Source organism: Paraburkholderia silviterrae, assembly GCF_004353915.1.
In the GTDB taxonomy this organism is placed as follows: Bacteria; Pseudomonadota; Gammaproteobacteria; order Burkholderiales; family Burkholderiaceae; genus Paraburkholderia; species Paraburkholderia silviterrae.
Window position 1 is genome coordinate 1 of sequence record NZ_SMRP01000004.1, and the last position, 115,343, is coordinate 115,343.

At 65.4% G+C, this 115,343-nt stretch carries 96 protein-coding genes, 1 tRNA gene and 2 riboswitches (1 of these 99 running past the window's edge); of the genes, 35 read left to right on the forward strand and 62 right to left on the reverse strand.

Going from position 1 to position 115,343, the window contains the following annotated elements:
- The 11 genes from EYW47_RS10385 to flhD all read right to left on the reverse strand — a co-directional run.
- Window positions 1-459, reverse strand: a 459-nt coding sequence (locus EYW47_RS10385) for a response regulator (RefSeq protein ID WP_133194784.1), incomplete at its 3' end; no start/stop codon positions are given.
- A gap of 5 nt (window positions 460-464) precedes the next feature.
- Window positions 465-1,283: a chemoreceptor glutamine deamidase CheD gene (cheD, locus tag EYW47_RS10390; protein ID WP_133194785.1), complete on the reverse strand. Its 819-nt coding sequence runs from the start codon at window positions 1,281-1,283 to the stop codon at window positions 465-467.
- A complete protein-coding gene (locus EYW47_RS10395; protein WP_133194786.1) occupies window positions 1,280-2,254 on the reverse strand; it encodes a CheR family methyltransferase in 975 nt (324 codons plus the stop codon). The genes cheD and EYW47_RS10395 overlap by 4 nt, the downstream gene beginning before the upstream one ends.
- On the reverse strand, window positions 2,251-2,433 hold the full coding sequence (locus tag EYW47_RS10400) for a hypothetical protein (protein ID WP_133194787.1): 183 nt from the start codon (window positions 2,431-2,433) through the stop codon (window positions 2,251-2,253). Before EYW47_RS10400 ends, EYW47_RS10395 begins: the two co-directional genes overlap by 4 nt.
- A 99-nt stretch (window positions 2,434-2,532) precedes the next feature.
- Complete coding sequence (locus EYW47_RS10405; RefSeq protein ID WP_133194788.1) at window positions 2,533-4,449, reverse strand: methyl-accepting chemotaxis protein; 1,917 nt, start codon at window positions 4,447-4,449, stop codon at window positions 2,533-2,535.
- A gap of 204 nt (window positions 4,450-4,653) precedes the next feature.
- On the reverse strand, window positions 4,654-5,193 hold the full coding sequence (locus EYW47_RS10410) for a chemotaxis protein CheW (RefSeq protein WP_133194789.1): 540 nt from the start codon (window positions 5,191-5,193) through the stop codon (window positions 4,654-4,656).
- A 117-nt stretch (window positions 5,194-5,310) separates the two neighbouring features.
- Window positions 5,311-7,731, reverse strand: coding sequence for a chemotaxis protein CheW (locus EYW47_RS10415; RefSeq protein WP_133194790.1), 2,421 nt, complete (start codon window positions 7,729-7,731; stop codon window positions 5,311-5,313).
- 54 nt (window positions 7,732-7,785) lie between these two features.
- Window positions 7,786-8,160 (reverse strand): response regulator, encoded by a 375-nt coding sequence (locus EYW47_RS10420; protein WP_133194791.1) that lies wholly within the window; start codon window positions 8,158-8,160, stop codon window positions 7,786-7,788.
- A gap of 98 nt (window positions 8,161-8,258) precedes the next feature.
- Window positions 8,259-9,377 carry a flagellar motor protein MotB gene (gene motB / locus EYW47_RS10425; protein ID WP_133194792.1) on the reverse strand — a complete coding sequence of 373 codons (1,119 nt, stop codon included), beginning with the start codon at window positions 9,375-9,377 and terminating at the stop codon, window positions 8,259-8,261.
- A gap of 89 nt (window positions 9,378-9,466) precedes the next feature.
- Window positions 9,467-10,327, reverse strand: a complete 861-nt coding sequence (motA, locus tag EYW47_RS10430) for a flagellar motor stator protein MotA (protein WP_133194793.1) — start codon at window positions 10,325-10,327, stop codon at window positions 9,467-9,469.
- Between the two features lie 577 nt (window positions 10,328-10,904).
- Window positions 10,905-11,213 (reverse strand): flagellar transcriptional regulator FlhD, encoded by a 309-nt coding sequence (gene flhD, locus EYW47_RS10435; protein WP_377785267.1) that lies wholly within the window; start codon window positions 11,211-11,213, stop codon window positions 10,905-10,907.
- Window positions 11,214-11,832: 619 nt separating this feature from the next.
- Here flhD and EYW47_RS10440 point away from each other — a divergent pair.
- Window positions 11,833-12,900, forward strand: a complete 1,068-nt coding sequence (locus EYW47_RS10440; RefSeq protein WP_133194795.1) for a glycosyltransferase family 4 protein — start codon at window positions 11,833-11,835, stop codon at window positions 12,898-12,900.
- A 205-nt stretch (window positions 12,901-13,105) separates the two neighbouring features.
- On the opposite strand, the gene EYW47_RS10445 is transcribed toward EYW47_RS10440, so the two are convergent.
- Window positions 13,106-13,402: an H-NS histone family protein gene (locus tag EYW47_RS10445; protein ID WP_133194796.1), complete on the reverse strand. Its 297-nt coding sequence runs from the start codon at window positions 13,400-13,402 to the stop codon at window positions 13,106-13,108.
- Between the two features lie 282 nt (window positions 13,403-13,684).
- Between EYW47_RS10445 and aqpZ the strand changes: the two genes are divergently transcribed.
- Both aqpZ and EYW47_RS10455 read left to right on the forward strand, forming a co-directional pair.
- On the forward strand, window positions 13,685-14,431 hold the full coding sequence (gene aqpZ / locus EYW47_RS10450; RefSeq protein ID WP_133194797.1) for an aquaporin Z: 747 nt from the start codon (window positions 13,685-13,687) through the stop codon (window positions 14,429-14,431).
- A 169-nt stretch (window positions 14,432-14,600) separates the two neighbouring features.
- Window positions 14,601-15,326, forward strand: coding sequence for a histidine phosphatase family protein (locus EYW47_RS10455; protein WP_240763634.1), 726 nt, complete (start codon window positions 14,601-14,603; stop codon window positions 15,324-15,326).
- Window positions 15,327-15,507: 181 nt separating this feature from the next.
- On the opposite strand, the gene EYW47_RS10460 is transcribed toward EYW47_RS10455, so the two are convergent.
- Entirely contained in the window at window positions 15,508-16,332 is an 825-nt protein-coding gene (locus EYW47_RS10460; protein ID WP_133194798.1) for a Cof-type HAD-IIB family hydrolase, read from the reverse strand.
- Window positions 16,333-16,391: 59 nt separating this feature from the next.
- Entirely contained in the window at window positions 16,392-17,276 is an 885-nt protein-coding gene (locus EYW47_RS10465; protein ID WP_133194799.1) for a glucosamine kinase nucleotide-binding domain-containing protein, read from the reverse strand.
- A 120-nt stretch (window positions 17,277-17,396) separates the two neighbouring features.
- Between EYW47_RS10465 and EYW47_RS10470 the strand changes: the two genes are divergently transcribed.
- Window positions 17,397-18,086: a DNA-3-methyladenine glycosylase I gene (locus tag EYW47_RS10470; RefSeq protein ID WP_377785238.1), complete on the forward strand. Its 690-nt coding sequence runs from the start codon at window positions 17,397-17,399 to the stop codon at window positions 18,084-18,086.
- Between the two features lie 286 nt (window positions 18,087-18,372).
- Window positions 18,373-18,819 (forward strand): hypothetical protein, encoded by a 447-nt coding sequence (locus EYW47_RS10475; protein WP_133194800.1) that lies wholly within the window; start codon window positions 18,373-18,375, stop codon window positions 18,817-18,819.
- A gap of 115 nt (window positions 18,820-18,934) precedes the next feature.
- On the opposite strand, the gene rpsU is transcribed toward EYW47_RS10475, so the two are convergent.
- The gene (gene rpsU / locus EYW47_RS10480) at window positions 18,935-19,147 is read right to left on the reverse strand and encodes a 30S ribosomal protein S21 (protein WP_006401410.1); all 213 of its coding nucleotides are present in this window, start codon (window positions 19,145-19,147) and stop codon (window positions 18,935-18,937) included.
- A gap of 405 nt (window positions 19,148-19,552) precedes the next feature.
- The gene (locus EYW47_RS10485; protein ID WP_133194801.1) at window positions 19,553-20,494 is read right to left on the reverse strand and encodes an aldo/keto reductase; all 942 of its coding nucleotides are present in this window, start codon (window positions 20,492-20,494) and stop codon (window positions 19,553-19,555) included.
- A 335-nt stretch (window positions 20,495-20,829) separates the two neighbouring features.
- Here EYW47_RS10485 and EYW47_RS10490 point away from each other — a divergent pair, with 335 nt between their 5' ends.
- From EYW47_RS10490 to fliT, 3 genes are all read left to right on the forward strand, one after another.
- Complete coding sequence (locus tag EYW47_RS10490) at window positions 20,830-22,500, forward strand: flagellin N-terminal helical domain-containing protein (protein WP_133194802.1); 1,671 nt, start codon at window positions 20,830-20,832, stop codon at window positions 22,498-22,500.
- A gap of 151 nt (window positions 22,501-22,651) precedes the next feature.
- Complete coding sequence (gene fliD, locus EYW47_RS10495; protein WP_133194803.1) at window positions 22,652-24,241, forward strand: flagellar filament capping protein FliD; 1,590 nt, start codon at window positions 22,652-22,654, stop codon at window positions 24,239-24,241.
- 20 nt (window positions 24,242-24,261) lie between these two features.
- Window positions 24,262-24,561, forward strand: coding sequence for a flagellar protein FliT (gene fliT / locus EYW47_RS10500; RefSeq protein ID WP_133194804.1), 300 nt, complete (start codon window positions 24,262-24,264; stop codon window positions 24,559-24,561).
- Window positions 24,562-24,782: 221 nt separating this feature from the next.
- Here fliT and EYW47_RS10505 read toward each other — a convergent pair whose 3' ends face one another.
- Both EYW47_RS10505 and EYW47_RS10510 read right to left on the reverse strand, forming a co-directional pair.
- Window positions 24,783-26,948 carry a phosphocholine-specific phospholipase C gene (locus EYW47_RS10505; protein ID WP_133194805.1) on the reverse strand — a complete coding sequence of 722 codons (2,166 nt, stop codon included), beginning with the start codon at window positions 26,946-26,948 and terminating at the stop codon, window positions 24,783-24,785.
- Between the two features lie 43 nt (window positions 26,949-26,991).
- Entirely contained in the window at window positions 26,992-27,240 is a 249-nt protein-coding gene (locus tag EYW47_RS10510) for a hypothetical protein (protein ID WP_133194806.1), read from the reverse strand.
- 255 nt (window positions 27,241-27,495) lie between these two features.
- Between EYW47_RS10510 and EYW47_RS10515 the strand changes: the two genes are divergently transcribed.
- Window positions 27,496-28,404 (forward strand): LysR family transcriptional regulator, encoded by a 909-nt coding sequence (locus EYW47_RS10515; protein ID WP_133194807.1) that lies wholly within the window; start codon window positions 27,496-27,498, stop codon window positions 28,402-28,404.
- A 102-nt stretch (window positions 28,405-28,506) separates the two neighbouring features.
- Here EYW47_RS10515 and EYW47_RS10520 read toward each other — a convergent pair.
- Window positions 28,507-28,582 (reverse strand) — tRNA-Arg (locus EYW47_RS10520).
- Between the two features lie 353 nt (window positions 28,583-28,935).
- Between EYW47_RS10520 and EYW47_RS10525 the strand changes: the two genes are divergently transcribed.
- Entirely contained in the window at window positions 28,936-29,844 is a 909-nt protein-coding gene (locus EYW47_RS10525; RefSeq protein WP_133194808.1) for a c-type cytochrome, read from the forward strand.
- Between the two features lie 122 nt (window positions 29,845-29,966).
- On the opposite strand, the gene EYW47_RS10530 is transcribed toward EYW47_RS10525, so the two are convergent.
- The gene (locus EYW47_RS10530) at window positions 29,967-32,057 is read right to left on the reverse strand and encodes a UvrD-helicase domain-containing protein (RefSeq protein ID WP_133194809.1); all 2,091 of its coding nucleotides are present in this window, start codon (window positions 32,055-32,057) and stop codon (window positions 29,967-29,969) included.
- Window positions 32,058-32,450: 393 nt separating this feature from the next.
- Here EYW47_RS10530 and EYW47_RS10535 point away from each other — a divergent pair, with 393 nt between their 5' ends.
- The 8 genes from EYW47_RS10535 (at window position 32,451) to EYW47_RS10570 (ending at window position 44,234) form a co-directional block, all read left to right on the forward strand.
- The gene (locus tag EYW47_RS10535; protein ID WP_133194810.1) at window positions 32,451-33,500 is read left to right on the forward strand and encodes an oxidoreductase; all 1,050 of its coding nucleotides are present in this window, start codon (window positions 32,451-32,453) and stop codon (window positions 33,498-33,500) included.
- Window positions 33,501-33,805: 305 nt separating this feature from the next.
- Window positions 33,806-34,171, forward strand: a complete 366-nt coding sequence (locus tag EYW47_RS10540; RefSeq protein ID WP_165976538.1) for a hypothetical protein — start codon at window positions 33,806-33,808, stop codon at window positions 34,169-34,171.
- A gap of 194 nt (window positions 34,172-34,365) precedes the next feature.
- Window positions 34,366-34,481: riboswitch (glycine riboswitch) on the forward strand.
- Between the two features lie 49 nt (window positions 34,482-34,530).
- Window positions 34,531-34,671: riboswitch (glycine riboswitch) on the forward strand.
- A gap of 89 nt (window positions 34,672-34,760) precedes the next feature.
- The gene (gene gcvT, locus EYW47_RS10545) at window positions 34,761-35,879 is read left to right on the forward strand and encodes a glycine cleavage system aminomethyltransferase GcvT (protein ID WP_133194812.1); all 1,119 of its coding nucleotides are present in this window, start codon (window positions 34,761-34,763) and stop codon (window positions 35,877-35,879) included.
- 69 nt (window positions 35,880-35,948) lie between these two features.
- On the forward strand, window positions 35,949-36,329 hold the full coding sequence (gene gcvH / locus EYW47_RS10550) for a glycine cleavage system protein GcvH (RefSeq protein WP_133194813.1): 381 nt from the start codon (window positions 35,949-35,951) through the stop codon (window positions 36,327-36,329).
- 80 nt (window positions 36,330-36,409) lie between these two features.
- A complete protein-coding gene (gene gcvP, locus EYW47_RS10555) occupies window positions 36,410-39,385 on the forward strand; it encodes an aminomethyl-transferring glycine dehydrogenase (protein WP_133194814.1) in 2,976 nt (991 codons plus the stop codon).
- A 380-nt stretch (window positions 39,386-39,765) separates the two neighbouring features.
- Window positions 39,766-40,812 (forward strand): alginate lyase family protein, encoded by a 1,047-nt coding sequence (locus tag EYW47_RS10560; protein ID WP_133195103.1) that lies wholly within the window; start codon window positions 39,766-39,768, stop codon window positions 40,810-40,812.
- 90 nt (window positions 40,813-40,902) lie between these two features.
- Window positions 40,903-42,291 (forward strand): L-serine ammonia-lyase, encoded by a 1,389-nt coding sequence (locus tag EYW47_RS10565; RefSeq protein ID WP_133194815.1) that lies wholly within the window; start codon window positions 40,903-40,905, stop codon window positions 42,289-42,291.
- Between the two features lie 218 nt (window positions 42,292-42,509).
- The gene (locus tag EYW47_RS10570) at window positions 42,510-44,234 is read left to right on the forward strand and encodes a thiamine pyrophosphate-binding protein (RefSeq protein ID WP_133194816.1); all 1,725 of its coding nucleotides are present in this window, start codon (window positions 42,510-42,512) and stop codon (window positions 44,232-44,234) included.
- 143 nt (window positions 44,235-44,377) lie between these two features.
- Here the strand turns inward: EYW47_RS10570 and EYW47_RS10575 are convergent, their stop codons facing one another.
- Window positions 44,378-45,526: a branched-chain amino acid ABC transporter substrate-binding protein gene (locus EYW47_RS10575; RefSeq protein WP_133194817.1), complete on the reverse strand. Its 1,149-nt coding sequence runs from the start codon at window positions 45,524-45,526 to the stop codon at window positions 44,378-44,380.
- Window positions 45,527-45,618: 92 nt separating this feature from the next.
- Complete coding sequence (putA, locus tag EYW47_RS10580; protein WP_133194818.1) at window positions 45,619-49,581, reverse strand: trifunctional transcriptional regulator/proline dehydrogenase/L-glutamate gamma-semialdehyde dehydrogenase; 3,963 nt, start codon at window positions 49,579-49,581, stop codon at window positions 45,619-45,621.
- Window positions 49,582-49,872: 291 nt separating this feature from the next.
- Between putA and EYW47_RS40820 the strand changes: the two genes are divergently transcribed.
- Window positions 49,873-50,022: a hypothetical protein gene (locus EYW47_RS40820; protein WP_165976528.1), complete on the forward strand. Its 150-nt coding sequence runs from the start codon at window positions 49,873-49,875 to the stop codon at window positions 50,020-50,022.
- On the opposite strand, the gene EYW47_RS10585 is transcribed toward EYW47_RS40820, so the two are convergent.
- Entirely contained in the window at window positions 50,023-52,329 is a 2,307-nt protein-coding gene (locus EYW47_RS10585; protein WP_133194819.1) for a primosomal protein N', read from the reverse strand.
- A 425-nt stretch (window positions 52,330-52,754) separates the two neighbouring features.
- Window positions 52,755-53,846 carry a uroporphyrinogen decarboxylase gene (hemE, locus tag EYW47_RS10590; RefSeq protein WP_028220032.1) on the reverse strand — a complete coding sequence of 364 codons (1,092 nt, stop codon included), beginning with the start codon at window positions 53,844-53,846 and terminating at the stop codon, window positions 52,755-52,757.
- A gap of 259 nt (window positions 53,847-54,105) precedes the next feature.
- Between hemE and EYW47_RS10595 the strand changes: the two genes are divergently transcribed.
- Window positions 54,106-54,945, forward strand: a complete 840-nt coding sequence (locus EYW47_RS10595) for a transporter substrate-binding domain-containing protein (RefSeq protein ID WP_377785239.1) — start codon at window positions 54,106-54,108, stop codon at window positions 54,943-54,945.
- An 871-nt stretch (window positions 54,946-55,816) separates the two neighbouring features.
- Here EYW47_RS10595 and EYW47_RS10605 read toward each other — a convergent pair.
- The 26 genes from EYW47_RS10605 to EYW47_RS10730 all read right to left on the reverse strand — a co-directional run bounded on the left by EYW47_RS10605 (window position 55,817) and on the right by EYW47_RS10730 (window position 86,011).
- Window positions 55,817-57,559 carry an AMP-binding protein gene (locus EYW47_RS10605; RefSeq protein ID WP_133194820.1) on the reverse strand — a complete coding sequence of 581 codons (1,743 nt, stop codon included), beginning with the start codon at window positions 57,557-57,559 and terminating at the stop codon, window positions 55,817-55,819.
- A 322-nt stretch (window positions 57,560-57,881) separates the two neighbouring features.
- Window positions 57,882-58,307: a F0F1 ATP synthase subunit epsilon gene (locus EYW47_RS10610; RefSeq protein WP_133194821.1), complete on the reverse strand. Its 426-nt coding sequence runs from the start codon at window positions 58,305-58,307 to the stop codon at window positions 57,882-57,884.
- Between the two features lie 109 nt (window positions 58,308-58,416).
- Complete coding sequence (gene atpD / locus EYW47_RS10615) at window positions 58,417-59,811, reverse strand: F0F1 ATP synthase subunit beta (protein WP_133194822.1); 1,395 nt, start codon at window positions 59,809-59,811, stop codon at window positions 58,417-58,419.
- 91 nt (window positions 59,812-59,902) lie between these two features.
- Window positions 59,903-60,784 carry a F0F1 ATP synthase subunit gamma gene (gene atpG / locus EYW47_RS10620; RefSeq protein WP_133194823.1) on the reverse strand — a complete coding sequence of 294 codons (882 nt, stop codon included), beginning with the start codon at window positions 60,782-60,784 and terminating at the stop codon, window positions 59,903-59,905.
- 87 nt (window positions 60,785-60,871) lie between these two features.
- Window positions 60,872-62,413 (reverse strand): F0F1 ATP synthase subunit alpha, encoded by a 1,542-nt coding sequence (gene atpA / locus EYW47_RS10625; RefSeq protein ID WP_133194824.1) that lies wholly within the window; start codon window positions 62,411-62,413, stop codon window positions 60,872-60,874.
- Window positions 62,414-62,472: 59 nt separating this feature from the next.
- Entirely contained in the window at window positions 62,473-63,012 is a 540-nt protein-coding gene (locus EYW47_RS10630; RefSeq protein ID WP_133194825.1) for a F0F1 ATP synthase subunit delta, read from the reverse strand.
- Between the two features lie 2 nt (window positions 63,013-63,014).
- Complete coding sequence (locus EYW47_RS10635; RefSeq protein ID WP_133194826.1) at window positions 63,015-63,485, reverse strand: F0F1 ATP synthase subunit B; 471 nt, start codon at window positions 63,483-63,485, stop codon at window positions 63,015-63,017.
- 142 nt (window positions 63,486-63,627) lie between these two features.
- Window positions 63,628-63,897, reverse strand: a complete 270-nt coding sequence (atpE, locus tag EYW47_RS10640) for a F0F1 ATP synthase subunit C (RefSeq protein ID WP_028203308.1) — start codon at window positions 63,895-63,897, stop codon at window positions 63,628-63,630.
- Between the two features lie 68 nt (window positions 63,898-63,965).
- Window positions 63,966-64,817: a F0F1 ATP synthase subunit A gene (gene atpB, locus EYW47_RS10645; protein WP_133194827.1), complete on the reverse strand. Its 852-nt coding sequence runs from the start codon at window positions 64,815-64,817 to the stop codon at window positions 63,966-63,968.
- A 187-nt stretch (window positions 64,818-65,004) separates the two neighbouring features.
- Window positions 65,005-65,526: an ATP synthase subunit I gene (locus tag EYW47_RS10650; RefSeq protein ID WP_133195106.1), complete on the reverse strand. Its 522-nt coding sequence runs from the start codon at window positions 65,524-65,526 to the stop codon at window positions 65,005-65,007.
- A 408-nt stretch (window positions 65,527-65,934) separates the two neighbouring features.
- Window positions 65,935-67,044: an SLC13 family permease gene (locus EYW47_RS10655; protein ID WP_165976539.1), complete on the reverse strand. Its 1,110-nt coding sequence runs from the start codon at window positions 67,042-67,044 to the stop codon at window positions 65,935-65,937.
- A gap of 62 nt (window positions 67,045-67,106) precedes the next feature.
- Window positions 67,107-67,994 carry a ParB/RepB/Spo0J family partition protein gene (locus EYW47_RS10660; RefSeq protein ID WP_028220045.1) on the reverse strand — a complete coding sequence of 296 codons (888 nt, stop codon included), beginning with the start codon at window positions 67,992-67,994 and terminating at the stop codon, window positions 67,107-67,109.
- Between the two features lie 19 nt (window positions 67,995-68,013).
- Window positions 68,014-68,784 carry a ParA family protein gene (locus EYW47_RS10665; RefSeq protein WP_133194829.1) on the reverse strand — a complete coding sequence of 257 codons (771 nt, stop codon included), beginning with the start codon at window positions 68,782-68,784 and terminating at the stop codon, window positions 68,014-68,016.
- 170 nt (window positions 68,785-68,954) lie between these two features.
- On the reverse strand, window positions 68,955-69,653 hold the full coding sequence (gene rsmG / locus EYW47_RS10670; RefSeq protein ID WP_133194830.1) for a 16S rRNA (guanine(527)-N(7))-methyltransferase RsmG: 699 nt from the start codon (window positions 69,651-69,653) through the stop codon (window positions 68,955-68,957).
- Window positions 69,650-71,608, reverse strand: coding sequence for a tRNA uridine-5-carboxymethylaminomethyl(34) synthesis enzyme MnmG (gene mnmG / locus EYW47_RS10675; protein ID WP_133194831.1), 1,959 nt, complete (start codon window positions 71,606-71,608; stop codon window positions 69,650-69,652). Before mnmG ends, rsmG begins: the two co-directional genes overlap by 4 nt.
- 195 nt (window positions 71,609-71,803) lie before the next feature.
- On the reverse strand, window positions 71,804-72,550 hold the full coding sequence (locus tag EYW47_RS10680; protein ID WP_377785240.1) for an ABC transporter ATP-binding protein: 747 nt from the start codon (window positions 72,548-72,550) through the stop codon (window positions 71,804-71,806).
- Window positions 72,550-74,337, reverse strand: a complete 1,788-nt coding sequence (locus tag EYW47_RS10685) for a branched-chain amino acid ABC transporter ATP-binding protein/permease (RefSeq protein ID WP_133194833.1) — start codon at window positions 74,335-74,337, stop codon at window positions 72,550-72,552. The genes EYW47_RS10680 and EYW47_RS10685 overlap by 1 nt, the downstream gene beginning before the upstream one ends.
- Before the next feature lie 4 nt (window positions 74,338-74,341).
- Window positions 74,342-75,397: a branched-chain amino acid ABC transporter permease gene (locus EYW47_RS10690; protein WP_133194834.1), complete on the reverse strand. Its 1,056-nt coding sequence runs from the start codon at window positions 75,395-75,397 to the stop codon at window positions 74,342-74,344.
- Between the two features lie 246 nt (window positions 75,398-75,643).
- Window positions 75,644-76,813: an ABC transporter substrate-binding protein gene (locus EYW47_RS10695; RefSeq protein WP_133194835.1), complete on the reverse strand. Its 1,170-nt coding sequence runs from the start codon at window positions 76,811-76,813 to the stop codon at window positions 75,644-75,646.
- 316 nt (window positions 76,814-77,129) lie between these two features.
- Window positions 77,130-78,296 carry an ABC transporter substrate-binding protein gene (locus EYW47_RS10700; RefSeq protein ID WP_133194836.1) on the reverse strand — a complete coding sequence of 389 codons (1,167 nt, stop codon included), beginning with the start codon at window positions 78,294-78,296 and terminating at the stop codon, window positions 77,130-77,132.
- 701 nt (window positions 78,297-78,997) lie between these two features.
- Window positions 78,998-79,969, reverse strand: coding sequence for a branched-chain amino acid ABC transporter permease (locus tag EYW47_RS10705; protein ID WP_133194837.1), 972 nt, complete (start codon window positions 79,967-79,969; stop codon window positions 78,998-79,000).
- The gene (locus EYW47_RS10710) at window positions 79,969-80,853 is read right to left on the reverse strand and encodes a branched-chain amino acid ABC transporter permease (protein ID WP_133194838.1); all 885 of its coding nucleotides are present in this window, start codon (window positions 80,851-80,853) and stop codon (window positions 79,969-79,971) included. The genes EYW47_RS10705 and EYW47_RS10710 overlap by 1 nt, the downstream gene beginning before the upstream one ends.
- Before the next feature lie 131 nt (window positions 80,854-80,984).
- Complete coding sequence (locus EYW47_RS10715; RefSeq protein ID WP_133194839.1) at window positions 80,985-82,202, reverse strand: ABC transporter substrate-binding protein; 1,218 nt, start codon at window positions 82,200-82,202, stop codon at window positions 80,985-80,987.
- Window positions 82,203-82,314: 112 nt separating this feature from the next.
- A complete protein-coding gene (locus EYW47_RS10720) occupies window positions 82,315-83,094 on the reverse strand; it encodes an ABC transporter ATP-binding protein (RefSeq protein WP_133194840.1) in 780 nt (259 codons plus the stop codon).
- Window positions 83,091-83,870, reverse strand: a complete 780-nt coding sequence (locus EYW47_RS10725) for an ABC transporter ATP-binding protein (RefSeq protein WP_133194841.1) — start codon at window positions 83,868-83,870, stop codon at window positions 83,091-83,093. The genes EYW47_RS10720 and EYW47_RS10725 overlap by 4 nt, the downstream gene beginning before the upstream one ends.
- Window positions 83,871-84,304: 434 nt before the next feature.
- Window positions 84,305-86,011 carry a GMC family oxidoreductase gene (locus EYW47_RS10730; protein WP_133194842.1) on the reverse strand — a complete coding sequence of 569 codons (1,707 nt, stop codon included), beginning with the start codon at window positions 86,009-86,011 and terminating at the stop codon, window positions 84,305-84,307.
- A gap of 176 nt (window positions 86,012-86,187) precedes the next feature.
- Here EYW47_RS10730 and EYW47_RS10735 point away from each other — a divergent pair, with 176 nt between their 5' ends.
- Together EYW47_RS10735 and EYW47_RS10740 are read left to right on the forward strand one after the other, a co-directional pair.
- Entirely contained in the window at window positions 86,188-87,075 is an 888-nt protein-coding gene (locus tag EYW47_RS10735) for a LysR family transcriptional regulator (RefSeq protein ID WP_133194843.1), read from the forward strand.
- Between the two features lie 219 nt (window positions 87,076-87,294).
- Entirely contained in the window at window positions 87,295-87,822 is a 528-nt protein-coding gene (locus tag EYW47_RS10740) for a class IV adenylate cyclase (protein ID WP_133194844.1), read from the forward strand.
- Between the two features lie 97 nt (window positions 87,823-87,919).
- Here EYW47_RS10740 and EYW47_RS10745 read toward each other — a convergent pair whose 3' ends face one another.
- Window positions 87,920-88,411: an Lrp/AsnC family transcriptional regulator gene (locus tag EYW47_RS10745; protein ID WP_133194845.1), complete on the reverse strand. Its 492-nt coding sequence runs from the start codon at window positions 88,409-88,411 to the stop codon at window positions 87,920-87,922.
- Between the two features lie 141 nt (window positions 88,412-88,552).
- Between EYW47_RS10745 and phhA the strand changes: the two genes are divergently transcribed.
- Window positions 88,553-89,461: a phenylalanine 4-monooxygenase gene (gene phhA / locus EYW47_RS10750; RefSeq protein ID WP_133194846.1), complete on the forward strand. Its 909-nt coding sequence runs from the start codon at window positions 88,553-88,555 to the stop codon at window positions 89,459-89,461.
- A gap of 78 nt (window positions 89,462-89,539) precedes the next feature.
- Window positions 89,540-89,914 carry a 4a-hydroxytetrahydrobiopterin dehydratase gene (locus tag EYW47_RS10755; RefSeq protein ID WP_276322939.1) on the forward strand — a complete coding sequence of 125 codons (375 nt, stop codon included), beginning with the start codon at window positions 89,540-89,542 and terminating at the stop codon, window positions 89,912-89,914.
- 125 nt (window positions 89,915-90,039) lie between these two features.
- Here the strand turns inward: EYW47_RS10755 and EYW47_RS10760 are convergent, their stop codons facing one another.
- Window positions 90,040-90,270, reverse strand: coding sequence for a DUF3717 domain-containing protein (locus EYW47_RS10760; protein WP_133195107.1), 231 nt, complete (start codon window positions 90,268-90,270; stop codon window positions 90,040-90,042).
- Between the two features lie 3 nt (window positions 90,271-90,273).
- On the opposite strand from EYW47_RS10760, the gene EYW47_RS10765 reads away from it, so the two are divergent.
- Window positions 90,274-90,960: a response regulator transcription factor gene (locus tag EYW47_RS10765; RefSeq protein ID WP_027815974.1), complete on the forward strand. Its 687-nt coding sequence runs from the start codon at window positions 90,274-90,276 to the stop codon at window positions 90,958-90,960.
- A gap of 417 nt (window positions 90,961-91,377) precedes the next feature.
- Window positions 91,378-92,988 (forward strand): sensor histidine kinase, encoded by a 1,611-nt coding sequence (locus EYW47_RS10770; RefSeq protein ID WP_133194848.1) that lies wholly within the window; start codon window positions 91,378-91,380, stop codon window positions 92,986-92,988.
- A gap of 117 nt (window positions 92,989-93,105) precedes the next feature.
- On the opposite strand, the gene EYW47_RS10775 is transcribed toward EYW47_RS10770, so the two are convergent.
- From EYW47_RS10775 to mnmC, 7 genes are all read right to left on the reverse strand, one after another.
- The gene (locus tag EYW47_RS10775; protein WP_133194849.1) at window positions 93,106-93,597 is read right to left on the reverse strand and encodes an SET domain-containing protein; all 492 of its coding nucleotides are present in this window, start codon (window positions 93,595-93,597) and stop codon (window positions 93,106-93,108) included.
- Window positions 93,598-93,757: 160 nt separating this feature from the next.
- Entirely contained in the window at window positions 93,758-94,870 is a 1,113-nt protein-coding gene (locus tag EYW47_RS10780; RefSeq protein ID WP_133194850.1) for an NADH:flavin oxidoreductase/NADH oxidase, read from the reverse strand.
- 214 nt (window positions 94,871-95,084) lie between these two features.
- A complete protein-coding gene (locus tag EYW47_RS10785) occupies window positions 95,085-95,816 on the reverse strand; it encodes a glutamine amidotransferase (RefSeq protein ID WP_133194851.1) in 732 nt (243 codons plus the stop codon).
- Window positions 95,817-96,038: 222 nt separating this feature from the next.
- Window positions 96,039-96,677, reverse strand: a complete 639-nt coding sequence (locus EYW47_RS10790) for a MarR family winged helix-turn-helix transcriptional regulator (RefSeq protein ID WP_028220068.1) — start codon at window positions 96,675-96,677, stop codon at window positions 96,039-96,041.
- A gap of 720 nt (window positions 96,678-97,397) precedes the next feature.
- Window positions 97,398-98,513: a YbdK family carboxylate-amine ligase gene (locus tag EYW47_RS10795; protein ID WP_133194852.1), complete on the reverse strand. Its 1,116-nt coding sequence runs from the start codon at window positions 98,511-98,513 to the stop codon at window positions 97,398-97,400.
- A 97-nt stretch (window positions 98,514-98,610) separates the two neighbouring features.
- Window positions 98,611-99,816: a cation:proton antiporter gene (locus tag EYW47_RS10800; protein ID WP_133194853.1), complete on the reverse strand. Its 1,206-nt coding sequence runs from the start codon at window positions 99,814-99,816 to the stop codon at window positions 98,611-98,613.
- 1,187 nt (window positions 99,817-101,003) lie between these two features.
- Window positions 101,004-103,040: a bifunctional tRNA (5-methylaminomethyl-2-thiouridine)(34)-methyltransferase MnmC2/FAD-dependent 5-carboxymethylaminomethyl-2-thiouridine(34) oxidoreductase MnmC1 gene (gene mnmC / locus EYW47_RS10805; RefSeq protein ID WP_133194854.1), complete on the reverse strand. Its 2,037-nt coding sequence runs from the start codon at window positions 103,038-103,040 to the stop codon at window positions 101,004-101,006.
- A gap of 421 nt (window positions 103,041-103,461) precedes the next feature.
- Between mnmC and EYW47_RS10810 the strand changes: the two genes are divergently transcribed.
- The gene (locus EYW47_RS10810; RefSeq protein ID WP_006050811.1) at window positions 103,462-103,740 is read left to right on the forward strand and encodes an HU family DNA-binding protein; all 279 of its coding nucleotides are present in this window, start codon (window positions 103,462-103,464) and stop codon (window positions 103,738-103,740) included.
- Between the two features lie 114 nt (window positions 103,741-103,854).
- Here EYW47_RS10810 and EYW47_RS10815 read toward each other — a convergent pair whose 3' ends face one another.
- Together EYW47_RS10815 and EYW47_RS10820 are read right to left on the reverse strand one after the other, a co-directional pair.
- A complete protein-coding gene (locus tag EYW47_RS10815) occupies window positions 103,855-105,153 on the reverse strand; it encodes a GTP-binding protein (RefSeq protein WP_133194855.1) in 1,299 nt (432 codons plus the stop codon).
- 265 nt (window positions 105,154-105,418) lie between these two features.
- Entirely contained in the window at window positions 105,419-105,865 is a 447-nt protein-coding gene (locus tag EYW47_RS10820) for a lytic transglycosylase domain-containing protein (protein ID WP_133194856.1), read from the reverse strand.
- 547 nt (window positions 105,866-106,412) lie between these two features.
- Here EYW47_RS10820 and gspD point away from each other — a divergent pair.
- Genes gspD through gspF form a run of 3 tightly spaced genes read left to right on the forward strand, consistent with a single transcriptional unit; the run spans window position 106,413 to window position 111,577 of the window.
- Window positions 106,413-108,830, forward strand: coding sequence for a type II secretion system secretin GspD (gspD, locus tag EYW47_RS10825; RefSeq protein ID WP_133194857.1), 2,418 nt, complete (start codon window positions 106,413-106,415; stop codon window positions 108,828-108,830).
- Window positions 108,831-108,832: 2 nt separating this feature from the next.
- Window positions 108,833-110,341, forward strand: coding sequence for a type II secretion system ATPase GspE (gene gspE, locus EYW47_RS10830; protein WP_133194858.1), 1,509 nt, complete (start codon window positions 108,833-108,835; stop codon window positions 110,339-110,341).
- 18 nt (window positions 110,342-110,359) lie between these two features.
- Window positions 110,360-111,577, forward strand: coding sequence for a type II secretion system inner membrane protein GspF (gspF, locus tag EYW47_RS10835; protein ID WP_133194859.1), 1,218 nt, complete (start codon window positions 110,360-110,362; stop codon window positions 111,575-111,577).
- A gap of 64 nt (window positions 111,578-111,641) precedes the next feature.
- On the opposite strand, the gene EYW47_RS10840 is transcribed toward gspF, so the two are convergent.
- Window positions 111,642-112,055: a general secretion pathway protein GspC gene (locus tag EYW47_RS10840; protein ID WP_133194860.1), complete on the reverse strand. Its 414-nt coding sequence runs from the start codon at window positions 112,053-112,055 to the stop codon at window positions 111,642-111,644.
- A gap of 203 nt (window positions 112,056-112,258) precedes the next feature.
- Here EYW47_RS10840 and gspG point away from each other — a divergent pair, with 203 nt between their 5' ends.
- From gspG to gspK, 5 genes are all read left to right on the forward strand, one after another.
- Window positions 112,259-112,738: a type II secretion system major pseudopilin GspG gene (gspG, locus tag EYW47_RS10845; protein ID WP_133194861.1), complete on the forward strand. Its 480-nt coding sequence runs from the start codon at window positions 112,259-112,261 to the stop codon at window positions 112,736-112,738.
- 123 nt (window positions 112,739-112,861) lie between these two features.
- Window positions 112,862-113,383, forward strand: a complete 522-nt coding sequence (locus EYW47_RS10850; RefSeq protein ID WP_133194862.1) for a GspH/FimT family pseudopilin — start codon at window positions 112,862-112,864, stop codon at window positions 113,381-113,383.
- Between the two features lies 1 nt (window position 113,384).
- Window positions 113,385-113,831 carry a type II secretion system minor pseudopilin GspI gene (gene gspI / locus EYW47_RS10855; RefSeq protein WP_133194863.1) on the forward strand — a complete coding sequence of 149 codons (447 nt, stop codon included), beginning with the start codon at window positions 113,385-113,387 and terminating at the stop codon, window positions 113,829-113,831.
- A 7-nt stretch (window positions 113,832-113,838) separates the two neighbouring features.
- Window positions 113,839-114,561 carry a PulJ/GspJ family protein gene (locus EYW47_RS10860; protein WP_133194864.1) on the forward strand — a complete coding sequence of 241 codons (723 nt, stop codon included), beginning with the start codon at window positions 113,839-113,841 and terminating at the stop codon, window positions 114,559-114,561.
- Between the two features lie 2 nt (window positions 114,562-114,563).
- Window positions 114,564-115,343: the 5' portion of a type II secretion system minor pseudopilin GspK gene (gspK, locus tag EYW47_RS10865; RefSeq protein ID WP_165976529.1), read on the forward strand. Its footprint extends 387 nt past the window's final position; 780 of the gene's 1,167 nt are visible here — the first part of the coding sequence; the start codon lies at window positions 114,564-114,566; its stop codon lies beyond the right edge, outside the window.

Sequence of the window (115,343 nt, forward strand, 5' to 3'; positions counted from 1 at the left end):
GGCCGCAGCGGCCGCAGCGGCCAGCGCGGGCGCTGGCGCACGCGCGGCCGGGCGCACGCGGGCGCGCGCAGCCGCGCGCACCTTGTCGGCGAGTTTTTCGGCGTATTCGAGCATGCCGTCGCGAATCCCCACTTTCGGCTTGGTCACGAAGTCGACCGCGCCCAGCTCCAGCGCGCGCAGCGTGATTTCGTTGCCGCGCTCGGTGAGCGAGGAGACCATCACGACCGGCATCGGCCGCAGGCGCATGAGCTTCTCGAGAAAGTCGAGCCCGTCCATGCGCGGCATTTCGACGTCGAGCGTGAGCACGTCGGGGTTGTGCTGCTTGATGAGCTCGCGCGCCACGAGCGGGTCGGGCGCGGTGGCGACGACGGTCATGTCCGGCTGGCCGTTGATGATCTCCGTCATCAGGCTGCGGATCAGCGCCGAATCGTCGACGCATAGAACCTTGATTTTCTGCACAGCGTTCACGCCTCCTCTACTGTCCTGGCGTTGTCTTGACCGGATGGCCGCACGGCCGGGGACGAACCCGCACCGAACAACTCGATGCGCGAGCGCGCCGGCTGCGGCGCGGATGATGCAAATGCGTTGCTATTGGCGTTGGCGGCGACGCTGCCCAAGCTGCTCGAACTGCCCGAACTGCCGCTGCGCGCCGCGCTGCCGAGGCCGAACAGCTCCACGCGCGCGCGTGCTCGCGCGAGCCGCTCGGCGCGCGCTTCGGGTGTTTGCCGCGCGAGTTGCTGCTCGCGCTCGGTCACGCTCGCCTCTTGCAGGCGCAGCTTCTTGACCATGACCTGACCCGTGCGCGGCAGGAACGCCACCTTGCGCGGATGCGAGCCCTGCAAGTCCTCGGCGACGATGCGGATGCTCTCGGTCGCCAGATAGCGGCGCACGAACGCGGCGTTGCGGTCGCCGATATTCATGGTCGTCATGCCCGCGAGCACGGCCGCGCCGCCGAACACCTTCGCCTCGAAGCGCTCGCGCCGCCCGCCCGCCTTGATCAGCTCGTTGATGAGCACTTCCATCGCGTAGGCGCCGTAGCGCATCGCGTCGGAAGCGGCGGGCAGGGTGTTGTTCGCGTCGGCGCCGTCGTCGGGCAGCATGAAGTGATTCATGCCGCCGATGCCCGCCGTGCGGTCCTGGATGCAGGCGGCCACACACGAGCCGAGCACGGTGACGAGCACCATGTCGTCGTTCGTGGTGAAAAACTCGTTGGGCAGCAACTTTACGCCGGGGCGCTGGAAGTGCGAGTCGAAATAGCGGTTGGTCGCGACCGGCAAACTCATGCGATCGCTCCCATCGGTTCGGCCTTCGCGCCGTGCCTCGGCGCCGCCACCCCACCCTGCGCGCGCTCGTACACGGTCTGGCCGCGCAGGCGGAATGCCTGCGTCACATACGTGAAGTTCTCCGAATGACCCGCGAACAGCAAGCCGTCCGGCTTCACCAGCGGCTCGAAGCGCGCGAGCACCTGGGCCTGGGTCGGCTTGTCGAAGTAGATCATCACGTTGCGGCAGAAAATGGCGTCGAACGTCGTGCGCAAGCCGTAGTCCGCGTCGGTGAGATTCAGTTGCTCGAAGCGGATCATCTGGCGCAACTCCGGGCGCACCTTCACGAGCCCCGCGTGCCCACCCGTGCCCTTCAGGAAGAAGCGCTTCAGGCGCTCCTGCGAGAGATGCTTCACCTGATCGAACGCGTACACGCCCGCGTCCGCTTTCGCGAGCACCTGGGTGTCGAGATCGGTGGCGAGCACGCTCGCCTCGCGCGCGGCGCGCTCGCCGAGCGCCTCGATCAGCGTCATCGCGATCGAGTACGGCTCCTCGCCCGTCGACGCCGCCGAGCACCACACCGAGACCTGCGAGCGGCGCTTCACGAACTCGGCGAGGATCGGGAAGTGATGCGCCTCGCGAAAGAACGCCGTCAGGTTGGTGGTGAGCGCGTTCGTGAACGCCTCCCACTCGCTCGCGTCGTTGCGCTGCTCGAGTTCGTCGAGATACGCGCGGAAGCTGTCGTGCCCGAGCGCGCGCAGGCGCCGCGCGAGACGGCTGTACGCCATGTCGCGCTTGTGGTCCGACAGCGAGATGCCCGCGCGGCGGTGGATCAGCGCGCGGATGCGCTCGAAGTCGGCTGGCGTGAATTCGAAATCGCGCGCGCCGCCGTCGCCCAGCGAGGCCGGCGCGGCTGGCGCGGGCGAGCGGGACGCGTCGCCGCGCTCGGCCCGGTCCGTGCGATCGGTGCGGGAAAAGCGCAGCGCCTTCATGACGCCGCTCCTGCGCGTCGCGCGTGCGCCGCCTCACTTGCCACCACCGCCAGCGCCGCCCCGGAACAAGCCGCGTGGCCGCCCGCCTGCAATGCGTGCGGCGCGTGCGCGGCGTGCAGCGCCAGCGCCGCCTCGTGGGCCGCGTTGCGGTGCGAATCCTGCCGTCCTTGTGCGCTCATGTGCATTGCCATGCTCGTTACTGTGCTGATTGTCGCGTCAGTTTTTGCGTGTGCCGGCCCGCTCGGGCCGGGTCTGCTGGGTCCGCCGGGTCGGCTTACTCAGAACGTTTCCCAGTCGCCATCGTCCTTCACGGACGCCGCCGCGCTTACCGCTTGCGGCTCGACACGCGCCGCGGCGGCCAGCCGTTGCCTGGGCCTCGCCGCAACCGCACTCGCCCCCGCGCCTGCATCGGCCGTCGCCGCGGGCTTCGCGCTCGCGCCCGCCGCGCCGGCTGCCGAAGACAACGTGCGCCTTGCCGCCGTAGCGGCGGCGGCCGGCGCCGCCTTGATCTCGGGCTTCACGGCATGCGCGCTCGCCGCCGCAGCGGTGGACAAGGGCGCCGCGCCCACTGAGCCCGCCGCACGCACCGCGCGCGTTTCTCCGCCATCACCGCTGTGGCCGATATGGCTGCTATGGCCGCCGCCATTGGTACGCCACGTCGCCAGCACGGTTTGCAGATTGCGCGTCTGCTCTTCGAGCGACGCAGCCGCGGCCGCCGCCTCTTCCACGAGCGCCGCGTTCTGCTGCGTGACGGTGTCCATCTGCGTGACCGCGCGGTTCACCTGCTCGATGCCGCCCGACTGCTCCACCGAAGCCGCGCTGATCTCACCCATGATGTCGGTCACGCGGCGCACGGCCTGAAGGATTTCCTCCATCGTCGTGCCTGCGCGGCCCACCAGCTCCGATCCGCTTTGCACCTTCTGCGCCGAATTGTTGATGAGCTCCTTGATTTCCTTGGCCGCGCTCGCGCTGCGCTGCGCGAGGCTGCGCACCTCGCCCGCGACCACGGCGAAGCCGCGGCCCTGCTCGCCCGCGCGCGCCGCTTCCACGGCCGCGTTGAGCGCGAGAATGTTGGTCTGGAACGCGATGCCTTCGATCACGCTGATGATGTCCACGACCTTCGCCGAGCTCGTGGCGATGTCCTGCATCGTGTCGACGACTTCGCCCACCACGACGCCCCCTCGCGTCGCGATATCCGACGCGTTGACCGCGAGCTGGCTCGCCTGGCGCGCGTTCTCGGCGTTCTGGCGCACGGTGCCGGTGAGCTGCTCCATGCTCGACGCCGTCTCCTGCAGCGACGCGGCCTGCTGCTCGGTGCGCTGCGAGAGGTCGGTGTTGCCCATGGCGATCTCGCGCGCGCCCACGTCGATCGAGCCCGCCCCCGTATGCACGGCGGTGACCAGCGTCACGAGGCTTTCCTGCATGCGCTTGACGCCCGCGAACAGACGCCCCATCTCGTTCCTGCTGTACACCTCGATGCGCTCGGTGAGGTCGCCCTGCGCGATGCGCTCGAACGACTGCACGGCGTCTTCGAGCGGCTGCACGATGAGGCCGCGCAACGCGAAGCGGATCGCCACCACGATCACGAGCGCCACCGCGATCGCCGCGCAAATCAGCATGCGAAACACCGCGATTTCCGAGCGGGCGCTTTCCTCGCGCGCCTGCGCGCCGTCCTGCAACTGCTGGGCGATTGGCGCGGCCGAGTTGTCGTAGTCGACGAACATCGGGCTGATCTTCGTGTCGGCGACCGCGTGGTACGCCGCTTGATCGTTTGCACGCAGCGCCGCGAATTCGGGCTGCACGCCGTCTTGCAGCAAGCTCGCGTGCTTCGCGTTGAGCGTGTCGAGCGCGCCTGCACCGATACCCTGCTTGGGCGCGGCCTGGAAGGCCTTCCACGCGTCGTTGGACTTGCCAAGCAGAAAATCGGCGCGGTCGATGACCTTCTTCGCCTCGTCGTTCTGGCCCGCCGCGTAGAGCGAATTCACGCGGTCGAGCGAGACGCGCGCGCGCAGCAGATACGACGACGAATCGCTGAGCGCATGCGTCGCGACAATGTCGCCGCGCGCGATCGTGTAGAGCGAGTCGCTCGCATTGCCGAGCGCGACGAGCCCGAGCGCGCCGACGAGCCCCGTCAGCGCCAACAGAATGACTCCGACGCCCGTGAGCGTCGTGCGGATCGACCACCTGTGCAACATCTCGTTTGCTCCTGTCTTGTGCGGCGATTGCGTGCGAAAGGCATGGCGGTGCGCCGCTCTCTGCCGCGCTGATGACTGCCCGCGCCGGCGGCTTTCCGCTCTTCCTTTTTCGCGGGCCTCGCGGCCCGCCCCCCGTGGCAACCTTGCTTCTTGCCTTAGCCTGCTGTATTTCAGCCGATGAGCTTCAGCCGGCGAAACCGGCGCTCACGCGCTGATCGCTTCGATCAGCGCCATCTCGCGGCTGGTCATGAGCTTTTCGATGTCCATCAGGATCAGCATGCGGCCATCCACGGTGCCGAGCCCGGTGAGGTACTCGGTCGTGAGCGTCGCGCCGAACTCGGGCGCGGGCATGATCTGGTCCTGCTGCAGCGTGAGCACGTCGGACACGCCGTCCACCACCATGCCCACCACGCGATGCGCGACGTTCAGGATGATCACGACGGTCTGGTGGTCGTACTCGACGCGGCCCAGATGGAACTTGATGCGCATGTCCACGATCGGCACGATGATGCCGCGCAGGTTGATCACGCCCTTGATGAACTCGGGCGCGTTCGCGATGCGCGTCACGCTCTCGTAGCCGCGGATCTCCTGGACCTTGAGAATGTCGATGCCGTACTCTTCCGCGCCGAGCGTAAAGACGAGGAACTCCTGCCCGCCTGCATCGGCTTGTTGCGCGTCGCGGCGGTGCGCGCCAGCTACGGCGCCCTGCGCGCCGTAACCCTGGATGGATTGGACTTCTGCCACGTTAGCCCCTGAACGGTTGGGAAATGCCTGGTTGATCCGTGCTGCTGCTCTTGCTGCTGCCCGTACATCTCTGCTCAATCTGCCGTGCGCCTTCGCACCCGGCCTGCTTTGCCGCGCTTACGCGAATTCGGCAAACGCCCCCGCGTTTTTGGCCGCACTCGCGCCGGCATGAGCGCCCATGCTCACGCCGTGCGAAGCGCGCGTCTCGCGGTTGAGCGCGGCCACGTCGACGATCAGCGCGACGCTGCCGTCGCCGAGGATGGTCGCCGCCGAGATACCGTGCACCTTGCGATAGTTCGTTTCGAGGTTCTTCACGACCACCTGCTGCTGGCCCACGAGCTCGTCGATGAGCATCGCGAAGCGTCGGCCCTCGGTCTCCATGATGGTGACGATGCCTTGCGTGGGGTCCGTGCGCGCGCCTTCCACGCTGAACACCTGGTGCAGCGCCACGAGCGGCAGATATTCGCCGCGCACGCGCACCACGCGGTCGCCGTTGGTGACGGTGTAGATGTCTTCGTGACGCGGCTGCAGCGACTCCATGACGAAGTTCAGCGGCAGGATGAAGATCTCGTTGCCGACCTTCACCGACATGCCGTCGAGAATCGCGAGCGTGAGTGGCAACACGATGCGCGTCGTGGTGCCCTTGCCCGCGTGCGAGGTGATCTCCACGTGGCCGCCCATCGACTGGATGTTGCGCTTCACGACGTCCATGCCCACGCCGCGGCCCGAGACGTCCGTCACCTGGTCGGCGGTCGAGAAGCCCGGCATGAAGATGAGGTTCCAGACCTCTTCGTCGCTCATCGTTTCGCTCACCTGCATGCCTTGCTTGAGCGCCTTGGCGAGGATCTTGTCGCGGCGCAGGCCCGCGCCGTCGTCGCTCACCTCGATCACGATGTTGCCGCCGTGATGCGCGGCGGAGAGCACGAGCTGGCCCGTGCCGTCCTTGCCGGCGGCGCGGCGCGCCTGAACCGTTTCGATGCCGTGGTCGAGCGAGTTGCGCACGAGGTGCGTGAGCGGGTCGATGATGCGCTCGATGAGGCTCTTGTCGAGCTCGGTCGCCTGGCCGAAGGTGACCAGCTCCACTTCCTTGCCGAGCTTCGCGGCGAGATCGCGCACGAGACGCGGGAAGCGGCTGAACACGTAGTCCATCGGCATCATGCGGATCGACATCACCGCTTCCTGCAAGTCGCGCGCGTTGCGCTCGAGCTGCGCCATGCCGTTGAAGAGGCGGTCGTGCAGGGCCGGGTCGAAGCTGCTGGTGGTTTCCGCCAGCATCGCCTGGGTGATGACGAGCTCGCCCACGAGATTGATGAGCTGATCGACCTTTTCCACGCCCACGCGAATCGAGCTGCCTTCGGACGATGCGGCCGCCGCTGCGCGCGGCTTGCGGTCCTGGTCCGCGGCTGCCGGTGCGGCGGGCGCGGGCGCTGCGGGCGCAACGGGCGCGCTCGCTTCGGCCTGTGCTTGCGGTGCCGGCGTGGGGGCAACGGCAAGCGGCGCCGCGACAGCCGGCGCGGCCTGCATCATGGACTCAACCGCAGGCACGGGCGCGGCTGCGGATGCAGCAACGGCGCTCGCCTGCGCAACAGGCGCGGCGCTGGCCTCGCCTTGCGGAGCGGCACCGCGGCCGATCACGATCTGGCTTTCGTCGATCACGAAGCAGCACACGGCGACGATGTCGTCGGCGGACACGTCGGTTTCGAGCCAGAGCGTGAGGTCCTCGCCGTTCTTCATCTGGCCGAGAACGCGGCCCAGATTGCCAAGCTCTTCGGCGAGCAGCTCCTGATCCTTCGCGCCCACGCTGCGCAACGTGATGCGCAGGTGCGGACCTTCGGCCCCGCCTCCCGCCGCGCCCCCTGCCGGGCCAGCGGCGATCGCCTCATCCACCACGTGCTCGGGAACGCCGGGCGTCGCCACGCCGGGCGTCGCTACGTCGGGCGTCGCCACGCCTGCGTGCGCGGCCATCGCGGCGGGCAGGTTGGCTTCGAATGCGGCTTCGAGATCTTCTTCGGAATCGACTGCGGGCGCGGATGCAAACACAGGCGAAGCGACGCCCGGCGTAGCGACGCCCGGCGCAGCCACAACCGGTGCGGCAGCGGGCGCAGGAATGGGCGCAGCGGCAACCGGCGCGGGCGCGGCAAGGCCGCGGCTTTCCGCGTAGAGCTGCTCGAGCTTGGCGCGCACGGCGGCAGCGGCCGACGCGTCGGGTTCCGCGCTCGCGCGGTAGGCCGCGAGCTGGTCGGAGAGCACGTCCTTCGTTGCGAGGAACGTATCGATCATGTCCTTGCGCAGCACGAGCTCGTTGTTGCGCGCGCGGTCGAGCAGCGACTCCAGGATATGGGTCGTCTCGGTGAGCGCCGTGAAGCCGAACGTTGCCGCGCCTCCCTTGATCGAATGCGCCGCGCGGAAGATCGCCGCCAGATCCTCGGGATCCGGCTGGCCGACGTTCAGGTTCAGCAGGAGCTGCTCCATTTGCGCGAGCAGCTCGTCCGCTTCGTCGAAAAACGTCTGATAAAACTGAGTGATGTCGAGAGTCATTGCTCTTTCACCGCGATAATTGCGTGGCCGGCGCGCGGCGCTGGCCCGCGCGCCTCATGTATTCGTTTCGCCCAGCGCGCTCGCCAGATCGACGAGCAGCTCCGGGTCCACCGGCTTTTCGATCCAGCCCGTCGCGCCTGCATCGCGCACCGCCGCCTTGAAGCCTTCGTCCGACTCCGTGGTCAGCACGAGGATCGGCGTTGCCAGGTAAGACGGATTCGCGCGCAAGCGCTTGATCAGGTCGAGCCCGCCCATGCGCGGCATGTACAGGTCGGTGAGCACGAGATCGAAGCGCTGCGCGAGCGCGTGCTCGAGCCCGTCTTCGCCGTCGTTGGCCACCGTCACTTCGTAACCCGCCGATCCGAACGCCGCACGCAGGATCTCCCGCATGGACGCCGAATCGTCGATCGCCAGAATATTTCTGATCATTCCTTCCTCGTTCGCGCGCTTTGACTTCGCGCCCTTTCACTCTTCCGCCCTTTCGCCCTTGCACCTTTTCGCTGCACCGTCGCCGTTCGTCGCGCGCCTCACGGCTCCAGCGGCTTGCCCGGCATACCGGGCGCCGCGGGAGCCAGCACCGGTGCGACCGACTCCGCCACGGGCGTGAGCTTCATGCCCGCCGGCGCAGTGCCGGGCAACTGCGCGGGCGGCACCCGTTGCGCACCGCCCGCGCCAGGCGCGAGACCCGGCAGCTGGCCCGGCAGCAGCGTCTTGCCCGAGCCCGCCGCGTCGTCGGAGAGCGTGGTGGTCGTGGTGTCGTCGTGCATCATTGCGTCTTCGGACTTCTTGTTGAGGACGATGATGCTGATGCGGCGGTTCTCCGGATCGAGCGGATCGGCCTTGTTCAGGTTCTGCGTGGAGGCGAGGCCGAGCACGCGCAGCACCTTCGATTCGTCCATGCCGCCCGCGATCAGCTCGCGGCGCGACGCGTTCGCGCGGTCCGCCGAAAGCTCCCAGTTGCTATAGCCCTTCTCGCCGCCCGCATAGGGCACGGCGTCGGTGTGGCCCTGCACGACGATGCGGTTGGGCACGTCGTTCAGCGTCTTGCCGATCGCCTGCAGGATGTCGCGCATGTACGGCTCGACCACGTCGCGCGCCGTCGCGAACATCGGCCGCTTCTGCGAATCGACGATCTCGATGCGCAGGCCCTGCAGCGTGGAGTCGATGCGGATCTGCTGCCGGAACTGGCGCAGCACCGGGTTCGCCTCGATGGCGGCCATCAGCTTGACCTGCAGATCGTGCAGGCGCGCCTGCTCCATGCGTTCGAGCGAGCCTTCCTGCTTGCTCTGTGCCTGATCGTCGGCGTGCGCGACGGTACGGTCCGCATGCGCGCTCATGCCGTCGCTGCGGCGCGTGATGCCCTCCTCCTGCGAGGTGATGTCGCGCCCGCCGCCCTTCACGATGCTCGATTCCGTTGCGCTGCGATCGCCGCCCCAGAGCGTGATCTTGAGCGGCTGGTTGAAGTAATCGGCAATGCCGCGCAATTGCACCGTCGACGCCGACGAAAGCAGCCACATCAGCAGGAAGAACGCCATCATCGCGGTCATGAAGTCCGCGTACGCGAGCTTCCATGCGCCGCCGTGATGGCCGCCCTTCTTCGGCGCGGCGCGCTTCACCACGATGGCGCGGTCCTTGTTGCCGCTCATCGGCCGCTCCCCGTCTTCATTGCCTGGATCTCGAGCTTCTCGTGCTTCATGGTCGTCGCCGTCCTCGCCTCAATTCGCGTTGTTGCGCCTTACTTCGCCTTCACGCGGCGCACGTGCTCTTCGAGCTCCGTGAACGACGGACGCTCGGTCGAGAACAGCACCTTGCGGCCGAACTCGACGGCAATGGCGGGCGCATAGCCGTTCAGGCTCGCGAGGATCGTCACCTTGATGCACTGGAACATCTTGGTCGACTCGGTCACGCGCTGCTCCGCGAGGCTCGCGAGCGGGCCGATCAGGCCATACGAAAGCAGAATGCCGAGGAAGGTGCCCACCAGCGCCTGGGCGATCATCTCGCCGAGCACCGCGGGCGGCTTGTCGGCGGACGCCATGGTGTGCACGACGCCCATCACCGCCGCGACGATGCCGAACGCCGGCATCGCGTCGCCCACCTTCGAGAGCGCATGCGCGGGCGCCTCGCCTTCGGCGTGGTGCGTCTCGATCTCTTCGTCCATGAGGCTTTCGATCTCGAAGGCGTTCATGTTGCCGCCCACCATGAGCCGCAGGTAGTCGGTGAGAAATTCGACGATGTGATGGTCGGACAGGATCTTCGGGTACTGCGTGAAGATCGGGCTCTTCTGCGGATCGTCGATATCGGCTTCGAGCGTGAGCGTGCCTTCCTTGCGCGCCTTCGCGAGCAGGACATAGAGCAGCGCGAGCAGCTCCATGTACACGTCCTTGTTGTATTTGGCGCCCTTGAAGAGCGACGGAATGATGCGCAGCGTGGCCTTGATCGTCTTGATGCCGTTGCCGAGGATGAACGCACCGACGCCCGCGCCGCCGATCATCAACAGCTCCATCGGCTGCATGAGCGCGCCCAGATGGCCGCCCTCCAGCGCGTAGCCGCCGAAGACGCAGACGATCGTCACGAGTGTTCCCACGATAATCAGCACTGCCGGGTCCTCACTGGAAGATTGCGACGCGTGCCCCATCGGCCCGCGCCCTTGATTGGGTTTACGGCACCGGCGCGGAAAACTTTGAGATCGGGCAGAGGCGTGTTTATCGCAGGGGCAAACGTTTCAGGGCCGGCTCGGAAAGTCGCGCCGCACGGGCATGCCGACGGGTGGCCGGCGAGGACGTCACTAGCGGGATAGTTGGCCGCAATCTGTCGCTCTTTTTAGAGCCGCCGCCGATGGCCGGGCAACGCGGCCGCGAGCACGAATTGGATTGAAGCGGCAGGGTTGAAGCGCCAGGGTTGAAACGGCAGGGTTGATGCCGCGGGGTTGGATCGCCGGATATGGAGCGACAGGGTTGAAGCCACGGGGTTGGATCGCCGGGTATGGAGCGGCAGGGTTGAAGCCACGGGGTTGGATCGCCGGATATGGAGCGACAGGGTTGAAGCCGCGGGGTTGGATCGCCGGGTATGGCGCGACAGGGTTGTAGCCACGAGGTTGGATCGCCGGGTGTGGCGCGGCGTGGATCGGTCTGCGCGCATCAAGCGCAGCAGCCAGAATGGCACAGGCCGCCGGCTCAGCCGACCTGTTCGACACTCTGGCCGGCCATTAGCATGGCGGCGTGGATCTGCGCGGCTTTGCCCTTCTCGGCAAGCGCGCTCAGGATCGCGTGCTCGTCGAAGCGGAAGCGGCACAGGAGCTGGCTGGACGCGGCAAGGCGCGCGGTCTGCGCGGCGGTGAGCCGGGTCAGCGCGTCGGCCAGTTGCTCGGAGAGGCCCATGCGGAACATGCCGGCCGGCCGGTCTTCGCGAAGCAGCCGTTGCGCGAGCAACAGGTATGACAGATTGACTTCATTGATCTCGCTGAGCATGTCGCTTGGCGTCATCGCGCTCATGGATTCCCCCGAATTCGAAACCTAGCGGCTGGTCAAGCCTGTAACGGAAACGTTTGCTCGTTCGTCTTGATGCCAACAGGCGCGCGTTTGGCGCGCGGCAAGGCGAACGGCCCGTTTAGTGGTCGTCCACGCATTGTGGCGAGGGTGCACGCAAATGGAAATTGGACGGATGCCGCGACGCGTTGCGAGAAAAATTTCCCTTTTTATGTAGGAATTTTTCTGACAAGTCGAGAAAAAGAGAGATGGAAAGCTGCCCAAACGATGCTGATGGTATATTTTCCTAATCGTCTGTCGATTATAAAAGCCTTTTCATTGATGTGTAACGAATGTGCACACAGGGTCTGAACATATTGCCGTGCTCAGGCACGTGAATTGCGGATTGCCGCGCTCCCGCGCGTCGCGCTTTGCAAAGCGTGCTTACAGGGGGTGTTTCCCGCTGTAACAACATTAAGTGATTGCAAAACAACTCGTCTCGCGCATTCAAATGTTCATAATCGAGTCTCAGGGATAACCCGATACCGCAGTGCCCGCCTCAGCCGATTGCGCCTGACCGAGCACTTTTTGTTGTCAGTCGCACGACACGCGGCCAATGCCCAAGGAGATCTAGCCAATGCGAATCGCACAAATTGCGCCACTTTACGAAGCCGTTCCGCCGAAACTCTACGGCGGCACCGAGCGCGTCGTGTCCTACCTGACCGAAGCGCTGGTGGACCTTGGCCACGACGTGACGCTGTTCGCCAGCGGCGATTCGGTCACATCGGCCAAGCTCGAAGCCGCCTGGCCGCGCGCGCTGCGCCTCGACCCGACGATCCGCGACGCGCTCGCCCCGCACATCGTCCTACTCGAGCGCGTACGCCAAATGGCGCACGAGTTCGACGTGCTGCACTTTCACCTCGACTATCTGCCGTTCCCGCTGTTCTCGACGCTCGACACGCCGTTCGTGACGACGCTGCATGGCCGGCTCGATTTGCCCGAGCTGCAGCCGGTGTTCGATTCGTTCTCCGAGGCTCCCGTCATTTCGATTTCGGATTCGCAGCGCCAGCCGCTTGACCAGGCCAACTGGCTGAACACGATCTATCACGGCCTGCCGAAGAACCTGCTCACGCCGCAGACCAGCCGCAAGCCCGAATATCTCGCGTTCCTCGGCCGCATCTGCCCGGAAAAGCGCGTGGACACCGCCATCAAGATCGCCGCGCTCTCCGGCCTGCCGCTGAAGATCGCAGCCAAGGTGGACAAGGTCGACCAGGACTACTTCAAGACCGAGATCGAGCCGCTGCTTTCGCAGGCGCACGTGGAGTTCGTCGGCGAGATCAACGAAGCGCAGAAACCCGAGTTCCTCTCGGGCGCCAAAGCGCTGCTGTTCCCGATCGACTGGTCCGAGCCGTTCGGCCTCGTCATGATCGAGGCAATGGCGTGCGGCACGCCCGTGATCGCCTTTAACCGCGGCTCGGTGCCCGAAGTGATCGATCCGGGCGTGACCGGCTATATCTGCGAGGACGTCCAGGGCGCCGTGGCGGCGCTGCAAAACATCGACACGCTTTCGCGCGAAGCCATTCGCGCGCAGTTCGAGCGCCGCTTCACCTCGCACACCATGGCCAGTAATTATGTCGAAAGCTATTCGGCGCTGATCGAAGCCACGCGGCGTCCAGTGCTTCGCCGTGTCGCAGCCGCGGGCTGAATGCGCGGCATGCCTCACTTTGAGATAAAAAGGCAAAAAAAAGGCAGTGTGAATCGTTTGCGCACACTGTAATAGCCCGATTGCCCACAGCTAAAAAAGAGCCGCATGTTTCATGCGGCTCTTTTTATTTGGATAAACCAATACGCCGGGGCGGTTCCGCGCGGCTCGCCCGGCACCGTGCGACCTGACATTTACATAACGGCAATCAGGCGATCAAATAACGCTCGCGATTCTTGCCCGCAATCCATTTGGGCGGCTTGCCGCGCCCGCTCCAGGTCGCGCCCGTCTTCGGATCCTGATAGCGCGCGGGCAGCGGCGCCTTCTTGGGCGGGCGTCCGCGCTTGGCGGCCGCCGCAAAGCCGAGGTCCTGGGCCGACAGGCCGTACTCGACGATCTTCTCGCGGATCATTGCGATGACGTCGGCGATTTCCGTGCGCCGTGCTTCATCGGCCTGCGCCTGAAGTTTGGCGATCTGAGCCTTGAGTTCTGAATATTGCGACATACTCCCCCCCTTCATTGTCTATCTAACTGACTCGAACGCAGATTAGACGCAAATAAGAGAATTAGCAATCAAGGCTAATACTGCTTTATCGGGATATTGCGGCATTTAACGATTGCGTGCGGGAAGCCACACTCGGAACGCATCTACCGCAATAATGAGAGCAATTACTGCGGAATTGACAATCCTTCACACCCGCGCTTTTCGTGAATCCCTAGAATCTGGCATTTCCTGGCGCCGGCGCTTTCCCGGTTCCCGTCAAATATCTTTTCGAGGCATCACGAAATGCACTTATCCAAACGACTTCTTGCCGAGCTTTTCGGCACCTTCTGGCTCGTGCTCGGCGGTTGCGGCAGCGCCGTGCTCGCTGCGCATTTCGACGGCCCGGTGCAGGGGCTCGGCATCGGCTTTGTGGGCGTCGCACTCGCATTCGGCCTGACGGTGCTCACCATGGCATTCGCCATCGGCCATATTTCGGGCTGCCATCTGAATCCCGCGGTGAGCGTCGGTCTCATGCTCGCAGGCCGCTTTCCGGCGCGTGACGTCGTGCCGTACGTCGTCGCTCAGGTGATCGGCGCGGTGCTCGGCGCGGCCACGCTCGCCTGCATCGCCACCGGCAAGCCGGGCTTCGACCTCGTCGCGAGCGGCTTCGCCACCAACGGCTACGGCGATCACTCGCCGGGCCACTACGCGCTGGCCGCGGCATTCGTCTGCGAAGTCGTGATGACCGCGTTCTTCCTCTTCGTGATCCTCGGCGCGACCGACAAGCGCGCGCCCGCGGGCTTCGCGCCGATCGCCATCGGCCTGTGCCTCACGCTGATCCACCTGATCTCGATCCCGGTCACCAATACGTCCGTGAACCCGGCGCGCTCGACCGGCCCGGCGCTCTTCGTGGGCGGCGAGGCGATCTCGCAGCTGTGGCTCTTCTGGGTCGCGCCGATCATCGGCGCAGCGATTGCCGGCGTGGTCTACCCGATGATCGCGGGACGCCGCGAAGCCGTGGCGGAACTTCCGGCTCGCGTGCAGGCATAAGAGGACTCACGCGGTTCGATACACGGGCGCTTCGGCGCCCGTTTTTGTTTTTGCTTTCGCTTTTTGCGGACCTTTTCGCGCGCCAGCGAGATGCACGAGCACGCAAGCCGCCTGTGGCGGCGCTGCTAGAATCGGGCGACCCATTCATCTCGAATTCAAGGCGCACAGCATGAAGCGTTCACGACCTCCGCTGGGCCGCTTCACCGTTGCGATGAGACTCGACGCTCAGACGCTTCGCCCCCTGGCGCGCAGTGCTGCGATTCTGGCGACGCTGCTCGCGGCGGCCACCGGCGGCGTACTCGCGAGTGCGGGCACAGCGCACGCCGCAGGCACACAGGACATCGAAACACTGGTTTTCGTGCGTCACGGCGAAAAGCCTGCCGCAGGCCTCGGCCAGCTCGACTGCAAGGGATTGAACCGGGCTCTCGCGCTGCCCGCCGTGATTGCCGCGAAGTACGGCAAGCCCGATGCGATCTACGCGCCGGACCCGAGCGGGCAGAAGAACGACGGTGGGCAGACTTATTACTATGTGCGCCCGCTCGCGACCGTCGAGCCCACGGCCATCCAGTTCGGCCTGCCGATCCGGACGCCCTATGGCTATGCCCAGACCGACGCCCTCGAGAAAACGCTGCTCGATCCGGCGTGGCGCAACCGCACCGTGCTGGTCGGATGGGAGCACCGCGAAATCGAGACGCTGGTGCGCAAGATCGTGGCCGAGCATGGCGGGCAGGCAACCGACGTGCCCAAATGGAAGAGCGCCGACTTCGACAGCATCTACGTCGTGCGCATCGACTGGAGCGGCGCCACGCCGAGTGCGCGCTTCAGCCACGACCACGAGGGCCTCGACGGCCGGTCGGACGAATGCCCGTGTGCGGCGCTTCCCGCCGCGCAATAGGCGAGGCCTAAGGCAAACGGAACGGCCAGCGCCCCACGCCGAGGCTCCACGCTCACGCCAGCGATATGCGCCACCCGATACGCGAGACGCAATACGCGGCGCGGGCAGGCAGGCAGGCGGGCAGGCGGCAGGCAGCAGGCAGCAGGCAGCAGGCAGCAGGCAGCAGGCAGGTTAGTCTGGCTTAGCGCGCCAGTTCGTCGTCCAGCGCAAAGAGCTTGCGCAGGTGATGGGCGACGCCCGCCTCGAAGTTGTTGCCGATGCGCGGCACCTGAGGCAGACGCGCGATCAAGTCGGGATTCGCGTTGTTCATCATGAACGGATGACCGGCGGTTTCGAGCAGGTCAATGTCGTTCATGTTGTCGCCGAACGCCACGCAACGCGCAGCATCCACATTCAGACGGTCGAGCACGACACTCAACGCGCGCCCCTTGGAGACGCCCGCGACCATCACTTCCAGGCAATCGGGCAGGGAGTAGGTGATATAGAGCGCGTCGCCGAACTCACGCTCGAGATTGTGCTGAACGTGCGCGAGATCGACCGGATCGCCGATATAGAGCGCCTTGGCGACCCCCGCGCCGCCGAGCGCGCCGAGGTCCTCAGCGACGCGATACGTGAAGCCCGAATCCTGATGGTAGGCGAGCAGCTCGGGCGCATCGCGGTCGATGAACCATTCCTTGTCGGTAAAGAGGCTCACGATCACGCGGCCATGCGCACCCACAGTGTCCGGCGCGGCGAGGCGGCGCACGACGGCCTCGGGCACGTTGCGCGCGTGGATCAGCGCGTCGTCGGGGCCATGCACGCGCGCACCGTTCGACGTGATCAGGTAGGCGGGAATGCCAAGCAAGCCGCGGATGCTCGCCACGTCACAGTAATGGCGGCCGGTCGCGATGATGAACTGAAGCCCTTGTGCCTCAAGCTTCTTGAACGTGGCAACCGTAAACGGATCCAGCTGATGGTCGGCGTTGAGCAGCGTTCCGTCGAGATCGGTTGCGATGACCTTGTACATGGCTATCCGGGGGACTGGGGGAAACCCTCAATCCTAGCACCTGAAGGGGAGCGCAGGCGCTAAGCGCTGCCCAGCCGCTCGGCCTCGCGCCGTGCGAGCCGCAAGGCTCCACAGGTGGAGTCGGCGAGCGGCGCGCGCAGCCGCTCGCGCACGGCTTGCGGCACCCAGGCGGTGAGTGGCTGGCCGAGCCCGCCGGCGAGCGCCGCTGGCAACGCGGCTTCGGGATCGAGCGCCACGATCAGGCGCGCCACGGCCTCGCCAGCCTCGGCCAGCAGCTTCGCCACGAACGGGTGATCGCGGTGCGCGAGCACCACGGGCGCGAGGCTCGCGTAGGCGGTCTGGTTGGCCGCGCATTGCCAGACGATCAGGCTCTCGCGGTCGGCCGCGCCGATATGGGCGAGCAGCGCTCGCGAAAGCGCGTCGGGCACGACGCGGCCATCGAGCGACTGCTGTGCCCACACGATCGCGCGCAGGCCAAACCATGCGCCGCTCGCTTCATCGCCCGACGGAAAGCCGAAACCACCCGCAATGCGGCAGACGCCGTGCGCGTCGAGCACGGCGGCGATGCTGCCCGTGCCGAGCGCCACGACCACGCCGGGCTCGCCGCCGTGCGCGCCCAGCAGCGTCGTATAGGCGTCGCTCTCGACCGCGAGGCCCGCGACGGGCGGCGCCACGGCGCGAAACGCGGCGAGCCAGTCGGGATTGTTCACGCCCGCGAGGCCGCAGCCGAGCACGCAGCGCGACCAGTCGAACGCCAGCCCGGCTTGCGCAAAGGCGGCGCGCGCGCCTTCTTCGATCGACTGCCAGGCGCTCGCGATGCCGAGCCCGAGCCCTGACGGGCCCGCGGACGCACGCGCGAGTTCGGCGCCCTGGGGGTCGCCCAGCGCGACGCGCGTGCCGGTGCCGCCGCCATCCACGCCGATCAACCAGGAATATTTCTGCATGATGTTTGCCGCGCCGTGCGCGAGCCGTTGAGTTGAGGATTATCGGGCACTGAGTCGTGCCGCAGAGACTAACGGCTCAGCGCCTTTCGCACAATTGGCCGGATGGCCAGGTGGCGGAGCATGGCCAATCCGCTATCCTTGCCGGGCTACTCGCAAGGAGAACTCACCGTGACACACCGCTGCAACTGGGTAATGGCCGGCGCGTCGCCGCAGTATGTGCAATATCACGACGAAGAGTGGGGCGTGCCCTCGCGCGACGACCAGCACCTCTACGAAATGCTCGTGCTCGAAGGCGCGCAGGCGGGGTTGTCATGGTCGACGATCCTCAACAAGCGCGAGGGCTATCGCCGCGCGTTCGCCAACTTCGAGGTCGAAAAGGTCGCGCGCTTCACGCCTAAGCAGGTCGAAACTCTCATGCAGGACGCCTCGATCGTGCGCAACCGCGCCAAGATCGAGGCCGCCATCCTGAATGCGCGCGCCGTGCAGCAAATCCAGGCGGAGCACGGCTCGCTTGCGGCATTCGTCTGGTCGTTCGTCAACGACACACCCATCCAGAACGACCTTGCCTCGTATCGCGACGCGCCCACGTCCACCGATGTCTCCGACGCGCTCAGCAAGGCGCTCAAGAAGTATGGCTGCAAGTTCGTCGGCACCACGATCTGCTACGCGTTCATGCAGGCGGTGGGCATGGTCAACGACCATGAGCGCGACTGCTTCTGCCGCAAAACCTGCGCGGCGCTCGGCGGCGCCAAGCCCAAGGCCAAAGGCAAGGCCGCAGCCGCGAAGGCGCGCACGGCAGCCGGAGCCTGACTCGGCGATTAGTCCTGAAACAGCCCTGAATCGGGCAGGAACTCGCGGGGCCGGCCCAGATACAGGGTTGCACGAACCGTGGATCTGCGCGATTTCCTCCTGCCTTGGTGCGCGGCCTAACGGTTTTCTCGTGGCGCGCCGTTATAACTGACCACGGATACGTCCGGGTTTGTTGCACCGGTAGCAGGCGCAACACGGCGCTGCCCGCCGCGGGGAACGCGCGCCGCCAGGCACGCAGCGGCGCATTTGCAGGACCTTACCGCTGTGCGTCGCGCAGGGGGCTGAAATGAAAAACGTGCACTTCCTGACTCATCAGGAGATTTTCGACCGTGCCGTGGCGCACCTCCATGGACAAGGGCGCGCAGCGCTTCTGCCTTGCGGCGGCGGGGCGTATCGGAACGGCTACAGCGGCGGCTCGCGCAACTACGGTGGTTGCCCGGTCGGCAGTTTCATCCGCGCGCGCGACTACATCAGCGCAATGGAGGGGATCCCCGTGGGCTATCTCGCGCGTGAGGCGAACGAGGTGCCCGCATGGATGGACGTTGGCGTCGCCGCGCTGAAAAAGGCGCTTCTGCGCGCGCACATCAACATTTACGACGCCAACACCTTGAATCTGCTGAGTTGCCTGCAGAACGTCCACGACGTCTTCGGCGTCTGGGAGTGGCACGATCGGCTACTGTCGATCGCTGCGCAGTTCAGGCTTTCGCCACAGCGCCTTCAGGACGCCGCCTGAGCCGGGGCGGCGCGCGCTCGCGAAATCGAAATCCAAAACCAGCGCCAGAAATGCAAACGGCGGCGCAGCTTCTTGCGAAGCATGCGCCGCCGTCTGGCGGAAGCTGAAGCGGCTCTTAGTGGAGCTTCTTCGGCAGCATCTGGCTGCGCAGACGCTTGTGCAGGCGCTTCACAGCAGCAGCCTTCTTGCGCTTGCGCACGGCCGTCGGCTTTTCGTAAGACTGGCGCTCACGCAGCTCGGCGATCAGGCCATTCTTTTCGATTGCACGGCGGAAGCGGCGAATGGCCACTTCGAACGGCTCGTTTTCCTTCAGAAGAATCGTCGTCATGTATTTCCTAACTCAATCGCTTGATACGGTTCAAAGGCGCGAACGGCAACTACCATTCACGCACCGGCCCTCCGGTCGTTCGCCACGATGGGGGCGTAACGAAAGGCAAGGCGGCCACGGAGGCCGGAAAAGAGAAGTAGGGGGTTCACAGCGGAACGCGATCAGGTAGACCTTGCTGCAACACACCTGACCGCCGGTTTGCGGCCGCCAACAGTAACGAACACGGCAACAAAACAGGCAAAGATCTCAATTCACTCCCAATGATATCAGGAAAAGATCGCGCCAGCCACACTTTCTTGATTCTACTCAGACACTTGCGTGGCGGACACCGCCCGGCGGGTCCGCCACGCACCTTCAGGACTCCTGGATGAACGCGTCTCGCACCGCGCGAGACGCGTTTCAGGCTCAGGCGCTCGCGTCGTTGAGCGCCTGGATGTCCGCCGGATCGAGCTTCAGGCGCACTGCTGCCACAAGGCTGTCGAGCTGCTCGAGCGAAGTCGCGCTCGCGATCGGCGCAGTGATGCTCGGCCGCGCGATCAGCCACGCAAGCGCCACGGCCGCGAGCGAAGTGCCATGGCGCCCGGCCACGAAATCGAGCGCCGCGAGAATGCGCACGCCGCGATGGTCCAGATAGCGCTCGACGCGAGAGCCGCGCGTGCTCTTCGCGAGGTCTTCGCGCGAACGATACTTGCCCGACAAAAAACCGCTCGCGAGGCTGTAATAGGGCACGACCGCGAGCTTCTGCGCGAGCGCCACGGGCTCGATATCGGCCTCGTAGGCCGCGCGATCGTACAGGTTGTATTCGGGCTGGACGATCTGGTACGCGGGCAGCCCGTTCTTGTGCGCGACCGCGAGCGCTTCCTCGATGCGCGCACCCGTGTAGTTCGACGCGCCCACCACGCGCACCTTGCCCGCCTCGATCAGGCGCTGGTAGGCGCCGAGCGTCTCTTCGAGCGGGACTTTCTGGTCGTCCTCGTGCGAGAAGTAGACGTCGATGTAGTCGGTCTGCAGGCGGCGCAGCGAGTCTTCCACGGCCGCCTGGATGTTCGCGGCCGAGAGGCCGGGGCGGCGCGGGTCCTTTGCCACCTTCGTTGCGATCACCACCTTTTCGCGCTTGCCGCTCCGGGCGAGCCATTTGCCGATGATGGTCTCCGATTCGCCGCCCTGGTTGCCGGGCACCCAGGCGGAGTAGACGTCCGCGGTGTCGATGAAGTTGAGGCCGGCGTCGGTGAAGGCGTCGAGGATCGAGAAGGAGGTGGCCTCGTCGGCCGTCCAGCCGAACACGTTGCCGCCGAACATGAGCGGCGCGACCTGCAAGGCCGAAGTGCCGATCCTGCGTAGTTCCATGACTTCTCCTGTGTAGAGCCAGGGTGGAAAGGGTTGAGGATACGCCGGCTGGCGCGACGCTGCAGGCACTCGAGCGGGCGCACAAGCGCGCCCGCTTGGCCTCGGTAGGCGCCAGGCGCACGCAAACGTGTGCCTGTTCGCTTCGATGCGCCAATCGCGGCGAATCTCCGCGTCTTATGCACCACGCAAAATAGGTCGCAATTGTTTGCGCATGCCCCTCAAGTTTTTTTTACTCACGCCGTCAACCTTCACTGAGGCGGCCAGCAATGAACGAGTGCTACCGCCGCAGCCAAAGTGGCGTGTATAGGGCTTAGCGCCCGTCCAGGAGAATTTCCATGCTCGGAATTAACAGCAACATCAACTCGCTGGTTGCACAGCAGAACCTGACCGGCTCGGGCAGCGCACTGTCGCAAGCGATCACGCGCCTCTCGTCGGGCAAGCGCATCAACAGCGCGGCAGACGATGCAGCAGGTCTCGCGATCTCGAACATCATGCAGACCCAGATCAACGGTCTGAACCAGGGCGTGTCGAACTCGAACGACGGCGTGTCGATGGTGCAAACGGCATCGAGCGGTCTGTCGTCGTTGACGAGCAGCCTGCAGCGTATCCGCCAGCTCGCCACGCAAGCGTCGAATGGCAGCATGACCTCCAGCGACCGCGCAGCATTGCAGCAAGAAGTCTCGCAGCAGATCCAGGAAGTGAACCGTATCGCGTCGCAAACGACGTACAACGGCATGAACGTGCTGAACGGCTCGTTGGGCACCGTGTCGTTCCAGGTCGGCGCGAACGTGGGCCAGACGATCACCCTGAATCTGAGCCAGAACATGAGCGCATCCTCGCTCGGGACGGGCGCTCCTCAGGCGGGTCAGACGCTTGGCACGTACACGGGCCTGGCGCTAAACACTGATGGTACGAAGGCAGTAGCGGGTACGGCCACTGCATCGATTACTGGCGCGAGCTCAACCAACGCATCTTCCATCACCGTTACGGGCGGTGTAGGTGCGGCCACGTTTAAGGACAATAACGGCACGTACTATGCCCAAGATACGACGGGGGCATGGTATTCGGGTGCTAATGCGGCAGCGGCAACTACGAAAGCTGCGGCTGCTGTTGCGGGAACGGGCCTCGGTACCACCGCGGATGCAGGTACGATTGCTGCACTGAATCAAGCCGCACAATCGGTGACCACGACCGCGGGCACCGCTACCGTCGCCATTAACGCGGCGAACAACACGGGAACTGGTGCTACCCCGGCTGGAACTACGTCGGTCACCGCAACGGACAACGGTAAGGGTACTCAGACTTACGTTGACAACCAGGGCAACACGTACACGGACAATGCTGGGACTTGGAAAGTTTCAGTTAACGGTGGTGCCGCGACCGCTCTCGACGCCGTCAAGGACGCCGGCACGATTACAGCTCTTAATGCCGCAAGCACCACAGCAACGGCCAACGTGACGAGCACGGTTACTACGCCCGCCGCTATCACGTCGATCAACGTGCTTTCGGATGGCAAGGGTGGCTTCACGTTCACCGACCAGAACAACCAGGCTCTGGCCACGAACACGGTATCGTCTCTGTTCGGCGCAAACACGGCACAAGGCCAACTCGCGACCGGCGGTCTGGATGCAGTTGCTAACGCAACTACTGATGCGACCGTAACCTCGCAGATCAACGCTCTGAACAAGCCTTCGACGGTTGCCAACATCGACATCAGCACGGCTCAAGGCGCCAGCATGGCGATGGAATCCATCGACAACGCACTGAGCGACGTGAACAACCTGCAGGCCACGCTTGGCGCCGCGCAGAATCGCTTCACGGCAATCGCGAGCACGCAGCAAGCTCAATCGACGGACCTGAGCAACGCCCAGTCGAACATCACCGACGCCAACTTCGCATCGGAAACGGCCAACCTGAGCAAGGCGCAAGTGCTGCAGCAAGCCGGCATCTCGGTGCTCGCGCAAGCGAACTCGCAACCGCAGCAGATTCTCAAGCTCCTGCAGTAATGCGCTTGAGCAACATGTAGTTCGCGTTGCGCGCCCCGCCCGCCATACCCGGTGCGCGCAACGCAAGCCAACCGGGAGCCTCGTCTCCCGTTTGGCGTTTTTTCAGACCTGAACCGATTCACATTGCATCGCCGAAGCGCGGAGCCTCTTCATGTCCACCGTATCCGGTAACTCAGTCGCGAATACCGTCGCGGCAAACACCGCAGCGACCAACCAGGCGCTGCAGCAAGCCGCACAGTCGATCATCAGCGGCTCGACCGGCAATTCGTCGATGGACGTGAACTCGCTCGTCACCGCGCTCGTCAACAGCAAGATCGCTGGCCAGGCCGCGACGCTGGCCGCGGCGCAGACAAGCGACAACACGCAGATCTCCGCATACGGCACGCTCTCCGCTGCGCTCTCGGCATTGCAGGCCGGCCTCACTTCGCTTTCGAACGGCACGACGGTCAACGCCTTCACGGCGACCACCAGCGGCAACGGCATCACGGCCACGGCGGCCAGCGGCGCAGTCGCCGGCACATATGCGATCGACGTCGCCCAGGTCGCGACCGCGCAGGTGCTCACCTCGAAGGGCTATAGCGCGACACAAGCGCTTGCCTCGGGCCCGGCCACGATGACGCTCTCCATCGGCGGCGCGAACACCACGATTTCGCTGAACAGCTCGAACAGCACGGTTTCCGGCATTGCCGCCGCCATCAACAGCGCGAGCAACAATCCCGGCGTCACTGCCACGGTCGTCAATGGCGCGGATGGGGCGCACCTCGTCCTGCACGCGAACTCAACCGGCTCCCAGAACGCCATCAGCATCCAGATCAGCGATACGGCAACGGGCGACGCACTGAACGGCCTTGCCGTGACGGGCAATAACGGCGCGTCACTGACCGGCGTGGCGAGCGCGAGCGCCACGCAGCTCAAGGCCAATCAGTCGACGCTCACCAATGTCCAGTCATCGGGAACGCCCCCCACGGCCAACTGGATCCAGACGACCGCGGCGCAAGATGCCTATTTCAGCATCGACGGAACCGGCGTCACCAGTTCAACGAACTCGGTGACGTCCGCGCTCGCGGGCGTCACGCTGAGCCTGAGCGCCGCATCCGTCGATAGCACCGGTAATTCGCCGCAGACGCTCACCATCTCTCAGAACACGAGTTCGCAGTCGAGCGCGATCAATCAGTTCGTCTCGCTGTACAACACGCTCGTGACAACGATGGGCACGCTCACCGCCTATAGCGCGACGGCAACGTCGCAGGGCCCGCTGCTCGGCGACTCGACGCTGAACATGATCCAGAACCAGGTGGCCACGATCGTCGCAAACGGCGTGAAGAACGGCAACACGACCACGAGCCTCGCGGCGATCGGCATCACGCTGAATGCAGACGGCTCGCTCTCGCTCGACAACAGCACGCTGAACACCGCGCTGCAAAACAACCAGTCGACGGTGGCTACGCTGTTCAGTTCGACGAATGGCGTCGCGGCGCAATTGAACAACAACATCACGGGCTATCTGTCGACCACCGGCGTCATCCAGACGCGCACCAACGCGCTCAACGCGGACCTGACGAACCTCTCGACGCAGCAGTCGTCGCTGACTGACTACCAGACGCAGCTCACCAGCACGTACACCGCGCAATTCACGGCGCTCAACACGCTGATGGCGACGATGAACAACAACCAGCAATACCTCACGCAGCTGTTCGGCGGCACGAACAGCGCGGGCGCGCTGGCCACCAACAAGAACTGACGGGATCGAGGTCACACATCATGCAAGCACGGGCCGACATCGAGCGTATCTGGCAACTCACCAAGGCCATCGAACAGGCGGCGGCCGTGGGCGAATGGGAGCGGGCATCGCAGCTCGCGAGCGAGCGCTCGCCGCTGCTCATGTCGCTCACCGCGCCGCAAACGCCCGCTGTGCTCGACGTGCTCAAGCAGGTTCACGCCATCGATGCGCAGATTGCGGAAGCCGCCCGCAATGCCAAGACCGAACTGAACACCGAATACCAGGCTGCGATGCAGGCGACCCGCAACGCGAATCTGTATCAGCGCGTCGCGCAGTTCTAAAGGCAATAAAGCGGCGATCCACGCCAGACGTACCGGACAACAACAATTCATCGCGTCCCTTGCGGACGCGCTCGTTCAACTCAGCCCGCCTCGCGCGGGCTTTTTTTTCGCGCAAGCAAATGCTGCCACGTGCGGGCGCCTACGCCAGATCGCCACCACGAAAAAACGCCGCGTGGCCCGCTTCGCAGCGGCCACGCGGCATTCCTGGCACAACCTTCAGATCACCCCTTCACCGGCCCCGGATCGCTCTGACTCGGCCGCCCCGTCTCCAGGTGGCCAGCGAAGCGCCGCACGACCTTATCCGACGCGCCGCCAACCGTCGCCGCCGCGATGTTCAAGTCGTACCACCCATGGCTCGAGCTGAGCTCCCAGTGGTCCTGCAGCGTCTGTCCGGGCTGCAGCGTGTACTGTCGCGCGTTGGCGCTGCTGTACGCGTTATCGACGTTCACACTGCACGCAGCGCCGCCGCTATTGCGCAGCTCGAGATACACATGGCGATTGCGCACGTCATAGCCAATACGCGCTTCCGGATTCGCGTGATGGCCATCAACCGCGACTTGCACATTGCCCTGGAATTCGCACACGTAGCCGTTCGGCCCATAGACCGCCAGATGGTACGCACCCTGCGCGGCCGTCGTGCTCCAGTAATCGGCGAGCTGATCGCGTGAAGCAACCGTGTAGCGGCGCGGCGGATTAGCCGCGTTCAGGCGGTCATACACGTAAAACGCCGCGCCCGTGCTGCCGGAATTCGCGAAGTCGAGCCAGAGACTGCCGTCGTGGCCGCTCACCCGGCTGTGAACGAATACTTCGTAAGGCAGCGCACGCGCCGGCCGCGTGCCAGGCTCCTGCGCCGGCATGCTCTGCTGCGCGGGCACCTGGTACGCCTGCCCAGCCGTCTGAATATGCTGCGGCACCGCGAAGCTCACCGTCGCCGTGTCCGGCTTGCCGGAGAAGTCGAACGCGGACGTGAGATCGCCACAAACCGAGCGGCGCCACGCGCTGATGTTCGGCTCCTGCACGCCGAAGCGCGCCTCGAGAAAGCGCAGCACCGACGTGTGATCGAACGTCTCCGAGCAAACCCATCCGCCCTTGGACCACGGCGAGATCACGATCAGCGGCACGCGCGGGCCGAGGCCGATCGGCTGGATCCCACCCGGATCGGCGCCCGGAATCAGCGGGCCCATCTCCTGCGGATACCGGCCGAGATCGAGGTATTCGTCGCCGATGTTCGAAAGCAGGCTCGACGACATCATCCCTACGCCATTCGGCCCGCTCGAGAGCGGCGGCACCGGCGGCACGACGTGATCGAACAGGCCGTCGTTCTCGTCGTAGTTGAGGATGAACACCGTCTTCGCCCACACGTCCGGGTTCGACGTCAGCGCCTCGAGGACCATGTTGATGTAGAACGCGCCGTCGGTCGGCGACGCGGACGGGTGCTCGCTGTACTTGTACGGCGCGACGATCCACGACACCTGCGGCAGCTGGTTCGCCTGCACGTCGGCCTTGAGCTCGGCGAGCGTGTGGTTCGAGGCGCCCTTGTCGACGAGCGGACCGCTCGCGCCTATCTGCACCTGGAACTTCTTGAAGAACATCAGCGAGTTGTCGGTGTAGTTGTCGGTCGGGTCGCCCGGGATGCCGGTGCCGCCCTGGTACACCTTCCAGCTGATGTTCGCGTTCTCGAGACGCTCGGCATACGTCGTCCACGTGTAGCCGTTCACGTTGTCGCGCTCGCCGATGCCCGGGCCGTTCGGCGGATTGCCGTAGATGTTGCGCGGGTCGATCGTGCCGGTCCACAGGTAGATGCGGTTCGGCGCAGTATCCGCGTGCGCGGAGCAGTGGTAGGCGTCGCAGATCGTGAACGCGTCGGCGAGCGCGTAGTGGTACATCACATCCGCGCGCTTCAGATAGCCCATCGTCAGCACGTCCTGCTTCTGGTTCACCCACTGGTCCCACTGGCCGTTGTTCCACGCAAGATGCCCGCTGCTCCAGCCGTGGTTCGTGCCCGGCTGGAATTCGGTCGTCTGCTTCGGATCGAGATAGAACGGCAGCACATACGGCGCCGACGGGCTCAGGCCGCGCGCCTGGTAGTGCGACGTCTGCACCGAAGCGGGCGGCTGCTGCCAGACCGGCGCGCCGCTGGGCAGCAGGTGCGGACGCGGATCGTTGAAGCCGCGCACGCCGCGCAAGCCGCCGAAGTAGTGGTCGAACGAGCGGTTCTCCTGCATGAAGATCACGACGTGCTCGACGTCCTGAATCGTGCCGGTGCGCGTCGCGGCGGGCATCGCGAGCGCCTTGCGGATCGCGGGCGGAAAGGCTGCATAAGCGGCCATCGCGCCTGCCGACTGGGTAGCAAGGCGCAGGAAATCGCGTCTGTTTTTCGACGACATGGAAAATCCTGTTATTGGGGGGAAAGTGGAGGTGTCCTGCGAATCAGTGCGCGCCGCTCGCGCTGGAGTCGGGCGCCCAGTGCATGTCGGGCGCGCCCGGCGCGCTGTCTTCGCCGCTCGCGTTCGCATTCGCGCTGGCGCCCGCGATCTGCTGGCTGTTTTGCAGACTGCTTTGCGGGTTGCTCGCGCCCGGCGAAGCCGACGAGCCGTCGCTGTCGCTGCCGCCGCACGCGGCCAGCACGAGGGAAAAGAGAAGCGCGGCGCAGATGGCGCGCGTATCGAATCGGCGCATGAGAATCGGTCCGTGGATGACGAATGCGGCCATTAACGCATTGGCGAATGTCCTCGCAGTGACCGGTTCCATCAGCTTTCTTGCGGTGAACCTCAGCTTTTTTGTTTGAGGCCTTGCTGGAAGGTCGTGTCTATCGACCGGTGAATGCGCAACTGCACGCTAGCGCGGCATCCTCCGGACAGTGCGCGCGTCACGCGGCGGACACATCGGCACGCTACGCTGTCGCGCGGGTGCGGAGGAGAAGAGGACAGGATTTTGTTCGATCAGTTGAAGGCGTTCCACGCGACGGTCCGCCAGGGCAGCATCACGCGTGCGGCGCGGCACCTCGGCGTGAGTCAGCCGACCATCGCCGCGCAAATTCGGCAGATCGAGCAGCTATACGGCGTCGAGCTGTTCTATCGCAGCGGACGCCGCCTCGCGGTCACCGAGACCGGCATCGCGCTCTTGCCGCTCGTCGAGAAGATGATCGACTTCGAGGCTCAGGCCGACATCATGCTGCGCAACGTCGGCGGGCTGTTCGAAGGTCAATTGAGGATCGGCGCGACGGGACCCTACTACATCATGGATGCGATCGGCCGCTTCTCGAAGGCGCATCCGGCCATCGCGCTCACCTGCCGGATCGGCAATTCGGAAGACATCCTCAACGCGCTGCACGAGTTTCGGATCGACCTCGCGGTGTCGTCGCATCGCAATGATGCGGATGGGCTCGAGCGGCGCGTGATCTCGACCGATCCGCTCGTGCTCGTCGTGCACCACAGCCATCCGCTTGCGCGCTTCGAGGCGATCGACGCGGTGCGCCTTGCCGACGTGCGTCTTTTGATCCGCGAAGCAGGCTCGGTCACGCGCAGTTGCACCGAGGAGATTCTCGCGAAGGCCGGCATCGCACCCGCCTCGATTGCGGAGATCGGCAGCCGCGAGGCGATTCGCGAAGCCATCCTGCATGGCGTGGGCGGGAGTATTTTTCCGCTCGGCGAAGCGGAGCGGCATCCGGATCTGCGCGTGATCGCGCTGCGCGACGTCGATACGACGATCGACGAATACATCTATTTCCTGAAGGCGCGCCGGCAGAGTCCGGCGATTGACGCGTTTCTCGCGTGTATCGCGCCGGGGGGTGACAGAAGGGATGTCGCGAGGCGAATGCGCGAGGCTTCGGTGGGGTGTTGAGGGGGTTGGGTGGATGGACGCCCTGAGCGAAGCGCAATAGCAAACGCAGCCGGTGCTCACACGCGCCGGAGGGTGAAAAATCGGGGGAGTTCCTGACAGACTTGGCGCGCCCGGCTGGGATCGAACCAGCAACCCCTGCCTTCGGAGGGCAGTACTCTATCCATTGAGCTACGGGCGCGTTGAGAAGCGGATACTGCCGCCAACCCGAAGAAAACAGGGAAGAGACAGCATCGCAGTGAGACCGAGAGAATACCCGGTTTCGATGTTGGCGTCCACCGCGTGCCCTTGACGGGCGCGCCCGGCGCCGACCGCCGCCAACGCGCGATCGATCCGTACGCCACACGATCAGTCACCATTTACGCCAACACCCGCCGCTGCGCCGCACCACCTCGGGTAAACGCCCGCTGAAGAGCCCCCGCGCGCGGCAACCGGGCGCGAAACCTTGCGTCTATAATCTTCCGTGATCTATCGCAAGGCTGTTGCCGTCCTGCTGTACCGCTCACCACAATACCAACGGGAGTCGAGACAAGCATGAGCGAAGCACCCCACGGAGCCCCGATTAAAACGCCCGGCCAGCTGATCGCCGCTGTCATCGCCGGGTTTGCCGTCCCCATCGTCATCATCATTCTGCTCGTCTACTACGTCGACAGCGCGACGCGCACTGGCGCAGGCACCGACGAGCTTTCAGTCCAGCAGGTCACCGAGCGCATTGCGCCAATCGCCCAGGTCTCGGTGCACGACGCCAACGCGCCGCGCGTGTACAAGACAGGCGAGCAGGTCTATCAGGCCGTTTGCGCCGCGTGTCACGCGAGCGGCGCCGCGGGCGCGCCCAAGTTCGGCAACTCCGGCGACTGGGCGCCACGCATCTCCCAAGGCTTCGACACGCTCTGGAAAACGGCGCTGTCCGGTAAAGGCGCCATGCCTCCGCGCGGCGGCACGAGCCCCGACGACTACAGCGACTACGAAATCGGCCGCGCCATCGTCTACATGGCCGACCATGGCGGCGCGAGCTTCCAGGATCCGCCCCAGCCCGCGCCGGGTGCTGCTCAGGGCGCGTCGGCAGCGGCGGGCGCGGCGCCGGCTTCGGGCGCCGATGCATCCGCCAGCGCGCAGGCTGCGGCCGCAGCAGCGGCCATCGCCGCGATTCCGCAGGCTTCCTCCGCGCCGGCGGCAGGCGGCGCCACCCAGAGCGCCGACGCTTCGCAGGCGGGCAAGGCGCTCTATCAGCAGGTCTGCCAGGCGTGCCACGCGGCCGGCGTGCTCGGCGCGCCGAAGTTCGGCAACAAGGACGACTGGGCGCCGCGCCTGAAAGATCCGATGGACAAGATCTACAACTATGCGCTGCATGGCAAGGGCCAGATGCCACCCAAGGGCGGTTCGAGCGCCCCCGACGACCAGGTCAAGGCCGCCGTCGACTACATGGTGAGCGCGGCGAAGTAAGCACACGCTCACGTGCCGCCGGTGCGCCAACGGCACTCGCACAAGGCGCATAAGTCAAAGGGCTGCATCTCGCGATGCAGCCCTTTTTGCTTGCCACGTGGCGAGCGCCGCCGCGCGTGCGCTCAGCCCTTCTGCAGCAACGCCTTCAGGCTCGCGAGCCGGTCCTTCGGCGACATCGGCGCTTCTTCGGGCGTCGGCGGCGGCGCATCCTCCAGCCCCATCTCGGGGATGAAGCGCGACGCCTCGCACACCACCGTCTCACGCGCCCGCTTGCGCTTCTTGCACCAGTTCAAATGCAGGCTCCGCTGCGCGCGCGTGATCGCCACATACATGAGCCGGCGTTCTTCCTCGATGCGCGCGTCGTCGATCACGTCGTCTTCCGAGCCGCCGCGGTGGGGCATGATCCCCTCTTCCACGCCCACCAGGAACACATGCGGATACTCCAGACCCTTCGACGCGTGCACGGTCGAAAGCCGCACCGCGTCCGGGTCTTCGTCCTTGCCTTCGAGCATCGACATCAGCGCGACGGTCTGGATCAGGCCCATCAGGTTCTTGCCGGTATCGGCGAGGCCGTCGGCGTTGTCGTAGCCGGTGGCTTCGCTGTCCTCGCCAATTTCCTGCTCTGGCTTGGTGCCCTTGCGCTTGAGCCACTCCGTGAATTCGAGTACGTTCTGCCACTTCGACTGCGCCTGGCGCTCGTCGAAAGCGTCGTAGAGATACGCCTCGTAGTGGATCGCTTCCATGAGGTCGTCGAGCACGACCGTCGCCGGGTCTTTATGCGCGCGCTCGGCGAGTCGCTGCATGAAGTCGCAGAACACGCGCATCGGCTCGACCTGGCGCGCCGAGAGCCGTGCCTCGATGCCGCCCATATAGACCGCTTCGAACAGCGACACCTTCGCCTGCCCCGCGAACGAGCCGAGCGCTTCGAGCGTGGTGTTGCCCACCCCGCGGCGCGGCGTCGTGATCGTGCGGATGAACGCGGGATCGTCGTCGTGGTTGGCAATCAGGCGCAGGTACGCGCAGATGTCCTTGATCTCGGCCTTGTCGAAGAACGACTGGCCGCCCGAGAGCACATAGGGAATGCGCTCGCGGCGCAGCACCTGCTCGAAAATGCGCGCCTGGAAGTTGCCGCGATAAAGAATCGCGTAATCGCGGAACTGCGCGCGCCGCTCAAACTTGTGCGAGGAGAGGCGGAACACCACCGACTCGGCCTCGTGCTCTTCGTCATTGCAGGGCGTGACGGTGATGGTGTCGCCCATGCCGTGCTCGGACCAGAGCTTCTTCTCGAACAGCTTCGGATTGTTGGCGATGACGTTGTTCGCCGCCGTGAGGATACGCACCGTCGAGCGGTAATTCTGCTCGAGCTTGATCACATGCAGCTTCGGATAGTCCTTGCCGAGCTGCGCGAGATTTTCGATCGTGGCGCCGCGCCAGCCATAGATGGCCTGGTCGTCGTCGCCCACGGCCGTGAACGCGGCGCGCGGGCCCGCCAGCAGCTTGAGCAGCTCGTACTGGCAGGTGTTGGTGTCCTGGTACTCGTCGATCAGCAGATAGCGCAGCTTGTTCTGCCAGCGCTCGCGCACCGGCTCGTTCTTCGCGAAGAGCTCGGTCGGCAGGCGGATCAGGTCGTCGAAATCCACCGCCTGGTAGGCGTGCAGCGTCGCCACGTAGTTGCGGTAGACGATCGCGGCCTGGTGCTCGTCCTCATTCGAAGCGGTCGCGAGCGCCTCTTCGGGCATCACGAGGCCGTTCTTCCAGAGCGAGATGATCGACTGGATCTTGCGGATGAAGCCCTTGTCGGTCGAGCCCACCTGCTCCTGGATCATGGCGAAGCAGTCGTCGGAGTCCATGATCGAGAACTGGGGCTTCAGGCCCAGGTGCTCGGCTTCCTGGCGCAGGATCTGCACGCCGAGCGAGTGGAACGTGCAGACGGTGAGCTGGTTGGTCGGCACCTTGCGGCCTTCCTTGCCGGGCGTGGTGAGCGTCTTGCCCTCGAGCAGCTTGCCCACGCGCTCGCGCATTTCGGCGGCGGCCTTGTTGGTGAAGGTGACGGCTGCGATATGGCGCGGCTCGAAGCCTTTCGCTTCGATCAGGTGCGCGATCTTCTGCGTGATCACACGCGTCTTGCCGCTGCCCGCGCCGGCGAGCACGAGACAGGGACCGTCGAGATAGCGCACCGCTTCGCTTTGGGCGGGATTCAGGCCTGCGGACATCGTTGCTGGATTGGAAAGTCGGGTGGTACGGCTGGGAAGCGTGCGGGTCTTGGTGACGCTGCGGCTTCGGCCAATGACCGGTGAAGCACGACAAACCGCACGGCGCGAGGCGTGCGTACGTCGCAGCGGCCTCTCACGCGAGAGGTGCGATGTTAACACGAGGCGGCTTCGCGCCGATGCGGCCCCGACGTGATCCGCCCACTCGCCTCACACTGGCGGCACTCAGGCACGGCGGCACGGCATCACGCCTGAGCCCACGCCATCTGTCCCCCGCCCATCTCCACATCTGGCCCGTGCAACGCCCCAGCCACGCGTGCCACAATGACGGGCTCCCGCCACCCGCGGCGACGGCTCGCGCCGCGCCGCCTCATTGCTGGAAAGAGGACGCGCTTCATGACTGCACCGCTGCAAATCGGCCTGATGGGCTATGGCTTCGCCGGCCAGACTTTCCACGCACCCGTGATCGCCCATAGCGGCGCGGCCACGCTCGCCGCCATCGCGACGAGCCAGGCCGAGCGCGCCCAGGCCGACTATCCCGATGCCGCGATCGTCCCCGACCTCGACGCCCTGCTCTCGCTCGACGCCATCGAATGCGTGGTGATCGCCACGCCCAACGACACGCACTACGAGCTCGCGCGCCGCACGCTGGAGCGCGGCAAGCACGTGCTGGTCGACAAGCCGGTCACGCTCACGGCCGAGGAGGCCAGCACACTCGCCGCCATTGCGAAGCAGCGCGACCTCGTGTTCGCGCCATTCCACAACCGCCGCTGGGATGGCGATTTCCTCACCGTGCGCGATCTGCTCGCGAACGGCGAGCTCGGCCGCGTCACGCACTACGAGTCGCATTTCGACCGCTTCCGCCCGCAGGTGCGCCAGCGCTGGCGCGAGGACGCGACGCGCGGCGGCGGCCTGCTTTACGACCTCGGGCCGCATCTGATCGACCAGACGCTCGCGCTCTTCGGCGCGCCCGAGTCGGTCACGGCGTTCGTCCACACGCGCCGCGAGAACGCCACTGCGCCCGACTACGTGCACCTCGTGCTGCGCTACGCGCGCCACGACGCCGTGCTGCACGCGAGCGCGCTGGCCGCGTTTGCGCCGCGCTTCGTCATTCATGGCACGCGCGGCAGCTATCTGAAGAACGGGCTCGACACACAGGAAGATCAGCTGAAGGCGGGGTTGCGCCCGGGCCAGCCCGGTTTCGGCGACGGCAACGAGCCGGGCCGTCTGCACATGCTGGCTGACGACGGCAAGGAAGCCGAGCTCGAAGTGCCCAACGCCGCCGGCAATTACGCGGATCTCTATCGCGCGCTCGCCACCGCGATCCGCGATGGCGAGCCTTTCCCGGTGAGTCCGCAGGACGCCGTCGACGTGATGAGGATCATCGAGGTCGCGACGCAGAGCGCCGCCGAAGGCCGCACGATCGCGTTCACGCGCACGGCTTGATAACGGGCCCGCGCGAAACCTCGCGGTTGGCGCCCGTCGCGGGCGCTTCGCCCTGCGTTTAGCGCCCGCGTGCCGGCAGCCCAGCCACCTTGCATTTACCCGACACAACTGAAAGGTCTGAACAAATCGTTACAAGTGCGCGCCGCCCCGCAGTCATCGGACGGCGCGCGCGGCACGTTTGCCGACATACAACGCGAAAAAACAGAGCAACAACGACCAGAAGCTGCGACTTGCTTCTGCATGAGATCGCAGCAGGCGCTTGAGCGCTAACTGCGATCGACACAAGGAGAGTCTCAATGACCCGTTTGAACCGTGCCATCCGCTACGCCGCCGTCGGCGCGCTCGTCTCGACGCTCGCCGCGTGCGTGGTCAACCAGCCCGCGCCCCCGCGTCCCGTGGTCGTGAGCCCCGGCCCGAATCCGCATGAAGTGGCCGTGGACCGTCTGCATGAGATCGACGGCCGCATCGACAACCTGAGCCGCCGCATCGACATGCGCGTGAATCAGGGCTACTACCCGCCGCCCCAGGGCGGCGCGCTGCATCACCGCCTCGACACGATCCGCGGAGAAGCCCACGACATGGCGGCCCAGCACGGCGGCGGCATCTCCGGCGACGAGCAGCACGTGCTGAACCAGGAGCTCGACACGGCGGCGCGCGCCATCGGCGAATAAATCGGCTCATAAACCTGCAAGCAAGCCTGCGAGCCGACAAACAAGGCGGCCCGCCGGCACGCTCCGAACTGCCGTTCAAGCCACGGGCCGCCCAGCGCGGCCCGTAGGCATTCTGGCGCCAGCCAGGCTTCGAAGCCGCGCCTGCCCCCGATTTTTTCCGCATTGACACACCCGCCAAGCGTCGCGCACAATCGCTGCGCGCGCCGGGAGAGCGCGCCGTTTGTCGCACCCCGCCACTGAGCAGGTGCAACGCGCGGCGCCGCCGAAGGGGCAACCCACAAACTCTCAGGCAAAAGGACCGTGCGCGCCGGACCTCCGATTCGCCCGCTCGCGCTTCGTGCGCAGCGCGTGACTTTCAGGTCCGCAACTCTGGAGAGCGGCAGTAGGACGGCGGGGCAACAGTGCCCTGGACGTTCAGGCTGCCCACCGAAGGGGCGCGCGCCATCAAGCAGCATTAAACACGGCGCAATCTCTCAGGTATCGAGGACAGAGGGGCCATGCAAGAACCGACCCCAGGCATTGGGCCTGTGGCGTTTCCTGCATGGCCTTTTTCGTTTTCGCGCGATTTTTCGCGACCGCCTGAGGCCCCATGACCGAACTCAAACGCACCCCGCTGAACGACTCGCACCGCGCGCTCAATGCCCGCATGGTCGACTTCGGCGGCTGGGACATGCCCGTCAACTACGGCTCGCAGATCGACGAGCATCGCGCCGTGCGGACCGATGCCGGCATGTTCGACGTCTCGCACATGTGCGTGGTCGACTTCTCGGGCGCGAAGGCGCGCGAATTCTTCTCCCGCGCGCTCGCCAACAACGTCGCCAAGCTCACGACGCCAGGCAAGGCGCTCTACTCGTGCATGCTGAACCCCGAAGGCGGCGTGATCGACGACCTGATCGTCTATTACTTCGCCGACGATGAATTCCGCACCGTCGTGAACGCGGGCACCGCCGAAAAAGACATCGCCTGGTTCGAGAAGCTCAATGCCGAAGGCGGCTTCGGCCTCACCATCACGCCGCGCCGCGATCTGGCGATCGTCGCCGTGCAAGGCCCGAACGCGCGCGAAAAGGTCTGGCAGGTCGCGCCCTCCTCGCGCAGCGCCACCGAGCTCCTCAAGCCCTTTAACGCCGCCAAGATCGAGGCCTCGCCGTTCGGCGAGCTGATGATCGCGCGCACGGGCTACACCGGCGAAGACGGCTTCGAAATCGTGCTGCCCGCCGCCGCCGTGTGCGAATTCTGGGACGCGCTGCAGCGCCAGGGCGTGAAGCCCTGCGGCCTCGGTGCGCGCGACACGCTGCGCCTCGAAGCGGGCATGAACCTCTACGGCCAGGACATGGACGAGAGCGTCTCGCCGCTCGACGCGGGCCTCGCCTGGACCGTCGACATGAAGGAGCCGCGCGAGTTCGTCGGCCGCCCGGTGCTCGAGGCGAACGGCTCGCGCATGACCTTCGTCGGCCTGATCCTGCAAAAGGAAAACGGCAAGGCGGGCGGCGTGCTGCGCGCGCACCAAAAGGTGCTCACGCCGCAGGGCGAAGGCGAAATCACGAGCGGCACCTTCTCGCCGACGATGCAGGAATCCATCGCCTTCGCGCGCGTGCCCCAGGGCGTGCAGCCGGGCGACGTCGTGCAGGTGCAAATCCGTGACAAGGCCCTGCCCGCGAGCGTGGTAAAACTGCCCTTCGTGCGCAACGGCAAGGTGCTCGTCGCCTGATCCGCGAGCATTCGAGCCGCGCACGCCCCCCTCTTTCAAGCCATAACGAACCACGCACTGGAGCAACCCATGAGCATCCCGGCCGATCTGAAATACACCGAATCGCACGAATGGATCCGCACCGAAGCCGACGGCACGCTGACCATCGGCATCACGGACCACGCGCAAGAAGCGCTCGGCGACATCGTCTTCCTCGAGCTGCCTGACGCGGGCCGCGCCGTTGCCGCCGGTGACGCCGTTGCCGTGATCGAGTCGGTGAAGGCCGCCTCGGACATCTACGCGCCGGTCGCGGGTGAGATCGTCGAATCGAACACGGCGCTCGTCGACACGCCGGACCAGGTGAACGGTGCGCCGTACGAGTCGTGGCTCTTCAAGATCAAGCCGGCCGCCGACGCCAAGCTCGACGCGCTGATCGACGCCGCCTCCTACGAAAAGGCCATCGGCGCTTAATACGCAGGCGAAAAACGCCTTAACCAGACGGCGCGGCGGCGCGCACATTGCCCACGCCGCCCGCGCCCGCAGGAAACCCTATGAAGCTCGAACACCCGGATCGTCTGATGAACACGCCGCTTTCGGCCCTGTCACTCGCCACACTCGAAGCGCACGACGCCTTCGCCGCCCGCCACATCGGGCCCGACCCGGCCGACCAGCAGGCGATGCTCGACACGCTCGGCTTCGCCTCGCGCGTCGCGCTGATCGACGCGGTCATTCCGGCCGCAATCCGCCGCAAGGACACGCTGCCGCTTGGGCCCTTCGGCGAGCCGCGCTCGGAAGCCGAAGCGATCGCCGCGCTGCGCGTGCTCGCAGACAAGAACCAGGTGTTCCGCTCCTATATCGGGCAGGGCTACTACGACACGCACACGCCGGCCGTGATCCTGCGCAACGTGCTCGAAAACCCGGCCTGGTACACGGCCTACACGCCGTACCAGCCGGAAATCTCGCAGGGCCGCCTCGAAGCCCTGCTGAACTTCCAGCAGATGATCGTCGACCTGACGGGTCTCGCGATCTCGAACGCGTCGCTGCTCGACGAGGCCACCGCCGCCGCCGAAGCGATGACGCTCGTGCAGCGCGTGGGCAAGTCGAAGTCGAACGTGTTCTTCGTCGCCGACGACGTGCTGCCGCAAACGCTCGAAGTCGTGAAGACGCGCGCGAAGCCGATCGGCATCGAGGTGAAGGTCGGCCCGGCTCAAGAAGCGGCCAGCGCAGGCGCGTTCGGCGTGCTGCTGCAATACCCGGGCGTGAACGGCGACGTGCGCGACTATCGCGAACTGGCGCAAGCCATCCACGCACAGGGCGGCGCGGTGATCGCCGCCGCCGACCTGCTCGCGCTCACGATGCTCACGCCGCCGGGCGAATGGGGCGCCGATGTTGCCGTGGGCAACTCGCAGCGCTTTGGCGTGCCGATGGGCTTCGGCGGCCCGCACGCCGCATACCTCGCGGTGAAGGACGAATTCAAGCGCCAGATGCCGGGCCGTCTCGTCGGCGTGACCGTCGACGCCCAGGGCAACCCGGCGCTGCGCCTCGCGCTGCAAACGCGCGAGCAGCACATCCGCCGCGAGAAGGCCACCTCGAACGTCTGCACGGCGCAGGCGCTGCTGGCCATCATGGCGAGCATGTACGCCGTCTATCACGGCCCGCAGGGCCTCAAGCGCATCGCGCAGCGCGTGAACCGCGTGGCGGCGATCCTCGCCGCGGGCGCGAAGCAACTCGGCTACACGCTCGTGAACGAGTCGTTCTTCGACACCCTCACGTTCGAAGCCAGCGCGCGCACCCAGGCGCTGCATGACGCAGCGCTCGCGCGCGGCATGAACCTGCGCCGCGTGAGCGAGACGCGCGTGGGCGTGTCTGTCGACGAAACCACCACGCGTGGCGATCTGGCCGGCCTGCTCGCCGTGTTCGCGCAAGCCGCGTTTGCGAGCGAAGCACCGTCGGTCGACGCCCTCGACGCCGCCCTCGCTGCGCAGCAAGCGGTGACGTTCCCGGCCGCGCTGGTGCGCGAAAGCGCATACCTCACGCATCCGATCTTCAACCGTCACCATTCGGAAACGGAAATGCTGCGCTACCTGCGCAGCCTCGCCGACAAGGACCTCGCGCTCGACCGCTCGATGATCCCGCTCGGCTCGTGCACGATGAAGCTCAATGCCACCTCGGAGATGCTGCCGGTCACGTGGCCCGAGTTCGGCCGCATCCACCCGTTCGCGCCCGCCGAGCAGACCGTCGGCTATCGCGAGATGGTCGACCAGCTCGAGCAGATGCTGGTGGCGGCCACGGGCTACGCCGCCGTCTCGCTGCAGCCGAACGCGGGCTCGCAAGGCGAGTACGCTGGCCTGCTAATCATCCAGTCGTACCACGCCTCGCGCGGCGAAGGCGACCGCAACGTCTGCCTGATTCCCGCTTCGGCGCACGGCACCAACCCGGCTTCGGCGCAGATGGCCGGCATGCAGGTCGTGGTGGTCGCATGCGACGCGCAGGGCAACATCGATCTCGCCGACCTCAAGGCCAAGGCCGAGCAGCACGCGGCCAAGCTCGCGGCGATCATGATCACGTATCCCTCGACGCACGGCGTGTTCGAAGGCAACGTGCGCGAAGTGTGCGAGATCGTGCACGCGCGCGGCGGCCAGGTCTACGTGGACGGCGCGAACATGAACGCGATGGTGGGCCTCGCGGCCCCCGGCCAGTTCGGCGGCGACGTCTCGCACCTGAACCTGCACAAGACCTTCTGCATTCCGCACGGCGGCGGCGGCCCGGGCGTCGGTCCGGTGGCCGTGGGCGCGCACCTCGCGCAGTTCCTGCCGAACCAGCTTTCGTCGGGCTACAAGCGCTCGTCCGACCAGGGCCACGGCATTGGCGCCGTGAGCGCGGCGCCTTACGGCTCGGCCTCGATCCTGCCGATCTCGTGGATGTACATCGCGATGATGGGCGCGGCCAACCTCACCGCCGCCACCGAAACCGCGATCCTCAACGCGAACTATGTCGCGAAGAAGCTGGCGCCGCACTTCCCGGTCCTCTACAGCGGCCCGGGCGGGCTCGTCGCGCACGAGTGCATTCTCGACCTGCGTCCCATCAAGGATTCGAGCGGCATCACCGTGGACGACGTCGCCAAGCGCCTGATGGACTACGGCTTCCACGCGCCCACCATGAGCTTCCCGGTGCCGGGCACGCTGATGGTCGAGCCGACCGAGTCGGAGTCGAAGGAGGAGCTCGACCGCTTCATCGACGCCATGGTTGCAATCCGTGAAGAAGTCCGCGCCGTGGAAGACGGCCGCGCGGACAAGGAAGACAACCCGCTGCGTCATGCGCCGCACACGGCGGCGGTCGTGGTCGCCAACGACTGGAAGCACGCGTACTCGCGCGAGCAGGCCGCGTATCCGGTGGCGTCGCTCGTCGCGCAGAAGTACTGGCCGCCGGTTGGCCGCGCCGACAACGTCTACGGCGACCGCAACCTGTTCTGCTCGTGCGTGCCGATCGGCGAATACGCGGATGAGTCCGCTCAACAAGGCGAATAAAACGCGCCCGATCGATCGGCCAACCCGGCCAAACCCGCCCGCACAGCCGCCGCGCGCTCCGCGAGGAGCCGCGGCGGCTTTTGCGCGCCGCACATTTGCCCCCGCAAACTCGCGCCAAACCGTTAACATCACACACCTGTCAGCCTTGAATCAGGGAGTCGCGCATGGCGCGGAAGGTGGGAACGGCCTTGGCCGGGCATGCCCCGGCGGCAACGCAGGCCACGCAGGCTTCAGCTGTCTCAGGCGCCTCGAGTGCCTCGGGCCAGCACACGCGCGGCGGCGCGCGCGCACTCGAAGCAGCGCCTGGGCCGGCATCCGGGCCGGTTTGCGCGCGGCGGCGCGGCAGCGCTCGCGCGCTCGCCACGGCCTGGCTCGTCGGCATGAGCCTTGCGGGTCTGGGCACGGCGAATCTCGCGCATGCGGCCATGAACTTCTGCGCCGCGCCCGCCCTGCAGTCGAGCGAGCGCACCAATGCCGACCCGGGCGTGAAAGCGCTCGTGGCCGACGTGCAGGCGCACGTGAACGACGTGCCGCATCCGCTTGCGAAGCTGCATACGGAAGGCACGCTCCCGCACGAGGGCATCTACGACCAGAGCGTGGAGGCCGAGAAAGAGCTCGACCTGATGCGCAACGCGGCGCTCGCCTGGCGCGCCACGAGCGACGACCGCTATCTGAAGCTCGTCGACCGCTTTCTGCTCGCCTGGGTCACGACTTATCAGCCGAGCTTCAACCCGATCGACGAAACGCGCTTCGACGCTCTGATCCTCGCCTACGACATGACCGCGAGCGCGCTGCCCGTGAAGACGCGCAACGCCACGATGGTGTTCCTGAACAAGTTCGCGAACGGCTACATCAACGCGGTGGACGCGCAGCCGCGCCCGCTCAAGGGCACGTTCGCGAACAACTGGCAGAGCCATCGGGTCAAACTGATAGCGATGACGGCGTTCACGCTCGACAACCGCAAGATGATTGCGGCGGCGCAGCGATTGTTCATCGAGCATATCGGCGACAACGTCGCACCCGACGGCTCGACGCTCGACTTCACCGAGCGCGACGCGCTGCACTACGTGACCTACGACCTGCAGCCGCTCGTGACGGCCGCGCTCGCCGCGCGCCGCCACAACCGCAACTGGCTGCCCGAGCGGGCGGCCAATGGAGCCACGCTGGCGAGCGCGCTGAACTGGCTCACGCCCTATGCGATGGGCGAGAAAACGCACGAGGAATTCGTGCGCTCGAGCGTGCCGTTCGACGCCAAGCGCCGCGAAGCCGGGTTGCCCGGCTACAGCGGCGACTGGGACCCGAAGAACGCCGCCGAGCTGTATCACCTGGCCGCCCGACTGGACGGCCGCTATACGCCGATCGCGCTGCGCCTCGCACCCACGCCGCCCGCGTGGCTGGCCGTCTGTCTGCCGTTGCCGGCGCGCTGAAACGCGCTATGGTGGCTGTGGGTACGGCGGCGGAGCGGGAAGCACAGCGCGCGCGGCACCCACTGAACTAGACGAAGCAGGAGCAGTACCATGGCAGTAAGCGTTTTCGATCTCTTCAAGATTGGCATCGGGCCGTCGAGCTCGCACACGGTAGGGCCGATGCGCGCGGCGCTGATGTTCGCCGAAGGACTCGAGCGCGACGGACTGCTCGCGTCCACCGCCTCCGTGAAGGTCGAGCTGTACGGCTCGCTCGGCGCGACCGGCAAGGGCCACGGCACCGACCGCGGCGTCATGCTCGGCCTGATGGGCGACGCGCCCGACACCGTCGACCCCGACACCATCGCCGAGCGCCTCGAAGCCGTGCGCGACTCGCGCCAGCTCGCGCTGCTCGGCCGCCACCCGATCCCGTTCGTGCAGAAGGAGCACATCGCCTTTTATCGCCAGGCGCTGCCCGAGCATCCGAACGGCATGAAGCTGCGCGCGCTCGACGCCGCCGGCGCGACGCTGCGCGAAAGCACCTATCTCTCCGTGGGCGGCGGCTTCGTGGTCACCGCGGGCGCGGCCAATTCCAAGGTGCTGGACGCCGTGCAGCAGCTGCCGCACCCGTTCCGCACGGGCGCCGAAATGCTCGCGCTGTGCGAATCGACGGGCAAGAGCATTGCGCAGCTGATGCTCGAAAACGAGCGCATCTGGCACAACGACGAGCAAATCCGCTCGGGCCTGCTGCGCATCTGGGACGTGATGCAATCGTGCGTCTCGCGTGGCTGCGGCATCAACAACCCCGACGCCGAGGGCACGTTGCCCGGACCGTTCCAGGTGAAGCGCCGCGCCGCACAACTCTATCGCGCGCTCACCAGCAACCCCGAGCGCGCGCTGCAAGACCCGCTTTCGATGATCGACTGGATCAACCTCTACGCGATCGCCGTGAACGAGGAGAACGCCGCGGGCGGCCGTGTCGTGACCGCGCCCACCAACGGCGCCGCGGGCATCATCCCGGCCGTGCTGCACTACTACGTGCGCTTTACGCCCGGCGCCAACGAGCAGGGCGTGATCGACTTCCTGCTCACGGCCGCCGCCATCGGCATTCTCTACAAGCTCAACGCGTCGATCTCGGGCGCCGAAGTGGGCTGCCAGGGCGAAGTGGGCGTGGCCTGCTCGATGGCCGCGGGCGCGCTCGCCGCCGTGATGGGCGGCACGCCCCACCAGGTGGAGAACGCCGCCGAAATCGGCATGGAGCACAACCTCGGCCTCACCTGCGACCCGGTGGGCGGCATGGTGCAGATCCCCTGCATCGAGCGCAACGCCATGGCCTCGGTGAAGGCCGTGAACGCCGCGCGCATGGCGCTGCGCGGCGACGGTGCGCACTACGTCTCGCTCGACTCCGTCATCAAGACGATGCGCGAAACCGGCGCCGACATGAAGACGAAGTACAAGGAGACGTCGCGCGGCGGGCTCGCCGTGAACATCGTGGAGTGCTGATGTTCCGGCGCTGAGCACGCGCCGCTGGCCGCGCGCCACTAGCCGTGCGCCACTAGCCGTGCGCCACTAGCCGTGCGCCACTGGCCGCGCGCCACTGAATGCGCGTCTCGCGCCGCGCGGGCGGTTCCGTTTGTGCTGTTTGTTTCGCTTGTGTCGCACCGATCAATTTGACGTAAATCGGACGTATTCACGTAACGAACGAAGGAGACTTGACCGTCATGCATCAGCCGAACGATTCCGCCCGCGCTTCTGATTCCACGACCGTCACCGGCGCGCGCCTCGTCGTGGACGCGCTCGTCGCCAACGGCGTCGAGCGTGTGTTCTGCGTGCCCGGCGAGAGCTATCTCGCCGTGCTCGATTCGCTCTCGGACGAAACCGCGCGCATCGACACCATCGTGTGCCGCCACGAAGCGGCGGCGGCCAACATGGCGGAAGCGGTCGGCAAACTCACGGGCAAGCCCGGCATTGCGCTCGTCACGCGCGGACCCGGCGCGACCCACGCGGCGATCGGCGTGCACACGGCTTTTCAGGACTCCTCGCCGATGATCCTCCTGATCGGCCAGGTCGCGCGCGATCAGATGGACCGCGAGGCATTCCAGGAGATCGACTACCGGCGCATGTTCGGACAGATGGCGAAGTGGGTCGCGCAGATCGACGACGCGCGCCGCGTCCCCGAATACCTGAGCCACGCGTTCCACGTCGCAATGTCGGGCCGCCCCGGTCCGGTCGTGCTCGCGTTGCCCGAGGACATGCTGAGCGGCGCGATTCCCGCATCGGAGGCCCAGCACACGGCGCCCGCCGCGCATCGCGTGCAGGCCTCGCCCTCGGCGGCGCAGATCGAACAACTGCGCACGCTGCTCGCGAATGCGAAAAATCCCTTCGTGATCGCGGGCGGCCACGGCTGGACGCGCGAGTCGTGCGCGGACCTGCAACGCTTCATCGAAAACTGGCAATTGCCGGTGGGCCTCGCGTTCCGCTTCCAGGACACGCTCAGCAACGATCATCCGAACTACGCGGGCGACGTGGGCCTCGGCATCAATCCCGCGCTGGCCGCGCGCATCCGCGAGGCCGACGTGCTGCTCGCGCTCGGCCCGCGCCTGGGCGAAGCCACGACGGGCGGCTACGCGCTCCTCGACATTCCGAAGACGAAGCAGACGCTCATCCACGTGCATCAGGGCGCGGATGAGTTGGGCCGCGTCTATGCCGCCGATCTGCCGATCGTCTCGGGCCTGCCCGAGATCGCGGCGCTGCTCGCGGCGCTTCCTGCGCCCGCAGCACCGGCGTGGGCCGGCACCGCCCAGGCCGCGCACGACGCGTATCTTTCGTGGCGCGAGCCGCGCCCGATGCCTGGCGACGTGCAACTGGGCGAAGTCATGCAGCAGTTGCGCGCGCGCCTGCCCGACGACGCGATCGTCACGAACGGCGCGGGCAATTACGCGACGTGGCTGCATCGCCATTTTGCGTACCGCAATTTCCGCTCGCAGCTCGCGCCCACCAGCGGCGCGATGGGCTACGGCGTGCCTGCCGCGATCGCAGCGAAGTCGCTGTATCCGCAGCGCGCCGTGGTCGCGCTCGCCGGCGACGGCTGCTTCATGATGTCCGCGCCCGAGCTGGCGACTGCGATGCAATACGGCCTCGCGGTCGTGTTCATCGTCGTGAACAACGGGCATTACGGCACGATCCGCATGCACCAGGAGCGCAATTACCCGGACCGCGTGCACGGCACGCAACTCACGAACCCCGACTTCGCGGCGTTTGCGCAGTCGTTCGGCGCGCACGGCGAAGTCGTTACGGCAACGGCGCAATTCGCGCCGGCGCTGGAGCGTGCGCTCAACGCGGGCAAGCCGGCGCTGATCGAAATTCGCGTGACGAAGGAGGCAAGCACGCCCGCCGCCTCGCTCGAGCAGATTCGCGAGCAGGGTAGAAAGGCGCGCAGCCACTGAGTCGCGAGCAGTCCTGACTAAGCTCACCTTCGAAGGCGAGTGCCCAAACAAAAGCCCCGCAGGTTTTTAAAGCCTGCGGGGCTTTTTCACATCAACAGCAGATCAACTGCGGATCAAGCGCGGATCAACCGCAAGCAAGGCGCTTACTTGCCGCCCACGCTCTGCAGCGTCGTCCACTTGCCGTCGACAACCTTATACAGCGTGATGCCGCCGTTCTTCAGGTCGCCCTTCGGGTCGTACGCGAGATCCTTCGTCGTCACGGCCGGCATGCTGGTCTTCGCGAGGAACGGCAGATACTTCGCCGGGTCCGTCGAGTTCGCCGCCTTCATGGCCGCGAACATCGCCATCGCGCCGTCGTAGGCGTACGGCGAGTAGGTCTGGACGTCTTCGCCAAAGCGCTTCTTGTACTTCGCGACGTAGTCCTTGCCGCCCGGCATTTCGTCCATCGGCAGACCGGCGAGCGATGCCACCGTGCCGTTCGCCGCGTCACCCGCGATCTTCAGGAAGGTCGGCGTGTGCACCATCTCGCCGCCCATCAGCGGCGCCGTGATGCCCAGCGACTTCATCTGCTTGACCATCGGGCCGGCTTGCGAGTCGGCGCCACCGTAGTAGATCAGGTCCGGCTTCTGCGCCTTCAGCTTGGTCAGGATCGACTTGAAGTCCACGGCCTTGTCGTTCGTGTACTCGCGGTCGATGATCGTGCCGCCCGCGTCCTTCGCGGCCTTCGCGAACTGGTCGGCGAGGCCCTGGCCGTAGGCCGTGCGGTCGTCAACCACAGCGATCTTCTTCATGCCCAGGCTCTTCACTGCGAACGTGCCCGCGACCGAACCCTGCTGCGTGTCCGAGGTCATCATGCGGAACGTCGTCTTGAAGCCTTGCTGCGTGTATTCCGGCGCCGTCGCCATCGCGATCTCGGGGATGCCCGCGTTCGCGTAGATGCGCGAAGCCGGAATCGTCGTGCCCGAGTTGAAGTGGCCGAGCATGCCCTTGATGCCGTCGTCCACGAGCTTTTGCGCGACCGTCGTACCCGTGCGCGGGTCGGCCTGGTCGTCGGCTGCATCCAGCACGAAGTGCACCGGCTTGCCGCCGATCACCGGCTTGGTCGCGTTCATGTCTTCGACCGCGAGCGTGATGCCGTTCTGGAAGTCCTTGCCGTAGTGCGCCTGCGCGCCCGTCATCGGGCCGGCGAAACCAATCTTGACGTCCTCTGCCTGCTGCGCGTTTGCAGTCCCCGCCAGCGACAGTGCGGCAACCAGCGTCGCGCCTGCCAGCTGTTTCATGGTGTGTTGCATGTTTTCTCCTTGGTACCTGGTATCAAATGAGCGGCTTCAGCTCGTGACTGGCCGCTTCCTTGTCCTTCGACGACCGACAGTATGGCGTTTGCTCAGCCGATCGTCATCAGGTTTGCATTGCCGCCTGCTGCAGCGGTGTTCACGCTCACCGAACGCTCCGTGAGCAGACGTTCGAGCGCGTAGTCTTCGTCGCCATTGGCGAGCGCATGTGCCGCCACGCCCTGCACCGAAACAATCGGGCCGCCACGCTTGGCCACTTCCTTCACGAGGCCGAGCAGCTCGTCGCTGTCGCCTTCGAAGAGCACGGCGTCGAACTCGGCATCGGCGCTCTTCTTCACTGCGACGTGCGCCTTGAGCGCCGCCGGCAGCGCGTTCACGAGCGCCTCGCCCGCCGCGCCCTGGAACAGCGCGCGGTTGCCCGTGGCCAGCACGACGGCGAGCTGCGCACGCGCGCCCGTCGGCGTGGATGCCACGCACAGCACCGTGCCGCGCGCCGAAAGCGTGTAGGTGTTGCGCTCCCCCGTCGGCCCCGGCAGCACGGCCGTTGCGCCCGCAAGCACGTACTGCAGATAGCCGTCGCAGCGCGCCGCGAGCGCCGGCTCGCGCTCGGCGATCAACCAGTCGCGCAACGTCGTGAGCGTCGAATGTGCTGACTGCGGCGTCGAGAGCGGCGCGCGCTTGTCCGCGGCCTCTTCCTGCGGTGCATCCACCACGAGCGCCTTCGAGAGCGACAGCGGCAGACCCGCCGGGCGCTTGGCCAACAGACGCGAGAGATACAGTGCCCCGCCCGCCTTCGGCCCCGTGCCCGAGAGCCCCTCGCCGCCGAACGGCTGCACGCCCACCACCGCGCCGATCACGTTGCGGTTCACGTAAATATTGCCCACATGCGCGCGGCCCACCACGTGCGCGATCGTTTCATCGATACGCGTATGGATGCCGAGCGTAAGGCCGTAGCCCGTCGCGCGAATCTGCTCGAGCAGCTTGTCCAGCTGGCTGCGGCGATAGCGGATCACGTGCAGCACCGGCCCGAACACTTCGCGCTTGAGTTCGTCGAGGCTGTCGATTTCGATGAGCGTCGGCGGCACGAAGGTGCCCTGCGCGCAGCTATCGGGCGTGGGCATCTGCGTGACCTTGCGGCCCTTCTCGCGCATCGCGCCGATGTGCGTGTCGATGCCGCGCTTCGCTTCGGTGTCGATCACCGGGCCCACGTCGGCCGAGAGGCGGTCGGGGTTGCCCACCGCGAGTTCCTTCATCGCGCCCGTGAGCATTTCGAGCGTGCGCTCGGCCACGTCTTCCTGCAGGCACAGCACGCGCAGCGCCGAGCAGCGCTGGCCCGCCGAGTCGAACGCGCTTTGCAGCACGTCGGCCACGACCTGCTCCGCGAGCGCCGACGAATCGACGATCATCGCGTTCTGCCCGCCCGTCTCGGCGATCAGCGGGATCGGACGGCCATCCGAATCGAGACGCTGCGAGAGCGTCTTGTTGATGAGGCGCGCGACTTCGGTCGAGCCCGTGAACATCACGGCGCGCGTGCGCGCATCGGCGACGAGCGCCGCGCCCACGGTTTCGCCATCGCCCGGCAGCAGTTGCACGGCGCCTGCGGGCACGCCCGCTTCGCGCAGGATACGCACGGCCTGGGCGGCGATCAGCGGCGTCTGCTCCGCGGGCTTCGCGAGCACCGTGTTGCCGGCCGCGAGCGCGGCGGCCACCTGGCCCATGAAGATCGCCAGCGGGAAGTTCCACGGGCTGATGCACACCACGGGGCCCAGCGGCCGATGCGTGTCGTTCGAGAACTCTTCGCGGATCTGCGTGGAGTAGTAGCGCAGGAAGTCGATGGCCTCGCGGATTTCCGCCACGGCGTTCGGCAGCGACTTGCCCGCCTCGCGCACGATCAGGCCCATGAGCGTATGCATCTGCGCTTCGAGCAGGTCGGCGGCGCGCGCGAGGCAATCGGCGCGCGCTTCCACGGGCGTCGCCTGCCAGATCGGCGCGGTGGCCACGGCGTGCGAAAGCGCAGCGCTCACGTGCTCGCTCGTTGCTTCCACAACGGTGCCCACGAGGTCGCGATTATCGGCGGGATTGCGCACGTCGCGCGCGGTGCCAACGGCAAGATCGACGTCGGCGAGCATCGGCGCGGCGCGCCACGGATGATGCGCGCTCGCGAGCAGCGCCGAAGAGAGCGATGCCAGGCGATGCTCGTTCGAGAGGTCGAGGCCCATCGAATTCTGGCGCTCGCCGCCGTAAAGATTGCGCGGCAGAGGAATCTTCGCGTGCGGCGCGCCCGTCGGCACGACCTTCGCGGCTTCGTCGATGGGGTTCGCGACCAGCTCGCTCACCGGCACGGTTTCATCGGCGATGCGGTTCACGAACGAGGTGTTCGCGCCGTTCTCGAGCAGCCGGCGCACGAGATACGCGAGCAGCGTCTCATGCGTGCCGACCGGCGCGTAGACGCGGCACGGACGGTTCAGCTTGCCCTGCGAGACCGGGCCCGTGACTTCCTCGTACAGCGGCTCGCCCATGCCGTGCAGGCACTGGAACTCGTACTGGCCGGGATAGTAGTTCTGGCCCGCGAGGTGATAGATCGCCGAGAGCGTGTACGCGTTGTGCGTGGCGAACTGCGGATACACCGCATCGGGCGCGCCGAGCAGCCGCTTCGCGCAGGCGATGTACGAGACGTCGGTGTAGATCTTGCGCGTGTAGACCGGATAGCCTTCGAGGCCGTCCACCTGTGCGCGCTTGATTTCCGTGTCCCAGTACGCACCCTTCACGAGGCGCACCATGATGCGGTGACGGCTGCGGCGCGCGAGATCGACGATGTAGTCGATCACGAACGGGCAGCGCTTCTGGTAAGCCTGCACCACGAAGCCGATGCCGTTCCAGCCCTGCAGTTCCGGGTCGAAGCACAGCGCTTCGAGCAGGTCGAGCGAGAGCTCGAGGCGGTCGGCTTCTTCGGCGTCGATATTGAGGCCGATGTCATAGCGGCGCGCGAGGACTGCGAGCGCGCGCACGCGCGGCAGCAGCTCGCTCATCGTGCGCTCCTGCTGTGCGCGCGAGTAGCGCGGATGCAGCGCGGAGAGCTTGATCGAGATGCCCGGGCCTTCGTAGATTCCGCGCCCGCCCGCGGCCTTGCCGATCGCGTGAATCGCCTGCTCATAGGAGGCGTAGTAGCGCTGCGCGTCGGCTTCGGTGGTGGCCGCTTCGCCGAGCATGTCGTACGAGTAGCGGAATCCGCGCGCTTCGAACTTGCGGCTGTTCGCGAGCGCTTCGGAGATGTTCTCGCCCGTGACGAACTGCTCGCCCATCAGGCGCATGGCCATGTCCACGCCCTTGCGGATCAGCGGCTCGCCGCCCTTGCCGATCATGCGCGTGAGCGCCGAGGAAAGACCCGTCTCGCTGTTGGTCGTCACCAGCTTGCCGGTGATCATGAGGCCCCAGGTGGCGGCGTTCACGAACAGCGAGGGCGCGTGGCCCACGTGCGATTTCCAGTCGCCCTTGCTGATCTTGTCGCGAATGAGCGCGTCGCGCGTGGCGCGGTCGGGAATGCGCAGCAGCGCCTCGGCGAGGCACATCAGCGCGACGCCTTCCTGGCTCGACAGCGAGAACTCGTGGATCAGGCCTTCGACGCCGCCGCCCGTGCCCTTGGCGCGCAGCGCCTCGACGAGCTTCGTCGCGAGCTTGGTCACGTCGCCGGTGAGGCTCGCGGGCAGGCGCGCCTCGCCGATCAGGAACGGCACGCACTCCGGCTCCGGGCGGCGATAGGCGGCCGTGATGGCCGCGCGCAGCACCGACTGCGGTTGCACGTTCTGGGCGAATTCGAGGAACGGGTGCGACGCCGCTTCTTCGTCGCTCTCTCCGGTTGCGCCCTCGCCGAGATCGGCGGCGCCCACATGGCCGTTCAGTTCGGGGGGTAGCTGGCCGTGCTCGATCTTCTCGAGGTAGGCAAAGATCGCTTGCTTGATGAGCCAGTGCGGGGTGCGCTCGAGGCGCGTGGCGGCATCTTTGAGCCGCGAGCGGAGCAGGTCGTCGACCTTGACGCCAAGGGTAGTACTAGCCATGTTTCCTTCGTATGCCGGCTGACCCGCACCGGCGAAAGACCAAAAAGTTGGCGAATCGTACCCCTCTCAATAAAAAGGTGCAACCACTCGACGGCCCTGGTTGCACCGCGTGCAGAGCCTTATGTGGCGTGGGTTTGCGGCCAACGCCCACGGGCATTGGCCCGCGCGTTGCACTCGGTATTTTCCCTGGCCAGCAACAATCAGGTGAACCCTAATCGATTCCGCCGCCGCGCCGTTATACAAACATCACGGAGAGCCGATCATCGAAGAATCTGGCGCGAGGACCGAAAAATGGAAAAGTGGCTGGTGGTGGCAGGTGTCTGGAGCATGTGCGCGCTGTGCGCCGTGTTGTTCATTCGCGGCGCGACGGCGCCCGCCATGCGCCAAGTGCGCGTGACGCAAGGCCGGCGTGGGGATGCGGCGCACGCCATGAAGCGCTGATCAGATATCGAGCGGATCGACTTCGAGGTTCCAGCGCAGCACGCCCCGCAAGGCGCGCAGCGCCGGTTGCCACGCCCGCAGCGTCGCCTGCAGGGCGGCGCGCGACTGGCTCTCCACGAGCAGTTGCGCGCGATGCACGTTCATGACCTTCACGATGGTGAGCGGCACGGCATCGTAAGCGGTGACGCGTTCGGCGGCCGGGATCGCCGTGAGCGCCTGCGCGGCCTCGGCGAGAAACGCCAGCGCCGCCTCCAGCGTGCGTCCTTCGGCACGCAGCAGCGCCTGATAGACGAACGGCGGCAGATGCGCATCGCGGCGCTCGGCGATCTGCGAATTCGCAAAGCCCACGTAATCGTGGCGCGCCAGCGCGTGATAGATCGCATGACGCGGATAGCGCGTCTGCACGATCACCTCGCCGGGCAAGCCCGCGCGCCCCGCACGGCCGCTCACCTGCATCAGTTGCGCGAAAAGACGCTCGCTCGCCCGGAAATCGTGCGAGAAGAGCGCGTTATCGGCATTGAGCACGCCCACCAGCGAGACGCGCTGGAAGTCGTGCCCCTTGGCGATCATCTGCGTGCCCACGAGGATGTCGACATCGCCGGCATGGACGTCGGAGAACAGCGCCTGCGCGCTGCCCTTGCGGCGCGTGCTGTCGGCATCGATGCGCAGCACCCGCGCACCCGGCACCGCGCTCGCGAGCGCCTCCTCGATGCGTTGCGTGCCGCGGCCCATCGGCGCGATATCGACGTTGCCGCAGTCCGGGCACGAATGCGGGATGCGCGATTCCCAGCCGCAATGGTGGCAGCGCAGCGCGCGCTCGGGCTTGTGCAGCACCACGTAGGCGCTGCAGCGCGGGCAGCCCGCCACCCAGCCGCAGGCGTCGCACGAGAGGACCGGCGCGTAGCCGCGCCGGTTCAGGAACACGAGGCTTTGCTCGCCGCGCTCGAGGCGCGCCTTCATGGCCGCGACAAGGGGGCCGGAGAGGCCTTCGAACGAGGCGCGGCCGCGCCGGCGCTCCTCTTCCAGATCGATCAGCTTGACGCTCGGCAGCACGGCCTCGGCGATGGCCCGGCGCGACAGCGTGAGGCGCGTGTAGCGGCCCTGCTCGGCCTGCCACCAGCTTTCGAGCGACGGCGTGGCCGAGCCCAGCACGACGGGCACGCCAAGCTGCTTGGCGCGCCACACGGCCAGATCGCGCGCCGAATAGCGCAGCCCTTCCTGCTGCTTGTAGGCGGGGTCGTGCTCTTCGTCCACCACCAGCATGGCCAGACGCGGCAGCGAGGCCAGCACGGCGAGGCGCGTGCCCAGCACGATGCGCGCGCGGCCCATGTGCGCGGCGAGCCAGTGGTGCGCGCGCTCGCCTTCCGCGAGGCCGCTGTGGAGCGTGACGATGGCGTCGTCGGGCAGCACGCCCGCAAAGCGCGTGCGGAATGCCGCCTCGAACTGCGGCGTGAGGTTGATTTCCGGAACCAGAACGAGCGCCTGAGCATCGGGCTCGCGTTCGAGCAGACCTGACAGCGCGCGCAGATAGACCTCGGTCTTGCCGCTGCCGGTGACGCCGTGCAGCAGGAACGGCGCGAAACCGCGCGCCTCGAGGATCGCCTCGACGGCGACGGCCTGCTCGCCACTCAACTGATGCAATGCGGCGGCCGCGACGGCGCCTTCGGTGGCGTTGTTGAGGCTGCCGGCGCCATCGGCGTTGCTTTCCTCAGCATTGCCGGCGGACGAGTGCCCCGCGGCACCAAACGCCACGCACTCATATTCGACCCAGCCCGCCTCACGCCACGTTTCGAGCGTGGCAGCCGCCTTCGGGTGCAGCGCGCGGGCGTCGGCGAGGTCGAGCTCGCCCGCGTCCATCAGGGCCTGCGCAAGCCGCCGCAGCACCTGGGCGCGCGCGGGCAGCGCATCGGGCAGGGCGTCGCGTCCCGCAGCCAGCAGCCGATACCGCTCCTCGGGCGCCATCAGACGCGGCCAGCGCGCCGGATCGCGCAGCGCCTGCGGCAGCGCCGGCAGCGCAACTTCACCGAGCCCGCGCTGATAGTAGTCGGCGGCGAAGCCCGCGAGTGCGAGCCAGTGTGCCGAAAGTGGCGGACACTCCGCGCACACGGCACTCACGTCGCGCAGCTTGTTGGCCGGCACGTCACTGTGAGCGCTCACTTCGCAGATCAGCCCCACCACCTCTCGGCGGCCGAACGGCACGCGCACCAGCATGCCGGGCTGCGGCTGCGGGCCATCGGGCGGATAGCGGTAGTCGTAGAGAACGGGCTGCGGATGGTCGAGCGCCACGCGCACGAAGCATGGCGTCATGCGGCGCCCCACGCGGGACGGCGCTCACACCGTGCGCTGGCGCACCGACGCCCGAAGTTAAAGTAGAACTTCACTTTCCGCGCTAAGTTTTGGATTCCGCAGAACAATCGCGCTCCCGGCGCCGCACCTGTGGATAACTTTGTTAAGAACTTGGCCGCCCCGCTCCGCCGACAAGTCCGCAGGGGCATTATGTGGGACACCGCACAAATCGCCGTGGAGCGCCGAAAGCCTTATCTGTCAAGGGCCTGAATGATTGCTCACAGGCATCGCTACCGCCATGCGGCAATTTTTCCCTCTTGCGCGCCGCAACGAGGTAAGTGTGTATAAGTCAAGTCTTGACAGCGGCGCAACGGCATCTAGATGGGTTCTTGAGCCAGGCTAGACCCTGATGCCTGGAGCCCAGTTCGCTGCGACGCAACAAAAAATCACGCCGCCGCGGCACGCAAAGCGCGGCTGTGGCGATGCACTTCGTCGACGAGCTCGGCGACGTTTTCAGGCGGCGTGAACTGCGAGATGCCGTGTCCGAGGTTGAACACGTGGCCCGGATGGGCGCCGAAGCTGTCGAGTACCGCGCGCGCCTGCTCGCGGATCGCTGCCGGCGAGGCGAACAGCACCGTCGGGTCCAGGTTGCCCTGGAGCGCCACACGATCGCCCACGCGTTCGCGCGCGCGGCCAAGGTTGACGGTCCAGTCGAGGCCGACCGCATCGACGCCCGTTTCGGCGATCTCGTCGAGCCACAAGCCGCCGCCCTTCGTGAAGGTGATGACGGGCACGCGCTCGCCATCATGCTCGCGCTTGAGCTGGGCCACCACGCGCTTGATGTATGCAAGCGAGAAGCGCTGATAGATGCCGTCCGCGAGCGCACCGCCCCAGGTGTCGAAGATCATGACGGCTTGCGCGCCGGCTTCGATCTGCGCATTCAGATACGCGGCCACGGCTTGCGCATTGACCTCGAGAATGCGCTCCATCAAATCGGGGCGCGCGTAAAGCATCGACTTGACGGTGCGGAAATCGTCCGAGCCGCCGCCCTCGACCATATAGCAGGCGAGCGTCCACGGGCTGCCCGAGAAGCCGATGAGCGGCACGCGCTGGCGTCCCTGCGCGTCGGTGAGCGCGCGGCGGATCTCGCGCACGGCGTCGGTCACATAGCCGAGCGTCGCGCCGATATCGGGCACCGCGAGCTTCGCGACGTCTTCCTCGCTGCGCACCGGATGCGCGAACTTCGGCCCCTCGCCCACCTGGAACGAGAGACCGAGGCCCATCGCGTCGGGAATCGTGAGGATGTCCGAGAACAGGATCGCGGCGTCGAGCGGATAACGCTCGAGCGGTTGCAGCGTCACCTCGGTTGCGTAGTCGGGATTCTTGGCAAGGCCGAGAAAGCTGCCTGCGCGGCTGCGCGTGGCGTTGTACTCCGGCAGATAGCGGCCCGCCTGGCGCATCAGCCAGATCGGCGTGTATTCGGTCGGCTGACGCAGCAATGCGCGCAGGAAAGTGTCGTTCAGAAGAGTGTGAGCCACGGGCGGGAGGCGCTTGACGCGCGAGATTCGAAAGCAGACGGCCATTCTACCGGAGCGACCGCCACGGCATGACGCTGATGGCCGGCATAAGCACCGCACGCCGCGCCGGACGCATGCAAACCTCATGCGCATCCGGGCGTCTTTTGCACACGCGCCAACCCGGTCAGTCCACGCTTAACGCGTGCCTGCGCGCGGGCTATGATCGGATGCCTTTCCGATCCATTACATCGAAACATCCATAAGAGAGGAGACACGCCGCATGAACAAGAAGAAGGCCGCTGCCGCATGCTCATTGATCGCCGCGCTTGCTGCCGGCATGGCCGGCGTTGCCGTAACGCCTGACGCATTCGCCCAGGGCGCGGCCGCGCCGGGCGTCGCTACGCCGGGCGTCGCCACGCCATCGCGGCTCGATGAGGTGTTATCGCGCGGCACGCTGCGCGCGTGCACGACGGGCGACTACAAGCCCTACTCGTTCTACAAGCAGGACGGCACGTTCGAAGGCATCGACATCGACATGACCGAGTCGCTCGCGAAGTCGCTGGGCGTGAAGGCCGAGTTCGTGAAGACCACGTGGTCGAACCTGTTGAACGACTTCCTCGCGAAATGCGACGTCGCGGTGGGCGGCGTGTCGACCACACTGGAGCGGCAGAAGCGCGCATTCTTCACCGAGCCCTATCAGGTCGACGGCAAGACGCCCATCGTGCGCTGCGACGACGTGAGCAAGTATCAGACGGCCGCGCAGATCGACCAGCCCTCCACGCGCGTGATCGTGAACCCGGGCGGCACTAACGAACGCTTCGCGAAGCAGTTTTTCCCGCACGCAAACCTCACCGTCTATCCGGACAACGTGACGATCTTCAAGCAGATCCTCGCGGGCAAGGCCGACGTAATGGTCACCGACGCATCCGAGACGCTACTGCAGCAAAAGCTCAACCCGGGGCTGTGCTCGGTGCATCCCGACAAGCCGTTCCAGTATGGCGAGAAGGCGTGGATGGTCCCGCGCGGCGACGTGGTGTTCCAGCAATACGTCGATCAGTGGCTGCACCTCGCGCGCGCAAGCGGCGAGTATCAGGCGATCTCGGACAAATGGCTCAAGTAATGTGACGGCGCAATAGCGGGCGCCGGGGCATACCCGGCGTGACATATGGTCTAAACCTTATGAGGAGTTGCAACCACACGTTGCAGTGCGATATGGGCAATCCTTGCATTTCACGCACGGATTCAATCAGGAATCCATGCTGCATGTGCGTATGCGATTTGCGTTTTCAAGCGACCGATTTGCCGCAATGCCCATACGATAGGGCTTTTTTCATGCGTTAAGAATGATGCGCCGAATACATACCTTCGCATCGTCTGACAGTAATAAAAAATGCAGGTAAAAATGACTTTCGAAAAACGCTCAGGATGGCAAAAAATCCCGCAGAGCCTTATCTGACGGGCGTTACAACCTGAAACACTTTGTTACCGCCAAGGTTCATTAATTCGCCCACAATGCCTTCAACGGTTTCAACACGGATGTGGCTCGGTGCAAGTGTGAGCGGACACGATACACCTGCCGGTCGGCGTCATGCCGAAGCCCTTGCTGGGGCATCCTTGCTGGAGCCGTAACCGGCGTTTTGGACGCACCAAGATCCGGCTCCTCATTTGGTCTCCTCGCGCTAACCCCGTAGCGTGTGGTTTTTAGCGGGCTCCAGGCCCGCTTTTTTTTCGTCCATTCTCCCTGTTCAGCGCTTTTCGCCACCGGTTGTTGCGATGGCAAGAATAATCGCGCGCACAATCCTCCACCGCCAATATTCGTATTCAGCCAGCTTGCCGGGTTAACCCGCCACCGCTAATTCGCGGCTGTGCCGATTGCCGCGCAGTTCATTCGGCATGCAAAGCATCTGGCGTTTCATCCGCTTGAGTTGTTTCGCAGCGGCGACACGTTGGCGCCGCCGCGAAACATCAGCATCAAGCGGTCTCAAGGAGTCTCAAGCGGTCTTCTGCTCGCTGATTTTCAGTTCGTCGATCATGCGCGAGCGCATCACGAACTTCTGCACCTTGCCCGTCACCGTCATCGGCATTTCGTCGACGAAGCGGATGTACTTCGGGATCTTGTAATGCGCGATCTGCCCCTGGCAGAACGCCTGAATCTCTTCAGGCGTGGCCGCCTCGCCGGGGCGCAGCACGATCCACGCGCACACCTCTTCGCCGTACTTCGCATCGGGCACGCCGAACACCTGCACCGACTGCACCTTGGGATGTCGGAACAGGAACTCCTCGATCTCGCGCGGATAGATGTTCTCGCCACCGCGGATCAGCATGTCCTTCAGGCGCCCAACGATATTGCAATAGCCCTCGGCGTCGAGCGTCGCGAGGTCGCCCGTGTGCATCCAGCCATCGACGATCGATTCGGCCGTCTTCGCTTCATCGCCCCAATAGCCGCGCATCACCGAGTAGCCCTTCGTGCAGAGCTCGCCCGTCTCGCCCACCGGCACGATGTTGCCGAGCGCGTCGACGATCTTCACCTCGAGGTGCGGCTGGATGCGCCCCACCGTGGTCGTGCGCTTGTCGAGCGGGTCGGTCGTCGAGCTCTGGAACGATACCGGGCTCGTCTCGGTCATGCCGTAGGCGATGGTGATCTCCGCGAGATGCATCTTCGAGACCACGCGCTTCATCGTTTCGATCGGGCACGGCGAGCCCGCCATGATGCCCGTACGCAGGCGCGAAAGATCGAAGCGCGCGAAGTCGGGATGATCGAGCTCGGCGATGAACATCGTCGGCACGCCGTGCAGCGCGGTGCAACGCTCCTCGGACACCGCTTCGAGCGTCGCACGCGGGTCGAATGCCTCGCCCGGAAACACCATGGCCGCGCCCACTGAAACGCACGCGAGCACCGCAAGCACCATGCCGAAGCAGTGATAGAGCGGCACCGGAATGCAGAGCGAATCTGCTTCGCTGAGCTGCATCGCCATGGCGATGAAGCGGCCGTTATTGAGCACGTTGCGGTGCGTGAGCGTCGCGCCCTTCGGGTTGCCCGTGGTGCCGCTCGTGAACTGGATGTTGATGGGATCGTCGGCAACGAGCGTCGCGCCGATCGCATCGAGCTCGGCCTTGCCGTCGCGCTCGAGCCGCTCACGTCCCTGCTCGATCAGCTCGCTGAAGTTCAGCATGCCGGGCGTCTCGGCGTCGCACATGCGGATCACTGCTCGCAGCTCGGGCAGCTTCGCCGCGTGCAGATCGCCTGGCGCCGCGCTCGCGAGCTCGGGCGCTAGCGTCTGCAGCATCTCGACGTACTTCGAGGTCTTGAAGCTTTCCGCCGCGACGATCGCCTTGCAGCCCACCTTGTTCAGCGCGTACTCGAGCTCGGCGAGCCGGTAGGCAGGATTGATGTTGACCAGCACCGCGCCGATGCGCGCAGTCGCGAACTGCGTGAGCAGCCACTCGAAGCGATTGGGCGACCAGATGCCGACCCGGTCACCCGGCGCAATGCCGAGCGAGAGGAAGCCGGCTGCGACCACGTCCACTTCTTCGGCAAACTCGCGCCACGTCCAGCGGATGTCCTGTTCGCGAAACACCACCGCAGGACGCTCAGGAAAGCGCTGTGCGGTCTCCTGCAGGAAAGTGCCGATGGTCGCGTCGGAAAGCGGCGTAGCGGTCGCTCCACGCACGTAGGAAAGCCCGTCTTTCGGCGCGATGAGCGCTTCGCGCGCACCTGCTGCGTCGATTGCCATGGTGGCTGTCTCCCCGGGAGTCTCACTCCCGACTGAAATAGATTTGAAAACCATTGTGCCACTGTGCGCGCGGCCAGCAGCATCAAGTTTTACCCGCAGCGCATGGGCGGCGGTCGACGTCTGCGAGCGTGTCCTCGCGAGGCGCGAAGGCATGATTTCGCATTACCTTTCCGTAAACGTCAAGTGATTTTCTCGTGTCGGCGCTGAGCAACGCGTTGTCCGGCCCGCTCGTTCAGGCGAGCGCACAAAAAAAACGGGCTCCCCAATCGGGGAGCCCGTTTCAGAGCGACCGGCCACTCCATGGGAGCGGGCCGTCGCGAAATCAGTGCTGATTCATCTTGCGCAGGCGCTGGATCGCCGCGAGCTGCGCCACTGCGTAGGCGAGCTCCGCCTGCGCCGTTGCGTACTCGAGGTTCGAACCGGCGTTCTGCAGCGCCTCTTCTGCACGCTTGCGCGCCTCGGCGGCCTTCGCCTCGTCGAGATCCTTGCCGCGGATCGCGGTGTCGGCGAGCACGGTCACGGCGCCCGGCTGCACTTCGAGAATGCCGCCGGCGACGAACACGAACTCTTCATCGCCGTCCGCGCCCACGATGCGCACCGCACCTGGACGAATCCGCGTGATGAGCGGCGTGTGGCCCGGCAGAATGCCCAGCTCGCCGGCTTCACCCGGAAGCGCGACGAACTTCGCCTGGCCGGCATAGATGCTCTCTTCGGCGCTGACGACGTCTACCTTGATGGTTGCTGCCATATGTGTCGACTCCTGGAGGGTTCATCCCCGCTTGCGCGGGGTTATCCGATAGGTGCTTGCAGCGGCGCCTCAACTTGCGTCGAGGCGCCCTTCGCGTAACACCCGACCCTTACTGGATCTTCTTGGCCTTTTCGAAGGCTTCGTCGATCGTGCCGACCATGTAGAACGCCTGCTCCGGCAGGTGATCGCACTCACCGTCGACGATCATCTTGAAGCCACGGATGGTTTCCTTCAGCGGCACGTACTTGCCCGGCGAGCCCGTGAAGACTTCCGCGACGTGGAACGGCTGCGAGAGGAAACGCTGGATCTTGCGTGCGCGGGCGACCGACAGCTTGTCTTCCGGCGACAGTTCGTCCATGCCCAGAATCGCGATAATGTCGCGCAGTTCCTTGTAGCGCTGGAGCGTCTGCTGCACGCGGCGCGTGATCGAGTAGTGCTCTTCGCCGATCACGTTCGGGTCGATCTGGCGCGAGGTCGAGTCGAGCGGGTCGACTGCCGGGTAGATACCCAGCGAGGCGATGTCACGCGAAAGCACAACGGTTGCGTCCAGGTGGCCGAAGGTCGTAGCCGGCGACGGGTCGGTCAAGTCGTCCGCAGGGACGTACACGGCCTGAACCGAGGTAATCGAGCCCTTCTTCGTCGACGTGATGCGCTCTTGCAGCTTGCCCATCTCTTCTGCCAGCGTCGGCTGATAGCCCACCGCCGAAGGCATACGGCCGAGCAGTGCCGACACTTCCGTGCCAGCCAGCGTGAAACGGTAGATGTTGTCGACGAAGAACAGCACGTCGAGGCCTTCGTCACGGAAGTACTCGGCCATCGTCAGACCCGTCAGCGCGACGCGCAGACGGTTGCCCGGCGGCTCGTTCATCTGGCCGTACACCAGCGCGACCTTGTCCAGAACGTTCGAGTCCTTCATTTCGTGGTAGAAGTCGTTGCCCTCACGGGTACGCTCGCCCACGCCCGCGAACACGGAGTAACCGCCGTGTTCCTTCGCGATGTTGTTGATGAGCTCCATCATGTTGACGGTCTTGCCCACGCCTGCACCGCCGAACAGACCCACCTTGCCGCCCTTTGCGAACGGGCAGATCAGGTCGATAACCTTGATGCCGGTTTCGAGCAGTTCAGCCGACGGCGAGAGCTCGTCGAACGCCGGAGCCTTCTGGTGGATCGCGCGCTTGTTTTCGCTAACGATCGGACCGGCTTCGTCGATCGGACGGCCGAGCACGTCCATGATGCGGCCGAGCGTCGGCTTGCCGACCGGCACGCTGATGGGCTCGCCCGTGTTCTTGACCACGGTGCCGCGGCGCAGGCCGTCCGACGCACCCAGACAGATGGTGCGCACGACGCCGTCACCGAGCTGCTGCTGCACTTCGAGGGTCAGTTCCGACCCGTCGAGAATGAGCGCGTCGTAAATCTTCGGCATGTGCTCACGCGGGAATTCCACGTCGATCACCGCGCCGATGCACTGTACGATCTTGCCTTCCGGCAAAGCAGTTGTACTCATCGATTTTCCTTTAGATACCTGAATTCTTCACTCGGCCGCCGCTTGCTGCAGGCAGCGCAGCGGCGCGGTTTCGCGTTCGGCTTGTGCCCGGTCAGACCGCTGCTGCGCCGCCGACGATTTCCGAAAGTTCCTTCGTAATCGCGGCCTGGCGGCTCTTGTTATACGAGAGCTGCAGTTCGTTGATGACCGTCTTCGCGTTGTCCGACGCTGCCTTCATCGCGACCATACGGGCCGACTGCTCCGACGCCATGTTTTCCGCCACGGCCTGATAGACCAGAGCTTCGACATAGCGGACCAGCAGTTCGTCCACGACGGTTTGCGCGTCCGGCTCGTAGATGTAGTCCCACTGCGACTTCGGCGTCGCGCCATCGTCATTGCCTTCAAGGCGCTCGTTCGACAGCGGCAGCAGCTGCTCGATGACGGGTTCCTGCTTCATCGTGTTGACGAAGCGCGTGTACGCCAGGTACACCGCCGAGAGCTTGCCTTCCGAGTACTGGTCGAGCTGTACCTTGATCGCGCCGATCAGCTTTTCGAGGTGCGGCGTGTCGCCGAGCTGCACGACGTTCGAGACGACCTTCGCGCGCAGACGGTTCAGGAAACCGAGGCCCTTGTTGCCGATCGCCGTTGCTTCGACCGTCTTGCCGGACGCTTCCAGATCCTTGAACTTCTGCAGCGTCGCGCGCAGCACGTTGGTGTTCATCCCGCCGCACAGACCCTTGTCGGTCGTGACGAGAATCACGCCGGCGGCCTTCGCATCGTTGTTTTCCGTCATGAACGGATGGCGATACTCGGGATTCGCACGGCTCATGTGCGCAGCGATGTCGCGGACCTTGTCGGCATACGGGCGTGCGGCGCGCATGCGCTCCTGGGCACGGCGCATCTTCGACGCCGCGACCATTTCCATCGCCTTGGTGATCTTGCGCGTGTTTTGCACGCTCTTGATCTTGCCGCGAATTTCCTTCATTCCAGCCATTGCTTGCTCCTTGATCGAAGCGAGGCGGGCCTCAATGCTGCCCGCGCCGCTTCAATGTCCGTTTATCGTGATTGATTCCCGGACGGATCAGTATGCGCCGGACTTCTTGAAGTCCTTGAGAGCCGCGTGAAGCGCGTTCTCGTCGTCCTTCGACAGGTCCTTCTTGTCCTCGATGCGGCCGACGAGGTCGGCGTGCTTCGACTTCAGGTATTCGCGCAGGCCCTTCTCGAACGGCAGGACGTCCTTGACTTCGAGGTCGTCGAGGTAGCCGTTGTTCGCCGAGAACAGCGCGACAGCCAGTTCCCACACTTGCAGCGGCTGGTATTGCGGCTGCTTGAGCAGTTCCGTCACGCGGCGGCCGCGCTCGAGCTGCTTGCGGGTCGCTTCGTCGAGGTCCGATGCGAACTGCGCGAACGCTGCGAGTTCACGGTACTGTGCGAGGTCGGTACGGATACCGCCCGACAGCTTCTTGATGACCTTGGTCTGAGCCGCACCACCCACACGCGAGACCGACACGCCGGCGTTAATAGCCGGGCGGATGCCTGCGTTGAAGAGGTCGGTTTCCAGGAAGATCTGGCCGTCGGTAATCGAGATCACATTCGTCGGAACGAACGCGGTCACGTCGCCAGCTTGCGTTTCGATGACCGGCAGGGCGGTGAGCGAACCCGTCTTGCCCTTCACTTCGCCGTTCGTGAACTTCTCGACGTAGTCGGCCGAGACGCGCGCGGCGCGCTCGAGCAGACGCGAGTGCAGATAGAACACGTCGCCCGGGTAAGCTTCACGGCCCGGCGGACGGCGCAGCAGCAGCGAGATCTGACGGTATGCCCAGGCTTGCTTGGTCAAGTCGTCATAGATGATCAGGGCGTCTTGACCGCGGTCGCGGAAGTATTCGCCCATCGTGCAGCCGGCGTACGGCGCGAGGTACTGCAGCGCGGCCGATTCCGAAGCCGAAGCGGCGACGACGATGGTGTACTCCATCGCGCCCGTTTCTTCGAGCTTGCGCACCACGTTCTGGATCGACGAAGCCTTCTGGCCGATCGCGACGTAGATACAGAAGAGGTTCTTGCCCTTCTGGTTGATGATCGTGTCGACGGCCACCGCGGTCTTGCCGCACTGACGGTCGCCGATGATCAGCTCACGCTGGCCGCGGCCGATCGGCACCATGGCGTCGATCGACTTCAGACCGGTTTGCACCGGCTGCGACACGCCTTCACGCCAGATCACGCCCGGGGCGATCTTTTCGATTGCGTCGGTGAGCTTGGCGTTGACCGGGCCCTTGCCGTCGATCGGGTTGCCGAGCGGATCGACCACGCGGCCGATCAGTTCCGGGCCCACCGGCACTTCGAGAATGCGGCCCGTCGTCTTGACGATGTCGCCTTCCGAGATGTGCTCGTACTCGCCGAGAATCACGGCGCCGACCGAGTCGCGCTCGAGGTTCAGCGCGAGGCCGAAGGTGTTGCCCGGGAATTCGAGCATTTCGCCCTGCATCACGTCCGACAGGCCGTGGATACGCACGATACCGTCGGTCACGGAGATCACGGTGCCTTGATTGCGAACGTCCGTGCTCGCTTCGAGGCCCTGGATCCGGCTCTTGATCAGCTCGCTGATCTCAGAGGGATTGAGTTGCATTATTCGCTCCTGATGTTCAATTCTGTTGCGTGCCAGCCGCCGCGCCCACGCGTGGGCGCTCAGGCGGTCAGTGCCACCTGCATGCTGGCGAGCCGCGCGCGGACCGAGGTATCGAGCACTTCGTCGCCGACCGTGACGCGCACGCCGCCGATGAGCGACTTGTCGATTTCAACAGCCGGCTTCAGCTTGCATTTGAACTTGCGTTCGAGGCTGGCGACGAGCTCGTTCAACTGGGCACCCTCAAGCGGGAACGCGCTGACGATCAGCGCGTCCGCGGCGCCTGCCTTGGCGTTCTTGAGCGCTTCGAACTGTGCGTGAATTTCCGGCAGCAGTTCCAGGCGGTGATTCGCGACCAGCATCTGCACGAAGTTCTTCGCCTCGGGCGCATCCTTGAGAGGGGACTTCACCGCCGCGAGCAGGAGCTCGACGACCTGTGCATGGCTCACTTTCGGGCTCGTCGCGACCGACAGCACCTCGGGCAAGGCCGCAACCTGTGCCAGCTCCGCGACGAGCGTGGACCAGGCGGCGGTGTCACCAGCTTCGGCCACGCCAAACAACGCTTCTGCGTACGGGCGGGCGATGGTTGCAAGTTCGGCCATGATCAGAGCTCGGCTTTCAGTTGATTCAGCAGTTCGGCATGTGCCGTCTGGTCGACTTCGCGCTTCAGAATCTGTTCGGCGCCTTGTACGGCAAGTGCCGCGACCTGGCCACGCAGCGCTTCGCGTGCCTTCACGACCTGCTGGTCGGCGTCGGCCTTTGCTTGAGCAATGATGCGTGCCGCTTCGGCGTGTGCCTGGGCCTTGATTTCTTCTGCGACGGCCTGTGCGCGCTTCTCAGCGTCTGCGATGCGGCTTTGACCCTCGTTACGGGCCGTAGCGAGTTCTTCGCCGACGCGCTTGTGCGCAGCTTCGAGTTCCGCCTTGCCCTTTTCCGCGGCGGCGAGGCCGTCCGCGATCTTCTTCGAGCGCTCGTCGAGGGCGTTGACCAACGGTGGCCACACGAATTTCATCGTGAACCACGCGAGGATCAGGAACACGACCATTTGCGCAAACAGGGTTGCGTTGAGATTCACGGTGTTTCCTTTTACGTTGCTATTCCGGGGAGTTGAAACGGCAAGGCGCTCATCGGTTGTGAAACTCGATCAGCGCCTCGTCACCCGTTCCGCTCTGCGCCCGCATCTATGGTTATAGCTCGGGCGCAACCTTCCAGGGAACTTAGCCCGCGAGCTTCGAGAGCAGCGGGTTGGCGAACGCGAACAGCATTGCAACACCCACGCCAATCAGGAACGCCGCGTCGATCAGACCAGCCAGCAGGAACATCTTCGTCTGCAGCGGGTTCATCAGTTCAGGCTGACGCGCGCAGGCTTCGATGTACTTGCCGCCCATCAGGCCGATACCGATACAGGCGCCGATTGCACCCAGGCCGATGATGATGCCGATACCGATGGCCGTGAAACCCTGGATGTTGGCGATGAAAGCTTGCATGATCACTCCTTTGTGAGATTTTCTGGAACTGGGGATTTATAGAACTGCAAATCTGGTTTGACGAGCACTTAGTGCTTGTCGTGTGCCTGGCCGATGTACACCAGCGTCAGCATCATGAAAATGAACGCCTGCAGCAGAACGATCAGGATGTGGAAGATCGCCCAGACGCTGCCCGCAATCACGTGGCCGATGAAGCCAAGCACCGTCGTGTCCGCGCCGAAGCTCCACAGACCGCCCAGCAGCGCGATCAGCAGGAACAGCAGCTCGCCTGCATACATGTTGCCGAACAACCGCAGGGCAAGCGAAACCGTCTTGGCGACGAACTCGATGATGTTCAGTGCAAGGTTCGGGATCCACAGCAGCGGATGCGCGCCGAACGGGGCCGAGAGCAGCTCGTGCACGAAGCCGCCTGCGCCCTTGATCTTGAGGTTGTAATAGATCATCAGCACGAACACGCCGAGCGCGATGCCGAACGTACCGTTCAGGTCGGCGGTCGGGACGATGCGCTGATGCGGGAACACTTCGGACAGGCCGAGCCAGCCGATCACGCGCGTGGGCAGATCGACGGGAATGAAGTCGAGCGAGTTCATGAGCGCGACCCAGATGAACACGAACAGCGCGAGCGGTGCGATGAATGTGCGGTTGCCGTGAACGATGGACTTCGACTGGTCTTCGACCAACTCGACCAGCATTTCGATGGCGCACTGGAAGCGGCCCGGCACACCCGGTGTAGCTTTACGCGCGGCGAGGCGCAGGATGAGGATGGTCACGACGCCGCAAAGAATCGACCAGAACAGCGTGTCGATGTTCCAGACATGGAAGTCGACGATCGACGTCTGGTGCCCAGTGGCAAAGTTCTGCAAGTGGTGCGCAATGTACTCGGACGGACCCGGAGCGCTCGTTCCTTCGCTGGCTGCCATATCGTTAAAACCACCCAAATTGTCGAAAATCGGTTCTGGCCAATTGGCCCAGGCCGCTCCCGCGCAATGCTCTATTGCGGGAACGCACCGCCTCGGATCGAGTCATAGCCCAACATGTGCCAACCGCTTGCCACTTCGATCGCTTCGACGCCTCTCACACGAAAGGCGGCGCGATGTCAGCGACGGGTCAGCGCCACGCGAGCGCGATCCAGTATGTCTTCAATGCGATCAGGTACGTGACGAGCAACGGGATCCACTGCACGTCGCGATACCAGAACGCGATGGCAACGAACATCGCAATCGTCGCCCCCATCTTGAACGCTTCGCCGAGCATCCAGTTAAACACGGTGCCGGCCTTGCTCAACTGCTTCAGGCGCGCCGCGAACAGCGCACCGGGTATCCAGCAGATCGCTCCGCCGAGCAGCGCGGACAGCACCACAGCGTCCGGCGCAGCCACCCCCGGTGGCTTATAGAACAGCCACCACAACAACGCAGCAACCAGGGACAAAACCACTTGCGCTGCCACGACACGAAACGGCGTGACGCGCGACGGGCGGCTCACCTGTGCGCCGAAGAGTTGCTCGGCTTCGGTCCGGGTGAGCGGAACGATGTCGTTGTTATCTTGCTGGTCGGCGTCCAACTGATCCCACCGCGCGTTGTGATCCGAAGTGCGATCAGCGTGACGCTCCGCATTGGGATCATGGCGCACGGAAGCGGCCTTTCCTTGCTCCGGACCTGCACCCTGCTCCTTGCTGGATGCTTCGGTTCCGCGTTGCGGACCTTCGGGCCCTTCATGCGCCTCTGGCGCTTCGTCTGGCCTCTGACCCACCATTGCGTTATTCCGGATATTTGGCTTCCGCCTATTTTCTTGCAACGCGCTTACGGCGCCGCCAACCAAATAAATCCGGGCGATTGTAAGCGATAGTTGCAGCCAATTCAAGACTTTAGGCCGTTCAATAACACGTATGAAATGCTACTTCATCATGCGGAAAACTCACCATTACGCGACAGGTAACGCCAACTGTAAGGAAGCGCCGGACCGTCAGGAGAGCCAAGCAAAACGGGGCGCGATTTTACCCTGGAACGGCGCGTGTGAAGGCATTTTGTCGTTTTTCCGTCAGAGAAAAAACAACACCAGTCCGCCGCCAAATACGGCGACTACCCAGAACGGGATAGCGATCAAATGAAACGGCAGCCATACGCCGCGCTCGCCCGAGAGGCGCACGGCGATGAGATTCGCTAGCGAGCCAATAGCGAGTCCGAAGCCGCCGACGCTCACGCCGAACGCCAGCGCGCGCCAGTCGTGCGTGAAACCGGCGAGCACGATGGCAGCAGGCACGTTGCTGATCGCCTGTGAGAGCACGGCGCCCGCGGCATAGGCGCGTAACGGGGACTGCAACCCGAGGTTCGCAAGCGCGTGATGGATCCACGGCAGCGCGGCGGCGCTGCGCAGTACGATGAACATCAGAATGAAGATCAGCAGCAGTAGCCAGTCGATCTTCAGTACGATGCGCGAGCGCCAGATGAGGAAACCCACGCCGACGCCGGCCAGCGCAATGCCCGCGCGATGCGTGTCGGCGAGCAGCACGAATGCAACGAAAAGCAATGTGGCGACGCCAGCCAACGCGCGATCGACCGGATGCCTTTGCACGTCCTTCGTCAAATCGAGTGGTCTCGGCCGGAACAGCAGCGCCGCGAGCGCGAACAGCAGCACCATGAGCAGCGCGCACAGCGGCGCAAGCGCCGCAACGAAGCGACCAAATGACGCACCACTCAGTTGCCAGAGAAACAGGTTTTGCGGGTTGCCGAGCGGCGTGAGCACCGAGCCTGCGTTCACGGCAAGCGCGATCACGATTACAAATCGCTTTAATGGCAGCGGCGTGAGCTGGTGCAGCGAAAGCACGAGCGGCACGACGACGAAGAGCGCGACATCGTTCGTCACCACCATCGAGAGCGCCGCTGCGAACGCGACAAGGAGGAAAGCCAGCGCTCGCTCGGAGCGGATCCGGTGCACAAGCCGATGCGCCGCCCAAGTCAGGAATCCTGAATATTCGAGCGCCTTGGTGAGAATCAGCAGTCCGGCGAGCGTCATCACCGTTTGCCAGTCGACTAACGCGGGGAGCGTAGACCACGCGCGCGGCGCGCAAATCTGCAGCACCACGAGCGCGGCGACGAGTATCGAGAGGACCGGCTCGGCGAGCGCGAACGCGCCGAGCCAGCAAAGCAGGCTTAACGGGCCGCGCGTGGCGGCATCGGATTCACGCACCGGGAACGAGGACGAGCCTCAAATCAAACAGCGGTCTCGCCGCGCAGGCGAATCAAAATGCCGTCGAGTGCATCGAGGTCGCCGAAGTCGACCGTGAGCTGACCGCGCCCTCGCCGGCCGAGCTTGATTCTGACCGCTGCGGCCAGCAAATCAGACAGCTCCTCTTCGAGGCGACGCGTGTCGCGGCCACCGTCGTGCGCCGCCTTTGCCTTCACCGCCGGCGCGGCTTTGGTGGTGGTCGAAACGAGCTTCTCCGTTTCACGCACCGACATGCGCTTGTTGACCACCTGATTGGCGAGCACGATCTGCGTGGCGGCGTCCACCGCAAGCAACGCGCGCGCGTGGCCCATGTCGAGATCGCCTGCGAGCAGCATGGTCTGCACCGGCGCGGCCAGATTCAGAAGACGCAGCAGGTTCGACACCGCGCTGCGCGAGCGCCCCACCGACTCGGCGGCCTGCTCGTGCGTGAAACTGAATTCATCGAGCAGACGCTGGATGCCCTGCGCCTCTTCGAGCGGATTCAGGTCTTCGCGCTGAATGTTCTCGATCAGCGCCATCGCGGCGGCGGCCTGGTCGGGCACATCCTTCACGAGCACCGGCACTTCCTTGAGCCCGGCAATGTGCGCCGCGCGGAAGCGCCGCTCGCCCGCAATGATCTCGTAGCGCTCGGGTCCGACCGGACGCACGAGGATTGGCTGCATCAGCCCCTGCGCGCGAATGCTCGCCGCAAGCTCCTGCAGCGCGCCTTCGTCCATGCGCGTACGCGGCTGGTACTTGCCGGCCTGCATCTGCGTGAGCGCAAGCGTGTTGGGCGCGCCATCGATCTTCACCGCTTCGGTGATGTCCGCGCTGCCGCCGAGCAATGCTTCCAGTCCTCGGCCCAGCCCCTTCTTCCGTGCTACTGCGTTCATCGTGCGTCTCCAGTCTGCGTCAGAGTGCGCGTACGCGCTCGATCATTTCCGCGCCGAATTGCACATAGGCCTGCGCGCCGCGCGACGCGCGGTCGAACACCACGCCCGGCAAGCCGTAGCTGGGCGCTTCCGCAAGGCGGACGTTGCGCGGAATCACCGCGTCGAACACCTTGTCGCCAAAGTGCTCCTTCAATTGCTCCGATACCTGTTGCTGCAACGTAATGCGCGGATCGAACATCACGCGCAAAAGACCGATCACCTTCAGGTCGCGATTCATGTTCGCGTGCACCTGCTTGATCGTATTGACGAGGTCCGAGAGGCCCTCGAGTGCGAAGTACTCGCACTGCATCGGAATCACGACACCATGCGCCGCGCACAGCCCGTTGAGCGTGAGCAAGGACAACGCCGGCGGGCAGTCGATCAACACGAAGTCGTATTCGTCGTCGACCTCGGCGAGCGCACTCCTCAGGCGGCGCTCGCGCTGATCGACCGACACCAGCTCCACCTCGGCGCCGGCCAGCTCGCGGTTGGCGGGCAGCACGTCGTAGCCCACCTGCTCCGGACGCGTGCGCGCTTGCGGCACCGTCACGCCGTCGACGAGGACTTCATAAACCGTGTTCTCGCACGCCGCCTTGTCGATGCCACTGCCCATCGTGGCATTGCCCTGCGGGTCGAGATCGATGAGAAGGACACGTTGTCCCTGCGATGCGAGGCTCGCGGCGAGATTGACCGTTGTCGTCGTCTTGCCGACGCCGCCCTTCTGGTTCGCAACGCAGAAGATTTTTGCCATCTTTCGTGTGTCCCTTTTACTGCCTTAGAAAGTTTGCTTACGTTATAGCGCACCCGCTATCGGACGCGCTATTCGGCTTTTCGGCCTGGGCCATCCGGCCTGGGCCATTCAGGCCTGGGCCACCCGGCTTGGGCTATCCCGTTCAGTGAACCACGCTACTGTGTCAGCGATCAGGCGGTAGTTGCCGGTTCGATTAACACCTCGGTCAGATGCCGTTCCGCGTCGAGCATCGGCACCGCGAGGCGGATCGTTTGCACCGCTCGCGCGCCGGCCGGCAAACGCTCGATCTCGCCTTCGGGCCGTACGCCCTTCATCGCCCAGATCGCTCCACCGTCCGCAACGAGGTGACGGGCCAGTGTAACGAAATCGGCGAGCTCCGCGAATGCCCGCGAGACGATCAAATCGAATTTTTTTGGCACTTCGACACCGGGACGCAGCGTTTCGACGCGCCCCGTCACCACGGAGAGATTCGTGAGGCCCAGTTCTGCCTTGGCCTGCGACTGGAACGCCGACTTCTTCTGCACGATGTCGTTCAACGTGACTTGCCAGTCAGGTCGCGCAATCGCCAGCACGATGCCGGGCAAACCACCGCCCGAGCCGACGTCGAGCACCGCGGCATCGGCGCGCGCTGGCAAGTGCGGCAGGATCGAAAGCGAATCGAGGATGTGCTGAATCAGCATCTGGCGCGGATCTCGGATCGCCGTCAGGTTGTAGACGGCGTTCCACTTCGCCAGCAATGCGACGTAGGCCAGCAGTTGTTCGTGTTGCCGCTCGCTCAAGTCGAGGGAGAGCGCTTGCGCGCCCTCCTTCAGCAATTGCGCGAGTGCGTCGCGGTCCGCGATGCCGGGTTGCCGTGCGCGGCCCGTCATTGAGCCACCGGCGTGTTGTCGGTGCCCTGATCGGACGAACTCTGACGGCGGCGACCGAGGCCGCGCTTGAGGTGAACCATCAGCAGCGAGATTGCGGCAGGTGTGATGCCCGAGATGCGCGACGCCTGGCCGATCGTTTCGGGACGGAATTGATCCAGCTTCTGACGCGCCTCGAACGACAAGCCGCGCACCTCAGCGTAATCGATGCCCTCGGGTAGCCGCGTATTCTCGTGCGCGCCATTGCGCTCGATTTCATCGGCCTGACGGTCGATATAGCCCTGATATTTGATGCCGATCTCGATCTGTTCCTTGATCTGGGCAAGCAGGACCTCATCGTCGGCAAGCGGTGCTTCAGGCGCACAAGCGCCCTCGCGCAGACCGCACACACCGTCGTAGTTCACGCCAGGACGGCGAAGCAGATCAGCAAGGTTGTATTCGCGATCGATTGGCTTGCCCAGCAGGGCGGTCGCCTCTTCCGCGCCAAGCGTCTTCGGATTCACCCACGTCGACTTCAGGCGTTCTGTTTCACGTGAAACAGCATCGCGCTTGCGGCTGAATGCGTCCCAGCGGACGTCGTCGACGACGCCCAGTTCGCGGCCAATTTCCGTCAGACGCATGTCGGCGTTGTCCTCGCGCAGGCTCAGACGATATTCGGCACGGCTCGTAAACATGCGGTACGGCTCCGAAACGCCGCGCGTCACCAGATCGTCGACCAGTACGCCGAGGTACGCCTGATCGCGACGCGGACACCACGCGTCCTTGCCCTGCACCTGCAGGCCGGCATTGATACCCGCAAGCAGGCCTTGCGCTGCGGCCTCTTCGTAGCCCGTCGTGCCATTGATCTGGCCCGCAAAAAACAGGCCATTGATGACCTTCGTTTCCAGCGATGCCTTCAGGCCACGCGGATCGAAGTAGTCGTACTCGATCGCATAGCCCGGGCGCAGGATATGGGCATGCTCGAGCCCGCGCATCGAATGCACGAGCTCGAGTTGAACGTCGAACGGCAGGCTCGTCGAGATCCCGTTCGGGTAGAACTCGTTGGTCGTGAGGCCTTCCGGTTCCAGGAAGATCTGATGCGATTCCTTCGAGGCAAAGCGGTGAATCTTGTCTTCAATCGACGGGCAATAGCGCGGCCCCACCCCTTCGATCACGCCTGTATACATAGGCGAGCGGTCGAGACCGCCGCGAATGATGTCGTGCGTGCGCTCGTTGGTGTGCGTCACCCAGCACGGAATCTGCTGCGGATGCTGGTCCGCCCTGCCGAGGAACGAGAAGACCGGCACCGGATCGAGGTCGCCCGGCTGCTCTTCGAGCACCGAAAAATCGATCGAGCGGCCATCGATACGCGGCGGCGTGCCCGTCTTGAGCCGGCCTTGCGGCAGCTTCAGCTCCTTCAGGCGTGCGGACAGCGTCACAGCCGCCGGATCTCCAGCGCGACCGCCTGTGTAGTTGTTCAGGCCCACGTGAATCTTGCCGTCGAGGAACGTCCCCGCCGTCAGCACCACGGCGCGCGCGCGGAAGCGGATACCCACCTGCGTCACGGCCCCGACCACGCGGTCGCCTTCGACCATCAGGTCCTCCACCGCCTGCTGGAACAGCCAGAGATTCGGCTGATTCTCGAGGCGTCGACGGATCGCCGCCTTGTACAGGATGCGGTCGGCCTGAGCGCGCGTCGCACGCACGGCTGGGCCCTTGGACGAATTGAGGATGCGGAACTGGATGCCGCCCTCGTCGGTGGCAGCGGCCATCGCGCCACCTAGCGCGTCGACTTCCTTGACCAGATGGCCCTTGCCAATGCCGCCGATCGACGGATTGCAGCTCATCTGACCGAGTGTTTCGATGTTGTGCGTGAGCAGGAGCGTCTTGACGCCCATGCGGGCGGCGGCAAGCGCTGCCTCGGTGCCGGCGTGACCGCCGCCGACGACGATTACGTCAAACTCTGTGGGAAAAAGCATGGCGGGGACCTCACGCACGGACGAATGGACCGCGTGAGCCTTCTCAGAAAAAGTGGTATGCGCGAATTATAACGGTTTCGGGTTTTAAGCCGTTCGCACCCGAATTTCGTTCCACGCTCAAACGAAAAAAAGCGGCGTGTTTCACGTGAAACACGCCGCCGTTTTCTGCAGAGGTTGACGAGATCAGTCCGCTAATCAGACAGGCTTCTTGGCCAGGCCGAGGTAAGTCTCGATCACTCGTGGATTCTGCGCCAGTTCGCTCGCTGGCCCTTCCAGCGCCAGATCGCCCGTTTCGAGCACGTAGCCGTAATCGGAGATCTGCAGTGCGGCACGTGCATTCTGCTCGATCAGCAGTGTCGCCACGCCGGTCTGCCGCAGCGCGCTGATGATGTGGAAGATCTCCTTCACGATCAGCGGCGCCAGCCCGAGGCTAGGCTCGTCGAGCATCAGCAAATCCGGCTTGCCCATCAGCGTACGCCCGATCGCAAGCATCTGGCGCTCGCCACCCGAGAGCGTGCCCGCAGCCTGGCCGCGCCGCTCCTTGAGCCGTGGAAATAGCTGAAACACGTGATCGAGCTGGTCGAGGAAATTGCGCTCACCGGCCCGCTTACGTCGATAGGCGCCGAGAACGAGGTTGTCCTCGACGGTCATCGAAGCAAACAACTCGCGCTTCTCCGGCACTAGGCACATACCGCGCGCGACGCGCCGCTCGATGGGCAGCGTGCCGATTTCCTCGCCCAGCCAGGCAATCCGGCCACTGGCATGACCCGTAACAGGCAGCGCGCCCATGATGGCATTGAGCAGCGTGGACTTTCCGGCGCCGTTCGGGCCGATCACGGAGACGATCTGCCCCGCGCCGACCTTGATCGCCGCCTTGTGCAGCGCCTCGATCTTGCCGTAGCGCACGGCGAGTCCGGAGACTTCGAGTACGGGTGTGCTCATCATTCCACCCCGCCCAGATAAGCCTCGAGCACCGCCGGGTCCTGCTGCACCTCTTCCGGCAATCCTTCCGCGATCCGCGTGCCGAATTCCATCACGACCAGGCGGTCGGTGAGATTCATCACGAAGTCCATGTCGTGTTCGACCAGCAGCACGCTCATCCCCTCCTCTCTCAGCCTGCGCAGCAAGCCGGCCAACTGTTGTTTCTCCTGGTAACGCAGGCCGGCAGCAGGCTCGTCGAGCAACAGCAGCGTCGGGTCGCAGCAAAGCGCCCGCGCAATTTCCAGAATGCGTTGCTGTCCGAGCGCGAGACTGCCGGCCTCGTCGTACATGTGCTGCTCGAGGCCAACGCGGCGAAGCTGTTTGGCGGCCTCGCTCATCAGACGGCCCTCCTCCGCCGCGTTGAGCTTCACGACGCTGCGCAGCACGCCCGAATGGCCACGCAGATGCGCGCCGATCGCGACGTTTTCCAGCACGGTCATCGTCGGCAGCAGCTTGACGTGCTGGAACGTCCGTCCGATGCCGCGCGCGACGATTTCACGTGAAGTCAGGCGGTCGATGCGCTCGCCGCGGAACGTGATTGCGCCACTAGTCGGCTGCAGCACACCCGTCACGAGGTTGAACGTCGTCGACTTGCCCGCGCCGTTCGGGCCGATCAAGCCAATGATCTGCCCCGCCCTCACCTCGAAGCTCACGTCGTTGACCGCCACGAGCCCGCCAAACTGCTTGCGCGCCTTGTCGACGGTCAGCAGCAATTCGCCCGTTGCCGGCTTGCTGCGCTGCGGCAAAGGCTCGGCGTGCTCGGGCACGTGAGCCTGTGGCCCGCGTGGAAAGAAGCGCGCCACGAACGGCCACACGCCGCGACGGGCGTATTGCAGCAGCAGGACCATCAAAATGCCGAACACGATGATCTCGAAATTGCCGTTCTCGCCCAGCAGCTTCGGCAGTAGCGTCTGCAGCCAATCTTGCAGAACGGTGAGGATCGCCGCGCCCAGCACCGCGCCCCAGACATGCGCCACGCCGCCCACCACGGCCATGAACAGGTATTCGATCCCGTGGTTCAGGCCGAACGGCGTGGGGTTCACCGCGCGCTGCAGATGGGCGTAGAGGAAGCCCGACACCGCCGCGAGCACAGCCGCGTAGACGAAGATCACGACGCGCATCCATGCCGTGTTCACGCCCATCGCCTCGGCCATCTGGCCGCCGCCGCGCAGCGCGCGGATTGCGCGGCCCGTGCGGCTATTAAGCAGATTCTGAACGGAGACGACCGAGGCCAGCACGACCACCCAGATCAAGTAATAAATATGGCGCCCCGACTCGAGGTCGATGCCGAGCACGTTGAGGACCGGGATGCCGTTGATCCCGTCGTACTTGCCCAGCATGTCGAGATTGCCGAACAGGAAGAACAGCGCGAGTCCCCAGGCGATGGTGCCGAGCGGCAGGAAATGCCCGGAGAGCCGCATGGTGACGAGCCCCAGCACGAGCGCAACGAGCGCCGTGATAACGACGCCGACAATCAACGCAAGCCACGGCGAGACGCCGTACTGGGTGGTCAGATACGCGGTCGCGTAGGCGCCGAGCCCGACGAACGCGGCCTGCCCGAAGCTCGTCATCCCGCCGATGCCGGTGAGCAGCACGAGTCCGATCGCGACGATCGAATAGAGGCCGATGTAGTTGAGCAACGTGATCCAGTATTCGGGCACGTGCACGGGGTGCGGCAGCACCGGCAGCGCGAACATGACCACGAGGAACAACCAGAAGAAGCGGTTATGTAGAACGAGTCGTTTCATCGCTTCACTCCTCTTCCTCTTCGGCATGCGGCGTGGAAAGGCTGCGCCACAGCAGCACGGGAATGATCAGCGTGAACACGATCACTTCCTTGTAGGAGCTTGCCCAGAACGACGAGTACGACTCCAGCAGGCCCACGAGCACGGAGCCCGCAGCGGCCAGCGGATAGCTCACCAGGCCGCCGATGATGGCGCCCACAAAGCCCTTCAGGCCGATCAGGAAGCCCGAGTCGTAGTAGATGGTGGTGAGCGGCGCCACCAGCACGCCGCACAGCGCGCCGAGTCCTGCTGCAAGCGTGAACGCGAGCCGCCCGGCCTGGGTCGTGCCAATGCCCACGAGGCGCGCGCCCAGCCGGTTCACCGAGGTCGCGCGCAGCGCCTTGCCCGAGATCGTGCGATCGAAATAGACGTACAGCACGACGATCAGCACCGCTGCGGTGCCGATCACCCAGAGGCTCTGCCCCGAGATCGAAAGGCTCCCCACGTTGAACGTGGCGTCGGTGAATGCGTTCGTGCGCGAACCTTCCGCACCGAACATCACGAGCCCGAGCCCGACCATCGCGAAGTGCACCGCAACCGCCACGATCAACAACAGGAGCGTGGTTGCCTCGGCGATGGGCTCATACGCGAGCCGATAAACGAACGGCCCCATCGGCACGACGATCGCAAGCGTGAGCGCAATCTGCACGAGCATGGGCAGTTGTTGACCGGCCAGGCCGCGCGTGAGCACATAGAGCGCAATGGGAAAGAGCAGATACCTGCTCGCGAGCGTCACGAGCGTGCGCGGCGCATGCTTGCGCCGCTCGGCATGCCGCACGAGCCCCGCCGTCTCCACGACGAAGCACGCGGCGCCCAGCGCGACGAGCAGCCAGCAGGTGGCGGGAAACTTCTGAGATTGCAGCGCGGCGAGCGTCAGCGCGCCATACGAGACGAACTCGCCCTGCGGAATGAAGATCACCCGCGTCACGGAGAACACCAGCACCAGGGCGAGCGCGAGCAGCGCGTAGATCGCTCCGGTGGTGATGCCGTCCTGCGCGAGGATCGCGGCGATCGATAAATCCATAACCCCTCTTTCTGTAGCGCGTGAAACCAGGTACGTCGGAAAAGATGGCGATGCGGGAAAAACGTGCGGCGCAGCTGCACAGGCTGCGCCGCGTTCAAGGATGCTCTGCGGGAGCGCACCGCGAGGCCGCGGTGCGCGGCCATTGTCAGTGGCCGAAATGAAGTGTGAGTGTTGCGAGCATTGCGCGTGTTTCACGTAACACTGCGCGCCCGCGCAGCATCACGCCATCGCGTTGCTACGCCCTCGTCACTCGCTCTGCAGCTTCCACTTGCCGTTGACCACCTCCACGATCACGCGGGCGCGGTCGTCGAGGCCGTTGTGATCGGTGGGCGTGGTGTTCATGATGCCGTGCGAAAGCGGCAGCTCCTTGACGTTCTCGAGCGCGTCGCGCAGCGCCACGCGGAACGCCTCGGTACCGGGCTGAGCCGTCTTGAGCGCGACCGGAATCGCGCGCTGGAGCATCTGGCCCGCGTCCCAGGCATGGCCGCCGAAGGTCGCCACGGAGCCTGCGCCGTAGGCCTTCTCGTACGCCGCCTTATAAGCGAGCGACGACTGCTTCACCGGGTTCGAGTCGGGCAGCTGATCGGCGACGAGAATCGGGCCGGCGGGCAGGATCTCGCCTTCGCAGTCCTTGCCGCACACGCGCAGGAAGTCGTTGTTCGCCACGCCGTGCGTCTGATAGATCTTGCCCTTGTAGCCGCGATCCTTGAGCGTGGTCGCGGGCAGCGCCGCGGGCGTGCCGGAACCTGCGATCAGCACGGCATCGGGGTTCGCCGACATCAGCTTGAGCGCCTGGCCCGTGACCGACGAATCCGTGCGGTTATAGCGTTCGTTCGCGACGATCTTGAGGTTGTGCTTCGCGGCCGCCGCGCTGAACTCCTTGAACCAGCTGTCGCCATAGGCATCCGTGAAGCCGATGAAGCCCACCGTCTTCACGCCGTGCTTCTCCATATAACCCGCGAGCGCGTCGGCCATCAGGCTGTCGTTCTGCGGCGTCTTGAAGGCCCATTTGCGCTTGTCGTCCATCGGATGCACGATGGCCGCCGACGCCGCGAGCGAGATCATTGGCGTCTTGCCTTGCGCGACGACGTCGAGCATCGCCAGCGAATTGGGCGTCACCGACGAGCCGATGATCGCATCCACGTGATCCTCGTCGATCAGCTTGTGGGTGTTCTGCACGGCCTTGCTCGTGTCGGAGGCGTCGTCGAGCACGATGTACTGCACGCTCTTGCCCGCGATCTCCTTGGGCAGCAGCGCGATGGTGTTCTTCTCCGGAATGCCGAGCGATGCAGCCGGCCCCGTCGCCGAAAGCGTCACGCCGATCTTCACCTGCGCGGCGGCCATGCCGGCCACGCCCATTAGCGCCGCTGCGAGTCCGGCGCTAATCGACCTCAAAACCCACTTCTTCGTTTTCATTGCGCGTCTCCAAGCCCTTTGCCTGCGTGTTATCGAGTCATCCCGCACCGATTGCTACGATCTTCGTAAAACCGGCGCTGGCCTCTGAGTGTAGTAATCGGGATCGCGCGTGTGATGCATGGTTTTCCCTGCCCGCAGCGCAGCACTTGCCGCCGCGCGCACGGTGCGCGTTCCGTTTTGTCGACTGCTCCCCTGCCCTGCTTTGTGCCCGTGCCGTGCTGCACAGCGTCGTTGCATCGGCAACAAAAAAGGCACCTCGTTCGAGCGTGCCTTTCTTGGTCCCTTGCTTGATGTGCTTGCGCGTTCCTCGTGAAACTCAGTCGCCGGCCCGCTTCCACTTGCCGCCGGTAATCTGCACCATCACGCGCGCGCGCTGATCGAGGCCCGCGTGATCGGTCGCGCTCATGTCGAAGATGCCATGCGCGCCCGCGACGTCGTGCGAGTCTTCAAGCGCTTTGCGCAGCGCCTCGCGAAACGCCTTCGTGCCGGGCTGGCCCGCCTTCAGTGCGACCGGAATCGCGTGCTGTAGCAGCAGACCCGCGTCCCACGCATGGCCACCGAACGTCGAGATCGAGCCTGCGCCCCAGGCCTTTTCGTAGGCCGCCGTGTACGCGAGCGCCGATTGCTTGACGGGGTTCGTGGCCGGCAACTGGTCGGCCACGAGCAGCGGGCCGGCAGGCAGATACGTGCCCTCGCAATCCTTGCCGCAGACGCGCAGGAAGTCGTTGTTCGCCACGCCATGCGTCTGATAGATCTTGCCCGCGTAGCCACGCTCCTTGAGCGTCTTCTGCGGCAGCGCGGCCGGCGTACCCGCGCCGGCGATCAGCACGGCGTCGGGATGCTGCGAGATCATCTTGAGCACCTGGCCCGTGACGGAAGCATCGTTGCGCGCAAAGCGCTCGCTCGCCACGACCTTGATGTTCTGCTTCGCGGCCGCCGCGCCGAACGCCTTGTACCAGCTCTCGCCGTAGGCATCCGAGAAGCCGATGAAGGCCACCGTCTTCACGCCGTGCGCAGCCATGTGGTGCGCGATGGCGCCGGCCATCAGCTGATCGTTTTGCGGCGTCTTGAAGACCCAGGCGCGCTTCGCGTCCATCGGCTCGACGATCGAGGCCGCAGCGGCCATGGAGATCATCGGCGTGGCCGTTTCGGCGGCGACGTCGATCATCGCGAGCGAATTCGGCACCACGGTCGAGCCGATCAGCGCGTCCACGTGATCCTCGCTCGTAAGCTTGCGCGCGTTCTTCACGGCCTGGGTGGAATCGGTGGCGTCGTCGAGCACGATGTAATCGATTTTCTGACCCGCAATTTCCTTCGGCAACAACCCGATGGTGTTTCTTTCGGGAATCCCCAGCGAGGCGGCGGGCCCGGTGGCTGACAGCGTCACGCCGATCTTCACGTCCGCCTGCGCCGCACCTGCTGTCGCCGCGAGCACCCCGGTCGCGACGCACGCCGCGCTCATCCAACGCCAAACCAACTGCATCTCCACTCCTTCGATAATCGTTTTCTTTATTGCCGCGGATTTTCGGTGCTTCCGGATTTCAATACGGCAGCGCCCGCGTACCCATGCGCGATGCGCTGGCCCGCAAATTGGGAAGCCACGCCAGCAGATAATGCTGACCGCATGGTCGGTGAATGGCGAGTGTAACGGAGTGATGTTTGGCGCGGCAAGCGCTTTCCAATCGCTTACAACACGAATGCAACGCACGTGCAAAGCCGCGTGCAATGCGTAACGCGCAGAGCCATGTGAGGCGGGCGTTTCGTGCTCTGCGGAGAATTTTGCGTAATTCGAAGAGAGGAAAAACTCGCGCGGAAGTGCCGATTATTGGCGACCGGCGGGCAGATGCCAGGCAGACGTAATGCGAGTGGAAAAAGAAACAGCGGAGGGGGAAAAGATAATCGGGAGAACGAGGCGTGTGCATCTCACAAAACTAACGCACAAATTAAAAGCGCTGTTGGACTCTCATCCAACAGCGCTTCCTTATCCGGGCACTTTGTGCCTCAGTTGTCTCCTCGTTCTCCACCTGCAAATTCGGTGCATCAGAACTAAGCGAAACTTTAAACTTCCGCTCCCTTACGGGCAACTAGCATTTACCCTAGTGGTGCAGTGCGGCACCCAAATGGGGCGCTTCAACGCCCATTGTCTCACCGACTGCAACAAAAGACCACGCGCACCGCCCCTCTTCAAGCGCGCAGCGGCCGAACACGCGAGACGATCTCGCCAACGATGCCGCGCCGGAACGCCAGCACGCAGGCAATGAAGATGAGGCCGGTGACGATCGTTGCGGACTCGCCGAGCGAGCGGAACCAGTCCACGCCCGTCAGATGGGCGAGCGCCGTGCCGATATCGCCGAGCCGGTCTTCGAGCGCCACGATCAGCGCCGCGCCCAGCAGCGGCCCGAACAGCGTGCCCATGCCACCCACGAGCGTCATCAGGATCACGAGGCCGGACATGGTCCAGTAGGCGTCGCCGAGCGTCTCGAAACCGAGCACGAGCACCTTGAGCGACCCGGCGAGACCCGCGAGCCCCGCCGAGAGCACGAACGCGAGCAGCTTGAAGCGGTCGGTGTCGTAGCCGAGCGAAATGGCGCGCGGCTCGTTCTCCTTGATCGCGCCCAGTACCTGCCCGAACGGCGAATGCACGATCCGCACGATCAACAGGAACGCGAGCACCATCACCACGAGCACGACGTAATACAGCGCGAGATCGGAGTCGAGCGAGATGAGCCCGAACAGCTTGCCGCGCGGCACGCCCTGCAAGCCATCCTCGCCGTGCGTGAAGGGCGCCTGCAGAAACACGAAGTACACCATCTGCGCGAGCGCGAGCGTGACCATCGCGAAGTAGATCCCCTGGCGGCGGATCGCGAACATGCCCACGATCGCCCCCAGCAGCGTGGCGGCAGCCGTGCCGGCCAGCACGCCCAGCTCGGGCGTGAAGCCGAGCGACTGGATCGCGTAGCCGGTGGTATAGCCCGCCGACGCGAGGAACATCGCATGCCCGAACGAAAGCAGGCCCGTGTAGCCGATCAGCAGATTGAACGCGGCGGCGAACAGCGCGAAGCACAGCACCTTCATCACGAAGAGCGGATACGCGCCAATGAAAGGCGCCGCGATCAGACCGATCAGCAGCAGGCCATAGAGCAATTTTCTTTGCATCACCGTTCCTTGCCGAAGAGGCCAGCGGGGCGAATCAGCAGCACGATCGCCATGATCACGAACACCACGGTCGCGGAAGCCTCGGGCCAGAACACGCGCGTGAAGCCTTCGATCACGCCGAGCAAGAGGCCCGTGATGATCGACCCCATGATCGAGCCCATCCCGCCGATCACGACCACGGCGAACACCGTGATGATCATCGACTGGCCCATGAGCGGCGAGACCTGGATGACCGGCGCGGCCAGCACGCCCGCGAACGCGGCGAGCGCGACGCCGAAGCCGTAGGTGAGCGTGATCATGAGCGGCACGTTGATGCCGAACGCCTCGACGAGCTTGGGATTTTCCGTGCCCGCGCGCAGATAGGCGCCAAGGCGCGTCTTCTCGATCACGAACCACGTGGCGAAGCACACGGCAAGCGAGGCGACCACGACCCACGCCCGATAGTTGGGCAGATACATGAAGCCGAGATTGGTCGCGCCCGAAAGCGCGTCGGGCACGTCGTACGGCTGCCCGGAAGAGCCGTAGATGGAGCGGAACACCCCTTCCAGCACGAGCGTGAGCCCGAAGGTCAGCAGGAGTCCGTACAAATGATCGAGCCGGTAGATCCAGCGCAGCATCGTGCGCTCGATCACCATGCCCACCAGTCCCACCACGAGGGGCGCGACGAAGATCATCACCCAGTACGGCAGGTTGAAGTAAGCGAGCCCCATCCACGTGAGCATCGCGCCCAGCATGAACAACGCGCCGTGCGTGAAATTGATCACGTTGAGCATGCCGAAAATCACCGCGAGGCCCAAGCTCAGGATCGCATAGAACGAACCGTTCACGAGCCCGAGCAACAACTGGCTCAGCATTGCCGGAAGCGGAATGCCAAAGATCGTCATGAAAGCCGCCATGAATGCCAACAACGGTTACGCACACACGCGGCACGCAACGCGGGCTCCTCGCCGCGCCGCGTGCCGCCTGCCTGACACACAGCCATCACACCCTTCAGAACCGCCCAACCTCAGGGCGCTTACTTCCAGAGCGCGCAGCGCGACTCCTGCCTGGTCGTGTACGCCTGGTCGCCCGGAATGGTCTGCAGCACCTTGTAGTAGTCCCACGGCTTCTTCGACTCGGACGGCTTTTTCACCTCGACCAGATACATGTCGTGGATCAGCACGCCATCCGCGCGGATATAGCCGCCCTTCGTGTACATGTCATCGATCTTGGTCTTCTTCAGTTGCTCCATCACCTTGTCGGCATCGGTGGTGCCGGCCGCCTGCACCGCCTTCAGATACGACGTCACCGCCGAATAATCGGCCGCCTGCAACTCGGAAGGCATCTTCTTCGTCTGGTCGTAATAGCGCTGCGCCCACTTGCGGGTCGCGTCATTCTGGTCCCAGTACCAGCCGGTCGTGAGCACGAGACCCTGCGTCGTCTCGAGCCCGAGGCTATGCACGTCGGGCAGGAACATCAGCAGCGCCGCGATCTTCATCGACTTCGTGATGCCGAATTCCTTCGAAGCCTTGATCGCGTTGACCGTGTCGCCGCCCGCGTTCGCGAGGCCGAGAATCTGCGCCTTCGAAGCCTGCGCCTGCAGCAGGAACGACGAGAAGTCCGACGCCGAAAGCGGATGCCGTACCTCGCCCAAGACCTGGCCGCCGTTCGCCTTCACGACGTCCGCGGTGTTCTTCTCGAGCGACTTGCCGAACGCGTAGTCGGCAGTCAGGAAGAACCAGCTCTTGCCGCCCTGCTTGAGCACCGCGAGGCCCGTGCCCTTCGCGAGCGCGACCGTGTCGTAGCCGTAGTGGACCGTGTACGGCGTGCATTGCTCGTTTGTCAGCGCATCCGTACCCGCGCCCGTGTTGATGTACACGCGCTTCTTCTCTTGCGCGACCTGGTTCATCGCGAGCGCGGTGGCCGAGTTCGTGCCGCCGAGCAGCAGGTCCAGCCCGTCACGGTCCATCCACTCGCGCGCCTTCGACGCGGCGATATCGGCCTTGTTCTGGTGGTCCGCGTACATGACCTGGATAGGCTTGCCCAGCACCTTGCCGCCAAAGTCCGCCACCGCCATCTTGATCGCGACGAGCCCGCCCGGGCCGTCATCGTCCGCATAGAGGCCCGACATGTCGGTGATGAAGCCGATCTTCACCGCGTCGTTGGCGGCCTGCGCGCTCCCCGCGCTGAACGCCATCACGGCTGCCGTTGCGGCAAACAGGCCCGCGAGCCGCGCGAACGTGGTTTTCTTCATTGCAGTCTCCTTCGTTGGTTGCGTTGTTATTCAGGAACACTCCATGAACAAGCGGAGGCAAAACAAACTCGCGCGGCGCGGTCCGCAGCCGCGCGCGAAGCAAAAATGAAAACTAGACTCCGAGGAGGTCGTGCAGCACCGGCATCTTGCCTTCGAGCTCGGCAATGCCGAAGCGCTCGACGATGCGCCCGTGCTCCATCACATAGAAGCGGTCAGCGAGCGGCGCCGCGAAGCGGAAGTTCTGCTCGACCATCACGATGGTGTAGCCGCGCGACTTCAGCGTAAGGATCATGCGGGCGAGCGTCTGCACGATCACCGGCGCGAGGCCTTCGGATATCTCGTCGAGCAGCAGCAGGTTCGCGCCCGTGCGCAGGATGCGCGCCACGGCGAGCATCTGCTGCTCGCCGCCCGAGAGCCGCGTGCCCTGGCTGTTGCGGCGCTCCGCGAGATTCGGAAACATCGAGTAAATCTCGTCGAGCGACATGCCCTCCGTACCCTTTGTGCCCTTTGCGCCCTTCATGCCGATAGCCGGCGGCAGCAGCAGGTTTTCCTCGCACGAGAGGCTCGCGAAAATGCCGCGCTCCTCGGGGCAATACCCCACACCGCAATGCGCGATGCGATAGGTGGGCATGTGGATGGTCTCGCGCCCGCCGATGCGGATCGACCCCGTGCGCCGGCCCGTAAGGCCCATGATCGCGCGCAGCGTGGTGGTGCGCCCCGCGCCGTTGCGTCCGAGCAGCGTGACGACTTCGCCGCGCTTCACGGACAAGTCGACGCCATGCAGGATATGCGACTCGCCATACCACGTCTGCAGGCCTGCGATTTCGAGCGCGCTCTCGCCCGGCGCGGCATCGGCTGCCGCTTCATTGCCCTGCTCCGTCACCGTGCTCATGCGTGCGCCCCCGCGAGCGCCGCATCGGCGCTGCCCATATAGGCTTCGGCTACGAGCGGGTTCTTCGACACTTCGGCGTAGCTGCCCTCGGCCAGCACCTCGCCGCGCTGCAGGACCGTGATGGTGTCGGAAATCCCGGCGATCACGTTCATGTTGTGCTCGACCATCAGGATCGTGCGGCCGCTCGACACTTTCTTGATGAGCGCCGTGACGCGGTCCACGTCCTCGTGGCCCATGCCCTGCGTGGGCTCGTCGAGCAGCATGAGCTCGGGCTCCATGGCGAGCGTTGTCGCGATTTCGAGCGCGCGCTTGCGCCCGTAGGCGAGCTCGACGGTGGGCACGTCGGCAAAATCGGTGAGGCCCACCTGGGTGAGCAGGTCCATGGCGCGGTCGTTGAGCTCGGCGAGCGAGCGCTCGCTCTTCCAGAAGTAATACGCGGTGCCGAGCTGGCGTTGCAGGCCGATGCGCACGTTCTGCAGCGCGCTCAAATGCGGAAACACCGCCGAAATCTGAAACGAGCGGATGATGCCGCGCCGCGCGATCTGCGCGGGCCGCTCGTGCGTGATGTCGATGCCGTTGAAGACGATGCGCCCCGCGCTCGGGACGAGAAATTTGGTTAGGAGATTGAAGCAAGTGGTCTTGCCCGCGCCATTCGGTCCAATGAGCGCGTGAATCGAACCGCGGCACACGCGCAGGTTCACCCCGTTGACGGCCGTGAAACCCTTGAACTGTTTCGTGAGGCCGCGTGTTTCCAGAATCGTGTCGCCGAGAATCATGTCCCCTTCCACGCGAAGTAAGGCGTAACACTTCAGATCGTTCGTGCAGGGCTGTGCACGACTTTGCACGGCGCGCCATGTTTGGGCGCGCGCTTGCCCGCTCTGTCATTCCGCGCCATTGTCTCGCCAATGATGCAGCGCAATCATTGGGATTTGCACTTACGGGTGAGAGGCAATATCCACGCGTGCGCGATACGCTACTTAACGACAAATGGCAGCACGATGGCGCCAAAATGACGACGCGTTCGATACATCGCAATTTCACGCAAAACGTGCGAAAGCGCATGCGCCGCTTACGCGGCGCATGTCCTGGATAGTGGTCTGAAACGCGCGTCCTGTTGAGGGCCGTTGTGAATTACGGCGCCCCGATCCAGCTCAGGTCCGATGCTCGCCTGGCTCCGGCACGTGCCGGTCTCCGATGTTAAGCGTGCGCTTCACGCTGACGCCGCCGATGCCGCTGCATCGTTGCGCAGGTTCGTGGACGCGCCCGCACGACGGTCTTCGCGCAGCATCTGCGCGGCGCGCTCGGCAATCATCAGCGTGGGCGAATTGGTGTTGCCCGAGGTAATGAACGGCATCACCGATGCGTCCACGACACGCAAGCCTTGCACGCCGCGCACGCGCAGACGCGCGTCGACCACGGCATCGGCGTCGTCGGCGCGGCCCATGCGGCAGGTGCCCACCGGATGGAAGATCGTCGTGCCCACGTTGCCGGCCGCCTCGCGCAGCTGCGCCTCGCTCGCGAAAGCGGGCCCCGGCAAGATTTCCTCCGGCCGATAGCGCGCGAGCGCGGGCGCAGCCGCAATGCGCCGCGTGAGGCGCATCGCATTGGCGGCCACACGCAAGTCTTCCTCCGTCGACAGATAATTTGGCGCGATCGTGGGCGCGTCCTTGGGGTCGACCGACACCGCATGAATGCTGCCGCGCGACGTGGGCCGCAGATTGCAGACCGACGCCGTGAACGCGTTGAAGCGATGCAGCGGCTCGCCGAAGCGATCGAGCGAGAGCGGCTGCACGTGGTACTGCAGGTCGGGGCGCGTCATATCCGCATCCGACTTGGCAAACGCGCCGAGCTGCGAAGGCGCCATCGACATCGGGCCGCTCTGAAACAACGCATATTCCAGGCCGATCATCAGCTTGCCCCACCAATGCGCGGAAGCCGTGTTGAGCGTGCGCACGCCGTTCACGCGAAACGCCATGCGCAGTTGCAGATGGTCCTGGAGGTTCTCGCCCACGCCGCGCAAGTCCTGCACGACGCCAACGCCGAGCCGCGCAAGCCGCGCGGCATCGCCCACGCCGGAGCGCTCCAGCAGTTGCGGCGAGTTCACCGCGCCCGCGCTCAGAATCACTTCACAGCGCGCACGCGCGACATATGAAACGTCGCCGCGATATTCCACGCCCACGCAGCGCGTGCCCTCGAAGATGACACGCTCGGTGAGCGCCCCCGTGACGACGGTGAGATTGGGCCGTTTCATGGCGGCGCGCAGAAACGCCTTCGACGTATTCCAGCGTATGCCGCGCTTCTGGTTCACGTCGAAATAGCCCACGCCGCCGTTCGGGCCGCCGCTGTCACCGCGATTGAAATCGTCGGTGGCGGGAATGCCCTGCTCCTGCGCGGCCTGCGCGAACGATTCGAGAATCTGCCACTTGAGGCGCTGCTTCTCGACGCGCCATTCGCCGCCCGCGCCGTGATAGGCATTCGCGCCGCCATAGTAGTCTTCACTGCCGCGGAACACGGGCAGCACCGAATCCCACGACCAGCCCGAGTCGCCGGTCACGCGCGCCCATGCGTCGTAGTCTTCGCGCTGGCCGCGCATATAGATCATGCCGTTGATCGACGACGATCCACCCAGCACGCGCCCGCGCGGATACGAAAGTGCGCGGCCATTGAGGCCCTTCTCCGCCGCAGTCTTGTACAGCCAGTCCGTGCGCGGATTGCCGATGCAATACAGATAGCCGACCGGAATGTGGATCCAGTGATAGTCGTCCTTGCCGCCCGCTTCGATCAACAGAACGGAGATGTCGGGGTCTTGCGTCAGGCGGTTGGCGAGCACGCAGCCCGCCGTGCCGGCGCCGACGATCACGTAGTCGAATTCGCCTTCGAGACGGCGCCCTGTCGATGAGTCGCTCATTGCGGGCATGATTTGTCTCCTGTGAGCCATGGCGGCTTATGCCGCGCTTATGCTTGTTTGCGTATTGCCATGCGAGACGAAGGGCAACGAACGCTCGATGGGTAGCGACTAGCGTAATCGCGCGAGGCATCGGCGAGCCAATGATTAATCCTCAACTGCGATATAAGGCGAGTTAATATCAGCGGATGGACCTGACCTTGTTGCGCGCATTCGTGACGGTCGCGCGCGAGGGCAATCTCACGCGCGCGGCAACGCACCTGCATCTGACGCAGCCGGCCGTGAGCCTGCAGATCAAGCACCTGCAGGAGACGCTGGGCGTCACGCTCTTCACCCGCACCTCGCATGGCCTCGTGCTCACGCGCGACGGACAGGCGCTGCTGCCGCACGCCGAGCGCGCGCTCGCCGCCGCCGCCGACGTGCAACGCGCCGCCGCCGCGCTGCGCCACGAGGTGCGCGGGCGGCTGCGCATCGGCACCATTCTCGACCCCACGTTCTTGCGGCTCGGCGGCTTCCTGCATCAGCTCGTGGAAACCTGGCCGCAGATCGAGACGGCGCTGCGTCACGGCATGTCGGGCTGGGTGCTCGACCAGGTGCGCGCGCGCGAGCTGGACGTCGGCTATTACATCGGCCAGCCCAGCCCCGACTCCGACACCTTCCACACGATCACACTCACGCGCTTTCAATACCGCGTGCTCGCGCCCGCCGGCTGGAAAGACCGCGTCAAGGGCGCGCACGACTGGCGCGCGCTCGCGGCCCTGCCCTGGATCTGGACGCCGAGCGCATCGGCGCACAACCGGCTGCTCTCGGTGCTCTTCGAAGCCGCGCACGCGAAGCCCGTGAAAGTCGCCGAGGTGGACCAGGAGCCCTCGATGATCGACCTCGTGAAATCCGGCGTGGGTCTCTCGCTCGCGCGCGACGCGACCGCGCTCGCCGAGGCGCACGCACATGCGCTCACCATCGTCGAAGGCGTGACGGTGCCCACCGAACTCACCTTCATCACGCTCGCCGCGCGGCGCGACGAGCCCACCATCGCGGCTGCGCTCAAGGTCATCGAGGCACAATGGGCGATATGAGCCGCGCTCATGAACGCGCGGCGCACGTCGCAGCGCAATTCGTCGCCTATGTCTGATCAATCGCCACGCGCGCTGTTCGTCGGTGTAACGGCGCAGTCACACAAGTTTTGCTAGATTCGCAATTCGCTCCGCGTTTTTCACACGCCTGACTCGCGAGGCGTCCAAGCGCGCAGCGTTCCGCGCCCCGCCCATCGTTCCCCCGTTCCACAGGAGCCCTGCATGGCCCGCAACATCGAAATCAAAGCCCGCGCCCGTCATTTTGACGCCCTGCGCGAGCGTGCCGCCCAGCTCGCGCCCGATGCGCCGCTGATCTTTCGCCAGCAGGACTTCTTCTACGACGTGCCGCGCGGGCGCCTGAAGCTGCGTCAGTTCGACGACGGCACGCCGCCCGAGCTGATCTTCTACCAGCGCGACGACCGCGACGGCCCGAAGGCTTCGTACTACACGCGCAGCCCCGTCACCAATGCCGAGGCGATGCACTCGCTGCTCGCCACGGCGCTCACGACGCGCGGCATTGTCTCGAAGGAGCGCCACGTTTATCTGGCCGGTCGCACGCGCATCCATCTGGATCGCGTGGACGGGCTGGGCGACTTCGTCGAGCTCGAAGTGGTGCTCGGCCCCGAGGACGACGAGCAAGGCGGCGAAGCCGAAGCGCACGCCATGTTCAAGCAGCTCGGCGTGGATGAAAGCGATCTGGTGGCCGTGGCCTACGTCGATCTGCTCAACACGCCGGCCGCCGCGGCTTGAGTATCCGATGAGCGCCCGCTGACGGTGACCCGGGCTCGTTGACGGCACCCAGCGGCACCCAGCGGCACCCGGCGGCGCATGGCGCGCAGCGCCTGCATCACGGCGCCGCCGCACCAGGCTCCAGGTGCCCGAGCGGCAGCGGGCCGTTGCGCTTGAATGTCGTGAGCACGATGTTCGAGCGCACGCTGTCCACGCCGGGCACCCGCATCAGCTTCTTCATCACGAACGACGACAGCGCGTTCAGATCCGGCGCCACGATGCGCAGCAGATAGTCGGCGTCGCCCACCACGGCGTGGCATTCGAGCACTTCCGGCAGCACGTCGATCTGCTGCTGGAATTGCTCGATGATCGAATCCCCGTGGTGCTTCAATTTCAGGCTCGTGAACGCGGTCACGCCAAGGCCGAGCTTTTCGGGCCGCAGCACGACGCGATAACCGTCGATCACCCCCGTTGCCTCCAGCCGCTGCAACCGCCTGCCGATCTGCGAGGGCGAGAGCGGCACCTGCTCGCCGAGTTGCTGATGCGTGGCGCGGCCAAAGCGCTGCAAAACGTCGAGCAGCGCGAGATCGAAGTGATCGAGTTCGAGCATGAAAAAATCCTGCATTGATTAGCTTGTTGATGCTCGATTATTGCATACACGTACCAATATCCACCCAGAATGCGCGCATCCCGCGCCCGAACCGCTCTAGACTTGCGTATCAGCAAGTGTTTTTACTGGAGCGTTACGAACATGGCCATCGCCGCCACCGCGAAACTGCAGGAGCAGTTCGACGCGGGCCTGGAAACCCGTCCCGACTTCACCATCGACCAGCCGCTCGAGCGCTATGGCGCGGTCGATCACGCGGTCTGGGACCAGCTCTACCGGCGGCAGATGGCGCTGCTCGAAGGACGCGCGTGCGAGGCGTTCATCGAAGGCGCGCAGCGTATCGGGCTGAACGTCGCGCACGTGCCCGACTTCGAGGCCGTGAGCGAGCGCCTGATGGCCGCCACGGGCTGGCGCATCGTGGCGGTGCCGGGGCTCGTGCCCGATCGCATCTTCTTCGAGCACCTGGCACATCGCCGCTTTCCGGTGACGTGGTGGATGCGGCGTCCCGATCAGCTCGACTATCTGCAGGAACCGGACTGCTTTCACGACCTGTTCGGCCACGTGCCGCTCCTCACCGACCCCGTTTTCGCCGATGCGATCCACGCCTACGGCCAGGCCGCGCTTGCCGTAGACGAACCCGCGCTGCCGCTGCTCGCGCGCCTCTACTGGTACACGGTGGAATTCGGCCTGATGCGCGATACAAGCGGCGACGCCAGCGCGACACACGGCGTGAAGATCTATGGCGCGGGCATCGTGTCGAGCAAGGGCGAATCGCTCTATAGCGTGGAAAGCGCCGCGCCCAACCGGCTGGCCTTCGACCTCGAGCGCGTGCTGCGCACGCGTTATCGCATCGACACATTCCAGAAGACCTACTTCGTGATCGACTCGTTCGCGCAGTTGTTCGACGCGCTTGGCGCCGGCATTGCCGCGCATCTCGCCGATCCCGCACCGCTCGTCGCCGTCGAGCCCTACACCGCCGGCGATGTGCTGCATAGCGACACGGTGTACACACGTGGCACGGGCGAAGGCTGGCTCGAAGGCGGCGACGTCTGAACGGCCCGCCCGAGCGCCAGGCGCGAATTGCCGCACCGCCGGCCGGTCCGCTCGCGCATGTCGCACATCCGTGAAAAAATGGCTGATCGGCCTGGCGCGTTTGCCGGGCCCGGAACAGTCATAACGCATACAGGTGCCACGATGATCAACCGACTCACATCCGAAGAGCGCGCCACGCAACTCGCCGAACTGCGTGGCTGGCACGCCGTCGCGGGCCGCGACGCCATCCAGCGCCATTTCCGTTTCGCCGACTTCAACGAAGCCTTCGGCTTCATGACGCGCGTGGCGATCAAGGCGCAGGAAATGAACCACCACCCCGAATGGTTCAACGTCTACAACCGCGTGGAAATCACCCTTTCGACCCACGAGGCCGACGGCCTCACGGCGCGCGACATCGAACTCGCGCGCTTCATCGACTCGATCGCGCCCGGCCCGCTCACGGCCTCCGCCTGAATAAAGAACGCGTAAGCGCCTTGCGTGCGTCGTGCGTTAGATAAATGCCCGCACGACGCATAACGCGCAAACGCGCAAACGCGTCGCAATGAAAGCATAATGCAGGGTATCAGGTGTCCAAACCTTCAGCTTTGAAGGCCATTCTTGAAGGATACGTAAGACTCCCAGGCAGCCCTTGCAATGGGGTCCAAACGTTCCGGTGAGAAGACGTTCTGACGCTGTACAATCAGCAGCGCATATGGCTTGGAGAGCGCCTCCTGGCACAACGCAAATTCATCGCCACCCGAGGGCGAGCGGTTGCGCCAGAAGTTGATCGCGCATGCCTGACTGCTAAACCCATTTGTACTTGAGCGAATCCCATGCGACTCCTTCTGATCGAAGACGACCGCCCCATCGCACGCGGCATCCAGTCCAGCCTCGAACAAGCCGGCTTCACGGTCGACATGGTCCACGACGGCATCTTCGCCGAACAGGCACTGACCCAGAACCGGCATGAGCTCGTGATTCTCGACCTCGGCCTGCCCGGCATCGACGGCATGACGCTGCTCTCGCGCTTTCGTCAGAGCAACCGGCACACGCCCGTCATCGTGCTCACCGCGCGCGACGAACTGAACGACCGCGTCCAGGGCCTGAACTCGGGCGCCGACGACTACATGCTCAAGCCGTTCGAACCGGCCGAGCTCGAAGCGCGTATCCGTGCAGTGATGCGCCGCAGCGGCCCGCATGGCGACGTGCCGCGTCCCGAAGTCTCGCTCGGCGGGGTACGCCTGTCGGGCGTCGACCGCCGCATCTTCAACGACGACAAGCCGCTCGAGCTTTCGCCGCGCGAGTTCGCCGTGCTCGAAATGCTGCTGCTGCGTCATGGCCGCGTCGTGAGCAAGGCACAATTGCAGGATCACCTCACGCACTTCGGCGGCGATCTCGGCGACACCGCGATTGAAGTCTACGTGCACCGCGTGCGCAAGAAGCTCGAGAACTGCCGTGTCGAGATCGTCACGGTGCGTGGCTTCGGCTACCTGTTGCAGGAAATCCGCCAGGCCGCCTAAGGCCGCTCATGGCGGCTTATGGCCGTTTGGCCGCATAAGCCCCCCTCGCGCGCCATCAGGCGCCAGTTCCGGGGCGCATCGAGCATGCGCCCCCGCACACCCCGCTCGAGCTTGCAGCCCGGCCACGCGCCAGGCTGCAAGCCCGTGGTGCCCGCCACACAGCCACACAGCCACACAGCCACACAGCCTCGCAGCCTCGCAGCCTCGCAGCGCTTCTGAGCGTCGCTCAGCCGTGCAAACGGCCACGCAAACAGCCCTCCCCCCCGGAAGACACCCCAAAGCGCCCCGGCGACGCCAGAGGCAGCGCCCGTCTGCCGCGGGCCGGTCCACCCGCGTAAAATGGGTCCGAGCCCGCCGGCGCGCACGACCCGAACCTGCTGCGCCGTGCCCGAGACCCCTTCATCGCCCGAACCGACCATGTCCCTACCGGCCGCAACGAGCCTGCGGCGCACGCTATTGCGGCGCCTCGCCGCTCCACTTTCGCTGCTCGCGCTGATGAGCGGCCTGATTGCCTATTGGCTCGCGTGGCAGTACACGCAGCACGTGGTCGACCGCTCGCTCGCCGACCTCGCCACCGCCATTTCCAAACAGATCCAGATTGCCGGTCCCGAGGCACCCATCACCGTGCCGCCGCTCGCCCAGGCGATGTTCTCCGATCCCGTCGAGCACCTCGTCTACCGCATCAGCGACGGCGAAACCGAAATCGCCGGCGATCACGACCTGCCGCTGCGAGGCACCAACGTGCGCCGCATGCACTATGCGTTCGTGTTCGAGACCGTCTACAAGGGCGTGAGCGTGCGCGTCGCGCAGGTGCGCGTGCCGCAGCCCACAGGCAATCCCATCGTCGTGGAGGTGGGCCAGCCCGTGCATCACCGCTTTCGTATCGCCGCCGAATTCCTCGTGGCGATCATGATGCCGCTATTGCTGCTCCTGCTCGCCGGCTGGGCGATCGTCTGGCGCGTGGTGAACCAGCAACTCAACCCGCTCACCGATCTCGCCGACTCGCTCAATCGCCAGACGCACACCTCGCTCGAACCCGTCGATGAGACCTTCGTGCCCGTCGAGATTCGTCCGCTCACCGGTGCGCTCAACGCACTGCTCGGGCGTCTGAAGACCGCGCTCGAAGCCCAGCGCAAATTCATCGCCGACGCCGCGCATCAGTTGCGCACGCCGCTCACGGCTGTGAAGCTGCATGCCGAACAGGCCGTGAACGCACGCGAGCCGCAAAAGGTCAGCGACGCCGTGCGCGAGCTGCGCGCCGCCGCGGACCGCGCGGTGCGTCTGTCGAATCAACTGCTCTCGCTCGCGCGCGCCGAGCCGGGCGAACAGGCGGCGCGCTTCGTCGACATCGACATGGCCGCGCTGGCATTCGAAACCGGCGCCGAGTGGGTGCCGCGCGCGCTTGCAAGCCACGTCGACCTCGGCTTCCAGCGCCTCGACGACCCCGAGAACGACACGCCGCTGATGGCGCGCGGCAACCCTGTGCTGCTGCGCGAAGTCATCGCCAATCTGCTCGACAACGCGCTGAAGTATTTGCCGCCCGCGCGCGTGGCGGGTGGGCGCATCACCCTCACCGTGACCGAGACGCTCGCGGATGGCGTGCCGATGGTGGAGATCGTCGTCGAGGACAACGGCCGCGGCGTGCCGCAAGCGCAGCAGTCCGATCTCTTCAAGCGCTTCTTCCGCGGCGACGGCCAAACCGAGAGTGGCGTGGACAGCGGCGCAGGCCTCGGCCTCGCGATCGTGCACGACATCATGACGCTGCATCGTGGCAGCGTGCACTACGAAGACGCGCCGGAAGGCGGTGCGCGTTTCATCGTGCGCGTGCCGCTCACGAACCGTCCCGCACTCGATGCGAAAGACGGCAAACAGATCAAACGCGCGAAGGACACGGTGGCAGGCGATCACGCGGTGGGCATGAGCGCGCCGCACGCCGACGATCGTGAAGCGGGTCCCGACGCACAATCTGCACAGTCGACGCAATGGCCCACGAACAAGCCAACGCACCAGGCGCCTGTCGATAACTGACGCGGCGCGATCCGCTTCATGTCCAGCGTCGAGAAAAAAATGGGCCGCGTCTTGCGGCCCATATTTATTTCAGCGGTAGATGACGATACGCATGCAGGGCCCAGCCGGCCGCCATGCTTACTTCTTTTTCTTGCCCTTCTTCGCTTTGCCGCCCTTGCTCTCCTCGGGCGGGGCGAGCATGGTGCCGCGGCACTTGCGCGCGCCGCAGCGGCATTCGTATTCGCGCTTGAGCTTCTTGGTCTGCTTCGCGTCGATCACGAGGCCGTAGTCGTAAAAGAGCTCCTCACCCTCGGCGATATCGCGCAGCGCATGAATGTACACATGACCGTCGATCTCTTCGGCTTCGCAATTCGGCGCGCACGAATGGTTGATCCAGCGCGCACTGTTGCCGCTCACCTTGCCGTCGATCACGTCGCCGTCGTCGAGTGCGAAATAGAAGGTGTGATTCGGTTCGTCGGGATTATGCGGATGACGCCGCAATGCTTCCTTCCACGAGATGCGCTCGCCCTTGTATTCGATCAGGCGTTCGCCGGCCTCGATCGCCCCGGCCGCAAATACGCCCTTGCCGTGTACGCCCGACTGGCGCACGACGATCCTGCGTACACTCATTGAATGAATCCTTGTGAAGTCAGCTTTCGATGCAAACGCGGCGCCTTGTCGGCGCCGCGCTCATGAGCACGCGTTCGGTCAAGACGCGCACCGCAACCGGCATCGTACACGTTCGCCCCTCTTCCGTTCAACTCGCGCGGCACTCGCGGGCGCTACGCGTTCAGCGCTGGCCGAGCGTCGTCTCGCCGAAGAGCGTCTTGTGCTCGCGAGGCTGCGAGCGCCAGTATTGCGGCGGCGCGTTCACACTCGCGCCGAGTTGTGCGGCAGCGTGCCATGGCCAACGCGGATCGTAGAGCATCGCGCGCGCCATCGCGATCATGTCGGCCTCACCGTCTTCGAGAATCTGATTGGCCTGCAGTGCATCGGTGATGAGCCCCACCGCGACCGTATTCACGCCGGTCTCCTGCTTCACCTTGCGCGCGAATGGCACCTGATAGCCGGGCTCAAGTGGAATCTTCTGCAACGGCGAGACACCGCCCGACGACACATCGACCCAGTCTGCTCCGCGCGCCTTGAGCGCCTGAGCGAATACGACCGTGTCTTCCGGCGTCCAGCCGCCTTCGACCCAATCGGTTGCCGATACCCGCACGCCAACCGGACGATCGTCCGGAAATTCCGCGCGCACCGCGTCGAACACTTCGAGCGCAAAGCGCATGCGGTTTTCCAGCGAGCCGCCATATTCGTCGGTGCGCTGGTTGGCGATCGGCGAGAGAAATTGATGCAGCAGATAGCCATGCGCCGCGTGGACTTCGAGCGCATCGATGCCAAGCCGCGCGGCCCGCCGCGCCGTCGCTGCAAACGCATTGCGCACGCGATTCAGGCCGGCCGTATCGAGCGCGAGCGGCGGCGTTTCATCGGCCTTGTGCGGCAGCGCGGAGGGCGCATGCGGCAACCAGCCGCCGTCGGCCACGGAAATCAGCTGGCCGCCCTCCCAGGGCACGTGGCTCGACGCCTTGCGCCCCGCGTGCGAGATCTGCATGGCGATGCGAATCGGCGAATAGCGGCGAATGGCGGCGATCACCGGTTCGAGCGCGGCTTCGGTCACGTCGTCCCAGAGGCCAAGATCGCCCGGCGTGATGCGGCCGTCCGGCTCGACGGCCGTGGCTTCGATACACAGCATAGCCGCGCCCGAAAGCGCGAGATGGCCGAGGTGGATCATGTGCCAGTCGGTGGCCTCGCCTCGCACCGCTGAGTATTGACACATCGGCGACACGACAATGCGATTGGCGAGCGTCACGCCACGCAGCTCGAGCGGAGTGAAAAGCTTGCTCATGGGAGGAGTGCGAACGGTGGTGGGAGCGTTCGAGAATAGCACGCGCCTTTGACAGGCGCTGGCAGCGCTCACACGCACAAGGCAGGTGTAGAACGGCCGCAAACCCGATGCAAAGCGCCGGTGCAAAGCGAGCGCAAAACACGCCCAGGGCGAGACGCGCGGCAGCCCGCCTGCGCGCGCTGGAAAAGCGGGAGGAGAGGCCGAAGCCTCAGGGCTACTTCGCGGGTACGTTGGTATTCGCGTTGTCGACGGCGTCGAGCCATTCGCCGAACATGCGACTCGCCTGTGCTTCGAGACGCGGACCGTGCTGCGAAGTCTGCGCACGCAGTGCGTTGACGTCGATGCCCGCCGCGTCGATCTCGGCGGCATGGCCGATCAGCCAGGGCTCGAAGCGGTCAGCACGCACTTCGGGATGACATTGCAGCCCGAGCACATGCGAGCCCCACGAGAACGCCTGGTTTTCGCACAGCGGCGTGGACGCGAGACGCGTCGCGCCTTGCGGCAGATCGAACGTGTCGCCATGCCAGTGCAGCATCGAGGTGGATGCGCCATCGACGTGCCGCAGCGACGACTCACGGCCCGCATCGGTCAGCGTGAGTGGCGTCCAGCCGATTTCCTGATGCCCGGCCGCATAGACACGCGCACCGAGCACCCGCGCGATGAGCTGGGCCCCGAGACAAATGCCGAGCGTGGGCAGACCGGCGGCGATACGCTTTTCGATCAGCGCGGCGATGGGCGCAAGGGTGGGATAGCGTGCGTCGTCGCAGGCATTGATGGGACCGCCGAGGATCACCATCAACGAAGCGGAAACGGGATTGAGCGCGCCAACGCGCGCAAAACCGACATCGACATAACGCACCGGACGCCCGCGCTCGCCGAGCACACGCTCGAAGCTGCCGAGGTCCTCGAAATATACGTGGCGAATGGCCAATACTTCGCGATTCATCGGCAAATCCCTGGGTCAGCTACACAATGCCACGCATCGTGCGAACAGCATGCGGGATGCATGCGGGAATCACACGAAAAGCACACGCTGAAGCACGCACGTGCGTGCAACGATAAGCACGCCGGCGCAAACGCGCCGCGTGCACGACCGAACCGGACGAGAACCGGCTACTTCGCGCGAGCGGGCCACGCAGCCGTGGACGGCCGCCGGCCCGCTTGAGCTTTACGCCGCGAAGATCTTCCAGTTCTTCTTCTGCGTCGTCGCATCGGCCTGTTCGTACACCGAGCAATCGAGACGCAGGTCGGTATCGGACATGTCGATCTTGAGCAGCCCGCAGCGATGCGGCGTCTTCTTCGGGTTCTTGCTCGGCTCGAAGTGCGAGCAGGTCAGGCACATGCGGTGCTGCGGCATGGCTTCCTGCGACTCCAGCACGTAGACCGTCTTGAGCAGCGTGCGGTAGACCGCCGACTGCTCGTCGGCGCGCAGCGTGCCGACGGCCTTCGAGAGGAAGTCAGGCCATTGTGCGGCCTTCTTCGCGGCCGTACGGCCACGCGCGGTGAGGCGCACCGCGAGCGCACGGCCGTCGTCGAGCGCACGGCGCTTTTCGACGAGACCCTTGGTTTCGAGCGTGCTCACCGCATCGCTGGTCGTGGCGGCAGTCAGCGCCGTCTCACGAGCGATCTCGCCGAGGCGCATCGGCCCCTTGCGCTGCATCAGCAGCACGAGAATTTCGCCCTGAGTCGGCGTGAGTCCTGCCCCTTCGGCCCAGTCCCACGCCTGGCTCCGCATTGCCGTGCTAAGTCGCAGCAGGCTATGGGTCACCCGCCCGGCTGCCTGCTCTCCGTATACGCCTTCGCTCATAGTCTTTCGCTGGTTATTGGCAGCTTGCGCTGCATCGTCAGCCGCCGCACCGGGCGACGGCCTTGTGGGAAAGTTCGCGCCCGATTCCAGGAAATCGACCGCACCATCTCAAAAAATTCCTGCTTCGCCGGCGCAAGAAACGCACGCTGCGCACAGTCATTCCTTCTCGCCTGCAGGCCCAAAGTGTCCTTCCCAACCTCGCGCCGGCTCAGCAAACCGACATTCTATGCGAGAGTGGCGAATCGCACAGCTAACTTATCCAATGCGAATTGTGGATAACCAGTTGGTAAGTACACCATTGGTATGTGGACTAAATCTTGATGATGCTCAATATCGGCGTCCACCGTTACCTGGTTATCCCTCATTTTTTCTGCCCGCGCAACTGAAGTCAAGCCGTGAGCCCCGCACGCAGGCCATTGAGTTTTCAGGCATTTTGACGGTTACCCACAGGATGAGGTCCGCCAGGCCAGCAACGATTGACTCTGTATACGCGAACATCAAAAAAATAAGAACCCCCTGGTATCTTGCCTGGGACAAAAAAATCTTTTTTTCATCCAGCGCAAGGTTCCGCGAACAGGCCTAAAAATGCAAGGGCAGCCCGCAGGCTGCCCTCTTTTTCGTGTGCTTTCTGGCGATGCGACGTTGCCCGGATGGCACACCTGGCCCGCTAATCCCGCGGCCGGGCCCGCGCCGGCCTGGCCGGATGGCCAAACTGCGCGCTCAGGCGCGCCAGCGCAAACATTGTTGCCGCACTGCCTCGTGCAGCGATTTTTCCTCGGCGACCACGCCGCGCAGCCAGGTCGCATCGTTGGTCTGGGCGCGCGCGATCGTGCCGATCTCGGCAAGCGCGTGCGTGGAGCCGAGCGCCTCGCCGTGCGGCGCGATCTTGTCGAGCGTGGCCAGAATGTCTTCGGAGACGGTGCGGCGCTCGCCCGTCTGCGGATCGACGCAGGTGCCGGCAAGGCCGAAACGGCACGCCTGGAAGCGGTTGAACGTGTAGACGAGGTAATCGTCCTCGAGCGGCTGGATCGGCCGGTCGATCAGCAAATGGCGCGCGAGCGTCTGGATATAGCAGGCGATCGCAGCCGCCCGCTCGACCGAGAGCGGCGTGTCCATGACGCGCACCTCGATCGTGCCGAAGCCCGGCTTCGGGCGGATATCCCAGTAGAAGTCTTTCATGCTGTTGACAACGCCCGTGTGCACCATCTTCGAGAAGTACTCCTTGAACTCCTCCCAGCTGAGCACGAACGGCGCGCGGCCCGAAAGCGGAAACGCGAACACGGAATTCAGCCGTGCCGAATGAAATCCAGTGTCGACGCCCTGGACATACGGCGACGATGCCGACAGCGCAATGAAATGCGGAATGAAGCGCGAGAGCGAATGCAGCAGGAACAACGCGCTGTCGGCGTCCGGACAGCCGATATGCACGTGCTGGCCGAACACCGTGAACTGCTTCGCGAGGTAGCCGTATAGCTCCGAAAGGTACTGAAAGCGGGGCGTATCGACGATGCGCCGGTCGCTCCACTGCTGGAACGCATGCGTGCCGCCGCCGCACAGACCGACGTTCAGGCGGTCGGCGGCGGCGACCAGCACGTCGCGAATCTTGCGCAGATCGGCCACGGCCTGCTCATGGTGCGTGCAGATGCCCGTGGAGAGCTCGATCATGCTCTCGGTGATCTCGGGCGTGATGTTGCCCGGGATCTCCTGATCCTTGATGAGGCGCATGAGGTCGCTGCCGGCCTTGGTCAGGTCGTAATCGTGCGTGTTGACGACCTGCATTTCGAGTTCGACGCCGAACGTGAACGGCTTCGAATCGACAAAAGTTTCCAGTGACATGACATCCCCTCTTTCGGCCGCGCCGCCCGGGATGCCGATTGTCGTGTCGGCGCGCCGGTCGGCGGGCGGTGTTACCAGGCGGCCGTGGCCGCCGCCTTCATTTTTCGCCGCGTTCGCCGACGAGCGCAAGCGCGCGGTAGACGAGCCACGGCCCGATGAGCTGCAGCACGACAATCGCGCACATCATGATCGCGCGCAGGCGCGGATCGAACGACGGGTAAAGATCGTAGGTGTCCTCCACGAGCAGGAGCGCCAGCGCCGACATGGGCGTGAGCGCAACACCGAGCGCGATGCCCTGCTTCCATTCGAGCCCGCTCGGCTTGGCGAAGATCAGCACGCCGACGAGTTTCGCCACGAACCGCGCGACGATGAGCCCCGCAGCGGCCACGCCGCCCACGAGAATGTCGTGCCATTCGAAAGTGGTCATCGTGAGCACGAACAGGATCACGGTGAGCAGCCACCCGGCCGTGCCGAAATGCGTCGGCCACAATTGCGGCCGCGCCTCGAGATTCTTCACGATGATGCCCGCGGCCAGCAGGCTCAGGATGGTCGAGAGCTTGAGCAGGTGCGCCACGGCGATCGCCAGCAGCACGAGGCCGAAAAGCGCAACGAACGAATGCTCGTCCTGCGGGCTCAGGTGCCGGTAGAACAAGGTGCAGGCGCGCGCGAGGACATACGCGACGACGATCGAGCCAACCAGCAGATAGAGCGGCTGCAGGATGGTGGCGAAAACGTTGCCATAGATCTCCTGGTGCAACCATCCCGACGCAAGCTTTTCGATCACGACCGCATACATGCTGTTGAGCGCCGTGAGCGTGAGCAGGCGCTGCGTGACCTGGCCTTCGGCGCGCAGCTCGGTCTTGAGCTGGATCACCATCGCCGGTGAAGTCGCCATCGCGATCGAGGCCACGACAATGGCGACCATCGCCGGCACCGAGAGGAACAACAGCACGACGAGCACGAGCACGAAGGTCAGCGTGGCTTCGGCGAGGCTCGAGAGGATGATCCACGAGTTGCGGCGGATCCAGCGCAAGTCGAGCCGGCTGCCGAGCTCGAACAGCAGCAGGCCGAGCGCGACATCGAGCAGCGGCCGCGCGGCGTCGGTCGTTTCGAGGCCGATCACGCCAAAGCCCGCCGAGCCGGCAATCAGGCCGATGATCGCGTAGCCCGAAATACGCGGCAGCCGCCAGGCGCGATAACACAGCTCGCCAACGAGACCGGCGGCGAGCAGCGCAAGCCCCGCCCAGAATATGCCGTCTGGCTGCAGCGGCCAGCTTGGAAAGAACGAAAACGCCGACTTCATCGTGGAGGCTTCTCCTTGGCAGAACATCTTGCATGAGACTGGACCCGGCGCTTCGCAGAGGCACGCAGCATGTGCTGAAGCACTTACGGCGGTCCAGGGCTCTGGCCCCGGGTCCGATCGACAGCTCTGCATGGGACCGGAGCGAGCCCTTTGCATGGGGCCGGAATAAGCGCTGAAGCACTCACTCCGGCCGACAGCCAAAGCGACAACTCTGGTCGACACAGAAGACAGTCCGGCTATCCGGCTCGACGTCAAAACACCTGACATACCGCGCCCGGCACACGGGCAACTCGCGTGCCGGACCGGCGCAGCGCGAGCGCGCGAGGCGCCTCGCGCAACGGTTGCGCCCGCGTCATCGCGCCGGGCCCCGTGCGCCATGCCACGCTCTTGACGCCGCAAGCGCTGACAGACGGGGCGCCCAGGCTCGCAACCTGATCAGGCGGCGGCCGGACACGACGAACAACAACGGGAAACCTCTGCACCGGCGCCGCTCACGCGGCGAACAGCCGGTACGGACGCTTTCTTGTGGTTTGTCAGCGCCCGCGTTGGGTGAACGAACGCTGCCGACTCTCCTGAGCACTCAGATTCAGGACAAGCGGCATCCGTTCCTTGGACACGTCGGCCATCTGTTGCGGCGCATGACGCGGAAAAGAACGGCGATTGTGCCATAGCTTTTTTGCAGTTGTCCCCATCTGCCAGCAAAGGTTGGCGAAGCCGGTAAATGCGTCCGTGTTCGACGACCTTTTCCGACAATAAGGAAAAAATGACCGTTGCGCCTGTTCGGTGGCGAACGGTCTTCGAGCGACGCAGCCGCGCCTTGGGCGCCTTTGCGGCCGATGGCGATGGCACCAGCTTCGGGTTTACGGTTTACCGTATGTATACGTAGTAGCAGTTAACAAAGGCGGGGTTTTTCTGTGGATAACCCCTGTATACCTATGTGAATCATTGGCTTGGCGTTCGCACAACCGCATGCGTAGCGTGTGTGGCTCGGGCTGGCATCGAAGAGTAACTTTTGGGCCGCGAGACCAGGTCGTCGAGTTACCCCGTTTACGTCCACATCGCGTCCACATTGGATCTACTCGCAATCCGCGCGGTTATCCACAGGTTGGCGTGGACAACCGTACTGGTATTGGTATGGAAAATGGCGGGCACGCATCGCGTGCGTGGGGCGCCGCGTGTGCGGCCGACTAGAGACTGCGCTGGCGCAAAGCGCGTTGCAGGAAGCGCGCGGGATCAACCTGTTCGGCGAGTTCGCGCTCGATCGGCCACGGCTCACCTTCGAGCTGCGAGGCGATGAGCTCGGCGCCGAGCGCGGCCCACACGAGCCCGCGCGAGCCGAAGGCGAACGCGCCGTAGAGCCCGGGGGTACGCGGCAAGTCGAGCGGCCAGGCGCCGGAAAGCCGCTGCGCGTCGCGCCGTGCCGCGGCCTCGTCGCCGAGCTGGCCCAGCATGGGCAGACGGTCGCTCGTGACGCAGCGCAAGGCCACACGGCCTCGCCAGGCGCGCTGATGCGCGCCGGCCGCCGCATTGGCGGCTGCGGCCTGGAGGCCCGGCAGCATCTGCGCGACGCGCTCGAGGTTCTCCACGTGCCCGGCTTCGCGCAGGACGATATCGGTGTCGTCGACTTCGTAGGTGGCGCCCGCGAGCGTCACGCCGCCGGGCAGCGGCACCGCGTAGCCGTCGCCGATCACGGGTACGCGCAGGGACGCGAGCGGGCTCTCGTCTAGCAGCGTGAGCTGACCGCGCACGCTGCGCGTGGGGGCGAAGTCGAGCGCGGCGGCCCGTGCGGCGTCGTGCGCGTTGGCGAAAATCACCACGCCCGCCTGGGCGACGAGCGTGCCGCTTGGATCGAAGACTTGCCATGTGTCGCCGGCACGCTCGATGCGCTCGACTTGCACGCCGTAACGCACGTCGACTTGCGCATCCGGGAGCGCCCTCGCCGCGGCAATCTGCGCGCGGCACAGCGAGGCGGGATCGATTGCGCCGCCGCGCGGATAGAACCAGCCGCCCTGCGCGAGCGCGACGCCGGCAATCGATTCGGCCTCTGCGCGGTCGACGCCCCGCACGAATTCCTCGGGATAGCCAAATGATGCGAGCGCCGCGGCAACGGCATGCGATTCGTCGTCCGTAGCAAGATGCAGGAGTCCTGCGTGTGAGCGCACCGGCGCCTCGATTGCCCCATGCGCGCTCGCTTGCGCCGTGGCGTCTAGCGCGGCCCAGCGCCGCAGCGCGTAGAGAAACCCCGCGCGTGTAATGCGCGATGCGCTGCTGTCGTCGCGCGAGACGAGCGGGTGGAACACGCCCGCAGGATTTCCCGAGGCTTCCCGAGCGGGCGCCGCGTGCCGTTCGACGAGCGTGACGCGCCAGCCGCGCGCCGCGAGCCGTTCGACCAGCGCGCTACCCGCGAGCCCCGCGCCGATCACTACCGCGTGCCTGCACTCAAGCGCGAGCGGCAACGGCGGCTCGTAGCGCCGCACGCGCCAGCGCGGCGCGAAGCGGCCGGCCAGCATCGTCCATTTCGCCCCGAAGCCGGCTGTCTTGTGGTATTCGAAGCCGTTCTGCTCGAGCGCTCGCTTCACCTCGCCTGCGCTGCTCCACGTCGCGAAGGTGGCCTCTTCGCCCGCGACGCGCGCGAGCGCCTTGAAGATCGCCGGCGACCAGAGCTCGGGGTTCTTCGCCGGGGCGAAACCGTCGAGATAAATCGCATCGGCGCGTAACCACATTTTGGGAAGCATCTCGAGCGCGTCGCCGAAAGCGAGCGTGAGCGTGACGCGTCCGCCTTCGAACTCGAGCCGGTGCGTGCCGGGCACGAGCATCGGCCAGGCGTCGACGAGCTCGTGCGCAAGACGCGCGATCGACGCGCCCTCTTTGCCCGATGCATGCGATGCGTGCGCAACCACTGCGTCGAGCGCCGCGCGCAGATCGTCACGCGAAAACGGATGCTTTTCCACCGAGACGAAATGCAGGCGCTCGCAGCGCGCGGACGCATTGCGCCATGCCGCCCATGTCGCGAGGAAGTTCACGCCCATGCCGAAACCCGTCTCGAGCACGGTGAAAATGCGCTGGTTCTGCCAGCGTTCGGGCAGGTTGTTGCCGCGCAGAAACACGTATTCGGCCTGTTCGAAGGCGCCGAAAGTGCTGTGATAGACGTCGTTAAAGCGCGGCGAATACGGCGTGCCGTCTTCGCGGAACGCGAGCGTGGCGGGGATCAGTGTGGCAGTCATGACTTGCGCGTTGGCTGGAAGCGGTGGGTTTCGAAGCGGGCGCTGCGGCGGCAAAGCCCCGTGGGCACTGGGTTTGCGGGCACAAAGCGTTGGCGCCGCGCAACGCCGGGAAGGTTAAATCTGCGCACGGCAGCGTGCTTTTGCCATGTGCCGCCCGTCTAAAACACGAGAGCGGCGCGCAAAACCCGCGCGAACCCCTCTAAATCTTCGAAACCCTTGTCGTTATTGGGTTTGCGCTGCGCTATCATAGCAAGCGCCGCCCAGGGAAGCGGCAGCACGGACGTCGCGGCGAAGCTGGCCACCGCAACGAAAATCTCGGGGGTGCTCCGGTTCCGATGCTGCTCGACGGCGCGGCACGCGACCGTATAATCGGCGCGTTCGCGCTGTTCGTGTCAACCTAAACACAGAAAGGAACTTCTCAATGAATAAACAGGAACTGATCGACGCCGTCGCAGGACAGACGGGCGCTAGCAAAGCACAAACCGGTGAGACGCTGGACACGCTCCTCGAAGTGATCAAGAAGTCGGTGTCGAAGGGCGACGCCGTTCAGCTGATCGGCTTCGGCAGCTTCGGTTCGGGCAAGCGCGCGGCACGCACGGGCCGCAACCCGAAGACGGGCGAAACCATCAAGATTCCCGCGGCCAAGACCGTCAAGTTCACGGCTGGCAAGGCGTTCAAGGACGCCGTCAACAAGCGCTAAGGCATTGCCGCTTTAAGTTGACACCCGCCCCTGGCGGGTTTTTTTTTGCCCGCAGGATTCAGGCATCCGGTGGGCGGTCGCGAATCCGTGCACCCGGATTCGCGGCATGGTGACTCAGTCGTGACCGTGGACGATTTCACCTTCGCCGCCGTGGTCATGATCGTCGTCCTCGAAATCCCAGCACGGGAACGGATCGGCATACGCCTGCCAGGCGTCAGGGCCCGCGGCGAATTCCGCGTCGGTCACGAGGCACGCATCGAGCCTGGCCTGCCACGCTTCGTGATCGAGATCCACGCCGATCATCACCAGCTCCTGGCGCCGGTCGCCGATGCGCGTATCGTTCGGCTCACCGAACCAGTCGGCCGCGATCTCCTTTTCCAGCTCGGCGTCCTGCGGCCATTCCTCGCGCGGCTGCGCGGCCCACCAGGTGCCCGCCGGGCCATGGCGGCACACGCCACCCGCCTGCGAAAGCGAGCCGGCCACGTCGTTGCGCGTGGCGAGCCAGAAGAAGCCTTTCGAGCGCAGCACGCCCTTCCACTCCTGGTTGAGCAGCGCCCACAGACGCTCGGGATGGAATGGCTTGCGCGCGCGATAGACGAAGTTGCCGATGCCGTACTCGTCGGCTTCGCTGTGGTGCGCGTGCGCGGCGTCGTCCTCGCCATGCTCGTGCAGCGAGGCGAGCCAGCCCGGCGCGCTCGCGGCGGCGTCGAAGTCGAAGCGGCCCGTATTGAGCACTTCGGCAAGCGGGACCTGGCCGTGGCGGCTCACCACCTGCACCGCGCGCGGATTGATGCGCGCGAGAATGCGCTGCAGGCGCGCGAGCTCGTCGGCGCTCACGAGATCGGCCTTGTTGAGCACGAGCACGTCGCAGAACTCCACCTGCTCGATCAGCAATTCGACGATCGTGCGGTCGTCGGTGTCGCTCGCCGCCACGCCGCGCTCGGCGAGCGGGTCGGCGCTCGCGTAGTCGCGCAGGAAGTTGAAGGCGTCCACGACGGTCACCATCGTGTCGAGGCGCGCGATGTCGGCGAGCGTGACGCCGTCTTCATCTGCGAAGGTGAAGGTTTCGGCGATGGGCATGGGCTCGGCGATGCCGGTCGATTCGATCAGGATGGCATCGAAACGCTGTCCGGCGAGCGCTGGGTCGGCGAGGCGACGGATCTCGGCGAGCAGGTCGTCGCGCAGCGTGCAGCAGATGCAGCCGTTGGACAGTTCGACGAGCCGTTCCTCGACGTGCGAGAGCGCAGCGGCGTCGCGCACGAGTGTGGCGTCGATGTTGACGGCGGCCAGATCGTTGACGATCACGGCCACACGTAAGCCGGCGCGGTTGGCGAGGACGTGATTGAGCAACGTGGTCTTGCCCGCGCCCAGAAAACCGGAGAGCACGGTGACGGGCAGTGGCGGCTGATTCATTGCAGTGTGCGATAAGAAAGGCAGGAAGTCGGGCCGCGCGGACCGGCAAGTGCCCGGCGGATGCCGGGAACGGCCGTGGCGGCGCAAGCCTGCATTTTGCACCATGCGCGCGCGGCGCGCTGACGGTGCGAGGTGGGGACGAAGCGGGGGCGAGGCGGGTGCGCTCCCGGCTCACGGTTGGGGCGACTGTGCTTCGGACCCGCGCCCGGCGCGGCGCCCCGGCCGCGCTAGCCCAGCCGCCGCAGGGCGGCCAGCGCCGCACCGCTCAGGGCATCAATTTCCATTTGCGCAGGATGGCGGCGATCTGCTGCGCATATTGATCGCGCAATGCGGGCGTTTCCGAGTGGTAAGCACCCACGGCAGCCCAGGTGTTGCCGTACTTGTTCATCTTCTGACGCAAATGCCAGGCGGCGATATAGACGTTCTTGCACGGCTGCATGAGCGTGCTCGACGAAATGCCGTATTGCGCAAGCGTTGGCAGATGAACCGAGTTGATTTGCATCACACCGTAGTCAACCGAACCATTCGCATTCCTGTGCAACGCGTCGGGAGTGTTGTGCGATTCCTGCCAGGCGATGGCGCGCAGAATGAGTGGATTGACCTTCTGGTAGCGGGCCGCCTCGTCGAAACAGTCGGCGCGTGCCGGCGCGCTCGCACAGACGGCGGCGAGCGTGAGGGCAGTGACAATCGTGGCGGATGCAACCTTTTTCATTGGAAGGCCGAAGGACGTTGCCATACGCGAGGCCAGCGGCCTGCTCCGCCCGAGATGGGGGAAACCCGTGCCTGCCCTGCGTACTCTGCGCTGAGCATTGCGCTCAGTGGACCGCCCGTATGATACCGGCAGACGAAGTCGCGTCAAGCCAGCCAAACGGCACGCGAGCCGCCGTCGCGCGAGCAAGGCGCAGGCCGTCAGCGCAGAAGCGGCGTGGCTTCGGACCGATGCCGTTCCCAATCCTTACAAAATGCCTCGCGGCGTTGCGGCAAGTTAGAGGAAATCCCCAGACGTTATTTCTTTGTGACAAATTCGACACGAAAAGCTGCTACTGTTGCACTTTTTGGTGGTCGTCGGGTGCCGGGAGGAGCGGCGCCGGCAGGCTCTCGCCGGTGGGCCGATCAAGCCGGTCTTGGCGAGCGTGACCCGCAGGCTGGCTGGCCTGAGAAGGCGCGACGATCACTTTAAGCACGTTGAGCACGATAAGTACGACCGGCCGGCGGCGTCCGTCCCCGGCTTCGATATGACACCCATGAGAATAAATCGTATGGCTTTGCGTCGCGTCGCCACGGCGCTGCTCGTGAGCGGACTCATGGCGGCGCAACTTGCGCACGCCCAGGTCACGCTCAACTTCGTCAACGCCGACATCGATCAGGTGGCGAAGGCAATCGGCGCGGCCACCGGCAAGACGATCATTGTCGATCCGCGCGTGAAGGGGCAGCTCAATCTCGTTTCCGAGAACCCCGTGCCCGAGGACCAGGCGCTCAAGACGCTGCAATCGGCGCTGCGCATGCAGGGCTTCGCGCTCGTGCAAGACCACGGCGTGCTCAAGGTGGTGCCCGAGGCCGACGCCAAGCTGCAGGGCGTGCCTACCTATGTGGGCAATGCGCCCTCGGCGCGCGGCGACCAGGTGGTCACGCAGGTGTTCACGCTGAAGAACGAGTCGGCGAACAACCTGCTGCCCGTGCTGCGTCCGCTCATCTCGCCGAACAACACCATCGCCGCGTATCCGGGCAACAACGCGCTCGTCGTGACAGACTACGCCGACAACGTGCGCCGCATCGCCGCGATCATTGCCGGCGTGGACACCGCAGCGGGCCAGCAGGTGCAGGTGGTGCCGCTGAGGAACGCCAATGCGCTCGACATCGCGCCGCAGATTGCGAAGATGCTCGACCCGGGCGCCATCGGCGCCACCGACCCGTCGCTCAAGGTTTCGGTTGTCGCCGACCCGCGCACCAACTCGCTGATGCTGCGCGCGTCCAATGCGCAGCGCCTCACCGCCGCGGTCCAGCTGGCGAGGCAACTCGACGCGCCCACGAGCATGCCGGGCAACATGCACGTCGTCACGCTGCGCAACGCCGACGCCGTGCAGCTTGCCAAGACACTGCGCGGGATGCTGGGCAAAGGCGGGAACGACTCGTCGTCCGGCAACAGCGCGAACTCGTTCAACCAGAATTCGGGCAGCTACGGCAGCGGCGGCGGTGGCGGCAGCACCTCGACGGGCCTTTCAGGCACGCCGCCGCTGCCCAGTTCGTTCGGCGGCGGGACGTCGTCAGGCAGTTCGCTGACGGGCGGCGCGTCCGGCGGCAGCGGCGGCAACGAAGCGCCGTTTCTGGGCGGCGACAAAGACAAGGGCGACGACAATCAGCCGGGCGGCATGATCCAGGCCGACGCGGCGACCAACTCGCTGATCATCACGGCGCCGGATCCGGTGTACCGGAACCTGCGCTCCGTGATCGACCAGCTCGATGCGCGGCGCGCCCAGGTCTACATCGAAGCGCTGATCGTCGAGCTGAACTCGAACACGAATGCCAATCTCGGCATCCAGTGGCAGATCGCGAACGGCAATGTTCTCGCGGGTACCAATCTTGCCACCGGCGGCGGCAACAGCATCGTCAACCTGACGGCGGCAGCGGTGGCCAACGCCGCCACCGGCGGCCTCGTGAGCTCGCTCGGGGGCCTCCAGCAGGGCCTGAATGTGGGCTGGGTGCACAATATCTTCGGTGTGCAGGGGCTCGGTGCGTTGCTGCAGGCGCTGTCGCAGACGAACGACGCCAACGTGCTGTCCACGCCTAACCTCATCACGCTCGACAACCAGGAGGCGAAGATCGTCGTCGGCACGAACGTGCCGATCCAGACGGGCTCGTATTCGAATCTCACGAGCGGCTCGACGAGCTCGGCGTTCAACACTTACGATCGTGTCGACGTGGGTCTGACGCTGCACATCAAGCCGCAGATCACCGACGGCGGCATCCTGAAGCTGCAGCTGTACACAGAGGACTCGGCAATCGTCAACGGCACGACCAATGTGTCGACCAATCCGGCCGGCCCCGAGTTCACCAAGCGTTCGATCCAGTCGACCGTGCTGGCCGACAACGGAGAGATCATCGTTCTTGGCGGCCTCATGCAGGACAACTATCAGGTCAGCAACAGCAAGGTGCCGCTGCTCGGCGACATTCCCTGGATCGGCCAGTTGTTCCGCTCGGAAAACAAGACGCGCGCGAAGACCAACCTGATGGTGTTCCTGCGTCCGGTGATCATCAACGACCGCAATACGGCGCAAGCGGTGACGTCGAACCGCTACGACTATATCCAGGGCGTGTCGGGCGCATACAAGTCCGATAACAACCTGATCAAGGATAACGACGACCCGGTGGTGCCGCCGATGCCGGTCGGTCCGAACGAAGGCGGATCGGCGCTGAACCTGTTCGATCTCGACAAGATGCGGCGCGAGCAGGCGGTACGGTCGCTGCCCGGGGCGCCTGCTGGTGCTCCCGCGAACGGTGCGGGCGCAGTACCGGCCGCGACGCCCGGCGTAGCGACGCCCGGCGTCAACAGCTACGCGGTGCCGACAGGCACAGCCGCAAGCGCTACGCAGATGCAGCCGGCTTATCCTGCAACAACGCCTGCGCAATATCCGCCCGCGCAGCAACCGCTCACCGCCCAGCCGAGGGTGCAGCCTTGAGCATGGCAGACACGCCCCGCCCGTCCTCCGCGGCTGCGCGCGAGATCGCGGCGACTCGCGAGGCGCCCTCGCCCGTCGCGGCGCGGCTCGTGCCGTATGGCTTTGCGAGGAGCGGCCAGATCCTCGTCGCGCAGCAGCACGCCGACGGGCTCGAGGTGTGGATCAGCGAGCGCACCACGGGCGCGGCGATTGCCGAAGTCGCGCGCAATTTCGGGGCGTTCTCGCTCGTGCGCATTCCCGCGGACGAGCTCGCGCAAGCGATCAATCAGGCGTACGCGCGCCAGGACGGCAGCGCGGCGCAGGTGGTGGGCGAAGTGGAAGGCGAAGTCGATCTCTCGCGCCTGATGCAGGACATTCCCGAGGTGGAGGACCTGCTCGAATCCGAAGACGACGCGCCGATCATCCGCATGATCAACGCGCTGCTCACGCAGGCCGCGCGCGAGCAGGCCTCGGACATTCACATCGAGCCGTTCGAGAATGCCTCGGTGGTGCGCTTTCGCGTGGATGGCACGCTGCGCGACGTGGTGCGCCCGAAAAAGGCGCTGCACGGCGCGCTGATCTCGCGCATCAAGATCATGGCGCAGCTCGACATCGCCGAGAAACGCCTGCCGCAGGACGGCCGCATTACGCTGCGCGTGGGCGGACGCCCCGTGGACGTGCGCGTTTCCACGCTGCCCACCGGTCACGGCGAGCGCGCGGTGCTGCGTCTGCTGGAAAAGGACGCGCAGCGCCTGAATCTCGAAGCGCTCGGCATGGCCGCCGACACGCTCAAGCAGTTCGACCAGCTGATCGCCAAGCCGCACGGCATCGTGCTCGTGACGGGGCCGACCGGCTCGGGCAAGACCACTACGCTCTATGCGTCGATGTCGCGGCTGGAGACGGCCTCGACTAACATCATGACCGTCGAGGACCCGATCGAGTACGACCTCGCGGGCATCGGCCAGACCCAGGTGAACGAGCGCATCGGCATGACGTTTGCGCGCGCGCTGCGCTCGATCCTGCGTCAGGACCCGGACATCATCATGATCGGCGAAATCCGCGACCTCGAAACCGCGCAGATCGCCGTGCAGGCCTCGCTCACGGGCCACCTCGTGCTCGCCACGCTGCACACCAACGACGCCGCTTCGGCGGTCACACGCCTGACCGACATGGGCGTGGAGCCTTATCTGCTCGCTTCGTCGCTGCTCGGCGTGCTCGCGCAGCGCCTCGTGCGGCAGCTGTGCCGCGTGTGCAAGGAAGAGCGCGTGGAGGACGACGGGCGCAAGCGCTGGCATCCGGTCGGCTGCGAGCGCTGCGGGCATTCGGGCTACTCGGGCCGTCGCGGCGTGTACGAGCTGCTGCTCATCGACGAGCCGATCCGCAACCTCATTCACCGCAACGCCGCCGACGCCGAGATCTTCACCGCGGGCCGCGCGCAGGGCATGCGCACGCTGCGCGAAGACGGCGAGCGCTGGCTCGACGCGGGCACGAGCTCGCTCGAAGAGGTGTTGCGCGTGACCGGCGGCACGTAACCGGGAGCGATCAGCACGATGCCGGCATTCCGTTTCGAAGCGATCGACGCCGCGGGCAAGGCGCAAAAAGGCGTGCTCGACGCGGACAGCGCGCGCGGCGCGCGTGTGCAGCTGCGCGGCCAGGGCCTCACGCCGCTCGTGGTCGAGCCGGCCGCAACCCGCACGCGCGGTGCGCGCGCCCAGCGCCTCGCGCTCGGGCGGCGCCTCTCGCAGCGCGAGCAGGCGATTCTCACGCGCCAGCTCGCGAGCCTGCTGGTGGCGGGGCTGCCGCTTGGCGAGGCGCTCGCGGTGCTCACCGAGCAGGCCGAGCGCGACTACATCCGCGAGCTGATGGCCGCGATCCGCGCCGAAGTGCTGGGCGGCCATTCGCTCGCCAACGCGCTCTCGCAGCATCCGCGCGACTTTCCCGATATTTACCGCGCGCTCGTGGCGGCTGGCGAGCACACGGGCAAGCTCGGCATCGTGCTCTCGCGTCTGGCCGACTACATCGAGCAGCGCAACGCGCTCAAGCAGAAGATCGTGCTGGCCTTCACCTACCCGACGATCGTCACGATCATCGCGTTCGGCATCGTCACGTTCTTGCTGAGCTATGTGGTGCCGCAGGTCGTGAACGTGTTTGCGAGCACGAAGCAGCAGTTGCCGTTTCTGACCATCGCGATGATGGCGCTCTCGGGATTCGTGCGGCAATGGTGGTGGGCCGTGCTGATCGCGGTGGCAATCGTCGCGTGGATCGTGCGCGGGACCTTGCGCCGGCCCGGGCCGCGCCTGGCGTTCGACCGGTGGCTCCTCACGGCGCCGCTCGCGGGCAAGCTCGTGCGTGGCTACAACACGGTGCGCTTCGCGAGCACGCTCGGCATTCTGAGCGCGGCGGGCGTGCCGATCCTGCGCGCGCTGCAGGCGGCGGGCGAGACGCTCTCGAACCGCGCCATGCGCATGAACGTGGACGACGCCATCGTGCGCGTGCGCGAAGGCACGTCGCTCTCGCGCGCGCTAGGCAATACGAAGACGTTTCCGCCCGTGCTCGTGCACCTGATTCGCTCGGGCGAGGCGACCGGTGACGTCACCACGATGCTCGACCGCGCCGCCGAAGGCGAGGCGCGCGAGCTCGAGCGGCGCACGATGTTTCTCACGAGCCTGCTCGAGCCGCTGCTGATTCTGGCGATGGGGGGCGTGGTGCTGGTGATCGTGCTCGCCGTGATGCTGCCGATCATCGAGCTGAACAACCTCGTGCAGTGAGCGCAGCAGTGTGCTGTGCAGTGAAAAGCGCGGCGGCTTTTGGCGCCACGCCGCGCGGTACGGATCAGCGCACGTAGATGGTGGGGCCGGCGGTGTTGGCCGGCAGGAAGATTTCGGAGTGCACGCCGTGGCGGTCGATGACGATCGAGCGGGCGCGCACTTCGGCGAGCGTCGCGTCCTGGCCGATGGGGCCGCCGAGCGAGATGGCTCGCGCCGGGTCGCCGCCTACGCTCACGATGGCCGCCGCGCCCTGCTGGAGCGCGAGGATGCCGAAAAGGTGGATGTCCTGCACGACGTTGTGCTCGAGCTTGCCGCCAAAGAGCGTGCCGGCCTCGGCGACCGAGACGGGTGCCTGGGCGGCGGCGGCCTGCACGGGAGCGGCGCGCGAGGCGGCGATTTCGAGCGTCCACCACGCAGCCGTGGCGCAGAACGCCGCGAACGCGGCGAGTGACAGAAGGCGAATTTGCAGTGGGTTCATGCGCTCCATTGTACGAAGTATTGTGGGCGTTTTGATGGCGCACATTGGGTAAGCCACTCGGGTCTCGACCCGGTACTCAAGCGCGTCATCGTGTGACATTACAATGACCCGTCATGTGCGCGCGAACGGGGGTTCGCGCGCACAACGATGCAGGGCGCACACCGGTGCGCCGCAACGATCATTCGCCAGGAGGGAAAGAACTCATGTCCATATGGACCAACAGTCGTGAGCTACGCGGCCGCACCGAAATCGAGCGTCTGCGCGCACGTCGCCAGCGCGGCTTCACGCTGATCGAAATCATGGTCGTGATTGCGATCCTCGGCATTCTCGCGGCGCTGATCGTGCCGAAGATCATGAGCCGTCCCGATGAAGCGCGCCGCGTCGCCGCGCGTCAGGACATCGGCACGATCATGCAGGCGATGAAGCTCTACCGCCTCGACAATGGCCGCTACCCGAGCCAGGATCAGGGCCTGCAGGCGCTGGTGCAAAAGCCCACCACCGACCCGGTGCCGAACAACTGGAAGGATGGCGGCTATCTGGAGCGCCTGCCCAACGATCCGTGGGGCAATCCGTATCAGTATCTGAACCCGGGCGTGCACGGCGAGATCGACGTCTTCAGCTATGGCGCCGACGGCAAGCCCGGCGGCGAAGGCAACGACGCCGACATCGGGTCCTGGCAATAGAGAACCGAGACCCTCCGGGGCCGGCCGCCGCGTGAAACGGCGGCCCTGTGCCCGGTCCTGCGCTTGATTGAGCCGCCCGCGCCTCGTTTCCCGTTCATCTCCAGCTTCGCGTTCCCCAGCCCCATGCACGCCCGCCCCTTCCGCTGTCGCGACCGTACGCCGATGCGCACCGCGCAAGCGGCGCGCGTGCGTTCGGCGGGCTTCACGCTGCTGGAAATGCTGGTCGTGTTGATGATCGCCGGGCTGCTGGTGTCGCTCGCCTCGCTCTCGCTCACGCGCAATCCGCGCACCGATCTGAACGAAGAGGCGCAGCGCCTTGCGTTGCTGTTCGAATCCGCCGGCGACGAGGCGCAGGTGCGTGCGCGCCCCATCGCATGGCAGCCCGTCGAGGGCGGATTTCGCTTCGATGTGCATACCGAGGACGGCTGGCGCCCGCTGCGCGACGACCTGCTCGGCCCGCGCAAGTGGGAAGGCGGCGTGACGGGCGTATCGATCACCTACCCCGGCGGCGACGACGACCTGCATGCGAACCGTGTCGTGTTCGGCACCGAGGCCGTCGAGCAGCCGGTCGAAATCACGCTGTTCTCCGCGGCGGGCCGCGCCACCATCGTCGGTACCGGCACGGGCCGGTTTGAGGTCCGCTGAGATGCGCCAGGTCCCCCGTTGCGCCGCCCGCTCCCCCGCCTGGCACCGCGTGCGCCGGCAGCCGCCTCGCCGCGCCGCGACACGCGGCTTCACCATGATCGAGGTGCTGGTTGCGCTCGCCATCGTGGCGATCGCGCTTGCGGCTTCGCTGCGCGCCGTGGGCAACCTCGCGGCGAGCGAGGCCGAACTGCACGACCGCCTGCTCGCGGGCTGGAGCGCCGACAACGCGCTCGCGCAGCTGCGTCTCGCGCATGCTTGGCCCGAGCTCGGCCAGCAAAGCTTCGACTGCTCGCAGGGCAACCTGCAGCTCGTCTGCACGCAGCACGTCACGGCCACGCCCAATCCCGTCTTCCGCCGCGTGGAGGTCTCGGTGACGACACCGGGCCGCAACGGCAATCTCGCGCAACTCGTCACGGTGCTCGGCAATGAGACGAACCGGTCGCTGTGAGTTTTCGATGAGCGCAAAGCGCGTGCCTCTCGCGCGGCGGCCTGCGTGTCGCGCGCGGCACGCCGTGCCCGGCGCTTCGCGCGCGCGCCGTGCCGCCGGTTTCACGCTGATCGAGCTGCTCGTCGCCATCGCGATTCTCGCCGTGGTCGCAATCTTGTCCTGGCGCGGCCTCGACCAGATCGTGCGCGGCCGCGACATCGTCACGCGCTCGATGGCCGAAGAGCGCGTGTTCGCGCAGATGTTCGACCAGATGCGCATCGACGCGCGCCAGGCCGTCAGCGACGACGAAGCGGGCGCACCCGCGGTCTCCGTCGACGGCGGCGCGCTGCAGATCGTGCGCGCTTTCGCCGTGCCGCCCGGCGCGCCGCCGCGCCTGCAGGTGGTGCGCTACCGCGTGAGCAACGGCCAGGTGGTGCGCTACGCGTCGCCGCCGCTCGCCAACCTCGGGGAGTTGCGGCGCGCGTTGCGCGGCGGCGAGAGCAGCACGTGGAGCGCGTTGCCGATGATGCAGGGCGTGGGCGCAATCGATGCGCGGCTCTATGTGCCGAAGGAAGGCTGGACCTCGAACATGGACGCGGTGCGCCAACAGATCGCGGCGAGCGCCGACAGCGTGAAGGTGCCGCAACTCGGCAATGCACCCGTGCCGCGCGCGGTGACGGGGCTCGAGGTGAGCGTGGGCGCCAGCTCGCTCGCCAGGCCGGTCACGCGCGTCTTTCTCGTGGGGGAGTGAGCGTGCGCCGACATCGACATTCCCGCTCCCTTGCCCGCACGGCCGCTCGCACCGCCGCGCGCCGCCGTCCGCAGCGCGGCGCGGCGATCATCAGCGCGCTGCTGGTGGCCGCGCTTGCCGCGATTCTCGTCTCGGGCATGCTGTGGCGCCAGCAGGTGCAGGTGCGCCGCATCGAAAATCAGCGGCTGCTCGCGCAGGGGCAATGGATCGCGCGCGCCGCGCTCGACTGGACACGCCTCGTGCTGCGCTCCGAAGCCGATACCGCGCCAGGCATCACCTACCTGGGCGGCGCGTGGGGCATGCCGGTCGCGAAGACGCGCCTTTCGGACTTTCTCGGCCAGATCGGCGAGACGCGCGCGCAACAAGGCGCCGACACCTGGCTCTCCGGCTCCATCGAGGACGCCCAGGCGCGCTTCAATCTGCGCAATCTCGTGTCGGCGTCCGCGCCCGGCGCGCTGCAACTCAATCTCACGCAGATCGAGGCGTTCGCACGCCTCTTGCAGCTGCTCGGCCTCAACGGCCAGCTCGCGAAGAACACCGCCGTTTATCTGCGCTCGGGGCTCGCCCACTCGGTCACGCGCTTTCAGACCGGCACCACGCCGACGGGCGCCACCGGCACGGCCTCGAACACGGCTAACACGTCGAACACGTCGAGCACGCAGCAGCTCGTGGGCGGCGCGGGGGGCGGTGCGAACTTCACCGACAACCCCGGCCTTTCCGACGCCGATACCAACAGCGCCGTCGCACCCCTGCTCATGACGAGCGTCGATTCCCTGCTCGAC

Bases quoted from the DNA above. Each gene is read 5' to 3' on its own strand.
- cheD (WP_133194785.1), bottom strand. From the start codon at position 1,283: ATGAGTTTGCCGGTCGCGACCAACCGCTATTTCGACTCGCACTTCCAG.
- EYW47_RS10395 (WP_133194786.1), bottom strand. From the start codon at position 2,254: ATGAAGGCGCTGCGCTTTTCCCGCACCGATCGCACGGACCGGGCCGAG.
- EYW47_RS10400 (WP_133194787.1), bottom strand. From the start codon at position 2,433: ATGAGCGCACAAGGACGGCAGGATTCGCACCGCAACGCGGCCCACGAG.
- EYW47_RS10405 (WP_133194788.1), bottom strand. From the start codon at position 4,449: ATGTTGCACAGGTGGTCGATCCGCACGACGCTCACGGGCGTCGGAGTC.
- EYW47_RS10415 (WP_133194790.1), bottom strand. From the start codon at position 7,731: ATGACTCTCGACATCACTCAGTTTTATCAGACGTTTTTCGACGAAGCG.
- EYW47_RS10420 (WP_133194791.1), bottom strand. From the start codon at position 8,160: ATGATCAGAAATATTCTGGCGATCGACGATTCGGCGTCCATGCGGGAG.
- motB (WP_133194792.1), bottom strand. From the start codon at position 9,377: ATGAGCGGCAACAAGGACCGCGCCATCGTGGTGAAGCGCGCCGCGCCG.
- flhD (WP_377785267.1), bottom strand. From the start codon at position 11,213: ATGACGCCAAGCGACATGCTCAGCGAGATCAATGAAGTCAATCTGTCA.
- EYW47_RS10440 (WP_133194795.1), top strand. From the start codon at position 11,833: ATGCGAATCGCACAAATTGCGCCACTTTACGAAGCCGTTCCGCCGAAA.
- EYW47_RS10445 (WP_133194796.1), bottom strand. From the start codon at position 13,402: ATGTCGCAATATTCAGAACTCAAGGCTCAGATCGCCAAACTTCAGGCG.
- aqpZ (WP_133194797.1), top strand. From the start codon at position 13,685: ATGCACTTATCCAAACGACTTCTTGCCGAGCTTTTCGGCACCTTCTGG.
- EYW47_RS10455 (WP_240763634.1), top strand. From the start codon at position 14,601: ATGAAGCGTTCACGACCTCCGCTGGGCCGCTTCACCGTTGCGATGAGA.
- EYW47_RS10460 (WP_133194798.1), bottom strand. From the start codon at position 16,332: ATGTACAAGGTCATCGCAACCGATCTCGACGGAACGCTGCTCAACGCC.
- EYW47_RS10465 (WP_133194799.1), bottom strand. From the start codon at position 17,276: ATGCAGAAATATTCCTGGTTGATCGGCGTGGATGGCGGCGGCACCGGC.
- EYW47_RS10470 (WP_377785238.1), top strand. From the start codon at position 17,397: ATGGCCAATCCGCTATCCTTGCCGGGCTACTCGCAAGGAGAACTCACC.
- EYW47_RS10475 (WP_133194800.1), top strand. From the start codon at position 18,373: ATGAAAAACGTGCACTTCCTGACTCATCAGGAGATTTTCGACCGTGCC.
- rpsU (WP_006401410.1), bottom strand. From the start codon at position 19,147: ATGACGACGATTCTTCTGAAGGAAAACGAGCCGTTCGAAGTGGCCATT.
- EYW47_RS10485 (WP_133194801.1), bottom strand. From the start codon at position 20,494: ATGGAACTACGCAGGATCGGCACTTCGGCCTTGCAGGTCGCGCCGCTC.
- EYW47_RS10490 (WP_133194802.1), top strand. From the start codon at position 20,830: ATGCTCGGAATTAACAGCAACATCAACTCGCTGGTTGCACAGCAGAAC.
- fliD (WP_133194803.1), top strand. From the start codon at position 22,652: ATGTCCACCGTATCCGGTAACTCAGTCGCGAATACCGTCGCGGCAAAC.
- fliT (WP_133194804.1), top strand. From the start codon at position 24,262: ATGCAAGCACGGGCCGACATCGAGCGTATCTGGCAACTCACCAAGGCC.
- EYW47_RS10505 (WP_133194805.1), bottom strand. From the start codon at position 26,948: ATGTCGTCGAAAAACAGACGCGATTTCCTGCGCCTTGCTACCCAGTCG.
- EYW47_RS10510 (WP_133194806.1), bottom strand. From the start codon at position 27,240: ATGCGCCGATTCGATACGCGCGCCATCTGCGCCGCGCTTCTCTTTTCC.
- EYW47_RS10525 (WP_133194808.1), top strand. From the start codon at position 28,936: ATGAGCGAAGCACCCCACGGAGCCCCGATTAAAACGCCCGGCCAGCTG.
- EYW47_RS10530 (WP_133194809.1), bottom strand. From the start codon at position 32,057: ATGTCCGCAGGCCTGAATCCCGCCCAAAGCGAAGCGGTGCGCTATCTC.
- EYW47_RS10535 (WP_133194810.1), top strand. From the start codon at position 32,451: ATGACTGCACCGCTGCAAATCGGCCTGATGGGCTATGGCTTCGCCGGC.
- gcvT (WP_133194812.1), top strand. From the start codon at position 34,761: ATGACCGAACTCAAACGCACCCCGCTGAACGACTCGCACCGCGCGCTC.
- gcvH (WP_133194813.1), top strand. From the start codon at position 35,949: ATGAGCATCCCGGCCGATCTGAAATACACCGAATCGCACGAATGGATC.
- gcvP (WP_133194814.1), top strand. From the start codon at position 36,410: ATGAAGCTCGAACACCCGGATCGTCTGATGAACACGCCGCTTTCGGCC.
- EYW47_RS10560 (WP_133195103.1), top strand. From the start codon at position 39,766: ATGAGCCTTGCGGGTCTGGGCACGGCGAATCTCGCGCATGCGGCCATG.
- EYW47_RS10565 (WP_133194815.1), top strand. From the start codon at position 40,903: ATGGCAGTAAGCGTTTTCGATCTCTTCAAGATTGGCATCGGGCCGTCG.
- EYW47_RS10570 (WP_133194816.1), top strand. From the start codon at position 42,510: ATGCATCAGCCGAACGATTCCGCCCGCGCTTCTGATTCCACGACCGTC.
- EYW47_RS10575 (WP_133194817.1), bottom strand. From the start codon at position 45,526: ATGCAACACACCATGAAACAGCTGGCAGGCGCGACGCTGGTTGCCGCA.
- putA (WP_133194818.1), bottom strand. From the start codon at position 49,581: ATGGCTAGTACTACCCTTGGCGTCAAGGTCGACGACCTGCTCCGCTCG.
- EYW47_RS40820 (WP_165976528.1), top strand. From the start codon at position 49,873: ATGGAAAAGTGGCTGGTGGTGGCAGGTGTCTGGAGCATGTGCGCGCTG.
- EYW47_RS10585 (WP_133194819.1), bottom strand. From the start codon at position 52,329: ATGACGCCATGCTTCGTGCGCGTGGCGCTCGACCATCCGCAGCCCGTT.
- EYW47_RS10595 (WP_377785239.1), top strand. From the start codon at position 54,106: ATGAACAAGAAGAAGGCCGCTGCCGCATGCTCATTGATCGCCGCGCTT.
- EYW47_RS10605 (WP_133194820.1), bottom strand. From the start codon at position 57,559: ATGGCAATCGACGCAGCAGGTGCGCGCGAAGCGCTCATCGCGCCGAAA.
- EYW47_RS10610 (WP_133194821.1), bottom strand. From the start codon at position 58,307: ATGGCAGCAACCATCAAGGTAGACGTCGTCAGCGCCGAAGAGAGCATC.
- atpD (WP_133194822.1), bottom strand. From the start codon at position 59,811: ATGAGTACAACTGCTTTGCCGGAAGGCAAGATCGTACAGTGCATCGGC.
- atpG (WP_133194823.1), bottom strand. From the start codon at position 60,784: ATGGCTGGAATGAAGGAAATTCGCGGCAAGATCAAGAGCGTGCAAAAC.
- atpA (WP_133194824.1), bottom strand. From the start codon at position 62,413: ATGCAACTCAATCCCTCTGAGATCAGCGAGCTGATCAAGAGCCGGATC.
- EYW47_RS10630 (WP_133194825.1), bottom strand. From the start codon at position 63,012: ATGGCCGAACTTGCAACCATCGCCCGCCCGTACGCAGAAGCGTTGTTT.
- atpE (WP_028203308.1), bottom strand. From the start codon at position 63,897: ATGCAAGCTTTCATCGCCAACATCCAGGGTTTCACGGCCATCGGTATC.
- atpB (WP_133194827.1), bottom strand. From the start codon at position 64,817: ATGGCAGCCAGCGAAGGAACGAGCGCTCCGGGTCCGTCCGAGTACATT.
- EYW47_RS10660 (WP_028220045.1), bottom strand. From the start codon at position 67,994: ATGAACGCAGTAGCACGGAAGAAGGGGCTGGGCCGAGGACTGGAAGCA.
- EYW47_RS10665 (WP_133194829.1), bottom strand. From the start codon at position 68,784: ATGGCAAAAATCTTCTGCGTTGCGAACCAGAAGGGCGGCGTCGGCAAG.
- rsmG (WP_133194830.1), bottom strand. From the start codon at position 69,653: ATGACGGGCCGCGCACGGCAACCCGGCATCGCGGACCGCGACGCACTC.
- mnmG (WP_133194831.1), bottom strand. From the start codon at position 71,608: ATGCTTTTTCCCACAGAGTTTGACGTAATCGTCGTCGGCGGCGGTCAC.
- EYW47_RS10680 (WP_377785240.1), bottom strand. From the start codon at position 72,550: ATGAGCACACCCGTACTCGAAGTCTCCGGACTCGCCGTGCGCTACGGC.
- EYW47_RS10685 (WP_133194833.1), bottom strand. From the start codon at position 74,337: ATGAAACGACTCGTTCTACATAACCGCTTCTTCTGGTTGTTCCTCGTG.
- EYW47_RS10690 (WP_133194834.1), bottom strand. From the start codon at position 75,397: ATGGATTTATCGATCGCCGCGATCCTCGCGCAGGACGGCATCACCACC.
- EYW47_RS10695 (WP_133194835.1), bottom strand. From the start codon at position 76,813: ATGAAAACGAAGAAGTGGGTTTTGAGGTCGATTAGCGCCGGACTCGCA.
- EYW47_RS10700 (WP_133194836.1), bottom strand. From the start codon at position 78,296: ATGCAGTTGGTTTGGCGTTGGATGAGCGCGGCGTGCGTCGCGACCGGG.
- EYW47_RS10705 (WP_133194837.1), bottom strand. From the start codon at position 79,969: ATGCAAAGAAAATTGCTCTATGGCCTGCTGCTGATCGGTCTGATCGCG.
- EYW47_RS10710 (WP_133194838.1), bottom strand. From the start codon at position 80,853: ATGACGATCTTTGGCATTCCGCTTCCGGCAATGCTGAGCCAGTTGTTG.
- EYW47_RS10715 (WP_133194839.1), bottom strand. From the start codon at position 82,202: ATGAAGAAAACCACGTTCGCGCGGCTCGCGGGCCTGTTTGCCGCAACG.
- EYW47_RS10720 (WP_133194840.1), bottom strand. From the start codon at position 83,094: ATGAGCACGGTGACGGAGCAGGGCAATGAAGCGGCAGCCGATGCCGCG.
- EYW47_RS10725 (WP_133194841.1), bottom strand. From the start codon at position 83,870: ATGATTCTCGGCGACACGATTCTGGAAACACGCGGCCTCACGAAACAG.
- EYW47_RS10730 (WP_133194842.1), bottom strand. From the start codon at position 86,011: ATGCCCGCAATGAGCGACTCATCGACAGGGCGCCGTCTCGAAGGCGAA.
- EYW47_RS10735 (WP_133194843.1), top strand. From the start codon at position 86,188: ATGGACCTGACCTTGTTGCGCGCATTCGTGACGGTCGCGCGCGAGGGC.
- EYW47_RS10740 (WP_133194844.1), top strand. From the start codon at position 87,295: ATGGCCCGCAACATCGAAATCAAAGCCCGCGCCCGTCATTTTGACGCC.
- EYW47_RS10745 (WP_133194845.1), bottom strand. From the start codon at position 88,411: ATGCTCGAACTCGATCACTTCGATCTCGCGCTGCTCGACGTTTTGCAG.
- phhA (WP_133194846.1), top strand. From the start codon at position 88,553: ATGGCCATCGCCGCCACCGCGAAACTGCAGGAGCAGTTCGACGCGGGC.
- EYW47_RS10755 (WP_276322939.1), top strand. From the start codon at position 89,540: ATGGCTGATCGGCCTGGCGCGTTTGCCGGGCCCGGAACAGTCATAACG.
- EYW47_RS10765 (WP_027815974.1), top strand. From the start codon at position 90,274: ATGCGACTCCTTCTGATCGAAGACGACCGCCCCATCGCACGCGGCATC.
- EYW47_RS10770 (WP_133194848.1), top strand. From the start codon at position 91,378: ATGTCCCTACCGGCCGCAACGAGCCTGCGGCGCACGCTATTGCGGCGC.
- EYW47_RS10775 (WP_133194849.1), bottom strand. From the start codon at position 93,597: ATGAGTGTACGCAGGATCGTCGTGCGCCAGTCGGGCGTACACGGCAAG.
- EYW47_RS10780 (WP_133194850.1), bottom strand. From the start codon at position 94,870: ATGAGCAAGCTTTTCACTCCGCTCGAGCTGCGTGGCGTGACGCTCGCC.
- EYW47_RS10785 (WP_133194851.1), bottom strand. From the start codon at position 95,816: ATGAATCGCGAAGTATTGGCCATTCGCCACGTATATTTCGAGGACCTC.
- EYW47_RS10790 (WP_028220068.1), bottom strand. From the start codon at position 96,677: ATGAGCGAAGGCGTATACGGAGAGCAGGCAGCCGGGCGGGTGACCCAT.
- EYW47_RS10795 (WP_133194852.1), bottom strand. From the start codon at position 98,513: ATGTCACTGGAAACTTTTGTCGATTCGAAGCCGTTCACGTTCGGCGTC.
- EYW47_RS10800 (WP_133194853.1), bottom strand. From the start codon at position 99,816: ATGAAGTCGGCGTTTTCGTTCTTTCCAAGCTGGCCGCTGCAGCCAGAC.
- mnmC (WP_133194854.1), bottom strand. From the start codon at position 103,040: ATGACTGCCACACTGATCCCCGCCACGCTCGCGTTCCGCGAAGACGGC.
- EYW47_RS10810 (WP_006050811.1), top strand. From the start codon at position 103,462: ATGAATAAACAGGAACTGATCGACGCCGTCGCAGGACAGACGGGCGCT.
- EYW47_RS10815 (WP_133194855.1), bottom strand. From the start codon at position 105,153: ATGAATCAGCCGCCACTGCCCGTCACCGTGCTCTCCGGTTTTCTGGGC.
- EYW47_RS10820 (WP_133194856.1), bottom strand. From the start codon at position 105,865: ATGAAAAAGGTTGCATCCGCCACGATTGTCACTGCCCTCACGCTCGCC.
- gspD (WP_133194857.1), top strand. From the start codon at position 106,413: ATGGCTTTGCGTCGCGTCGCCACGGCGCTGCTCGTGAGCGGACTCATG.
- gspE (WP_133194858.1), top strand. From the start codon at position 108,833: ATGGCAGACACGCCCCGCCCGTCCTCCGCGGCTGCGCGCGAGATCGCG.
- gspF (WP_133194859.1), top strand. From the start codon at position 110,360: ATGCCGGCATTCCGTTTCGAAGCGATCGACGCCGCGGGCAAGGCGCAA.
- EYW47_RS10840 (WP_133194860.1), bottom strand. From the start codon at position 112,055: ATGAACCCACTGCAAATTCGCCTTCTGTCACTCGCCGCGTTCGCGGCG.
- gspG (WP_133194861.1), top strand. From the start codon at position 112,259: ATGTCCATATGGACCAACAGTCGTGAGCTACGCGGCCGCACCGAAATC.
- EYW47_RS10850 (WP_133194862.1), top strand. From the start codon at position 112,862: ATGCACGCCCGCCCCTTCCGCTGTCGCGACCGTACGCCGATGCGCACC.
- gspI (WP_133194863.1), top strand. From the start codon at position 113,385: ATGCGCCAGGTCCCCCGTTGCGCCGCCCGCTCCCCCGCCTGGCACCGC.
- EYW47_RS10860 (WP_133194864.1), top strand. From the start codon at position 113,839: ATGAGCGCAAAGCGCGTGCCTCTCGCGCGGCGGCCTGCGTGTCGCGCG.